Consider the following 115,343-nt stretch of genomic DNA (forward strand, 5'->3'; position numbering starts at 1 on the left):
ACTATTTTTTACCACATTAAGCCTCGCTTATATTATACACATATTAAAAATATTAAATAAAGAAAAAAGATAAAAATATTAAAGTTAGATTTATTAATTATTATTAATAATATGAATACAACTTTTTAGCCTTAAAAACAAGTAATTAAGTAATAGTTATAATATGAAAAAATATTTTCACAAAAAATAAATTTACATATAAGTAAAACGGATTGAAAATAATGCTTTTTTTATTGTATAGTTAAAATTTATAATATTTGATATAATTTAAAAATAATTTATAAATAATAAATTGAGGTTAAAAAATGGCACAAAATAAACAACAATATGATGCAAATAGTTTGCAACAACTTGAAGGTTTAGAACACATCAGACTTAGACCTGGTATGTATATCGGTTCAACCAGCGAGACTGGTTTGCACCACTTAGTATGAGAGATTTTAGATAACTCTGTGGATGAACATCTTGCAGGTTTTTGTGACAAAATAGACATTGTAATTACCAAAGAGAATCACATTATTATAACTGATAATGGTCGTGGAATTCCAGCAGATATCAACAAGCAAAGTGGTCTTAGTGGAATTGAATTAGTATTAACTAAAACTAACGCTGGTGGTAAATTCAACAAAGATTCATATGCATTCTCTGGAGGACTTCATGGAGTTGGTTCTAGTGCTGTAAATGCGCTAAGTAAGTTGATGATAGCAACAGTAAAAAGAGATGGAAATATTTATCAAGCTAAGTTTGTTGATGGTGGACATATTGAAGAAAAAACACATATTATTGGAAATTGTCCATTAGATGAAACTGGAACAACAATTGAATTCTTACCAGATTATACAATCATGGAAAGAAAACCATTTAGTAAGGAAAAGATTGTTGATAGAGCAAAACAAATTGCTCACTTAAATAAAGGTTTATATATCTCTATTGAAGATCAAAGAGATAATTCCTTTACTGAGTTTAAATTCGATAATGGAATTATTGATTATGTTGTTGAATTAAATGATGGGTATCCTTTATTACATGATCAAATTCTTTATGTATCTGAAGAGTATTCTTCAAATAAAGGTGATGGTGAATTTGAAAGTGATGCAAGAATTAAAGTTGAAGTAGCAATGCAATATGTTAAAGAATATTCAAATGTTCCTAAGGTATTTAGTTATGTAAATAACATCTTTACAAGTGAAGGTGGACATCACCAACAAGGTTTTCTTTTTGCTTTGGAAAAAACTATTAACAACTATGCATTACGTAATAAATTAATTAAAAACGAAAACGAAAGATTTACCAAGGATGACCTAACTCAAGGACTTTCAGCAGTTATTTCTATTAGACACTCTAATCCTCAGTTTGAAGGACAAACTAAGGCTAAATTGGGTTCTAAAGATGCTAGAGTAGCAACAAATAAAATTGTTAGTGAGTATCTTGAAAGAATTCTTAACGAAGATCCAGTGATTGCACAAGCTATTATAAATATGGCTAAAGCAGCTAGAAAAAACAGATTAGATACTGCTGCTTTTGCTGAAAGTAATAAACGTAAAACCGCTTTTGATAACGCAGGTTTACCTGGAAAATTAGCTGATTGTTCTTCAAAAAATGCTGAAATTAGCGAATTATTCATTGTTGAGGGAAACTCAGCTGGTGGTTCAGCCAAAATGGGTCGTGACCGTAAAACTCAAGCTATTTTACCTCTTAGAGGAAAAATTCTTAATGTTGAAAAAGCTCGTGCACATGAAATTTTTAAAAATGAAGAGATATTAAATCTAATTCAAGCTATTGGTACAGGTGTAGGTGAAAATTACAACTTAAACAAACTTAGATATCATAAAATCGTAATCATGACTGATGCTGATGTTGATGGAGCACACATTAGAACATTACTATTAACCTTTTTCTTCAATTACTTCCGTGAATTAATTGAATATGGATTTATTTATATAGCCCAACCTCCACTTTATAAAATTCAACAAAATAAAACTGTTGAATATGCCTATAATGATGAACAAAAAGATGAGATTTTAGCTAAATTAAATCCAAATCAAAAGATTAATATTCAACGTTATAAAGGTCTTGGAGAAATGGATCCTGAACAACTTTGAGAAACAACAATGAACCCAGAAACTAGAAATATGTTACAAGTTCAAATTAATGATGTGATTGAAACTAAGAAATATTTCAACACTCTTATGGGTGAAGAAGTTGAACCTAGACGTGAATTCATTAAGGAAAACGCTCGTTTTGTAAAAAACCTTGATATTTAATTAATTGTCTGATTAGTTTACTAATCAGATTTTTATTTTTTTATTGTTAAATTTCTTAAAGTTAATTTAATTTCTTTTGTTTTTTTAATATCAATATATAATACTTTTATAAATTAAGATAGCTTATCTTAAATTAGAATATTTTATATTTTCAATAATTAAATTACATGGAGAAAAAATGAACCCAACAAGAATTATACCGTTAGGTGGAGTTCAGGAAATTGGTAAGGCAACTCTATTAATTGAACAAGATGATCACATCTTTTTAATTGATGCAGGTATTAAATTTGCTGACACTTTCACAACCGGAATTAAAGGAATAATTCCAAATTATTCTTACTTAAATTTACCTGATAAAAAAGTTGAAGCTTTATTTATAACTCATGGACATGAAGATCATATTGGTGGAGTTATATATTTAGTTAAACAAACAAAACTAAAGAAAATTTTCGCACCTAAAATTGCAATTAGTTATTTAAAATTAAAATTTGAGGAACATAAAATAACTCGCAAAATTGAATTTGTTGAGATTGATAAAAATGATAGTTACAAATTTCCAAAAGGAGTTGTGGTTGATTTTTGAACAGCTCAACACTCAATCCCTGATGCTTTTGGTGTTAGAATTACTACTCCACATGGAAAAATTATGTGTACTGGTGATTTTAGATTTGACTATACACCTATAGGTAACTACACAGATTTTGCTCGTTTAGATGAAATTGGTAAACAAGGTCTTACTGCGTTACTTAGTGACTCTACAAATGCGATGCGTCCATATCACTCACCAAGTGAAAAAGATATTTTAATCGACATTAAAAAACATATGGAAAATGCAAAGCGTAAGATTATTATCACTGCATTTGCTTCAAATTTAACTAGAGTTAAAGTTATTATCGAGCTCGCTGCACAGTTAAATAAGAAAATTGTAACTTTTGGTCGCTCAATGATTCAAGGAATAAAAATTGGTCGTAAATTAGGTTATATTGATGTTCCTTCGGATATTTTCATTGATAAAAAACAACTCTCTTCTATTGATGATTCAAAATTAGTTGTTTTAACCACAGGTTCACAAGGAGAACAGCTAGCAGCACTATCAAGAATGTCTTACGGAAAGCATCCTTCAATTAAAATTTCTAAAGGTGATACTGTCATTTTCTCAAGTAGTCCAATCCCAGGAAATAGAATGGTTATAGAATTACTTATAAACAGACTTTACAAACTAGGTGCTACAATCAAGGAAAATGGTACTGATGGATATTTACATACTTCAGGACATGCTTACCGTCATGAACATGATAAGATCTTTCAATTAACTAAACCTAAGTATTTTATCCCATACCATGGTGAATATAGAATGTCAATTGTACATGGTCAAAGTGCAGTTGAAAACGGAGTTGATTCTAAAAATATCATTATTCCTGAACCTGGAAGAGTTTATTTAATGAAAGATGAAATTATCACTCCAACCAATGAAACAATAGACTATGGACCGATATATATCGACGGTACTTCAATTTTAAATACTAATGCTGCACTAATTAAAGAACGTGCTAAATTAGGAACTTCTGGTTTTGTTTCAACTATTTTAACAATTAATAAAAAAACTAATTCTATTATTGGTAAACCTCAAATTATTAGTCGTGGAGCTTTCTTTGTAAAAAATTCGACTAAACTAATTGAAGAAACAAAAAGAATTGTTCACGGTTCAATATTACATTGCATTAGAAATAATTCAAATTGAACAATTCCTGAATTAAAACAACTTATTATTGACCGTCTTTCAACCTTATATCACAAAGAAAGAAGACGTGTTCCATTAATCATCCCTATTTTTAACATTATTGAACAAGATGAGTCAAAAGAAAAAAATAACAAAAACAAAAAAGATAAAAAATTAAAAGTTACTTTTGAATCTGATCAAAAAACAAATACTCAACAAAAGCGTTCAGGTGTTGCTCAAGCTGAAAAAATCGTTGAAGAAATGAGAAAAAGCATTACTAAAAAAGTAAGAGAAACTGAAGAACATATGTATAATGAAATGTCAGAAGATGAGGAGCTATAATAATGGTTGATGTTGATAAAAGAATTAAAAAGGTTTTATATTCTCAAAAAGATATTGAGCAAAAAATTGTTGAATTAGCTAATTGAGTTAATGAAGAATTCAAAAATAGTAATGACTTAATTGTGGTTTGTTTACTTAAAGGTGCGATGCCATTCATGGCTCAATTGATTAAGAATATAACCGTTGATCATTCAATAGATTTTATGATCACTTCAAGCTATGCAGGTTCTCACGCAAGCAGTGGAAGTGTTAAGGTCATCATGGATCTAGCTAATGATATTGAAAATAAAGATGTTTTAATTGTTGAAGATATCATTGATTCAGGTATAACTTTAGAAAAAATCAAAGGTATTTTACTAACTAGAAAGCCTAATAAATTAAAAATTCTAACTTTACTTGATAAACCTTATAATCGTAAAGTTAACTTAAATGCTGATAAATATGGTTTTCTTGTACCTGATGAATTTCTTGTTGGTTTTGGTCTTGATTACAAAGAGAAGATGCGTAATCTTCCATATATCGGTATCTTTGATGAAAAATTCTTAGAAAAATAAAAAGTTAAGTTTTATTACTTAACTTTTTTGTTTGTTTTTGACTTATTTAACAACATGTTCTGTAATTGAATGATTTTCAACAACAAGGTATTTATCACCTGGTTGTGGTTCATATGGTTCTAAAGCTTCTGTAGCATTTGCGTGGTTGTTTTTGATTTCATTGAATAAACGTAATGAATCAACTGATGTGAACACACTTGATGTAACTCCGAAAGCATTAATCATTTTTTCATTATTAACAATTCCGATAATAGCTGTGTTTGGACGGAATTTGGCAACTTCTTTAAGTAATTCTCCAGTTCTTGAAAGAACAACAGCGTATTTGTAATCTCCACGACGTACTCTGTTTGCAACTTCATATGCAATTAATGAACGTGGGTTTTCTGAGTCTGAATTTTTACGAACTTCTTCAAGTTGAACATCATAGTAATTTTTTGAGTAAAATTCTTTTTCAGCTCTTCTATTGATTGCTGACATAACTTTAACTGATTCAAGAGGGAATTTTCCATTAGCTGATTCACCTGAAAGCATTGTTGAATCTGCTCCTAATTCAGTTGCAAGATAAACGTCGGTAACTTCTGCACGTGTAGGATGTGGATTATTTTCCATTGAGTCTAACATTTGTGTAGCAACAATAACAGGTTTTCCTGCTTCTCTACATTTTCTGATCATAACTTTTTGGAAGTATGGAACATCGTAATATGGAATTTCTAATCCTAAATCACCACGAGCAACCATGATACCATCTGATTCTGCGATGATTTCGTCAATATTTGTAACTCCTAAGTGTGATTCAATTTTTGAAATAATTTGTACGTGTTCTCCACCATTAGCGTTTAATAATTCACGTAATTCTTTAACATTTTTAGCTGAGTTAACGAATGAAGCAGCAACGTAGTTAATTCCACTTTTAATTCCAAAGATAACATCATCAATATCTTTTTGTGCTAAGAATGGAAGTGTAAAGTCAACACCAGGGAGGTTAATACGTTTATTTGTTTTTAATTTGTGTGAGTTTTCAGCTTTAGCCTTAACATAACCTTTACCAACTTCTGTAACAACTGTTGATAATTTACCATCATCTAATAAAACTTGGTTTCCAACGATTAAATCTGCTGACATATCGTAAGCAACAGTAATTTCAGTTTCTGTTCCTTCGAAATTTTTGTATTTCTCTTCTGTAGTTCAGATTGTTAATTCTGTACCAGCTTTAATTTGTTGAGCACCATCTTTCATTTTTCCAACACGAATTTCTGGACCTTTTGTATCTAACATTAAAGATACAGGAATTCTTAAGTCTTTTGAAATTTGTTGTCCAAGAACGAATTTATTTAATTGTTCTGAGTGATCTCCGTGGCTGAAGTTAGCTCTAACGGTTGTAACTCCATTTTCAATTAAAGAACGTAATGTGTCGTAATTGTCACTAGATGGACCAATTGTAGCAACTAATTTACTTCTTTTGTTAATTAAGTTCATTTTTTCTCCTATATTTTAAAATTTCTAAGTATTATTGTTTTAAATCATTTATATTTTAACACATTAAAAAATTATTATCTATTTATAAGAGTTTTTTAGTGAAATATTTTCTTTTTTTGTAATTAAAAAAGTTAGGTAGTTCCTAACTTTAATTATTTGATTCAGTATTAGAATCTTGAATTTTTCTAAAGGATTCTAATGAGAAACCTTTTTTATCATTTGTATTTGATGGAGTAATAAATTTAGATGTAAAATCAAACTCAATCATGGTATTTTCTTTATTAAAAAGCGTTCTATGAGGAATTAATTTGTACTGAATTTCCAAGCAATTTGTTTGAAGATTTTTAACAGGTGGGTAGAATTGGATATCAAATTTAGATAATAATCTCTCAAGTTTTTCTTGATTTTCTCTGTTTTTTGATTCATCTGTTGTAGGAATTAAACTGATTTTTAAGTTGTCATAACTCATAGTTTCTTTATTATAACCGGCAACTAGTTCATCAACAGTTAAATTATAAATATGACTTCCATCTTTTTGCACTACAGTTAATAAATCATAAATTTCATTTGCATAAAGAAAGTCTAAATAAAACATCTCAGATTGAATATTATTTCCAATATTTACTTTTTTATTAATATTTGATAAATTATCTTCAGTAGCTTCATATACTTGTGAGTACACAGGAACATTTAATGCAACTAAATCTGGATCATCTTGATTAACATTAAATTGTAATTTTATAGCCGAATAATCAATATTAGTTGAATTAGTGTATTTAACTGCATCTCAAAGAAGTGAATTTAATGTTTCAGATTTTTCATTTTCAGAAACTGCTTTTTTAAATTTCTCTACGCTTTCATAACCTTTAATGTAATCTTTAATCCTAATTTTACTAATTGAACCTGAATGAGGGTAGAATTTGTAGTAATTAGTATTTTCAACTTTTTCTAACTTTTTAAATCCGTCAACTTTATATAAATGTTCAAATCTTTTTATTTTGCTTTGATCAAGTTTGTTTTCGTTGTAGAGTTTTTGATCTTCTTTATCAATTAGAACAATTTTCAAGAATAATTCACCCGTAAAGTCATTTGCATAACTATAAAAAGTTACGTTATAATCAAAAAATAATTCATTGATATTTTTAAGGTTTTTAGTAATTAATGAATAATTTTTGTTAACAAAATCATTAATATCTTTTAACTTAAATTGATTTTCTCAGTATTCTTTGTAGTTTAATTCATAATATGTTGATACATCATTTTTGAATAATCTTGGATATGAATTAACAAATTCGCTAGCATATTTAGTTTTTGTTATTTCATCTTTTACGCTCAATTTTAAATCAGCTAAATTAAAAGTTAATCCAGTAGTTTTAATTGGGACAATATTTTTATTTTTTAAAATATTTTCTTGTTGTATTGCTTTAATAGATAATAAAGTTGCAGAAGCACTAACTGTAGATAATAAAACTGTACCAAGAATTATATTTTTGAATTTAGTTTTCATTTTATTCCCCTTTAAAAATTTGTTCGATTTTTTCTTTTAATTTATCTATATTAGTTTTTTTTAGTGTTGAAACTAGTAAATAGTCAAATTCAAATCATTCACTTTCAATCTCTTTTATTAGTTTTAAAAGTTTAGATTTTTCACTTTGATTTAGCTTATCTAATTTAGTAAAAATAAAACTTATTGGTTTTTGTAAATTTTTAAGATAACTAATAACTTGAGCATCAATCTCAGTGATTCCTCTACGAGAGTCTAGAAGAAGAAAAATGTGTTTTAAATTAGTTGAATTTTCAAGATATTCTTGAATCATCAGATTCATTTTTTGATTATCTCTAGTACTCATTTTAGCATAACCATAACCTGGTAAATCAACAATTACTTTATTCTCATCAGTAAAATAATTTAATAATTGGGTTCTCCCAGGTGTTTTACTAACTCTAGCTAAATTAGTAATGTTTGTTAAACTATTAATTAAACTACTTTTGCCAACATTTGAGCGACCTCAAAAGCATATTTCTATACCTGAATGAACTAATCAATTTGATTTATTAGAACTACTTTTAACAAATTTAAACATTTTTTAATTTCTCCTTATGTCTTTCAAGTGTTGAACTGTAGTTAATGTCCTCATAATTAGGCATAATTAAAATTGTTTCAAGTTCATTGTTTAAGGTTTTATTACCCGCAGCTAGTTCAAGTTCATAATTAAAATCAGTATTGTTTCTAGCACTTCTGATTATAAAATTTACGTTGAGTTCTTTAGCAATATCTGCAATGAATCCATTTTTATTTATTAAAACTTTAACATTTGTTAAACTTTTGACTTTGTCTTTTACATCATTATATCTCTCTAAGATATCAGATTGATTTGTTTTATCCGGATTTATTGAAACTATTATAAAAATAGCATCAAAAATTTTTAATGCTTTTTTTAATATTTCCATATGTCCTTTATGCCAAGGATCAAAGGAACCGGGATAAATCGCATATTTTTTATTCATATAATTTAACTGCATCACGTGCAATTACTAATTCTTCATTAGTTCTAATTACATAAACTGGAATTTCAGAATCTGGAGTTGAAATTAATTCAAATTCGTTAATATCTCCATTATTCTTAGATGAATCAAGTTTAATGTGTCTAAAGTTAATTTTGTTAATAACTTCTTCTCTAAATTTTGCACTATTTTCACCTACACCAGCTGTAAATACTAAAGCATCGACTTTTGGACCGATTTTATTAAAGTAAATTGATGTATAATCAACGATTTTTTGAATGTATAGTTCAAGTGCAAAAAGTGCACGTTCATCACCATTTTCAGCAGCATTTCTAACATCACGCATATCACTTGAAATTCCGGAAACACCAAGAAGTCCAGATTGTTTATTTAAGATGTTTGTAAACTCACTAATACTAATGTTCATTTCTTTCATTAAGAATTCATGAATTGAAGGGTCGATATCACCACTTCTAGTTCCCATCATTATTCCAGCAAGTGGAGTTAATCCCATTGATGTATCAAAAGATTTAGAATCTTTAACTGCACATAATGAGGCTCCATTACCAATGTGTAAATTAACAAAATTAACTGACTTCTTGCCTAAAATATCTTGAAGTTTCTCTGTAATATATCTATGTGAAATTCCGTGAGCACCATATTTTTTTATACCGTATTTTTCACTAATTTCACGTGGAATTGGGTATGTTGAGTTTACTTTGTTAATTGTAGTGTGAAAAGCTGTATCAAAATTTGCACTAGCTTTAGCATGTGGAATAACTTCATTAAAGGCTCTAATAGCTTGGATTGCTCCTGGGTTATGAAGAGGTGCATAAATTGAAACTTGGTCAATTAATTGAATTTCTTTTTCAGTTAATTTTGAAGCTTTGTCAAAGTATGGGCCACCTTGAACTATTCTGTATCCAATATATTCGATTTCTTTTACATCTTTAATTATTTTTAACTCATTAAGCATCTCTAAAATGTGTTTTGCAGCAACACGGTGATTTGGTAAAGCTAATTCTTTTTCGTGTTTACCATTAAATTTGATTGTGATATTACCCATAGGAAGTGTAATTCTTTCGGCAATACCTGTAGCAACAACTTCAAAGTTCTCTTTATTAAAAAGAGTTAATTTAATTGAACTACTTCCAGCATTAATAACTAAAATTTTTGACATGAACTAAACTCCTTCTGATTGTAAAACTGTAATTAAAACTGTGTTTAAAACATCTTCAACTGTACTTCCTCTTGAAAGGTCATTTACAGGTTTATTTGTTCCAACAACAACTGGTCCAATTGCTCCATATCCACCTAGACGTTGAACTAGTTTATATCCAATGTTTCCAGCACCTAAGTCAGGGAATACTAAAACATTTGCTCTTTCACTATATGCTTCTCTTGAATATTTTGCTTTTCTAATTTCTGAAACTAAAGCTGCATCAAGTTGAATTTCTCCAATAGCCTTAACACCTTGATAAACTTGGTTAAATAAATCAGTAGCATTTCTAACCATAACCGTTTCATCTGTCTTAGCTGAGCCATCGGTTGAAAAACTTAAAAAAGCTACTCTAGGATCAAATCCTATTTGTTTTGCAAATTCGGCTGCATTAAGACCAATTTCACTTAGTTGCTCTTGGTTAGGTTTTGGATTAACTGAGATATCGCTAAAAATTAAGGTATCTATGTCTTTGTGCATTATCATTACTGAACTAATTGTTTTAATACCAGGTTTAGGTCCAATAGTTTTAAATGCAGCTCTTAAAATATCAGCTGTTGAATAGTTTAATCCACCAACTACACCATCTACTTTACCTTGTGCTAAAAGCATCATTGCAAAAAACGGACGTGAACTTAACGCTTTTACTGCTTGTTCTTCTGTTTCTTTTCCTTTTCTTAAAACTACATAATCTTTTACCATTTGCTCAATCACACTTTTGTCGTTATTCATATTAACAAAATGTAAATTTTCAACTGGCTCATGATCTTTTTCTACTAATAAAGTTACTTCAATGTTTTTGTATTTTTGAGCTAGCTTTTTAGCTGCTTCAATACTTCTATTATCATCACCATCAATTAATACAATTTTCTTTGTTGTATTAATTGATTTAATTTTTTTATCTAATAAATCAATAAATTTCATATCACTCCTATTGTTATTCTTTTATATTCTACTATTTTTTATTTATTTTAAATAACATTGGTATTTTTCAACAATTTATGAAATGCTAAAAAATAAAAAAGAGTCAAATGACTCTCTTAATTTGTTGTCTCTTGGTTTACTCCGAATTCCATTTTTAATGTGTTTTCTTCAATTTGTCTGTTAATTTTACTAAGTAAAATAAATCCACCAACTAAATCCACAATACCTATAAAAAATCCAATTAAAAGTAAAATAAATGAAGTATTATCAATTTTTGATGCTTTAATACAAACTAAGATATGTATAATAAAAGCTGCTATTCCAAGCACAAAAAGAAAGAATCCAAGAACAAAAATCAACATTAATGAACTAAAAGCAGATATATCAGGTCTATCCGCAGCTAATTTTGATAAAGCTGCAATACTTGGAAAAACAAGAATTAAAAATAAAATGTAACTAAAAATTAAAATAAATTTTAGAACAAGCATTGTAACAGTTAAACTTTTTACTTTTTTAAGTTCATTATTATTTAAGCTACTACTTAAAATTTCCATATTTTTCTCCAATAATTATATTTTGTTACAACGGATATTATATTACATTTCAATAAAATTATGCTTTACTGAGTAAATCACTTATAGCCTTTGCTGCTATTGAACCATCACTTGCAGCTGTTACAATTTGACGGATTTTTTTATCAACAATATCTCCGGCTGCAAAAATGCCAGGAATTTTAGTTTGCATATGTTCATCAGTTTTAATAAATCCATTTTCTTCCACAATACCTAAATCTTTAATATATTCATTGCTTGCAACCATACCAATGTAAGGGAATAAAGATGAAACTTTAATTTCTTTTTCAACACCATTATCTAATATAATTGCACTTTCAAGTGAATTTTCTCCATTAATTTCTTTAATTGTAGAATTATATAAAATTTTAACATTAGGTTTTGCTTCTAAGTCTGTAATTAAGTGTTTTTCAGCAGTTAAATGATCAATATTTGTTATTAAGGTAACCTCAGAAGCTATGTTTGATAAATAGGCCGCTTCTTCAACTGCACTATTACCACCACCAAGAACTAGTGAAGGATTTTTGCCAAAAAGAGGTCCATCACAAATTGCGCAATAACTTACCCCACGATTTTCGAATTTTTCTATATTTTTGATAAATGTAGGTACTTTATTTTTCATTCCACTAGCAATTAATACAGTTTTAGATTTAATAATCTCACCACTAGCTAAAACAACTTCTTTATCTAAATCTGAAATATTATTTAACTTGACCACTTCACCATATTTATATACAGCACCGTATTTTTTTGCATGTTCAAAGAACTTTGTTCCTAATTCTCAACCTTCAATTAGTTCAGTTCCGATTCAATTTTCAACCTTAGAAGTTAATGATATTTTTCCACCAGGAGCACTTTTTTCAATAAAGATTACACTTAAGTTAGCTCTAGAAGCATATAAAGCGGCATTTAATCCTGCTGGACCAGCCCCAATAATTGCTAAATCATATATATTTTTATCCATATTTTCCTCCATAAAATAATTTAGTAAATTATACAATAAATTTACAAAAAATCACTTTTATATAAAAAAATAAGTAAAAAAGCCATTTTTTATTAACATAACTTTTCAAAATTAAACTTCTAAATTTTGAAGATTGAAAAAATGTTGCTTCATAAAATGAAACAAACACTTTATTTATTTTTTGTTAAAGTCTACAACTTTAGTAAACAATGGATAATCTTCTTTTTCAATGTGGTGTGAAATCATAATCACCGTTTTATCTAAATTAAATATTTTTTTCATTATATTATCACGATTATTTTTATCTAAATTACTTAAACTTTCATCTAAAATCATGATTTCTTTATCAACATAAAAACTATTTAGCAGATTAATCCTTTGTTGTTCACCAGTTGAATAATTATTATTTTCATCAACTTGATTGATAATAAAATTAGCATTAAATAATTCTTTTAACTCACTACTTCTACTTTGATTTTGTAATAAGTCAACATTTAAAGTATTTTGACTTTCAACACTGCAATAGTTAAATAAATTACTTAGTGAGTCATTTTTAGTTATTTTTGTACCATTAACTAAAATTTCTCCTTCATAATTGTCATATAAGTTTAACATAAGTTTAGCTAAAGTACTTTTTCCACACCCACTTTTTCCAAGTAAAAGTACTTTGTCACCTTTATTTATTGTCAAGTTAAAGTTTTCAAAAATCTTTTTATTATCAAAACTTAAGTTAATATTTTTTAATTCTATTTTCTCAAATTTGTCTACATTTAGTAAATTTGGAGTAGCAAATTTTGCCAAGAACTTTTGTATTTTGTTTCAAATACCCATTATTTGAAAGTATCCACTAAATACTTGAACTGTAAAACTTAATTTTGCTGAAAGAGTTCCAAAATGAACTATAGAAAGGATTAATAATTCAATTCCAATTTTTCCATTTTTAAATAAGAAGAATGCACCGATAAAGATACTAATTTGGATTATTAAGTCTAATAAATTAGCTATATAACTAACAATAGTTTTACCATTGAGATTTTTGTTATATGAAGAGTAAACAGGGGTGATTTTTTGAGTAAATTTATCCACAAAATATTGTTTTTTATTACTAAAGATAATTAAATTATAGATTGATAAAAAGCGATTAACTTTATTTAAAAGTTTATTTTTAATCTCTGACTCTTTTCTTGAAAACTGCCCGTAAAAACTGTAAATTAAGAAATCTTTAATAACTTTAACAACGGTTATACCTAAGAAGATTAACAATAACTGTCAGCTTAAAAAGCTATAAAGAACTATAATTCCCACAACTTCTAAAAATCCATTTAATAATGCTGCTGGAATAATAAGCATTTGTCCAATCATTCCGCAATCAGTTTCAAGAGTATTTAATATCTCTTCTTTATTCGCATTTTTGATATCTCTTGGGTGAGAATTAGCAATTTTTCTATAGACATCTTGTCTTAAGTGATAGTGTCCTCTATATATGATTAATAAATAGAATTTTTGCTGAACAAATAGAAAAACTAATGAAATGATACTAAATGAAGCATAAATAGCGATTTTTATGATTAATGAATTTAAATCATTAGCAGAATTGCTTGTAATATCTTTTAACAATGTAGTTGTAAGTCATAAAATAACGACATTAATAACTGAGAAAATTGGGACAATTAAAATTGTGAATAAATTTAATTTTCAGTTAAGAAAGAAATATTTTTTAAGCTTCATTGATTTCTCCATTCTTAATGTTTATTAATTTATCAAATTTGTTTAAATGTTCGTTATTTAATGTATGAGAGATAATAATAATTGTTTTATCTAAACTTAATATGTAAGGTAAAATGATATTAAAGTTTTCTTTGTCGATATTTGAAAAACTTTCATCAAAAAGTAAAACTTCTTTTTGACTCATTAGTGCTTGAATAAGTGCTAAACGTTGATTTTGTCCAGTTGAAAATTCAGGATCCTTATCAGTAATTTCTTCTTCAGTATCTATTTCAAGGTTAAATAATTTTAATAATTCTTCAACATTAAAATTATCATTATTTTCAAGAGTTAAATTCTCAAGAATATTACCCTCGAAAAAACTCATTTGGGTTTTAGTTAAAAATGAACAACTTTGAAGATTTTCTAAATTGCAAACTTCCTTATCGTTTAACAAAACTGTTCCAGAAGTAATATTTTCATAATGACCTGTAAGTAATTTTATTAATGAAGTTTTACCAGAACCACTGGCACCAGTAATTAATATTTTTTGATTTTTTTCAATTTTCAAATTAATATTTTTTAATATATCTTTATTTTCAGTGCTTAAACTTACATTTTTTAACTCGATTGAATTAAAAATAAATTTACTTTTTTGTTGAGTTATTTTAGCTTCTAGAAGTTTTTTGTCTGTTAAATTAACTTTTGCAAGAACATCTTTAAACACTTTTTTAGCGACATTTATAGATGTTAATGAATTAACAATTGATGCTGAATATGAATTCATATCAAAGAATTTTGTCATTAGAACAGATAATGAGGCTATAGTTATTAATAATGGGTTTACCGCTCAAATAACCATACTTAAACTTAAAATTACAAAAGTATAAAGTAGAGCAAATGATTGCACGATAAAGATATAGATTGAGTAAATATTTGAAAGACTATTTATTTTATTGTAAATTTTCTTTTCTAAGCTATTTGAGTAAGAGTTAACTAACTGTTCACATTGACTATTAATTGAACTAGTAAAAAAATATTCAATATATTTTTTACTTTCACTCATAGGAACTGTATATAATGTTTTTTCTAGATCAGAAATTTTATTTAAATTACTTTTAAATAAATATATAACGGCTAAATATAATCCAAAAACAGGTAATGTATAACTTAATGTTATTGGTGAAATTATGCTAGCTGCAATTAGAATTGCTAAAAATGAAAGTATTGATTTTAATAGAGAAAATATTTGTAAAACATACTCATCAACATATTTAAATGGAGCATTGGTTAGAACATAAAATCAATCATTTTTATCATATTTACTACTTTGACATAATTTTAAATTCGCATAACTTATATACACTTTTTTACTGATATAACTATTTAACTTAGCATCTAGTTTATTCTTAAAAATACTATAAATAAAGGATATAATTAATGAAATAACTAAAATTCCTAGGTAAATTAATAAATATTTTACACTTTGGTCAACCAGTGAATATGTTAAGTTTTGAATTAAAACACCATAAAAATAAGAAACAATAAATTCAATGCAAAAAATTACTAAAAGGAGTATAAAAATTAGTGTGGATATACCTTTAAGCTTAAATAAATATTTCACATTTAATCCTTTCAAAATAAAAAGCCCGCTATTTGGGCTTTATTGTATAACATAATAAATTTATTAATTACAATTAAACGCCCAAAAATAGATTATTAATAATAATCTTTTTGATAATAATTTGAATAAATTGTTTAACCATAACATACTAATTTTACATTAATCTTTTTTTTATAAAAATATTAGTTTTTTAACTCTGTAATTGGGACAACATAAACATTATCTTTTGTTTTAAATAAATCTGATAATCCTGTTAAAACCATTTTAAATTTAGGTGTTTTTTGTTTGTTTTTAGGATTTTTTAAGTTATGCTCAACCACTTGAATTTCAAACTTATTTACATTTTCTATCGCTTTTTTTATCGCTTCTTCACCACCTAATTTACACTCTACAATTCCATATTCTCCATTTTCTAAAACGATAACTGCATCAATTTCAAATCCTTTTAATTCTCTATAATGTTTAACTTCAGCATCAAAAGTTGATGCATAAATTTTCAATTCTCAAAACATAATGATTCAAACAATAATCCTAGAGTATTAAGATCCGTTTTTAAATATTCAGGATTAATTTTTAATGCTGCCACTGCTAATGATGGGTCTACAAAATTTCTTTTATTTGCCATTCTTGTAGCATTTTTTGATCTAATATGAAAACTTCATCCTTGAATTTCATAGATCACAAACAATTTTTCTAACGCTTGGAAATATGAATTATAAGTTAGTCTAGTTATATTTACATCATCCATTATTGTTTTACCATTAGCTAGACTACATATATTTCTAGCGTATGACTTTAAAAATTTTTTGTTATGTTGGAATCTCTTTTTACACCGTCGATCTCAAAGATGTCACTTTTATATATATTTTCTAAAATAAGTTTAGGCAATAATAACTAATTTTCTTCATCAATTGTTAAATTTGATGGTCACCCGTCTCTACAAATATTAAAAACCAATTTATCAAAATTTTTTTCACACAATTTGGGCGTAGGAGAATAATCTGATTCAAATAATTGTTTAAGTGATATAGTTCCATTAGATTCATTCATTTCAAACAAGCTCATAGGATACATTTTTAAATATGTTATTCTACCTATACCTAAATGTAAATTATCATCTTTTTTACTATTGAACCAGTAAATAAAAACTCTCCTTTTGAATTATTATCATCGATATATTTTCTGACTGCATTTCAAATTTTTGGAAAATTTTGTCATTCATCAAAAAGAATCGGTTTTGGATTTTTAAGCAATTCAGATGGAGTAGAATCAATAATTCGCTTATAAAAATTAGATTTATTAGGATCTTGAAATTCCAAAATTGTATTTGAAAAATACTTAGCGATTGTAGATTTTCCGCAAGCCTTAACACCTTCAATTACAAGTCCACCAATAACTTTTTGTCTCTCTAAAATTTTACTTTCAATTAATCTGTTTTTATACTTCATTTTTACCTATAATAGGTATAGGTTTTTGGAAAAATATTCCAAATTAATTTTTATTCTTTTTTACACTATAAATAAGTATTTTTAGTAATAGTTATTTTATTTCACTTTCACTTTTTCCTTATTTCACTTTCACTTTTTTCCTTATTTCACTTTCACTTTTTTCCTTATTTCACTTTCACTTTTTCAATTAAATTTAGGAAAACAAAACGTATTAAAACATAATCTTTACATTCGCTTGGAATATAAATTAATAATATAATTTAAATATGAATGAAAATATAGTTAATTTTACTGATAGATTAGGATTTTATACAGTTGAACCAAGCTATCTTGAATATTTACACTTACAAGATAGAGAAGTTCAATATAATCCAGAATATAGAACAAAAGTTAAACCTCATTTAGGAATAGTTGTTAATTGTAATGATCAAATGTTTTTGGTTCCATTAAGTTCGCCGAAGGAAAAGTTTAATAGTATTAGAAATAATTTATATGAATATCACAAAATATTTAGTAAGGAGCAAAAATTAATTGGAATATTAATGATTAAAAAGATGATTCCAGTAACTTTTAATTTAATATCTAAAATTCAGTTTGAAAAGGAGAATAAGTATCACCATTTACTTACTGAACAACTCCAAATCATAAATAAACTAAAGAGCGAAATTACTAAGAAAATAACTACTTTTTATAAAAATAAGTTGAATAATAAATTTGTGTATGGTTCAACAAATCTAATTTTAGATCTGAAAATATTAGAGAATTATATAAATGACAAAAAATAATATATAATTTAAATATAAAGTGAGGTGTATGCCACCTATATCCAAAGAGCAAGGTTTTATGTGAGGTGTATGCCACCTATATCCAAAGAGCAACTTCTAAAGTAAACTAGGTTAATTCCTAGTTTTTTATTTAAATAAAAAATCGGCTATACACCGACTTATAAGATTATTATTTAAATTTAGCTAAGAATTTTTGCAATGAAAATCTGTTTTCAATTGTTTTTTCACTAGCATATTCTCAATCTCAATAATATGATTTTTTAACTCTGTTATATTTAGTTCTGCTAAAGAATTCAAAGTAAATAAATACAATAACACCAACTATCGCAAACGCAATAGATACAATAACATAAAGATTATATGAATCTTGACGATAAGGTTCCATTATACTACGTACTATTCCATAGTGTACAAAGTATAATCCTGAAGTTGCTCCAGGTTTAAATATTCCAAATAAGTTAAAAATTCAAACAATAATTATATATCCGATGATGTTTGCTATACCTTCATAAAGGAATAGAGGATAACGATAAGCTGCTCCGCCTTGTCCAAATAATGATTCACTAAGACTATCAATTATATACATATTTTGAGCAAAAGATTTACCAAAAATAAGTGAACTTTGTCCAGAATAATCAATTCTTCCATAAAGCTCATGGTTAGCATAATTTCCTCAACGACCTATAAATTGTCCAATTAAAATTGTTGGAATGATGTAAGAAGCAACTTTACGCATATCAATTTGATCTCTTTGAGTATAACCATATCATAAATCTAAAATAACCGCTAGAATAACTCCACCTTGAATTGAAAGTCCACCATCTCAAATTGCGTATCAATGTGAACCAGCAAATGGTGCAGGTGAGTAAAGAAGTTCTTCAACAACAAATCCTAAACGAGCACCAATAATAGCTGATGGAACAGTTATCAATATAAAAGTCATCAATATTTCAATTTTATATTTTGCACGATATCAAAAGAATGTAATTGATAAAACTGAAGCGATGATTCCGAGCATAATCATCAATGAATAAACTCTAAAATCATATGAACCAATGCTGAATAATGGAGTATTAGCACCGGCATGAATTCCTACTTCAGGAACTCAAATCGGAGTTGGATAGTTCATTTTAATTCTCCCTTCTTGATTCTATTGTTTTAATAACATCATAACCATCATGTCTTGCTAAATAAGTACTTACAGCAGCTTCAATAAGTGAGGCTGTATTACTTCCATCTTTAACCGGGATTCTAATTTTTTTAATTTTAGTATTTAATATTGTATATGTAAGAATTTGAGTTCCGAGTCTATCAAGAGAATTTTGTTCGTTTTTTTCAACCAATTCAATAACAAGTTGAATTTGGCACTTCGAAGCAACTGAACGAATTCCATATGTATATTTCACGTCTATAATTCCGATTCCACGAACTTCTAGGAAATTTCTAGTAATCTCTGGACTTCTTCCATAAACTACTCCACCAATATTTTTAATTAGAACAGCATCATCAGAAATAAATATATTACCTTTTTGAATCAAATCAAGTGTGGCTTCAGACTTTCCTAAACCTGATTGACCGATGATTAAAACTCCTATACCACCTACCTGAACTAAACATCCATGAATTTGTGTTTCTTCGGCAAAAAAACTATTTAATTGTGAACCTATTGTTGTCGTAATTGTTGAATTTGAATGATTTGTCACACAAACAGGAATTTTAAATTCATTAGCTGAATCAACTATTCAAGGTATAACATCAGGACTTACACCTTTTGAAAGTATTATTAGAGGAGGGGTATGTTTAAAGACAGATCTTAGTGCTTCACAAGTTTTTTCTTTGCCAATTGATAAAAATCATTTACTTTCTGTGGTTCCCCATGAAATAATATTGTTTTGGATATATGGATGATCGATAAATTGAGCTAGTTCAAGACCAACTCTTTTAATCGCTGGTGCTTTAACATCTAAAAAATTTGGATTTGACTCAAAATTAATCACATCTAAATTGTACATATCAACTATTTTTTTAGAGTTTATGCTTTTCCCAATTCTTTTTTGGTTAGTATTTGTGCTGTTCATTTCTTCCTTTTTTATTTTAATATTTATTATTATATTGAATTATTTTTCTTTTAATAACATTTGTTTAAGGAACATACCTGTATAGCTATTAGGATTTTGAGCAACTTGTTCAGGAGTTCCTGAAGCTACTACTTGACCACCGTTGATTCCACCATCAGGACCTAAATCAATGATATGATCAGCAGACTTAATAATATCAAGATTGTGTTCAATTACCACAACTGAGTCTCCATTATCAACAATTCTATTTAATATCTTAAGTAATTTATAAACATCATGGGTATGTAAACCAGTGGTAGGCTCATCTAAAACATAAATAGTTTTACCGGTAGGTTTCTTTTGTAAATATAGAGCTAGTTTAATTCTTTGTGCTTCGCCACCACTTAATGTGGTTGAGCTTTGTCCTAATTTAATATATCCAAGCCCTACATCATACATAATTTGTAAAATCTCTTTAATCTTTGCCTTATTGTCAAAAACCTGAAGTGCTTCTTCAACGGTCAAATTTAAAATTTCTGCGATATTTAATCCATGATATCTAATTTCAAGGGTTTCTTGTTTAAATCTAGTACCTTCGCAATCATCACAAGGGGTATAAACATCAGGTAAGAAATGCATTTCAATTTTAATGTAGCCTTCACCAGAACATTTTTCACAGCGTCCACCAGGAACGTTAAAACTAAATTGAGACTTAGTATAACCTCTAGCTCTTGATTCTTCAACATTACTAAAAATGTCTCTAATTAAGTCAAATACTCCTACATATGTTGCTGGATTTGATCTTGGAGTTCTACCAATTGGCGACTGTGAAACTGAAATTAATTTATCAATATTAAATAAACCATTTATTGATTTAAATTTAGCTTTCTTAATATATTCGGTATTTGCTTTACTAATTGCACTTTGTACACCGTTGACTAGAATGTCATTAATTAATGTAGATTTACCTGAACCAGAAACACCAGTAACACACACAAATTTACCGAGCGGGATATTTACATCTATATCTTTGAGATTATTTTCTTTTGCTCCTTTAATTGTTACAACTTTACCATTTCCGCTTCTTCTAGTTTTTGGAATTGGTATAAATTTTTCACCTGAGAGATATTGACCAGTAATTGATTCTTTTACTTTAGAAATTTCACTAACACTACCTTGAGCAACAACTCTTCCACCATGTACTCCAGCTTCTGGTCCAATGTCCACGATATAATCAGCTGAAAAAATAGTTTCTTCATCATGCTCTACAACAATTAATGAATTCCCTAAGTCAACCATTTCTTTAAGAGCTTTGATTAATTTTTGGTTATCTTTTTGATGAAGACCAATTGACGGTTCATCAAGTACATAAAGCACTCCTGAAAGTTTTGAACCAATTTGAGTAGCTAGTCTAATTCTTTGAGCCTCACCACCACTTAAAGTTTCTGCATTTCTATCAAGAGTTAAATAATCCAAACCTACATTTTTTAGAAAACTAAGTCTTGAATTTATTTCACTTAAAATTAAGTTTGATATAGCTTGTTCATTTTCATTTAAATTCAATTTTTCAATAAATATTAAACAATCAGAAATTGACATCTGTGTTAGTTCATAAATATTCTTATCATTAATCAATACTGCAAGTGCTTTATCATTAAGTCTTGAACCCTTACATACTGAACAACTAAAAGTTCCCATATATTTCTTAAGTCAGTCCCTAATTCTTTCACTTGAAGTATCATAGTATTGATTTTCAACTTTAGTTAAAATTCCTTCAATTTGTTTTCTTCTTCTTAAAACATTACCACTTGTAGAAACTAGAGTATATTCAATTTCATCATCAGAACCGTATTTTATAATATCAAGTTGTTCCTTAGTAAACTCTTCAATAGGTTTATTAGTAGGAATATTATAGTGTTTTAATAACACTTCAAACTCCTGTCATTCTAAATTTGTAGTATTTACGGTGTTTTGAAATATTTTGATTGCACCTTGTTCTATTGTTCTTCAAGGTTCTGATACTAAAGCGTCAAAATCTGCTTTAATATCAACCCCTATACCTTTACAATGATGACACATTCCTGATGGAGAGTTAAATGAAAATAATTTTGTTTCAATCTTTGGCATATCAAAGTCTTTATAGATACACGAGTGATTTTTAGAATATAACTTCTCAATATTTTTATCAATATTTTCAACTTTTAAAAGACCATTTGAAATCTTAAATGCTATTTCAATAGCCTGAGTTATTCTTAATTTATTATTTTCATCAACTTTAACTCTATCAACTATTAAATCTATTGTGTGACGTGAATTCTTATCTAAATCAATTTTGTCTTCGAATTTATAGGTAATTCCATTAATTCTTACTCTTATATATCCTTCACTTTTATATCTTTCAAGTAAATTTTTATGAGTTCCTTTTTCATTGTCAACTAATGGTGCATAAATAATTAATTTTTCACCTAAATTTTCTTCAATAACCTTGTTTATTATACTTTTAGATGTTTGAGAAGAAATTAAAATTTTATGTTTTGGACAAAAAGGCTTACCAATTCTTGCGAATAATAATCTAAAGTAATCATAGAGCTCAGTCACAGTTCCAACTGTTGAACGTGGATTATTGTGAGTTGTTTTTTGTTCTATTGAAATCGAAGGCGAAAGACCTTCGATACTATCTACATCAGGTTTACTAGTTCCACCCAAAAACATTCTAGCATATGAACTAAGAGAGTCAACATATCTTCTTCTGCCCTCTTCGTAAATAGTATTAAATGCTAATGAGCTTTTCCCTGAACCACTTAATCCAGTAAAGACAACTAGTTTGTTTTTGGGAATTGTTAAACTTATATTTTTTAGGTTGTTTTCTCTTGCACCTTTGATAATAATTTCTTGATTTTTCATTATATTTAACTCTCTATATTATTCAGGTAAATTGCAACCACTAAATGGTTCAAATTTAAATGACATTTTTTGAATTTTGTTTAATTCATGTTCACTAAAAATGTTTAATTCGATTAAATTTTTTATGTCTTTAGTTGTACCTACAAGTTCAAGGTAAGTAAACTTCTTATTCATTTCCTCTTCAGTAAAATTTGATTTTTTTCTTTTGATTAGACTAAATAAAGTTTTATGAAATTCCTTTAATGCTTTGGAAGTTTCTTTTAAATTATTGATATTGTTTTTTGTTAGTATATCTCTTTCTTCTTCACTTAAATCTGATACTACAGATAAAATTTTTCTGAGTGCATCGTAAACTGAAGTAACAGTTAAAGTTAAATCGTTTATTATGTCTTTATTTTCTCTAATTTCTTCTACAGAATATCACATATTTCTCCTTAAAAGTTAATTTTTTATAAATATAACTTATATTTTATAACTTTTTATTTAATTTTATTGCTTTTCTAATTCTAGAATAATATCTCTAAGTTCAATAGCTCTTTCATAATCCATCTCTTTGGCTGCTTTATTCATTTCATCTCTAAGTCTTTTAATGGTTTGCTCTTTTGCACTCTTATCACTCTTAGAAAGCTTTTTACTCACTTCTTGTTTATTTATTAGTAAATCAACTGCATTCGCTAATTTCTCATTCATTATTGGTTCACTAATTGGTTTAACAATTGTCTTAGGAGTTATATTGTGCTTTTTGTTGTATTCAATTTGAATTTTTCGTTTTTCTTCATTATCTTCAATTGCTTTTTTCATACTGCGACTAATTTTGTCAGCGTAAAAGATAACTCTACCAGAGGCATTTCTAGCTGCACGACCAGCAATTTGGATTAAACTACGTTCATTCCGCATGAAACTTTCTTTGTCAGCGTCAAGCACTAAAACTAAAGAAACTTCAGGCAAATCTATTCCTTCTCTAAGTAAATTAATCCCAACAACAACGTCAAATATTCCCTTTCTTAACTTTCTTAAGATTTCATTTCTGACAAAAGTGTCATATTCAGAGTGAATATAAGCAGCTTTAATGTTTTTTAGTGTTAAATAACTGCTTAACTCTTCAGCCATTCTTTTGGTGGTAGTCAAAATAATTGTTTTTTCATTTTTGTCTATTTGTTTTTTGATTTCGTCGTGAATGTCTTCAATTAATCCTTCAGTCTTTTTAACTTCAATGATAGGATCTAATAATCCAGTAGGTCTAACATATAAACGAGTTATAACACCTTCTGTTTTGTCCATTTCGTAATCACCAGGTGTAGCCGAAATATAAACTTTTTGAAAATCAAAATCATTTTCAAATTCTTGAAACTTAAGGGGTCTATTCTCAAGAGCGCTTGGTAATCTAAAGCCATATTCCACTAAAGTTTCTTTACGACTTCTATCACCCTTATACATTGCCTCAAGTTGTGGTATCATCATGTGTGATTCATCTATAAAAATTAATGTGTCAGTAGCTAAATAATCAAATAATGTATAAGGTCTTTGACCAAAATCTCTATTATTAAGATACATTGAATAATTTTCTATTCCAGTGCAAAAACCATATTCTTTTAAGTCATCAATGTCATTTTTAACACGTTCCTGAATACGTTGCATCTCCAATAGTTTGCCTTCATTCTTAAACTTTAATACTTGTTTATCTAACTCTTGAAGAATTTTGGGAATGGCTTTTTCAAAAACTTCATTTTGAACTGTATAAGCCTCTCCAGGGTAAATAGTGTGAGTTTTATATCTCTTAATAACATCCTTAGTTAATGGGTCAATATGTAGGATCTCATCAATTTCATCACCAAAAAAATCAACCCTGATTAAAAATTCTTCATTATCACTTGGAGTAATTAAAAATGATTCACCCCTAACCATAAATGAACCTGGTACATGATCAGTTTCATTTCGAGAATATTTGATTCTAATTAGTTTTTTTGCAAATTCATTAAATTCAATTTCCATTCCAACAAAAATATCAAAGAAGCTTTTTTGATACTCTTCTGGGCTTAATGCACCATAAATACTTGAAACTGAGGCAACAACAATAACATCTCTACGACTTAGAAGTGAATTAACTGTGCTCATTCTTAATATTTCAATATCTTGATTTGTTGATGAAGTTTTTTCGATGTAAGTATCTGATTTAGGAATATACGCTTCAGGTCGATAGTAATCAAAGTAACTTACAAAATATTCAACAGCATTTTCAGGAAAAAATCCTTTTAATTCGCTATATAGTTGACTAGCAAGAGTTTTGTTATGAGATAAAACTAGTACAGGACGATCAAAATTTTTAATGACATTGGCAATAGTAAAGGTTTTACCAGAACCGGTAACACCAAGCAAAATTTGATGCTCCATTCCACTTCTTATTCCATCAGTTATTTCTTCGATTGCTTTAGGTTGGTCTCCGCTAGGTGAGTAAGATGAATTTAATTTAAAAATAGACATATTTTAATTTTATTAAATTTAATAGTTTTTAATTTATATTTAATCATTAATGTATAATTACAAATATGAAATTTAAACCAATTTATCTAACCGGTTCTTGTATAAGTTTAACTTTACCATTAGCTACAGTAAGTTGCTTTGAAAAAAATTACAAAGAAAATTTTGATAAAAGTGTTGCAGAAATGGATAAATTTTTACTCGAGATTAAAGATCAAAAAGAGTATAAATCATTCTATAATGTTTATAATTTATTTTTGAACAATATAAAAGAAAATTATGTTAGAGCAGTTCAAAGTGGCGAAGGAATACAACAAGGAATTTACAAAGCCATCGCAGCACAAATTTCAGCGTTGATATTAGAGGCTAGAAAAATCATTAATAAACTCAGTGATATTGATAAAACTAGTGATAAATATATAAGCGAAAAAGCGAATTATCAAGACTTGCTTTTTAATGTTTATATGTATCAAATCCCGTTAAATAACATTTTTTATGTAAGTTTTACTCGCATTTATACACCAACTGAGAATAAAAATAATCCTAGTTTAGTTGAAAAATTGACCTGAAAAATTAAAGAATTAAAAGATTCAAATTTAGATGATAAACAATATTCTTTATTATTGGGGGCGACGGTAAAACTTTACTCAGAAGTGCTATTAGAGGAATTAGATAAAATAAATTTTAACCTTACTGAAAATGAATATCATAAATGAAGTGAAATATTAAATAAAAAATATGAACAATTTAATCAAATATACAATAAACTATTAAACAACGAAGAGATTAATTTAGAAAATAAACAAATTTGAAAATTAGATTACGAGGAGAATTATGTCACTTAAAGCAGGTATTGTCGGATTACCGAATGTTGGAAAAAGTACACTTTTTAGTGCATTAACAAAAAAGCAAGTTGAGGCGCAAAACTATGCTTTCACAACCATTGAACCAAATATTTCATCAGTTGCACTTAAAGATCCTAGAATTGACAAATTAGCTGAATTAATCAATCCTAAAAAGGTAGTATATGCAACTTTTGACTTTGTTGATATCGCCGGATTAGTTGAAGGAGCTTCAAAGGGAGAAGGACTTGGAAATAAGTTTCTCTCAAACATTAGAGAAGTTGATGCAATAATTCATGTTGTGCGTTGTTTTGAAAATAAAAACATCATGCACGTAGCTAATTCAGTTGATCCAGCCAGAGATCAAAAAATTATTAATCTTGAACTTATTTTAGCTGACTTAGAAACCATTAATAATGTTTTACATAGAGTTGAAAAGAAAGCAAAATCTGGTGATAAAATTGCTCAAATTGAAAAAGAAGCAGCCTTAAAAATTAAGGAAAAATTAGAATCTGAAAAACCAGCTAGAGAAGTTGACTTAAATGAAGAAGAATTAAAAATTATTAAAGGTTATCAACTTTTAACACTCAAGCCAATTATATATGTAGCAAATTTAAGTAATGAACAAATAGTTGACTATAAAAATGATACTTTATTTAATGCACTAAAAAACTCTCTTGAACCAAATACCACTATTATTCCTATTTCTGTTCAAATGGAATCAGAATTAATTCAAATTGAAGATATCAATGAAGCAAAAGAATTTTTAAGTATGTATAATGTTGAAAGAAGCGGTTTGGATATTTTAACTAGAGAATCTTTTAACTTATTAAATCTTGAAACATACTTTACTGCTGGTGAAGTTGAAGTTAGAGCGTGAGTTTATAACAAAGGCATGTTAGCACCTCAATGTGCTGGAATTATCCACAGTGATTTTGAAAAAAAATTCATAAAAGCTGAAGTAATTTCATATAATGATTTTATTGAACATAACGGAGAGCTTGGTGCAAAAGCTGCTGGTAAAATGCGTCAAGAAGGCAAGAATTATGTTATGCAAGATGGAGATATTTGCCACTTCAGATTTGGTAAATAATCTCTTTATTTCTGGGAGTTTAGCATATCGGCTATGCAGCGGTCTCCAAAACCGTCGAGACGGGTTCGACTCCTGTAACTCCCGCCAGAATAAGTTTACTAAGGTAAACTTTTTTATTTTAAATTTAAAATAAATGCGTAAATACGCATTTTCACTAAATTAATAATCGATTAAACTTTCATCTAAAAGAAAGTTTTCAACACCTATATATAAAATTCCATTTTCATCATAAATTGGTTTTATATTATCCTTAACAATAACGATTTTTTTGAATGAGTCACCAGTTCTTCTTAGTGATTCAGTTTCTTGAAGTCTCTTTTCAGCTGTATCTACATTAAGAGCTGATTGAATATAATATCTATTACTTCCGATATTTATAATAAAGTCAACTTCCAGTTGCTTTCTAAGAGATTTTCCATTAGAATCTTTTGTGTTATATTCAACAATACCAACATCAACGTTGTATCCTCTCATTCTTAATTCATTATAAATCACGTTTTCCATTATATGTGTGATTTCATTTTGTCTAAAATTTAATCTGGCATTTCTAAGTCCTAAATCACTAAAGTAGTATTTGTGTGGAGTTGAAATGTATTTTTTTCCTTTAACATCATATCTTTGAGCTTTTTCAATCAAAAAAGCATCTTCAAAATAACCTAGATAGTTAGAAATAATATATTGACTTACAGTTATATTTTTCTCTGATTTAATAGTTTTTTCTAATTTACTTGGATTAGTTAGTGAACCAATATGAGATGAAATAATATCAAGTAAACTACTGATTACTGTTTCAACATTTGAGATATTATGACGTTCTTTGATATCTTTAAGATAAGTTGTTTCAAAAATACCTTTTAAATATTCACTTTTTTGATTGTGAGTTTTTAATTCAACCACTGAATGCGGCATTCCTCCATAAATACAATAATCACTGAATGCATTATTTTTATTTCCTTCGTAACAACTATAAAATTCAGCGAACGAAAATGGATAAACTTTAATTTCATCACCCCGATCTCTAAACTGAGTTAACACATCTTTAGAAAGCATTTTTGAATTACTTCCAGTTACATAAATATCTACATTTTGAATTTTCATTAGACCAATTAAGACATCAACAAAAGTTATTTTTGAATCATCTTCTTCAAAAAAAGGATTTTTTATTTCCTTTACAAATTGAATTTCATCAATAAAAATATAGTATTGAAGTGTACTATCTACAATTTGATCTCTTAAATATTTATTTAATTCTATTGGGTTTCTATATTTGAGGTTTTGAATATCATCTAAGCTAATTTTTATAATTTGTTCGTTTGTTACTCCTGTCGACAAAAGATATTTGCAATATAGTGTAAATAGAAGAAATGATTTCCCACATCTTCTAATTCCAGTAATTATTTTTACTCTTCCATTTTGTTTTTTAGAAATAAGTTTATTTAAATATCTAGGTCTTTGAATTTCCATATCACTCCATTTAAAATTTTTGCGTATTTACGCATTTTTATTAAATATATTATAACATTTATAGCTATGCTGACTTTAATTTATTTAAAATTTTTGCGTATTTACGCATTTTTATTAAATAAAACTGTTAGTATAAATTTAATATAGATTTATAGTTATCTCTTCATTGCTTCCATGAAATCAATTCTTTTTTCTTTTTTAAAACACATGCAAACAATAAATTAATATATGAAAAGAATTATTAAAGTGTACTTATGGACATATATATAATGTAAAACGAATGGATGATTAACAATTGTTGTGATTCTTATTCATTTTTTGTTGCGTTTTAACTGTAAATATTATATTTTTATATAACAACTTTATGGATTTACTATATTAAAATGTGAATCCATATACCAATGTACAAGTGAGTTCTTAAGCATCAACACCCATAACGTTATAGCAATAAGAGTAATTAGTTTTGTTATTAAAATAATTATGGTTTAGAATTGTTTATCTTGTATCACTTTAATGATATATTTATCAGTATTTTTGTTTAAATTTTTTAAATATGCTTTTAGACATCTTAAATTATATGTTTTCAAAAGCGAATGTTTTGGTATGAGAAACAATAATAAATAAAGCTGTTTATGTCATCTTATATTTAGGTTACTTGTGGTATTGAAAATTTTAAGCATAAAACTTTTTAGTATAAACAAACTTCAACAGTTATGATGTTTTATAATACTCTTCCCACCAATTGCATTCTTAGGTTTATTAACTTTATATTAAATTTCACTATAAACTAATAAACTTAGGTAAGTTTATAAAAAATAATTACATACTAAATTGCAAATTTTATTTGTGATTTGCTAAATTATTAAAAAAATATAAAGTGGAAAAGTCATGCGACCATTATTTTTATTTAAAGAGCTTGAAGTACAATAGTGCTTCAATATTTATAATTATATTGCTTTTTTATATAAAAAAGCACACCAAAAGAATCGGTCATGACCGATTTTAAAATTTTTTTCAATATTATTTTGAGATAAGTAATAAATATTTGTTAATTCTATTGATCATTATTTGAATTTGTTCATCAGAAAATTTGTCCATTGAAATACCTTTAGCAATATATCTTCTGATATGTCTATGAATGTTCTCGATAGAACCTTTTTGATATGAGCAGTACGCGTCACATTTGTATAAATTGTTTTGATTAATAACTTCGTGCAACAACACGTTCTCGGAGCCGTTGTCAATTGTTAAAGTTTTGATTTTTAATGCGTTATTTTCAATAATTTTAATCAATGATTTTTTAACTGCTAATGAAGTTTTTAGTGACCTAACTGAATAGAGTCTTCTAGATTTTCTATCTAAAACAGTAACTAAACAATACTTGTCCTCACGTTTACCAATAACTGTATCAAGTTCATAATGACCTTCCATAGTTCTATTGTTAGCTTCCTCAGGTCTTTGATGAATTGGAATTGCATTTTTAAGAGAACTTTTTTGAGTTTTAACAGTTCTCTTTCGGTATTTTCCTACCGAAAGAAATTGTAAAATATCTATAGATAATGAAAACTCATTTGACTTTAAGCACTTATATACAGTGCTTGTCGTAGGACAAGGACTATTAGGGTAATGTTTTTTAAATTTATTAACAAGTGCTTTAGCAGAAACTTTTATGGCTCTTTTTGTAAAATCCTTACTAAATCGATTTTTTCTAAAATAGTCAACTTCTTCATTTCAAAATCTAATAAAATCTTTTCATTTGTTTTGAATAGTTTTTGAGTGAAGTCTAGTTCTTCTTGACCTATAAAATATCAAATGTTCAGCTAACAAATTAAAATCTATATAGTTAACATAGTTAATATAATTGTCGCAATTGCGACAAACTTTCTTAAATTTCTTAACAAAATCACCTTGATTTGTTGCAGAAATTTTTAATAGTTTTTTAATAGTTTTTGGTTGAAATCTTACAATGTTTGAAACTTGAGAAATGGTTTTATTTTGCCCTATTAACCTTAAACATTCATTAAAATGAAGAATACTCATTTGATTCTCTTTCAATAGTCTTGTTTTTAAGACTTTCGAATGTAATAACCTAATTTCTTCATCAGAATTCTTTATCAAATAATGATTGTTAGGAAGATGTTTTCGTTTAGTTTTTATACACACAACTTTTTCAAGAGAATTTTTAATATTTGCTATAATCATACTGGGTCCTTTCGTATTTTTTGGAGCAATATTATTTTACTAAAAGACCCAATAAATAAAAACAGTCATGCGATAATGGTCGCATGACTTTTCTATTTTACGATGTTTTTAATTCTTGTTCTTTTTCTAAGTTTAGAAATACAGATTTTTGTAAGTAAATAACATTTAAATCAGGGAGATCATCAACTTCATTATCAATTATGTTTTTATAATCTAAACCTAAATTACAGATATTGTCTCTAAGAATATTAAAATTGTTATGTTTATACATATTTAAATTATATATTATTCAAAATATAATATAAAAAAGGTACTAGCACCCTTTATACATACTTATAATCTGGTAATTTATTAAGATAATCATTTATCTTTCTTATAATCAATTGATTATTCTCATTGATTTTATTGCTGTTTAGTTCATATTTTTTCATTAAATTTATGACATTTATAAAATTTATATCAATTAATTTTTCTATCAAAACATTTGTTATCATTTTACTCTCATTGATCAATTTTTCTTCTATTATAATATCAATTTTGTTTCCACAAATATCATCAGAAGAAATTATTTTTTTATCACTTATTCAATCTAATGTTATAAAACCTTTTAATTTTGTAAATGGTTTTGCTCTAAATTCTACATTAAATTTTAAATCTTCCTTCGGAATATCAAATGGTAATGCATTACCAATTTTTTCTAACAACTCCTTTCAATAACTATATTCAAAGGCATATTTTGGTAATTTAGTAATTGTTTTAGAGTCAAACATAATATCTAATATAAATCATTGTTTAAGAGCACTATAAATAAGTTTTTTGTTAAACACACATTGAAATATTAACTCTCATTTTTTTAATCAATCTAATTCTTTAAAAATAGCATTTTTAGTTGAAAAATTCAATCTATTAAAAATATTACCTACAATATTAATGAAACAACCGTAATTTATTCCGAATTCTTGATTATCAGTTAATAAATATTTTTTATAAAATTTTTGATTTATTTCTTCTTGTGAATTATAAATTTTAAAAACAAATTTATTTTTAGTTATTTTTTCACAAATTTGTTCTCAAACTCCTTTATTTTCACTGTTCATATTTCAAAGTTTTAATTTATATCCTTGTTTATCTAAACAAATCAGAAGATAACAACACAGTGCAAAAACATTAGTAAATGGAACGTATTCTCCATTTACCTCTAACATATGAATGGTAATTTTATTATTATTTATTCCTATTTCTTTAATTGCGTTTAATAGATTATTTTTAATACTATCATTCGATTTTATGTTTAACTTATTTACATTAAAAATATAATTATTTAAAAAATTAATGATACCATAACAATCAACAAATACTGAATCATTTTCTCAAGGTAAAGATCTTTTTACCCGCTCACTAATGTCTATAAAGTTATTTACAGACTCTATTGGTTTGTTTTTTACTCCAATTTCTTTAAAATAATCATCAAAATAGCAATTAATATTGCTAGTTCCAAATTTTTTAATATTTTCCTTTCTTTCATTAAACATACTTTCTATGTTTGGCAATTCACTAAATTTATTTCTAAGCAATTCATATCTTACATCTACAAAGATATCTCTAACCTTATATAAAATTTCTTCTATATTGTTTATTGTTTTCATAACCTAATTATATTAATATTAACTATATTCTTTATTAAATTCTTGTATTAAATGGAAATGTGAAAATTGTAAATACTCAAAAATCATTTTTCTTAAGAAGTTATTTATAGTTCTAATCAAAATTAAACATTAAGAATTTATAATACAAAACTAATCAATATTAACACCATTTTGGTGTTTTTTATTTGTCTCAATCAAATAATAAAAATCCTGTTTAACAAGAGCTATTGAAGAATTTTACTTTTGTTATTAAAAAATCATAATTATAAGTATTCATTCGCTCATTTCCTTTTTTATTCTCCCAATTATGTCGCATTTTAGGTGAATGTTAAGCTTTTTAGCTGATTGAATCATTCTATTTTTGTGCTTTATATAATAAAAATAACACACAATTATTGTTTATCTTTGTTTTAATTGTGCTAACTTTTAGATTTTTATAGCACAATTAAAACATATTAAATCTATTTGTGTTTAATTCTATTTTGATAAATAGTACTAATCCTGAAACAGAACTTAAATGAGAAAATATGCTACCAATTCTACGCGAACAATATAAAACTTAAATAATTAAATGTTTTAGGAAAGTTTTTTATCCTAAAAAATTAATAGAAAACTAACATACAATATAATAAATCTAAAAATAAAAAAATAATTTTTAACATTTAATAGTAATTGAAGTAATCTTTTTGTTTTATCTTAATAAAAAATAAAATTGTGAAACAAAACTGAAAATAATTATAATTAAGGTTCATTAATCTATAATTTAAGATGATATGAAACTGGATAAAAAAACTGTGAAAGAGTTAGAACTAAATTCTTTGCTTACAATTTTCTTTAACTTGAATAAAGTCACAAACAAAATCTATAGTGTAAATTCAACCTTTAGACAGTCCAAACACTCGAATGATAATATCTGTAGTTTTATTAACACCATAGAAAAATCTATTGTATATTGAACTAAATTAGAATTTAAGAGTATAAGTGATTCTACAAATTACATTTATGAATTTGATTCTGATTTAAAATTAGATGAACTATTAGATCTAATTTATAGTGAAATACAACTTAAAAAAATAAAAATTAGTCAAGAAGAATTTGAACGCAAAATCATAATATCATTGTTTGCTTTTCGTGGTAGTGCAGATTTTAAACTTAATTTTTATTCTGTTGATGTGCCTAAAATACTAAATAATGAAAAATATTTTAATTTGCTATTTTTATTACTAACTAATATAAGTCAATTAAATTTACTAAATTTAAATTTTAGAGAATTACAAAATGATTATATAGAGAAAAATAAGAAAAGAAATACACAAATAAGAATTAATTTAAAATGATTTTTTGATAATTTTTCTGAAAATTTAAGAATGATAAATATTTATAAATACAATATTCTTATAAAAAATAAAAATTTAATCAAAGATAAAAATATTGATAACTTTTTAAGTTTTGGATTTATAGAAAGACTACTTATTTATAAAGATAAAATTTTACCTGATAAACATAGTGAGAACTTAAATGAAAGTAATATTAAGATATATAGGGAAGCGTTGAAATTTGATGAAGAAGATAAAGATGGTATTGTAAAAAGGAATACAAACTTAATAAAAGTAGTAAGAGAAACACTACCCGATATATGTTATGCATGTAATGATTTATATCCTATAGAGAATAGAACATTTAAGTTTAGAAATAAAGATATGTGATACTTAGAAATTCACCATGTTATTTCATTTTCTAAAGATAGTTCTTCAGATCAAATTGATAATTTAGTCAAACTTTGTCCTTCCTGTCACAAAGCTTTAACCAAGAATAGAGCAGAACAAGAATATCAATTAAAATTAATTAATAACATTGTAAGAAATGCTAACTTTATCAAAGAATACGTTTCAATACTCGCAAAAACTAACAACGTTGATAAAATCGTTGAATTTATTTATAAATCATTAGCATAAATTGTTAAAAAATATATAATTGAGGAAGTTAATATAAACTACCTCGGAGTAATGATTATGAATAAAAAGTTTTTAATTTTAGATTTATTTTGTGGAGCTGGAGGGATAAGTGTTGGTCTCGAACAAATATCTAACTTCAAATCAGTAATTGGTCTAGATTTCAATAAACAAGCCTTAGAAACGTACAAGTTTAATCATAAAGACGCTATAGGAATCCACGGTGATATCACATTAAAGGAAGTAAAAGAAAGAATTATTAATTTATCCAAAGAAAAAGGTATAAATATGATAGTTGGCGGTCCGTCATGCCAAGGTTTCTCTAATAAAGGAAAAATGTTAGGTTTAAATGATCCAAGAAATTATTTATTCAAGGAATATGTAGAAATAGTGAAGCACGTTAAACCAAAATTATTCATTTTAGAAAACGTAAAAGGTATGATTAGCAGCGAAAATGGATATTTTATAAACGAAATAGTAAAGTCATTTGAAGAATTAGGATACAAAATTTCTTATAAAGTATTGAATGCAGCAGACTTTGGTGTTCCACAAAATAGAGAAAGAACTATATTAATAGGGAGTTTAGATTTTCATTTTAACTTTAGAATTTTAGATGAATTTAAAACAAAAACTCCTACTGTTTATGAAGCAATATCTGATTTATCATATTTAAATTCTGGAGAAGGTGAAGAAATATCGGATTATATTAATGAACCCGTTTCATACTATCAAAAACTAATGAGAAAAAATTCACTTAAACTTTATAATCATAAAGCTACAAATCATTCTAAACATGCTTTGTATAAATTATCATTAATTCCACCAGAAAAAGGAAAGGAATTCTTACCAAAAGAATTATTAGGAAAGCAAAAATTTAAGACAACTTGAACTAGATTAGAATGAAATGAACCTAGTCCAACAATAGATACTCGGTTTGATACTCCTTCTAACGGAAAAAATACACACCCAATATTAAATAGAGCAATAACACCAAGAGAAGCAGCAAGATTGCAGTCATTCCCTGATGATTTTATTTTTACAGGAACAAAAACTAGTGTTTGTACGCAAATTGGTAATGCTGTACCACCACTTTTAGCAAAAGCTATAGGATTAGGGATAATTAAAGCATATTCGCTCGCGAGTGATAAATATGAAATTGATAATTGTACAATTTATAATGAAGATGCTTATTTAATTTATGATACATTGCTCAAAAATAATATTAAAGTCGATCATATAATAACCGATCCGCCCTATAATATATCTAAAAAAAATAATTTTAATACAATGAAATCATCAAATAGAAAAGGTATTTATTTCGGTGACTGAGATAATGGTTTTGATATTTATAACTGAATTGAAAAATATAGTAAGTTAGTAAAAATCAACGGGTCAATGATAATTTTTTGTTCATATAGATATATAAGTTATTTGATTAATTTTATAGAGAAATGTGATTTTGATGTAAAGGATATAATTGAATGAAAAAAGACAAATCCAATGCCGCGTAATGTTAATAGAAGATATGTACAAGATACAGAATTTGCTATATGAGCGGTAAAAAAGAAATCTAGATGAACTTTTAATAAACCTAGGGATAAGAAATATTTAAGATCTACCTTCGTTTCACCAGTAGTTTCTGGGTTAGAGAGAACATCACACCCGACACAAAAGTCATTATCTATTATAGAAGAATTGATTAAAATTCATACAAACGAAGGTGATTTAATACTAGATATGTTTTTAGGTTCAGGAACTACAGCACTTGCTTGTTTAAGGAATAATAGAAAAATCTTAGGAATTGAAAAGGATAAAGTTTATTTTAATATTGCCGTTGAAAGAATACAACAACTCTATAAATAAATTTATTTAACCAAAATAGTTTTAACTTTTGCTGATTATCAAGATGCTTGAAGTGATTTTAATAGTGAACTTGATTTAAATGAAATCTTTTTAGACCGTGATGCTGGAAGCAGAAAAAAATTTATACTTCATTCACTTCATACATCACAAATATCATTAAATACCTAAACAAAGATTAAAATGGTAATTATGTGCATAATTACGTTGACTTACCTACTCATTATTCAACAGATCCTGAAATTGAACCTAAATGAGAAAATATGCTTCCACTTTTAAGAAAACAATACAAAACTAATCAATATTAACACCTTTTTGGTGTTTTTATATAGAAAACACAATTCTATAATAATTTAGAAAATTAAAAAATGTATATAATAAAAATGTGTATAAAAATCATTTGCTTCAAACATATATAAGAGAGATTTTATGAAACCATATTTAATAAATAATTTAAAGATGGATAGTTTTGATGTGATAATAACTTTGTTAGACTATCGAATTCAAATATCTGAATATTTAATGTCGATTAAAATATTTCCTACAGGAACAAAGCGAATTTTAATAGATACTGCTTTATGTTCAGGAATAAATGAATATAGATTTATTGAGGTTGAATTAAAAAATGATGACAAGATAGATTTAGATTGTTATAGTTATGTAGTTGTTAATGATGATATTATTAAAAAAGCAAACGAAATATTGAAATATCAAACTGTTTTTTTGGATAACTGTGTTTTAACAAAATCACAAATTAAAAAAATAGTACAAACTTTAAATTAATTTCACTTTAAGTGCAAACAGACTTGTGTTTGCGCTTTTTAGTTTTAGATAATAAAAAAAGTCTATTTATAGTATTTCTCTTTAACCTATCATATCTTTGAATATTTTTTTAAGTATTGTGTTATATTTCATATTATATTGTTCTTATTGTGCTATTATTATAAAATTTTATAGCACAAAACAAACATAAAAAAGAATTTTGTACTACAACACTTTAAAAATTTGTAAATATAGAATAAAAGCTTATTTATAATAAGCGACTTATATCTCGTTGCTTTTACACATCAAAGTCAATACAAAATATGCATAAAAACAGCAATTAAAAGGAAAAAGAAAATTAAACAGAGAATTAGGAACCTTAAGATAACGTCTTGGCATTTTGCAGTATCATTTGGGGAATAAATTTATATGTTATCATGCATAAAGTTCCCCAATGGTTATTTTTATATTGCATTGTTCTCTAACAACTATTTTTCATAAAATCCGAAATAACAGTTATATCTTCAACAGATCCTAAAACTGTACTTAGATGAGAAAATATGCTCCGATTCTCTTATCGCAATACAAGAACAATTTTATTAACCTTCATGTCTTCCTACAGTTTTTTTTCTAAAAGATTAATAGAAAACTAACATACAATATAATAAACCTAAAAATAAAAAATAATTTTCAACATTTAATAGTAATTAAATTAATCTTTTTTGTTTTATCCCTACAAAATAGGATAATAACAATCTATTGACGCGTTAAAATTTAGTTGTAAGAAGGAAAGTAAAACGATGAATAAGAAGATTAAAAAAGGGAAATATGATGTTTTAACAATCTCAAACTATGTTTTAAAGTATTCAAAACAAAAAGGGTATTTTATTAATATAACTAAGTTGATGAAACTTTTATATTTTATCCAAGCTAAAGAATTGGTGGAAAATAATAAAAAATGTTTCAATGAAAAGATTTTAGCATGAGAATTTGGTCCGGCTATTTATGAAGTTTTCGAAAAATATAAACTTATGTTTGGATTAAATGGTATTTTAACTAATGATGATGAATCAATTGATAAAAAAACTAAGAAAATAATTGAATCTATTGTTGAAAAATATTCTGATAAAGATGCTATGGACCTAACAAATCAAACACACTCTTCTGGTCCGTGAAAGCAATACTGAGAAATTGATAAAAATAGTATAAAAAATGAAATACCTGTAGAAGAAATAAAGAAATTTTATTCTTCAGATAAAGGAATTAAGGAAATAGAATAGATGTTTGATCCTGAATCAGATGAGATATTTTTATCATTTTTCTTAAGAAGTGATTTATAGTTCAAATCAAAATTATTTTTTTATAATTCTCATTTTTATAAATAACGGCATAATGTATATGTAAATGTTTCCATTTACAAATAAAGTTAATGACTTAAAAGGAGAAAATGAAACAAAAAGATTTTTTAAACAAAATAGATTATGCTATTTATGACTATGAAAGTAAAATACAAGATAATGCATTTACTGGTATTGAAGATATAGAACGTTTTACATTTAATAATGTTTTTTATTATTCAAGAAGTGGAAACGAAAAAATATCTGTAGAAGAACTTGTTGGAGAAATAGCTTCAAAAAATATACCAAGACAAAGATATGAAATTTTTAAACTAGTTCCAGAATTAGAATATAAAATCAATGAAATTTTATTTGACGGAACATATGATAATTTAGAGCAACTATTAAAACGTGCGCTATTTGAATACCAAAAAGATTTTGTGCTAGAAAATATTGAACATTTATTTAGATTACATTTCCTAAATTTAGCTAAAGAAATTGTTAAAAATAGCGGAAGAGAAGAAATTAAGGTAAATTGAGAGTGATTTAATGATTTAGTTATTAAGAAAGCTAAAGAGTTTTGTTCAAAAGATGTGTTGTATAAGTATGTTCCGACAGAATTTAATGAATTTAAAGAAATTTTAGTCTAGTAAATATAAATTAAGTACATAAATAAAGCAAAAATAAATAATATCAACACAAATTTAAATATATTCAAATAACTCTTTAGATAAATCAATTTTATAAACCCAAAGCAAAAAACAAAAATTGATATTAATTTGACAAGGAACTAACTACCAACATCATAAAAGAATACTTCTTAACAGGTAAAGGACAAGAATTAATTTATTAGAAAAATAACCAAATAATACTTTATACGTCATTTATACCGACAAATAAACCGACAAATGTCTATTTAAAATGACGGTTTAAAATGAATTATTGTAATTTTTCTATTATAAATTGATTAATTTAGTGTTGTTTTGCATATTAATAGATGTTTAAACCGACAGGAATAAAATATACCGTCATTTATACCGACATTTAAACCGCCAACAATATAAATGTTGCTATAATATTAAAATGACTAATAATAATCGCTATATAGAATCAGAAATTTTGGAGTTAAAAGAAAAAAATGAATGATAATTTAACATTCTCTAGTCTTAAAATATATTATGAAGAGAAAAATAAGCATTTGGATAACAATACTTTTGAAAAGAACCTTTCATTAAGAAATTCACTTAATCAATACAATCTTCTTGCTGAATTACTAGCAGATAAAAATAATTTATCATTAGTCTTTGTTAAATTTAATGGAATTGATAAAACTTCCATTTCGCAAAGAGTTGACGTAGGTAATGTTTGTATAATTACAGCGTACAAAAATCTTATAAATAGACTTAAATCACTAAATACAAATTTTTTAGATACAACTGTTAGGCCTAGAATAGAGATTCCGCTTTTTGATATGGATTCAGTAAATGAAGCAATTTTAAACGCAATTATCCATAATGATTGAACAATTGGAACTCCACAAATTTCATTTTACAGTAATAGAATTGAAATTGTTTCTCATGGTGGATTGATATCTGGATTAAGTGAAGATGAATTCTTTGATGGGATTAGTAGACCAAGGAATCGAAGTTTAATGAGAATTTTCATTGATTTAGGATTAGTTGAACATACAGTGCATGGTGTTCCTAAAATAATTAGTGTTTATGGAAAAGAATCAATTAAAATTGGTAATAGTTCAATAAAGTGTATTATTCCTTTTAATATAAATGGTAATGTTCAAATTAATCAAAATTTTGATGAAAACTTAATTAACAATAATGAAGAAAATAATAAAACAAATTATTTTGATAAATCATTATTAGACTTAAGGGATAATGAAAGATTAATTTTAAATTGCATTACTAACAACTCACAAATTACAATACTAAAGCTTTCAGAATTAACAAGTCTTTCAACTAGAACAGTTGAAAGAATAATATCTTCATTACAAACTAAATCAATTTTAATTAGAGAAGGTTCAAAGAAAAAAGGAAAGTGAGTAATAAAAAGATTAAATTAAGATAAAAAAATCAATATTTTTTATTTTTATAATAAACTTAAGGTGATTAAATTATAAATTCTATTATAGATGACTTCATCTGTAAATATCTCAATAAAACTGAAAAGAAGGTAGTGAATATATCTGAACCGAAATTCCTGTAGAAGAGATAAAAGAATATTTTTCATCCGAAATGGGTAAAAAAGAAATAAGTTAAATATTAACTTATCAATATTTCCACAAATAAAAAATGTGTTTAGACACATTTTTTATTTGCTCAAAATCTATTTAAATAAATCTTAAATTTTTTCTTTCTTTATGATGTATGAACGATTATATTGCAAAGAAATGGTAAATATACTAAAAATTTTATTAAAATCACTCTCTTTACTATAAATAAACAGTTTACTTACTTAATTACTACCCCCAAAACTACCCTTAAAATTCCCCCTAAATTATAATAATACAACCCAAGAAACTATCCGAGAAAATACCAATAAAAAACTAAAATATAGAAATAATGAAATCGATGAATAATGACTGCTGATAACTAAATTTTTTTCTAATTATTTTAATAAGTTTATTATGGTATTATTTCCATATTTGTTATAATAGGAATACTTATATATAAAAATTAAAAAGGAAATCATATATTGAAACTAACTCAAGAAGAAAAAGAGAGAATAAATTTTCACTCATATAAAAAAATAAATGGTTTAAACAGTTATTTAGGAACGTTCCCTTTAGAATTGCCAACTTACTTTATTTCTAAATATAGCAATGAAAACGATTTAGTTATGGATAATTTTTCAGGACGTGGTTCTAGCTTAGTAGCTGCTAGAATGCTCAAAAGAAATTTCATTGGTAATGATTTAAATCCATATGCTTATGTCTGCTCTAAATTTAAGACGATTAAAAATATGAAAAAAGAAGATATTTTAAATCAAATAGATAATTTAAAAAATGAATTTTTAATTTGAAAAGAAAATAACTTAATCGACCCCGATGATTTAATTTTTAATGATATTAAGATATTTTTTCATTGAGATACATTAGTTGAATTATTTTTTATCAGAGAAAAAATAGGCAAGAACTGATTAACTAATAATGATTTAGATAATACAATTTTATGTTTTTTACTTTCTATACTACACGGTAATGAAAGAAAAGACGGAAACAGTTCATACTTAAGCATTTCTATGCCTAACACAATATCAATGTCCCCTAACTATGTTAAAAACTATATTAAAAATAATAACCTAAATCTTAAATATAGAAATGTTTTTGAATTATTAAAAAGAAGAATTGACTTAAATTGAAATGAAGTACTTGAAACGAGTGAAAATTACTTAAAGATATTCTTTGCAAATTCAACAGAGGAGTTAAGTTTTGTTGATGATCAAAGTGTTCAAATTGTTTTTACTTCACCACCATATCTTAAAGTTGTGAATTACACTAACTCAAATTGATTAAGATTGTGAGTTTTAGGTTTCGAAAGAGAAAAATTAAAAAATGAAATTAAATTAGATGATAAACATAATTTTGATTCATATTGTAATTTCATACTTAGTTATTTAAAAAATATTTATCCTAAGATAAAAATTAATGGTTATGTATTTTTAGTGATAGGGGATGTTAATGATTTTGACCTTGCTAATGAAACATGAAATACAATAAAGGATGAAGTTAAATTTGAATTGATCAATATTTTTGAACAGAACATAGATAGCAATAAAAAGATATTAAAAATTCTAAAGAGTAAATCAAATGCTACCAAAAAAGACAAAATTATTATGCTTAGAAAATATTAGTGAATATATTTTACTTAAAAAGTTTAGATAGGTTGAACTATCAGGGAATTCCTAATAGTCGGAAACCTAACAATTAAGTTGAATTTTTATGCTTATGAAATCATTTTCATATACGTTATAATAGTTAAAAAAGTAGTGGGAAGAATAAAAAGAATGAAAGAAATTTAAATAATGATTTTAAAATTGATGAAAATTGAAGGACAAAGAATATTAGCAAAAAAGAGGATAAAACTAATTAAAATATGGAGAAAACTATGGAATTAAAGGATTTAAATTGAAATTTTAAGAATTTAGAAGATGTACAAAAACAAGTCAAGGATCGTCAAAAGTACTTTTTAAAAAATCGTTCTAGGGTTTTGTGAGAAATTTATTATGGAGAGAGTAATGAAATTAAAGTGCCTGTGATTCATATTAAATTTTGTGATATGAGAAAAGCATACAGTGGTTTTAGCGAATTAAGAAAATCTAAGGAAGGTGATTTTTTCGCAAATGAATATATTAAGTATTTTAATCGTGTTGAAGAAACTCCATCAATTTTTACAAATCCGCAAGATATTATAGATTATGTTGAAAAACACAAATTACCTATTATTTTTTATGATAATTCAATAGATGAAGAACTTAGTTTTGTAGAAACAAAAAAATATTTTAGAGAATGCGATAATTCAGAAAGAATAGAATTTGAAGCACTTATAAAGAATATAAGATCTAAAACACGTAATTATAAAAATTAACTGGATAGTCTGAAATATTTTAAAAAATAAAATAACTAAAAAAACAATAAAGGAGATCTATGATTTTACCAAATAAAGATATTGAGTTATCATCAAGTTATATTGGTATAAGTGCTCTTATATTATCAGCATTAAAAATTACAAAATTCCTGTTGAAATTTTGTGAGAAAAAGCAGTTAAAGTTTTTAAGAAATATAAACTAAAATAAATGCCTACACTACAAAAATTTGTATATGTATTAGATTTTATGTATATTGTAGGAATGATAAATTATGATAATGAAGGGAAAATTTATAATGAAAATTATTAAACTTAATATTTTTGATAATTCGCACAACTTAATTAGAAAAATAAAGTTTAATTTGAGTGGTGTTTCCTTTCTATTTACAAATGCGGATAGTTCTAAAAAAATATAAAAAAACAGTAATGTTTTAGATAATACATTAATTTTAAAATTTATGGACTTTATTTTGGGTAAATATATTGATGAAAATAAAATTGAACCTAAGATATTAAATTATTATATTGAAGCTGTTGTTCTATTTAATAATAAAAAGTATCATATAAAAATAATTTTTGAACAAGGTAATTTTAATAATGTTTTTGTTAATGATAAGAAAATGAGCTTAAAACAATACATAACAAGTTTTAACATAAAAAGAGAGTTATTTTCTAGTCAAATTTCATTGTCGAACAATTCTAAAACTAAATTGTTAAATTACCAACCTTATTTAGAACTATTAAAACTAGATAATTTAAGTCAATTAGTTAATAAAATCTACAATTTAAGAAAAGAATTATCAATTTTAAAAATCTCAAAGAAAGAAATTGTAAAACAACTAATTAAAATCTTGGATAAAAAAGAATCAGAAGTTATTGACGAACTAATCTTTTGAGCAGATAAAGATATTGAGAAATTAGAAAAGATAACTAAAAATAATCTTGCTATTATCAATAATAATAAAAGAGTAGTAATAGATGAAAAACTATCCTTACAATATGAAATTGATTCAAAAAACTTAAAAATTAAACTAGATGATATACAAAAATTAACTAGTGAAAAAGAAAGACTTATAAAATTTATTGATTTTATGAAAGAAGATAATGTTAAAAGTTCAACAATAATATCAATTTTAGAAATGACTAAGCAAAAGGTACCCGAAATGGTTAAAAAACAATTGATTGAAGTAGAACAATTTCACAAAAACATTACAAGCGATAGAAAAGAAATACTAGAAAAAAAGATAAAAAATATAAATGAATATATAAATATTTTGAGTAATGAAATTGAAGAAATAAAATTCAGAATAGAAAGCTTTAACAACATTGTTAGTAAAAATACTGAACTAGATAGTAGTTTAATTAAATACAATCAAGAAACTACAGAATTAAAAAAATTAAAGTATCAAAAAGCTGAATTATCGAATCTGGAACAAGTGATAAATTCAATTAACAGGGTTTCAAAAGAAATTAGAACTTCTCTAATATTGTTAAATGAAACCTTAAGAAATTATGATGATGTTATTAGTAAATATAGAACCTTTTTATGTGAAATGACTAAAAAATGTTATTCTCAAAGTAAAAATGTTATAGCTTTCTTTAATATAGAAATTGATCAGAAAAAAATAACTAAAAATCTAATTAAATTTATATTATCATTGAATACCGAAACAAATGAACACAGTGAAAAATTCAAAAACTGTATTATTGATTATTTAGTTTTTAACTTTAATGATTACATCCCATTTTTAATACAGGACTATTCTTGTTTTAATGGACTAGAATTACAACAGATAAAATCAATTATTCAAGAAGCTAAAACAATATCTGAAAAGAATAACAAACAACTAATCATTGCTATTAATAAATCTCAAGTTATTGATAATGAATTTTTGGATCAAATAAAGTCTAGTGCAGTTTAATTTATAAAATCAAAATATTCTTTTAACAAAGAATATTTTTTATTACTATAAATGAGTTGTTTTAATGATGATTTTTAATCTTAATACAACAAAAACTTAATTGTTTAAAATAAAAAAATTAATCTTTTTACATAGATTAATCTTATTTAGTTGTACTAAAGAATTTTTCTAAAGAGTTATCTTTATTTGATATAAATTCATATATAGAATTTAGTTGTGTTATAAAAGTGTTGAAGTAGTCAGTTCTAGATAGACTAACGAATTTATTTATTCCTTCGATTATTTCTCCTGACAACCTTTCTATTTCCATATCATTATGAAATCAATGGAATGAATGAGCAAAGAAATTTAGTATTTCAATTTTGAAAATTCTTATAATTTTGCTGATGAAATTATTGTAAATTTCTTCACTAAATCCAAAACTATCTTTATTAAAACAAAATTTATCATTAAATTTTTCCAAATGATATTTCAAATGAAGAATTTCAAACATTTCATTATTTTTTAGTCTTTTCATATCAATATTTTCATAAATTTCATATGAATATGGGTTAAAACAAATTTTAATTAGGTGTAAAGCTAAATTCTTATCCAATTTCTTAGATAAGTTTTGTATCCTAATTTCATATTTATCTTTATTTTTATCACTATAACATTTTAGAACTTGGTCTATTATAAATAACTTAGAAATAAGTTCAATAAATGCTCTTATTGATCTAGCTGTCGAGAAAATATCTACAGTATCATTTTTAACTATAATTAAAGATTGTTCAAATTGATTTAATCCATTTGTTAATAATGAAGTAATTTTGTTGAATTTGTCGGTTATTTTTCTGTTTGTTATTTCTATATTTATTTCTTTTTCGGATTGCTTATTGGATTTTTTCATCAAATCAAGAATCTCTAGAGAACAATACTTCAGTTTACTTTTATTTAATTCGTATTTTTTAAATAATTCATCAATTTTAATTATTTCTTTAATTATCATCTGTTCAATTACTATCGACAAATCATAACCTTTTGAGTTAATTGATTTATCAACAATTATTTTGTTAATAACCGAACTTATATCGTTTTCAAAATTTATTATTTTAGAATTAATTTTTATTACTCTAAATTTTTCATTATCATAACTAATTTCTAGTTGCTTATCTTCATCAGGGATAGTAAAAGGTAATGCATTTATTAATGAGTCAAAAAATTTAGTTCAATAGTTTTTGTTAAATAAATATTTTTTATATCTAATTATTGCTTCATCAGACAAAAAATGCTTAACAAAAGAGTGGTTTTTGACTATTTTGAAAATCTCTTTTGGGTTATTTTCTATAGAAAGTAAATAGGAATTACTTTTATTTTCATTAACATACTTTTCAATATCATTAATATTTCTTAAATTTTTATTTTCTGAAATATTGTTAAAGATATTTGAAAAAGCTCCAAAAGGTAAATTAAAAGTATTTTTTGTCTTAAGAAATTGTGGTTCTACTAAATTATTATTTATTTCTTCCTGATTTTTATAAACAACAAATTCTAATTCACTTCTATTTAAATATCCACTTATAATATCAAATGTAGAATCAGAAATCAACTTCCTATTAAGTGAGTTTAAGAATTCATAAACTTCTTTGTAATAATCTCTTAACTTACATACCTGAAAAAGAGAAAATATAAGAAGATTATCAAAAGGAACTTTGTAATCACCTACTTCAATAAAATTTATTTGTGTTTTAGTTAATTTTATATTATTAGACAAAAAAATATTTATCTTCTCATCTTTTGTTATTATATCCTTCGCTAAAAATGATTTTATACATTCAAAACTATTAAAGAAACTAATTTTCAACTTATAATCTAAATAATCAAATTTACTAATAAAATTACTTAATTTATTATTTTTTTCTATTTGAAAAAAGTTAATTTGTTTTGAATATATTAATTCTAGATTAGGTAAATCTTCTTTAGATTTTTTCATCGCTTCCATATAATCTACACCTAAATTACAGAAGTTTTTATCTAAAAAATCAACATTATTATACTTATTCATGTATAAATTATATCTTAATAAATTAATGAATAAAAATGTTAATACCCATCACATATATTTGTTATCAATTTATTACTTTTATTTTTAGAAAAATATTTAGTTATTTCGTGATAAATAATCTTATTACAGCTTCTTAATTTTTCATAATTAACACCATATTTAGATATCAATTTAGGTACATTTATAAAACCAATTTCTATGAGTTTTTCAATTATTCTATCTGTTATTTTATTTTCTTCATTGATAAGTTTTTCATCTACTATTTTTCATAAATTCAATTTACAAATTTCTTTTTCAAAAAATAATGTGTCTTCTTTAATTCATCCTAGTTTAACATAACCAGAAAAATATTTATACGTTCTTCCTTTTATTATTGTTGTTAATTTTAAATCTTCTTCTGGAATATTAAATGGAAGTAAATCACCTATTTTCTCAAAGAATGATTTCCAATAATCTATATTGAAAGCATATTTAGGTAGTTTAGTAATACTTTTATCATCAAACATTCAACCAAGTAAAAATTTTTCTTTTATAGCTCTATAAAATTCTGACTTGTTAAATATACATTGTAATAACAAATAATTAGTATCAAATAATCCATTAGTTTTTCATCGATTTAATTCTTTGTTTAATCTGTTTTTTGCAGAAATGTTTCATGTATTAAAAGTTTTTTCACAAACATTAGCAAAAACACCATAATTAACACCGTAATTTTGGTCATCTGTTAATAGGTATTTTTTATAGAATTTTTGATTTATTTCTTCTTGTGAACTATAAATTTTAAAAACGAATTTATTTTTAGTTATTTTGTTATAAATTTGTTCTCAAATCTCTTTATTTTCACTATTAAAATTTAAATAGTTGAGCTTATATCCCTGCTTATCTAAACAAATTAAAACATAGCAACACAATGCAAAAACATTTGTAAATGGAACATATTGCTCATTTAATTCCAAAATATGAACAACAATTTCATCATTTTCAACTCCAATTTGATTAATAGCTTCTAAAAGCTTTTGTCTTTTTCTTTTTTCTTTTTCTTCATAAGCAAAATAACCTTTTTCAAATAAAACATAATAATCTAAAAAAGATAACATTTTAAGAATATTTGTATCATTGCTGAAAAATGAATTACTATATTTATTATTTAACTCAAAATTTAATAATTTATTTTCTGAATAAATGTATTTCTTTTTATCATTTGTTTCTTGAAAATAAGTATTTCAAGGATAGTCTTCTTCAAAATATGAATTTGGAAGTAGTTCAATTCCTCTTTTAATATCTGGCAAATTATAGAAATTATTTTTTATTATTCAATATCTGACATCTATTAAAAAACCATTAATTTTAGAAAAAACTTGTTCAATATTTCATGTTGTTCTCATAGACTAATTATATTAGTATTGAATATATTTTTTATTAAAATCTTGTATTAAATTAGAAGATAAAACGAATAAAAAATATTAAAAAAGAGATTAAACTCTTACATAATTAGAGTCAATCTCGATATTATTTGCATTTTTAAACAGACTATAATTAATTTCATTAATTAATGTTTTATACTTACATTTAGACACCGATTCTTTATTTAATCCATATTCTTTACTTAATTTTATAACATTGATAGCATCCAAATCGATTAACTCTTTAATTAATTCTTCACTAATATCTAAATTACTGCTTATTAAATTTTTGTTTATTAATGCATCAAGTTTATTGTTTGGATGTCTATGGATTAAATGATCATCTTTAAAATATCTTATTCAGGCGTTTTTATCAAAACCATCTTTCCTATTGCTTGTGCATGAGTAGAAAAGATTAATGTGATCTAATGGTATGTTGAAGGGTAATGAATCACCTATTTTTTTAAATAAACTTTTTCAATATTCGGGTTTGAAAGCATATTCCGGTAGTTTCGTGATTGTTTCATTAGAAAACATACAGCTTAGAAATAAATGCTGTTTCAGAGCTTTAAGAATTAGTTTTTTACTTTTGAATAAACTCAATATAACTCTCTTATCTTTTCATTCATCGATTTTATCTATTATTCTTGATCTGACTGATATATTTCTAAATACATTTAATTCTCCAATTATATTAATAAATCCACCATACCCTAAACCATAAAAACTCTCTTTTATTTTAAGAAATTTCTTATAAAACTTTTGATTTATTTCTTCTTGTGAATTATAAATTTTAAAAACAAATTTGTTTTCAAAAACAACACGATATAGAATTTTTAAAACTTCTTCATCAAAACCTAAGTGCTTAAACTTATATCCATTGTTATCTAAATAAATTAAAATGAAACAGCATAACGCAAATGTATTTGCAAAAGGCATATATTCATCATTTATTTCCAACATATGAATTGTTATTTCATTATTACAAATATCAATTTCTTCAACAGCTTTTAAAAAACTGTTTTTTATTTTATTTGGATTTGAATCATAAGGGCCTAATTGTAATATATATCTTTGCAAAAATCTTACAACACTTTCTGAATCAAAAATAAAAGTATCTTTTTTATACTTTTTTAACGCTAAATCGAATTCTTTTTTATCTGTTTCTGTAAAGTAAGTGTTATAGTTGTATTTATTCATTACTTTTCAACTAACATATTTATGTTCTTTGTAATAATTTTTATATATCTCTTCAAAATTTGGTAATTCTAAGCAATTGTATTTTCCTAATTCATATCTAATATCAGTACTAATACTCTTAATTTTAGAAAAAACTTGTTCAATATTTCGTGTTGTTCTCATAGACTAATTATATTAGTATTGAATATATTTTTTGTTAAAATCTTGTATTAAATCAGAAAAGAAAATGAATAAAAATACTAGAAAAAGAGATTAAACTCTTACATAATTAGAGTCAATCTCAATATTATTTATTTTTTATGAATGTTTTACAAAAATATCCGGCGAGACTCCTGATTTTAGTAATCTAAAAGGTCATTTAAGTGGCCCAATATTCGTTGATGTAAAAAATTATTATGTTAAGAATAAAAAGATTTATGATGGAGAAGGAAAACATCTAATTGATTAAATAAAATTCTATTTTTTATTTTTCTTTTAAACCTTCAAGTGCAAACACTTCTCTTATGTTTATTTTACACAAAAATTAAATATTTTTTATAAAAAGCCTTGCGGCGCTTGAGCAGATTAGTCCGTCAGGGCGTTTCGCTATTATAATTAGAAAATAAAAAGACCGAGCGTCGTCTGAGCGGAGAGAAAAAGAACCATATTTTGTTTGTGGGTGAACAACAAAAAATCAAAAGCCTCCACGGCGCTTGAGTGGATAAAAAAGATAAAGATTTATGAATTATTGTGGTTATATTACACTCTATCATTCAAGATCAGGTAATTGGTTTAATAAAAATAGTTCTATTTCGTATTCTTGTTCGGCTATTTCTTTAGAGGATTTAAAACCAAAAATTTTTCTCGGCATATTGTTTATTTTATCTTGAAGTTCCTGGATTTGTTCATCTGTTAAATTAGTAAAATCAAATCCTTTTTTATGTTTTCTTCTTATTAAACCATTTATATTTTCATTAGAACCTCTCTGAAATGAACAATATGTCTGTGCTTTATAAATTACTAAATCATTTTCGTGAGCTACTAGTCCGAGAGATTGAAACTCAAAACCATTATCAGAAGTTATTGATAAAAATGGGTATTTTGATTCTTCAATTATTTTCTTTAATACTTTGTTTATTTCAAGAGAAAATTTACTTTTAACCCTTTTTATATAGGTAAAACGTGTTTTTCTTTCGGTTAATGTTAATAAATTATGATGTCCTTTCATTTTTCTTCCGATAACTAAGTCTATTTCTCAGTGACCTCATTTTTCTCTTTTATCAATATCTTTTGGTCTCATAGCAATAGGGTAGACATATTTATTTCCGTTTGTTAATCTAACTTTATAATCTGTTTTTCTTTTACCGTTTTTAACATACGCCTTTCTTAGTCTATTATTCATTTTGAGAACTCAAATATTCGACTTAATCCATTTATAAATAGTTTTTACAGAATAACCTTTTTTATTAGTTTTTTCTTGATAAAGTTTAAGAGTTGCTTCAACCCCGTGATAATTTTTTTCGTAATTTTTAACAAAGAAATCGTTAAATGCTTTGTCTGAATATGCATTGTGATTTCTTGAATAGCATTGTCTAATTCTCATTTTTTTATGTGCATATGATGCATCGTAACATCCATAAATATTAGAATTTCTTTTAATTTCCCTTGAGATTGTACTAACTGATCTTTTAAGCATTTTTCCAATTTCTTTTAGTGTTTTAATTCCGTAATGAATTTGAATTATTAATCTCTCTTCTGGTTTTAATTGTGTATAATTCATATGACCTCATTTCAAATAAATGGTTAAAAGAGAAACTGTTTGCAATCTGTTTGTTTCTCTTTTTTTATTTTAAATCAAAAAAGTACAAACGCAAATACGTTTGCACTTCAAAGTATAATCAAGGAAATTCTATTTTTTAGAATTTTTTTATTTAATAAATCATATAAATAAGGATTTTAATTATATATTGTTAATTTATCCCTTAAAAATATCAAAAAATAAGGGAAAAATAATGGATTAAGGGAAAAGCTAAAACAATTTTTTTCGAAATAAAACACTGTAACTATTATCTTTTTTGAATAATTAAGATTATTTGAAATAAAGAGAACAAAAATAACTTCTTATTTCAATCATAATAACATATAAAAATAAAAAAATGAGAAATTAAATTCTCATTCTTTAATAGTTTTTTACTAAAACTTCGTTCACAGGACCTCGTTTACTTGGATCTGAACAGATCATTCTTTTTGTTTCAACAGTTAAAATTTCATAATCTTTTCATAAATCTCTTATAAAATCACAGTCAGCGTTAGAAAGTAAAAATTTTATTCCTCTTTGTGTTAATTTATCACACTCATTTTTTAATTCTATTTGTTTTTCAGTAGTGAAATCCTCTTTTGTATAATGAACTAACTCAGCATTTGCTGAAACAGGAAAATATGGTGGGTCTAAATATACAAAATCTCCACTATTTAAACGCTTAAACACTTCCTTATAATCTCCATTGATTATTTCTACATCATTATTTTCGTTTAAAAACTTTGATATTTTTCTAATATTTTCATAATCAAAAGTAATTTCGCTTTTATTCCCAAAAGAGCTATTAATTTGTCCTTTTTTGTTAATTCTAATAAGGCCATTAAAACAACTTTTACTTATATAAATAAATCTTGCAGCTCTTTCTACACTACTTAATGATGAAAAATTTATGTTTCTATCTAATGATCTTATTTTGTAATAATAATCTTTTGAATTATTTTTGCCATGTTCTTTTAAGAACTCTATTAACTCTTCTGGATTTGACTTTATTGCTAAGTAAGCATTGATTAGTTCTTCATTAGCATCATTAATAATAGCTTTTGAGGGTTGTAAATTAAAAAATACAGCTCCACCACCTAAAAATGCTTCTATATATTTATTGTAATTTTTAGGAAATAAGGGAAATATATATTTTAATAGTTGTCTTTTACCTCCTGGTCAAACGACAAATGGATTTAATTTTTCAGTTGTTTTCTCTTTTCCTTCAATTTCAATATTTTTTATTATTTCTATACTCAATTTATCCTTTCGACATTAGTTTCCAAAAGAAATTTTACACCAATAATTTAAAATATGAAATTGTTTCCATATTTGTTATAATTGAAACAATTAAAGGAGAAAATTGAAATATAAAAGAAAATTTTACAATCAAAAAGACTACTTTTTAGATGAAAAGAATCAAGTTGTTATTTTATCTGAAGAATTATTTAATACATTAAGAAATAAGGAAGATAAATTTACATCATATAAAAAAATTGGTGGTAGCACTGTAGGAGATGTTTTGGAAGTTGGACACTTCAACACTCAATTTAGTGCCTTCTGCCATATAACAAGATTAAAAATGGACGTTTTGCAAAAGAAATACATAAATGCAGGTACTATTTTGGAACCTAAAATTTTTGATGTACTTAGAGAAACCTTTAAAGGTTTAAACATTATGAATTATAGTGCTAAAGACTATGATTATGATTATTTTGCAGGTAAAGATGAAATAATAGGTGGAGTTCCTGATGGTTATATTCCATCGAAAAATATGATTTTAGAAATTAAAACTACTGGCGCTAAAAATTATGAAACTTGAAATAAGAAAAACGATAATGGATATTTTGAAAACATACCTGCAAATTACATAAAACAAGCACAGCTATATTCATATTTAATAGGAGCTGATAAATACAGTATTGTAGCAGCGTTTTTAGAAGAAGATAAAGGTGATTATGAAAACCCAGAAAATGTTGATTTAAGTCAGAGAAGAATAGCAAATTATACTTTTAAAGTAAATTTAGCTGAAACAAGAGATGATATAAACAAAATAAAGGATTGATACTTTTTTTACACTAATACATTAACTTCACCCAAATATGACTTAACTAAAGATAAAATGCAAGTTGATTATCTACGTTGCAAAAATGAACAAGAATGAGAAGAATTATTAAACAAGTGAAAAGAAGAAGGAAAAGCTGATTTGGATGTAGTTCCTTAATAATTGATTAATATTACAAAAAAGAAAGGAGAATAATGAAGTTATTTTGTTATGGATGTGAAAAATATTTTGAAACAGCAAATAGAAGTTTTTATTTCAAAATTCTTGAACTTACTTTTTGTTCAAAAAGGTGTTATAAATTTATATGAAAAATTATTAAAAGTAAAGAAGAAAATGTTGGTCTAATTAAAATTTGACCAAGAGAATCAAAAACTGAAATTTTGCTAGATTAAAATTTAATCACTAATAAAGGATTATTGTGAACTATAAACAATTAATTAAAGAAAGAATTGAAAACTTTAAACGCGATTATGTTTTTATAATTAGTGATTTTTATGATATTACAAATTACGAAACAATAAAGAGCACGATAAATAGATTTGAAAAAGAGGGATATATAAAAAGAATTTTGCCTGGTTTATTTTATAAACCTTTTTATGTCGAATTAATAAATGAATATAGCATTCCATCCCCTCTAGATGTTGCTAAAGGAATTGCAAGAAAGTATAATTGAAATATTGCTCCATCAGGTGATGCAGCTTTAAACATACTTGGTTTATCCAATCAAGTTGTTGTTAAATATATTTTTATTTCAAATGGAAGATATGCTTCATTTAAATATGACAATTTTGAGATTGATTTTAAAAAAGTGAACAATAAAGATATCAACGATAAGTCTTATTTAAGCGCGTTGATAATACAAGCATTAAAAACTATAGGAAAAAGAAATATAACAAAGAGACAAGTTGAATATTTAAATAAAAAATTTAATGAGAGTGAAAAAAGTTTATTAATGAAAGAATGTAAAACAACAGATGCTTGAGTTTATGAACTTATTAAACTTATTTGTATTAAATAACTAATTAAATATAGGAGAAAATATGACTAAAAGAGAATTTGTTAAAGATCTGATAGAGTGAAAAGAAGAAGTTTTACATGAAATTAGTGATGATCTTTTTGATGAAGAATATTGAGATGATATTAGTGAATGTCGTTTACTAAAAAGAAAATTTTTATTTGAATTTTATGTTAATTTAGATTCAGAGATTAGAAATATAAAAGAAATTATTGATCATATAGCTCAAGCAAATATACCAACTGATTATTGACTCAGTAATTTTTGAACTCATCAAATGCTTGATATCATGGAAGACAAATATAAAGAAAGTAAGAGTTGAGAAGACTTATTGGATAAAAGCTTTGTAGAATATAGTAGAAATTTAATTATTAGTAATTTTGAAGAAATCTTAACTATACATTTTATTGATCTAACACTATTTATAATTGAATATAATGATATTAAAAAACTTAATATTGAAATTAATGATTATGTTAAATTGATTGATAAAAAAGTTAAAGAATTTTGCACAGGAGATTTTCTTAGTAAAAAACTTCCAATTAAAATACCAGAATTAGAAAAATATTTAATTAAATAAATATTTCAAAATAAAATTTATATCCGTATTCGGATGTTTTTTATTACCTTGCAACAGACTTAAAATAAAAAACGTCCTTAATGAACGTTATTTCTGTTGTTAATTGATTAATTTATCAACAAATTACTAATTTTATCATCTAACTTATCATATTCATTTAATTCAGCAAAAACACATCTATATGTTTTATTTTTCTCTAAAAGTTGTGAGATAACTCTCTTTTTTCAGTTATAAATTGTGTTTGTTGAAACACCACAAATTTTAGCTATATCTACAGTAGAAATGTCGCTAATTAAGCATTCTAAAAACTTTGAGAATGATTTATAGCTTTTTTGATGAATATAAAAGAGTGAAGTGTTATTCGTGGAAACAAAAACTTTATTACATTTCTTGCATCAATATTTTTGTTTTCCATTTCTGAAACCTCTTTTTACAATGTTTAATGAACCACAAAACAAGCATTTGATTGAATCATATACTTTTATTTCCTTTTCTTGTTCATTGTTTATTGTTCTCTGTTCAATTCTATTATTAATAACTTTTTCTTGATCCATAAACTCCTTTCTTTATTTTTTTCTTTATATAAATATTTTATCTTATTTATGAAATTATTTCCATATATAGTATATAATTTTTTTGTTTAAGTTTTTATATTAAAAAGGAGAAAATGAAAGAAAAAGAACAAGTTATTAGAATGAATATCTGTAAAGTGGTACAACTTAAATCTAGCTTTGTACAAAATATCAAAAAATGATTAGACATCCCTCAAAGTATTATGCTTTTAACGTCTGATCAAGATCAATACAAAGACAATCCTAATAAAATTGAAGATAATAAAAATGTTTTCTTTTGTCTAGTGGAAGATATTAAAGAATCTAGAAAAAAGAATAATGTTGTTTATTACTTAAAAATTAAAAATAAAGACAAAATGATTGTCTTAAATGAGAATTTTCATATGAAACCGGAAGATATTTATTCTGTTATAGATTGAAACACTACTCCCATTGATATTCCATTTGATGAAAAAATTAAAATATTAGAAAAAATCAAAGAAATTACTAATGAGGATAATGTTAATGAATATAACATATCGATAAAAAAATTATCAAAATAAAGAAGAAAATGACTAGAAATAATTTTAAAAAAACTAGAAATTAGAATCGTTGAAAATGCTCCAATAAAGAAAATTACGTATGAAGAAATGAAAGAATATCAGGAAAAACAGAATAAAGAAAACTGAGATATTATTTGTGAAGTAATGAGAAAACTTTCAGAAATGTAATTGAATACCTTAAAAATAATAGTACAAATAATTAACGCAAAAGCAGAAATTATTAATTCCCGTTTTATGCTTTTTACACTTATTTATAAGTTATTTATATAAAACTATGCTATTTTTAATTAACTTCGATAGCCTCAACAAATAGGAGAAAAATGAAAGAAATAAAAATTAATGATATACATTTAGCACTTTGAAATCCGAGATTTGAAACTATATATAAATTAGATTTTGATTATGTTAAATACTTTAATAAATGAGATAAAAATTATTCATTACAAGAAGAAGCATTGAAAATTTCTGAACTAATAAAAGAAAACATAGATAAATATAAGGAACTTTTTGACTCAGTAAAAGTATTTTTTCATTCAAATTACGAAAAAATTAAATTGATAAAATCAGAAGACAGTTATATAGTTGTTGATGGTAATCGTAGAATTAGTTGTTTAAAAATATTAATGAATTATGAAAAATACCAAAAATGTATTTACGAAATACTTAAAGGAGAAATAAATGTTGAAAGTAGAAATGAATTTATTTCAAAATTAAGTGTTCTTTATATGTTTATAGAACAAAACAAGAGTGATTTTGTTAAACCTACAAAGATATTATTAAATTTTGATGAATGTATTATATATAGTTCTAACAATCAAATTTCAAATTTGTCTTTTAATAAACACTATAGAAAAAATTCAGTAGGATATCTTCCGTGGAATAAAGGAAAATACTATTATGATATCTGGACTATCTTTAATAATGAAAGATTATTTAATTTAGTAGATATTGATAATAAAAAAATTCCTCATATTTTTGGAGAAGATAAAAAGAAAATTTATGAAGACTATAAAAAAGCTGCATTCCTATTTCAATTGTTTAGCAAACCAGCTTCAAAAAACAGAGAATTAAGTATTAGAGATTATTTTATTTCAATACCACCAGATCAATATGAACCAGTTAATATTAGTCAAATGATTGAAAATTTAATCTTATATATTAATAAAAATGTTGATGTTAAAAAACATATTAATTTATATTTTGATGCAAAAAACCGCTGATATATTAATAAAGGTCATTTTGAGATAAAAAACATTTTAAAACTCATTAATGAGTTAAGAGAATCAGAATTACAAATATCTAAATTTAATAAAAAAGAAATTGGTGATGCAGTAAGTATTTTTTATAAACATCTTAATTTAATTAACGATAAACAAGCTAATTTAAATAAAGAGGAATTTGTAAATAATTTTTTATTTATGAGTGAAAATGAATTGAGAAAAACAAGATCAATTAGCAAAAATACAGATATATTAAATCTAATCGATGAAAGACTTTATCAATTTAGTATTTCTCAATCAATCATAAAAGATTTGAAAGCTAAAAAAGCAGATATTCTAATTAAATGAACTACAGAATTAGAAGAAGATATAAGTTTCAAAGAGAGCAAGTTGTTTATCAACACCATTCAACTATCTATTAAACCGATGCTTGAATTAATTGTTAAATTAATGGTATTTAACGGGATATCTGAATACAAATCTGATGTTGAATATTTAAAATTCATAAATTCATTTTTAACAGATAAAGATATAAATAAGAATAGTTTAACTGATATTAAAGATCATTTATTTGATTCTAAAATTAGTCTATTAACAAATATTGATAAGTTGTGTGAAAATAAAGTTTTTAGAAACAGTTTCAATCAATTCTTTAATAGAACGTCAGATATAAAAGATTTTTATAATTTTATATCGGAAAATTGGGAGTGAATTAATTCAAAAATAAATAATATTACTGCAAAAGATTTCAAAATAGCAATAGAAAGCTATAACATATTGATTTCAAAAAACAATGAAATATTACTTAAATTCCTATCAACAACACTAAGAAACCTGAACAAAAATATGATTAATAAATTAGCAAGTGTTGTAAATAAAACTAAGCAATGAGTTAAGTAGATAATCAATTTTAATTATTCAATAGTTTACTTAATCATTTGTATAGCGACAAATGAAAAGACGCGTTAAATTAACTAGAAAAATCTAGTTTTTTTATTTCCTGTTATGAGTGGAAAAAAGTGAAAGTGAAATAAGGAAAAAAGTGAAAGTGAAATAATAGTAATAACACTTATTAACCTTATTTATAGTAATTTATAAATAAAATGTATATTTAAGGATTTTTTATTTAAATATATTGTTAATTTTCTTTTTTCAAAATTATTCCAAACTTAAAATAAATTAAATAAAAACTGAGTAATTACTAAGTATATAATCAATTCTGTGCTATTACCTCTTCGAATACCATTTCTTTAACAAAAATGATTTTTAATGGAATAAGATTTTTGTATTTTGATAAATAATGAATACTATATCCGACATATTATGTGCTCTACAATAGGAAGCTTATATCAACTGGAATGATATTTTTAGTCAAAAGAAAGGAATTGAAATAATATTGTCTTCTTAATTATTTTAATCATTACTTTTACACTTATATTATAGCAACTTTAAAGTGTGAAAGCGTCAATAGAGAATTCAAAATATTTAGTTAAGTTTATTTTAAAACGTCTTTTTACAATTAAAGATGTGCTTTGAGTTTTATTCTTAATTATTGCTGGAGCTTTTGGTTCGTTATTTGGATTTGTTTCATTCAAAAACAGAAAACTCAAAAAACAACTAAAAATAGTACTCCTTAATTTTTCATACCTAAAGTAGAAAATTTATACTAAATTTGCATAGAATACCAAAAATGTATTGGTGTTTTTTAATCTAATTATTTAACTTTTTATGTTTCTACAATAACATCAGTTTTATTTCTATATTTCTGAAATTATTTCCATATATGTTATAATACTCATGATATATAAATAAGGAGTATATGGAAAGTAGAAACAAAATATTAAGAATGAATGTATTAAGAGTATTAACTCTTAAAAATAGTTTTATACAAAAAATAAGAAAAATATCAAATGAAATACCTATGAAGATTATTTTAGTAGGTGTTGGAGCTAATTACAATAATGATGTTAAAAATACATATTTTTATGGAGTGGATGATATTCAAGAAAGCAAAAGCGATAATGATTTTGTAGTTGAAATTAAAGTTAGAAAAAGTACTAAGCAAGTTTTTATTAACAAAATATATAACATTAATAGTGATGATTTATATTCAGTTATTGATTGAGATAAACAGCCTATCAGTATCTCAAAAAAGGATAAAGATGCAATTTTAGAAAAAACTAAAAAGATCGCTAGCGAAGATGAGTTTATGAATAACGATATTTCAATAACAAAATTGTCAAGAATGTAAGGACTGTATGAATAACAAAGAAATTAGAAACAAGTATTTAAAACCATATGAATATGAACGGATTATTAAAGTTTATGAATTGTGTAGCTTTGATAAAGAACATATCATTAAACAAATAAACAGAATTTCATCAAGATTCGAAGCAAAACAGTTATTATCTAATTGTGATCGACTAGTTGAATTAGCTTTATCAAAAGTAATGACTGACTATCAGGATGAATTAGAATACTTTATAACAGTATATGATAAATTATGTGAGTTTGAATAATGTGAATGATAAATTTAAAAGGAGTATATGAAATTCAGTGAATTTAATTGAAATTTTAATAATTTAGATGACGTTCAAAAACAAGCAAAAGATAGACAAATTTATCTTTTTTGTATTACATATTTAATTTAATACTATTCTTCCAGTTCTCAATGACCGTTTCCCCCCTTTCCTACATATTTAATGTTTCGGATTTCATTTATATATCTTGTAATAGTTTTTTCACTAACTCCCAATTTTATAGATATATCTTTACGACTAACCTTATTATTTTGTTTAATCATTTCTTTGATAATTTTTTAGCTTCTTCGTGGGACATTTTGAGAGACATCTTGAGGGACATTTTGAGAAATAATTCAATGACCGTATTTTCCTCATCCAACATATTTAATGCTTGGAATTTCATTTATATATCTTGTAATAGTTTTTTCACTAACTCCCAATTTTATAGATATATCTTTACGACTAACTTTATTATTTTGTTTAATCATTGCTTTGATAATTTTTTTAGCTTCTTCGAAGGACATTTTGAGGGACGTTTAGAGGAATATTTTGAGATGATTTTTTTCTCCAACTTTTTGAGTTGCTATCTTTTTTAGAGGAATGATTGTTTTAAAAATATCCCCTTCCTCAAACAGAGGATCTTGTATTTTTATATTAGTTAATATATGAGTATATAACAGATTTTTAATTTGCATAATTAATTAAAATGATTTACCAATCTAAAATAACCCGTTAGAATATTGATGTGTGATTATTGAAATTTGATATTTCAATAAATAAGTTGCACAACCAACTTGCGAGCATTGCCACACAATAATAAAATAAGGTTGCTTTCTTATAGAGATGGGGGACTGTTGTGAGTAAATGAACCCATTATTTTTTATTTTTAAGCTAATCATATAGTTTTATTGTTCTGTATTTAATTTGAACGAAAACACTTTAAATATATATAATTAAAGTGTTATGGTACAAATAAAAAGTGAATCAGTTTTAAGCGAATTGTCTAAAAAAAATAATGGAGTTGTAAAAATAAAAGATTTAACAGATTTAGGAGTTTCTAAGTCTTCAGTTTATTATTTATTAAAAAAATATAATTATGAAAAAGTCGGAAGTGGAATTTTTCTTAGAAAAGATGCTTGATTTGACGGAATGAAAATATTACAAAAACGCTTAAAAAATGCTATTTTTTCACACGACACAGCATTATTTTTATTTAATATGACCGACGTAGCGCCTTCAACTTATTCTATGACTGTTATAAACGGATATAATACAAGACACTTAAAAAATGATCCAGTAAGAATTTTTAGAACATCAAAATATTTATTTGATTTAGGTATAACTGAAATTGAGACACCTTTTGGTAATAAAGTTAAAGTTTATAATGTTGAAAGAACTATATGCGATTTACTCAGAAATAGAAATAAATTAGACATAAGATTTATTCAGGAAGGATTAAAAAATTTTATTAGAACAAAAAATATAGATTATCGTTTACTTGAAGATTATTCAAGAAAATTTAGAGTTTCAAAAATACTTAATACTTATTTGGAGATTTTACTTTAATGTACAAAACAGCACAATCATTTAAAGATAGCGTTTCTAATAGATCTAAGATAACTGGAATTTCAGCGGAAATATTATTTACTAGATATATGATGGACAGATTCTTAGATAGACTATCAAACTCAATTTATCAACAACATTTTATTTTTAAAGGTGGACTACTTATTTCATCACTTTTAGGTATTAAAAACAGAACTACAATGGATATCGATACTACAGTTAGAAATATTACTTTTTCAAGAGAAAATATCAATTCTATAATAAGTGATATATTAAAAATTGATGTAAATGATAATATTCAAATGAAAATTTGAAAGATTGAAAATATAATGAAAACAAGGGATAATCCTGGTTTTAGAGTAATAATAGAATGTTCGATAGAAAAAACAAAATTTTTTATTCGAATAGATGTTTCAACAGGTGATTGTATTACACCAAGCGAAATTGAATATACATATGAAACATTTATTGAAAATAAAAAGCTTAATTTAAAAACTTATCCTATAGAAACTATATTGTCTGAAAAAGTTCAAACTATCCTGTCTAGGGGTAAAAATAATACAAGAATGAGAGATTTTTATGATATTCACCTATTAGTCGAAACACAGGAATACAATGAAAAGATATTTAAGCAAGCTTTAATAAACACTTGCACAAACAGAAGCTCATTACATATATTAAATGACCCTTTTACTTATTTAAAGGAACTTGAAAATGATGATACACTTTTATCTCTATGAGTGAAATACCAAAATACATTTTCTTATGCTAAAACTGTAAAATGAGAGTGTATTTACAAATCAATTAATAAACTTATAAAAGTACTTGAAGAATAGTCTTAAAATCCAATTTCTTTACTTTTAACACAATAAAACATATGAAAAGCAAAGAAAAATAAGTATATTTAACAAAAAAGTAAAGATATTAATTTAAACCTTGAATAAGGTAAGCAAATTTTTGTTAATTATTAACTAAACTGCTGAATAAAACAAGTTTAGTAGAGTTGTAAAACCTGAAAATATTTTCACAATTCAAAAATATGCGTTATAATTATTATGCCTTAAGGTTTGGGTTCCCACCAAGTAAAATTAAGTGGAAGTATCAAGGTTTGGGATTCGCTCCAAGTAAAATTATGCGAGACTATCAAGTGTTGATTTTCTCTATAAGTAAAATTATGAGAATGATCAACAAATCCTGTTTCAGAAAATAGATTCAGGATAAAAATTTTAATATTAAAATGTTTTACCACTTCTATGAAGTGGTTTTTTATATTCAGTTTAAGAATAAAAAAACCATCTAATTTAAGATGACTCCGTGGTTGGTGAGTTTACAGTTCGCTTAAACATTAGTTCAATAACACGAGTATACAGCGTAAACATACCTGCATAACAATTATATGCTTATTTAAGTTTTTAATAATTTTCTTATCAACATCTACTCATTAATTTTTAATTATTAAAGAGTAGATGTTTGAAAAGTAAATGAAACTTTCATATTTAGTAAAAATGCGTAAATACGCAAAAATTTTAAATGCAAACAAAAAAGTTAGCAAAATAATAATTGCTAACTTCTATTTTATGTAAGGCATTTCACTAAAGCGACTAATATTCATTTGAAATCTTAATTTCTTGTTATCCGTAGCACCTGAACGATATTTTGCAATAATTACTTCAACAATAGAACCAATAGATTGATCTTGTTCAAAAGAAGAATTCTTTTTGTTTTTGTTGTAATAATCATCACGGTAGAGGAATACAACCATATCAGCATCCTGTTCAATAGCTCCACTCTCACGTAAATCACTTAGTAATGGTCTTTTATCTTCCCTACTTTCAACTGAACGAGAAAGTTGAGAAAGTGCTATAACAGGCACATCCAATTCACGTGCTAATTGTTTTAATGTTCTTGAAATTTTAGCTACTTCATTTTGACGATTTTGTCCTTTTGTTTCATCTGAAATTAATTGTAAATAATCAACAATAATTAAATCTAATCCTGTTGTTTTCTTAACCTTTCTTGCCTTAAAGACGATATCTTCCAATTTTGAAGATGTTGAATCATCAATAAAAAGTGAAATTTTATCAATTACATTTTGCTTTGCTGATGCAATTAATCTTAATTCTTCATTTGAAATAAATTGTGGTCTTTTTAATTTACTTGCATCAATTTCTGTAATTGCTGAGTATATTCTACTCATAAGTTGAAATTCAGACATTTCTAAACTAAAAAATAGTACTTTTTTACCATATCTAGCAGCATTAGTAGCTATATTTAACGCAAAAGCAGTTTTACCCATAGCTGGACGAGCTGCTATTACAACTAATTCCCCACCTTTAAATCCTCGAGTATTTTTATCTAATGCATCATAACCAGACGGAACACCAAAAACATTGTTTTCTTTTATTAGTCTTTTATTCATTAAATCATTAAAGTAATTATCTGAAATATCTTTAATGGATTTATATTCATTAGTTTTAACTTTTTCAGATGCATCAGTAATTTTTTTCTGGATTAATGAAACGAAACTTTCAATATTTGTATTTTGTTCAGTTTTAACTTTATATAACATTGATTCTAGTACGGTTTCAATTTCTCTTAGCGCCCTTAAACGATTAAGATGTTGAAAGTGTTGAAATCTGTTTTCAAAAAGACAAGCATTAATAATTAAATTGTGTATAAAATCAATGTTTATTTCGCTATTAGAACTTACAGATGAGAGAACATAATTAACTAATTCTTGGTATTCTATGATAAAGACGTCTTTGTTTTTATCATAGTAGTCCATTAAAGCGTTATAAACTAATTTATTTGCATATGAATAAAAAGATTTTTCGCTTAAAAGATTTTGAGCTTCTTCAAAGTATTTTTTCTCTTTTGAGACTAAAAGCATTCCTAAAACTTTTTTCTCCGCAAATTCATCAAAATGGATCGTTGAATTATTTAAGATCATAATTTAATCACTATTTAGATAATAATTCACTTAATTCTGGTAAATTTGTAGGAATGCAACTCTTTGAATAATCACCAGAAAGAATTTTTTTGACTTTTTTATTGATAATATCCTTAACTTTATTAAAATCAAAATTAATGTCTTTAATTCATTCATTAGAATGGCGACAAACACTTACAGCTAAATCAATCAAAAAAATCGTTAATATTTCTTTAATATTTGAATGTATTAATTCCAAATTAAATTCAAATATTTTTTCTTTTAAGAAACCTAGAACATTTTTTGATGATGTTTTATCTTTTAAATCTTTTTCATCCAAAAATTTTGTTCAATATTTTATATCATCATCCCAGATAGGCATATTACTATCTGCTAGTTCTGAAATAAGATCTTTAATACATTCAGGTCTATAATATAATTGAAATGTTCAAGTTCATTTAGGTTTGTCTAAAACCTTATCATTGAAAAATTTTTCATTTTTTCAAGTTTTATTTAATATTTCTTCTTTATATTTTAATAAGTTTTCTATTAATTTTTCTTTAGTCATTTTTCTCCTTAATATAATTGATAATTCCTGAAAAAATTGATTCTAACACTTCAACAGAAATAGAATTTCCACAAAGAAACGTTAATCGTGTTTCAGAAATTAAATCTTGTTTTTTTACTTTTTCATAATCATTTTCACCGAAGCCCATGTACAAAAACGCTTCTTTACTATTTATGTATCTTAATTTATTTATTTCAGGGAAGTAAAATTTCAGTCTGTTGGAAGCAATCAAAGTTGGACCAACTTTTGCAGTATTCAAATAAATTCTATTTTCTGAATTAAAATTACTATAATTCATTAAATTAGCTTTTGTTAATCCGCTTCTGCTTGTGGTAATTTCACTTACCTTACATTTTTCTAAAATATAAGATAAATCAACACCACTATTTTCAACTTTTACTATTTCATATAATTTTTTATCATTTAGTTTAATTAAACTATCAAAATCAAAAGTATGATTATTTTCTCTTAAAACAGAAACTGCAAATACTCTTTCTCTGTTTTGTGCTGATCCAAAATCAGATGCATTTAATACTTTAAAAGATGTTTCATAACCTAATTCATCTAAAACTTCAATTCATTTTTTAAAATCATTTATAAACTTTTTAGAAACTAAGTTTTTAACATTTTCTAAAAGTAAAATTTTTGGTCTTTTAGTACTATTTTTAATTATTCGTTCTATTTCATAAAGAAGACCTGAACGAGTTCCTTTAGTAATACCACGTTTTAAACCTTGTGAAGATATATCTTGGCATGGAAAGCTATATGTTAATATATCAATTTCAGATTGAAGATTATCTACTTTAGTGATATCTGTATAGTTTTCTAACTCTTTATTTGTCTCATAAACCTTATTGAAATAGTCGTTATTAACAAAAGCATACAGGTAAGGAAAAATTTCACTTAATTTTCTATTACGTCTAAAATATGTTTCTGAGACTGCTGTTTTACTATTCGCACTAAAAGAGTAATTTTTTAATATTTCAATCATTTGCTCTTTAGTTAGTTCAGTTTCGGGTTTTAATTCACCATAATGAATTTTTAAATATGCAATTATTGCATTGATGTATCATTCACAAGCACCTACACTTATAACAGAAATATCATTTGATGTAGCTATGTTTTTTAGTGCTTTGAGTTGAGAACCCATACCTGCAAAAAATTCATACATTTTAATCTCTTTCATTTTCTCCTTTTAACATTCAAATTGTTTTTGAAACTCTAAAAAAGGTTTGTTTCTCAATTCAAGCGATTTTTTTAATGTTTTAATTATGAAATTAAATTGCTCTTTTGTATTTCTTTTGTTAAATAAAAATTTATTTTTTTCTGGAATGATTTGGAATGGTGGATTGTCCCCACTTGGAACTAAATGATGCAATTTTCTTATCGAAGTTCAAAACACATCCTTATTATTTACTTTTGAACAAAACAAGAAAAAATAATCAGATTTATTCTCATATGATAAATTTTGTTTAAGTGATTTTAAATATACAGATCAGTTATTTATTAAATTTTGTTTTATACTTTTAAGATCACCAGTTAGTGAATAATAAATACCCATTTTTGTACCGACATTAGTTTTTTCATAACCTAAACAGTATTTTATATTCACAGGAATGAAAATCTGCTTACCAAGAATAGCAAAGTCATATCAACAATTTTTATTAGTATTCGGAATTTCTATACTAAGTTTATTTTTTCTAAAAAATTTATCTTTATTAATAAAATCAGATAACTTACTAGTTAGAAATTGCTCGTATAAAACTGAATTTAATCTGTGATTCTCATTTGAATTTTCAGGTTTTTCAGTATTTGTCTTAACCGTGAATTCAACAATTTTGTTCATAACAATATGCTTAAAATCCTGTTTTTTGTTCATAAGCTCCTTAAATAAAATTAAAAAGGCAAAACTTATGATTGAAGTTTCAACAATTCTTCAACTGACATGTTCTTTTTCTCTTTTATTTTTCACATATTTACAAAACTTTGCATCATTTTTCTTTGAAGTTTTGTTTTAAATTCGTCCAATGTCGGTTGATCAATAAAAACTTTTTCTAAATACTCATCATCAATTTTGTAAATTTTGATGAATAATTCAATAGTAGTTTCTATTTTTTAGTTAAAACTTTAGTTATTTTAGTTCTGCGTTTTAATTTTTCTTGTTGTCTAAGTCATTGACTTAAATCCATAGCAATATCATATTGTTTTCTTGCAACTAAAGTATGATTTTGCCTGTTTAATAAATTGTCATATTTCATTTTTATTCTCCTAGATAATATTTTTATTCATTTCAAGTCTTTGGTTGTATCGAAGCTTGAAATTCATCAAGTTGATTGAAAATATCAATGTAATCTTGCTTATCTCAATCATCTTTACCTTTAAATCAATCACTATTTTTATATTTTTCTGTTTCAATTTGTTTTGTAATAAGTTTATTTAATGTTTTTATGAGTTCGTTTTGTCTATAATTAGGTTCATATTTTTCTCTTTTTTGAATTTCTTTTTCTCTATTTATTTGTTTTACTTGATATTTTTCAATATTAGAGTTAATATCTTTTTCTTCTATTTTTGCTCATTTGTTAAATCGACTAATTGATTTAAATTGTTGAAAGCTTGCAAAATATAATGTATTTATTTTTTGATATAACTCTTCAAGTTCAAATTCTAATTTGTCTAATTCAGATATGTTATTCGTGTTTCTCTCTGAATATAAGTTTTGAATTTTACTTCCTAAATGATTGATTTTCTTCAAATGTTCTACAAATTCAAAATATTCATTAGATATATAGTTATTTCTTCTATTTTTTGAATTTAAGAAATATTTAGTTTCTAAATCTTTTTCTGAAATTTTATGATTTGGATTTTGATGTTTGAAAATACAAAGTCTGCATAGTTTATATTTTTCTAACATTTCATATTTCTTTCTTTTTATTTTTGTAAAGAAATAAATTAATACCAAAATAAAAAGTGAAAGTATAAAAAGTATTATTACTGTACTCTTAGATATAGATGTTATGTCCATTTTTCAACCCCTATCTTAGGTTCTGAATTATAATTTTCAATAACTACATATTTAACAGGGTATTTTTGAATTATTCTAACTTCAGAACCCAATTTTTTTCGAAATTTTATCCATTTTGAAGTACGCATGAAAATCAAATAAATAGATAAAGCTAAGTTTAGTATACTTAAAATTATTAATATAATTCAAACCATTTTTCTCCTTTTATGTTAATTGAGTTTTAAATATGATTTTTTGTTCATAATCATTGTAATAAAGTGAAATTGGCACCTTTGTTTTATCATCAATCATAAATAAACATTGTCCAACTGAACTTTCTTGAATGAAATTCTTTTCAAAGTCTAACAATTTTGAAGATTCAGATAGAGTATTATTAAAAGAAGTTATATCTGAGCGATCGACCTTATAAATAAACTTATATTGAGTTTGTTCTAACAACTGAATTGTTTTGTTTTTCATTTCTTCAACAAGAACAAAATCTTTAAATGATTGTGTCCCCATGATCATAAGACCTCAGAACTTTCTTAATGTTTTTATAGTATCGAACAAGAAATTAATTAAATAGGTATTTCCCGTTCCACCTAAAAATTTATGAATTTCATCTATAACAATAACTATATTTCTTCATTCATTCTGTCTTTCATAACCAAAATTCCTAATGTTGTAAATTAAATTTTGTTGTATTTCATTATTAATTTCCTGAATCAACAAGAACATAGCTATTAAATTATCTTTTTGTGATTTTGTTAATAATCTCTGAAAATTGTAAATTTTTGAATTAATGGAATTATCCTCGAAAACTTTGTCTGTATTAAAAAATTTATAAGTTCCGTTTTTACGACTAAAGTTTGTTATTAAAAACAATAAGCTTTCATCTATTTCTTTTTGATAAAAGATTTCTCTATCATTAATTTCACTGATAATTTGTTTAGAATTTATTTTCTTAGTCAATTCAATAACATCATCGAAAGTTATCTGTTTGCAATCATTTAATTCTTTAGTATAAAAACCGTTTTTTTCATAAGTTTTTTGTATTAATAGGCCTAATAAATTTAATTGCCTTTCAGTTAAAGAAGTATCTATAATCAAAAAGATTTGCTTAAGGTAGTCAATTTTTCATTTAATCAATGAATTATTTGAAACTTTTTCAATCGTTTCATCAATATTACTTAATGAAAAAGTATCCTTGATTTCCAAAATGTTTTGTTGAAAATAATTAATATCAGTTAAATCAATCATATTTACATTTTCATGTTTAATTTTTCTAAACAATGAACCATAATCATTATTAGGATCAATAATATAAATTTTGTCGTTGTTCATTGCATGATAATTCAAAATTTTAGAAATAGAAGCAGTTTTTCCTGAGCCGGTTTTACCGATCATAAACATTGATGAACTAGGTCTCTGTTTATTTTTTAAAGTATCATTAAAAAATAGTGGATGCCCGACAAAATAATCATGTCCTAAAAGAAGGTGATTTTTGTCGTTGTATAAAACATCAGTGAAAGATCATAATTTAGCTAAATTTAGACCAGTCATTGTATGATTATTATCAACTTTTATTTTATTTTCGTTCATTCAAAATTCATTCAAAAGACGTATTTGTGTTGTTTGATAAAAATTCCCTACAATTTTGTTGTTTTCCAATTCTGTACGAATATTTTTATTTATTAAATTATGCTTATCTTCTGAATCACTATGAATTAAACCTTGAAAATTAACTTCAAAAATCGGTATTTCATTTGAAAATTCTTCTATAAAATTATCGATTGCTGCTAATTCAGTTTCAATCAGTGCATTTTTTGTAAAACTACTTATATCTATCTGATTTGCTTTTATAAATCTTCTAGCCTTATCAATTGTTTTTATCGCAGAACTTGATGGCAGTTTTGTAAAGGAAATAATAAAGTTCAAATTTGGATTTCTTAATAAATTTTCAAAACATCCATCATTTAAACTCACGGGGAAACGATCAATAAAAAACGAATTTAAGAAAGTTTCATTTAGTTTTACAAGATCCTTTTTAACAATAATTCCATTAATTTCTTGTGTTATTTTGTCTTCTTCAATTTTTAGGTTTAGTTTAAATAATTCTCTAAAAATATTTAAAATTTCTTCTTTTTCAACTATCCGTTTTGTTAGAGTTGGATAAATACTTTCAATAAGACTAGAAATTTCATTTATTTCTTCTTGATTAAAATTTGACGTTTGAGAAATTAAAAAATAATATTGTGAAATCATAGAATTTTCACTACCAAAAAAATGAATATCATTTGCAACTGAATTAAAATAATTATCTTTTTCGGGAGTTATATTTTCATTTTTTGAATAAGTTCTATCCAAACTGTCTAAATTTTCTTTTAAATCATTTTTAGTTGAAATTTTAACAATTTGAACTTTTCTTCCGTTGTTTGTTAATAAAGAGTAAAGATTGTTTATTTTTTTAATGAATAACTCATATTCATCTGTATTTAATTTAAAAGGGTCAAAACCATTTATCTTAAAAATCAGTGAATTTGCTTCATTAGTTTTAACAACTCCTAAATTTGAAATACTTTTTATTGGAGCTTCAAAACTAGATAATTCATTTTTATTGTATGTCTTTTTGATTGTTAAAAACTGTAAATTTTGAAATAAATAATAATATCTTCTGTGAGAATCATATATCTTTTTTTGCATCAATCATAAAAGAAAAATCATCAAAATTAAAGTTATAAAACCACAAATAACAACCCCTACTTTTACAATTAAGTAAAATATAGAAATTAATGCTATTGAAAAAACAACAAATACAAATAAAAATAAAATATCTATTAAAGACAGATTTGATTCATATTTAAGCTTTGTTTTTGATAATTTGTGAGGTTGAAGCATTTGTTTTCTCCTTACTGTTTATATTTTTTTGTAAATTTTCAGCAGGTTTTAGATTTGTTTGTGTTGATTTAGGATTTTTAGGTGGTCTTCCACGCCGCTTAGTTCCTGTTGTATTAGTTTTTTTAATTACAGGTTTTTTAACTTTTGATTTTGTAGTTGTTTTTCTTTTATTGTTATTAGCTTTTGTTTTTTGAGATTTAATAGCTTTATTAAGTTTTTTAAGTGATTGATCAATTGAAGCAATTTTTTCTTTAGTTGAATTATCAAGTTTCATTTCCTGTGCATTATCTTTTTTGTCTTCTGTTTGTTTTTTATTTGTTGTGTTAACATGTTTATTTTTATTGTTTTGATTATTATCAGTTTTTGCAGCAAATTCTTCAACAACTTTTTCTCCTATCTTAATTGATTGATTAGCAATTAATGCTTTTTGTTGTTCGGTAGCAACTGTTTGCTTTTGTTTTATTTGTTCAGTTTTTGAACTGTTATTTAATTCAGTTGCTTTAATAGGATTAATATTATTTTGAGATTGAGCATTTCTTGTAGGTGTGATCTGTTTTGTTGCTAATTCATTTATTTTTCCACCATTATATCTATTGATAGGTAATGATTGTGAATTTGAATTGCCAATTGCACTAATATTTCTTGTTGCACCAACACTTTGAGAATATATTGCTCTTTCTGAAGTTGCTCCAGCTAAAGTATTATTTTGTGAAAATACTCTTGTTGTTGTTCGTCTTGTAGGACTATTTTCAACCTTTTTGTTTTTACTTGATACATAGTTGTTTTTAACAGCTTTTGTAGCTTTTGCTGTTATAGCTTTCGTTTTAGTAGCAAAAGCTTTAACTGGATTTCTTCCAAAACTATCCAACAATGCATCTAATCCAAAAATTTTTGCTAAATTGTTAAAAATTGTTGGTAAAAATTCACTGAAAGAATAAAGTAAGAATATTACACCTAAAGCAGTACATATTCCTTGCAATTGTGATGGAATTTCAGAAGCAGAAACAACTGTTGTTATTGAATAATTTATCACATAGAAAAACACAGGTATCAATAGAATAACAATATAATCAACAAGAAGATTAATAAAATAACCTTTCGTATCTGAGTACCATTTCTTCAGAATGATTTCATCTTTTAACAATGTTGATGTGTTGATAATTGGAAAAACAACTATGTTTTTGATTAAGTTGAACAAGCATTTAGCTGTATTCGTGAACATTCCGGCAAAAACATAAATTACCATAATCAAAATACAGAAGTTCAAAATCAAGGTCAATATTCCATCACCTCAGTTCATAGTTCTATACATATCAAAATCAGGAGCAGGCGGTAATAAACTGTCTTTATTTTCTCTCATTAGATTCGTTCAAGTTTCATCATTAATTTTTGCACCGTAAGGTTTAATTAATGAAAACAATTGCTCTTCAAAATCAATATTTGCATTAATTGAACTTGATAAGAACTGTAAAAAAACAAGCATTAACAAAACAACAACGAATATCAAAATTGGAAAAAGCAACGTTAAAAGTACAAATTTTGGTAAGTTTTTTCAAAAGTTTCTTACCATAAATGTTGATTCATCATTATTATGCTTACTTGCTTTAGCATAAACAAAAATAACGATAAAAATTAACGAAACTAAACAAGGTATTAAAAATAAGAAATACAGCGCGGTTATTGGGGTACCTAGATCAGAAACTGTTAAAGTTGATTTTCCATAAAGAATCATTGGTAAAAATTTTAAGGAAATTAAATCAGTTATATATCGTAGTGATTTAACGACTAAAAATGGTATCCCAACAAATAAAGCTCATAAAGCAGAAAAAACAAAATGAGCTAATTTATCAACCAGTCATTGAAATAGAGATTTGAACATTTAATTGTTTTTTTAACCTAAGAAGCTATTCAAAATATCCGGAATGAAACTAATTAACGCTAAGCCACCAACAAGAATAACAGCTGCAAAAATAATTGCTAAGTTTCTTTTCTTGGTGGCCAAACGCATCTCTTCCTCTGTTGATTTTTCAGAAGTTGCTTTTTTGTGATTTTGGACGACATTAAAGGTTGCAATTGCTAACGCAGCAACAAGAAATATCGCGATACCAATTCTAATTCCCGGAATTGAGTCAAGAACAGATTGCTTAAATCCATTTGCAACAGTTCCTATAATATTATTCGAGCTTTCAGCTAATTTAGTAATTTTTTCTAAAACCATTCTTTCCCTTTCTGTTTTTATGTTCAATACAATTATATTAAATATGGAAATAATTCCATATTAAAATAATAAATTTTTTTGTGCTTTAATAAAACTTAAGATATCACTATCTATATTTAAGTAATTTTCTTTTGTTCATTTATTAAGATTTACATAAATATTATTTTTAAATTGCTGTGAAAAATTGTAATTTTCATAATTAATAGTTTGATCTGCAAAAGTTGGATCAATAACATAAATTTCATTATTTTCTTCAAATAATAAGTTAATATGTGGATAAAAATCGTTATTATCTGTTCTAAAAAATCCAAATGAAAATACATTATCAGGTATTTTGTTCAAAAGATATAGATAGATAAATGTAGCTTCAACATAGCCAACGCAATTCATTGAAGGATTATTATTTTTTAAGCTAATGAAAGTATTTATTTCTGGACTGAAAAACATATCAATAGATCTATATTTAACTTTAATTGAAAGATAAAATATTAAGAAATAAAGTTGTTGGATATAGCTTCAATCCTTATCTACAAATTTCAATATTATTTCTAGAATCAGATCTCGATACTCAGGTCTATTTATATTCAATTTGTCTAATTTATCATCTAAATTATCAAATCAATTTTTTCAGGAATTATTTATTTGGAAATCATTTAATTTTCAATCAGTGCTCAGGTTTAAATCAGCAATATTAAATTTATTCAAAACATCAACAATAAATATATTTTCACAATAAGACCTTAAGTTTTTTAAGAAAACTAATAATCTGTCTTGTAATACAACAAAATTGTTTACCAGTACTAAATCATTTAAATCTAAATCTAGTTTTTGTGATTGAAATAATAAAAAAGTTCTTACATTGATATCATTAAATTTCGAATAATAATTATTAAAAATTTTTTTAGCGTTGAAATTAGATAATTTAATTTTTTCAATAATCAGTTTTAATTCTTCAAAATTGTTTTTTAGTTTAGTTTCTTTAATTAAATCATCAATTTCTAAAGTAAATTTATTATCTAAAAAAAATAATTCTTTTTCTTTTTGTTCTTGTTGTTGAATAATAACAGGTTTAATCTCTCTATGTTGAACTGAATTATTATCAACACAAGAAATCGTAGAAAAAGATGTAAGTGAAATTAATGGTAAAGCAAAAATATTTAATAATTTATTTTTCATTACTTTTGTACTTCTTAATTAAATTATTTAAATATTCAATTTTCGTTTTACCTATACCATCAATTTCTAAATTATTGTTTTTTAGTTTTTCTTCTAGCTCATTATATGTTTTTATATTAGAATTAATTAATTTATAAAACAATTTATTAAACTTTGTAAAGTGTTCGAGTTTTATTAAGATTTCATTACTATTTTGTTGAATATTATTTTTTTCTACACTTTCGGTTATTTCATTTTCTGAAGTTTTATTTTTTTCAGCTTCTTTTTTAGGTTTTGTTTTTTTATTATTTTTAGAATTATTTTTATTTTTAATATTTTTAATTTTGCTTAATAAATTATTTTTTCCTTTTAATTTATTTTGAGTTCTATAGAAAAATAATATTAAAATAAAAATAATTAATGTAATTACTGAAAAATAAATAATTCATCAATAATTTTTTTCTTCATTGTTTTCTTTCTGAATATTAATTAAATTTTCTTTTAAATTTTTTTCGTTATTGATTAATATTTCAATTTCTTCAATTAAATTTTCTTTTTTTAAATTAGAAAAATTTGAAATTTCATTTTTAAAATTTAGTAAATTAAAATTTTCAACATCTCCATTTAGAATTAAATTAATTTTTTTACTTTTATTTTGGAAAATTAAATCTAAGGAAATAAATTTTTCTTCAATAAATTTTTTTAAAAAATTAATCTCGTTATTATCCACTTCTGAAATTTCTAAATTAATTAAAAATAATAAATTATTAATAGAATTTATAATTTTATTTTTTGAATTTTCAGTAAATTTATCAAATTTATCTAATAAATCTAATTTTTCTGAAATTCGATTTATTAAATTTTTATTTTCTTTAATAATTAAATTTTTTTCAGTATTTTTAAGAATATTTTTTATTTCAGATAATTTTGAATTTTCCGGAATTAAATTTTTATTTTTTATTGGAATTAATAAATTTTTTCTATAAATAAAAATTAAATTATTTAAATTACTCAATTGAAAATCTTTGAAAATTTCGAAATGTAAAACATTATTTTTATCAGTTAAAAATTTGTATAATTCATCAAAAATTTCATTAATATTATTTGCGTTAATATAAATATTATCGAATGCAAAAATTTCATTAATATTAAAATTTTCATTATTTGTAAAATTTTTAGTAATTGATATTTTTAAGTTATTTTCAAATTCATCATAAAACTTTTCTGAAGGTTCTAATACTAATTCAAAATTTTTATTTTGAGAATAATATACTGTTCTAATGAAGGAATTAATATCTGATAAATTTAATTTATTTACAAAATCTATATTTTTAGAAATCGATTCAAGAATAACTTTTTCTAACTGTTCTAGTGAATAATTTTCTGTTAAATTAATTGAAAAATTATAATTACTTAAATCAGTTTTATTTACTTCTACAGTATTAATAATTTTGATATTTCTATAATTTTTAAGCCAGTTGTTTTTACTAATTATTTTTAGATCAAATTCGGCATTATTATTTTTTAAGCTTCTAATTTTTTGCAATAATAATTCGTCATTTAAGTCAAACTCTCAATCGACAGAATACTTAACTTTATTAACTAGTGTGTTAGTATTACTAAAAAATTCATTATTAATTTTATTTATTAAATAATTTTTTATTAGTCCTATTTCATTTATTTCAGCAATGTTAATTTTTTGTAAATTAAAGTTATAAAACAAATCATTCTCATTGAATTTTGTTAATTTAATAGGGTGTAATAAACTTTGGACCTTAATATTTTTATCATTATAAACATTCAATAGCATAGTTATTGTCTTCTGAAATTCATTTTTATGAAAAGTTATTGAATATGTATATTTTTTAAATTCTTCAGTAGTATTTGTAAATCAATTTTGATTAAGATTATTTTTTATTTTTTGTTCGTCAAAATTAAAAAATGTATATTGCTCTGTTAATTTATCAATATAAGCAGAATCTAAAGCTAGAAGAGAATCAACAGGAATGCCTAATTGTTGCTTTAATTTATCAATTAAAGCATCTGTATCAGTTCTTTCTAAATTAGAATTAAAGTTTGGATTTTTAAACTTAATAATTGCTTTTAAATAATTTTTTGTTAATGTTGAACCAATGTATTCATTTTTTAATGAAAATATAAAATTAAAGGAATGATATGTATATTTATCATTAGCACCAAAATTTTTAATGTTTTGAATAGAAACAGTATTAAGATCTAAATATTTTTTAGAAGATTTTTCACTGAAGAGATTATTATATAAGCGTTCTTTTATTGGTTTATAGTTAAAAGAATCATTATTTAACTGATTAAAATCAGTTTGAGCAGCAATTACTTTATTTCTTATCAATTCTTTTTTAATTTCATCTTCTTCAATACTAAATTCTTGAGTTAATTTATCTATTTCTTCTTTAGTTTTATTTTTATAAGTTTCTAGATCAGATAATAAAAAGTCATTAACATAGCTTTTAAAATAAACATTATTAAATGTATCAGATTTTAACTCAGGAGGATTAATTATTAAATTACTATTATTAAAATTAATAGTAGGGTCAAAAATACCATAACTTTTATTGTTTGATGAAACAAATTGATTAAATAAATTTAATGTGTTAAAATAATCTAATTCACGAACTTTATTTGGCGTTAATGAGTACTCTTGTTGAACTCAGTTAAGAAATTTTGTTGAAAGACTTGTATTGTAAAACTCATTAACATAACTTTTATTAAGAAATTGTGCTACGTTAGAGATATTTTTGTTATTTTGGTCAATTGTGAGCAATGTTAAATTAGTTTGATTATTTTGTTTAGCAGTCGCAACTAAATATGTACCTGATTGACTAAAATAAAATTGGTCGAATTTTCTATTAATGTTTAGTCCTTTATTTCTAAGTACTTGAACATATTTATTATCATCGAAAGGTATAAAATTTAATTCATTGCTATTTGTATTAACTTTATAAATAAAGACTAAATCAACGTCATTAGGAATGATAAATTCAACTCCTGAATTAGTTAAAATAGAAGCAGCTAAGAAACCGTTTAATTCTGAATCATTTATATTACTGCTAATTAAATCAGGGGACATGTTTATATTTTTGATCCCTAATGGAACATTATTTTTAATGTAATATTCAATTTGTTTGTTTGAAGAATTAAATTCATTTTCAAGCAGTTCAAATTCCGGCAATGTTGCAAATTTACTATAAAAGTTTGCTTTTGGTAAATTGATTCAGACAAGTTCAGTTTTCGTACCTAGTTTAGGGTTAATCAAAGGATCAAAATTAGGATTTGCAATTTTATTTCCTTTTTCATCTAAAATAGGTTCTCTTTTAAGATTAGTAAGGTATGGAGTAATTAAATTAAATTGATTATATTGATTTTCAGGGTTTCAATTTAAAATACGATAATTAGAATCTGATATCGAAGAAGAAATTATTCAAATTTGTTCAAGTTGAAGAACTTCTTGACCTGTAAATTTATTGTATTTAACTAATTTGACTTTTATAGGTTCATCAAAACGAAATATTTCATTATTTTTATTTTTATTCAATGTTCTTAAATCGAAATTAAAATGTTTATTTTTAACTTCGATACCAATATCATTGATAAAAATTTTCTCATTTTCATAAGGACTGTAAAAGTCAAGTGAAAAGATAGAATCAAAATAATATGTTTTTACTGAATTTTCTTCAGAAATTAGTTTTTGATAAACTGGATTAATATAATTTAAGTTGTAATTATCTAATTTATAAAAACTTTTTAGAAGTCTTGATTCCATTTCGTTTTTTAATAATTGTTTCTCTTCTTCATTAAGATTTTCAGAAGAAAAATTAGGACTTAATGATTGTTGAAGAAGTTGCTTAGTACTTTTTAAGGTATATTTAAATTGAGTGATTTGAAAATTAACATTACCAGTAATTTCAAATACTAGATTAGTTTCATAATTTTTAACTTGAATAGAAAAGTTTTTATTTTCAGGAGTATTTTTGTAAGTTAAAATGAAATATAAACCGTTCTCATTCAATTCTTTGTTTATTGCATTAGAAGAGTTTAAAACACTATTTAATTTATAAATGAATTGGTTATATAGAAACTCAGTGTCAATAAGCTCATTTTCATTGTAAACAATATATTTATTATTATAAATTAAAACATCATTCTCAATTTTTAAATCAGAAAAATTAGCTAAAAGATATTGAATAATACTGTTTTTTAGATGGTTTTTTTGCTGTGTTGATAAAGTTGATACAGAAATAGTAGCTATCGGTAATAGTGAAAAAGCAGGGGTTATTATAAGCAAAAATCTTTTTTTATTCATCTTTCTCCTTTGTTTTTTTATTTTGATTTTTTAAGTTGTAAACAGCAAGATGTCCATCAATTAAATGAATGTTATTTTTAAATTTTTGATCAAGTTTTTCTTCAAACTCACTTTCAGTTTGATGATAAGTATGTTTGTTTAAATAATTAACAATTTCAAGTGTTTGTTCTAAGTCAATGTTTTTGTTATTTGTAAAATATGAATAAAGCATTATCAAATTAATGATTCTTGGAAACTTAATTATTTCTGAACATTTGTTTAATTTGTTCTTAACTTCGTTATCATCAAGTATAGTATTTCCATTAATCAAAAAATAATAATAGTTTTCAACAGATAAGTTAGATGCTAATTCATATTCATTAAGATCATTTTTTTCTTCTTTTCTTGGTAAATTATTAAGAATAATGGGTTTATCACCATTATCATAAAGTGGTTCATCATATGTTAAATCTTCAAAGTTTTCATTTTCATACGCTTCTTCATAAGACAAGTTTTGTTTGATTACAGGTTCATAATTTTTAACTCTTGGAGGAATTTTTATTAAGTTAGCTAAAATATGATAATGATTATTGTTTTTAAATTTATAAGTTATTAGACCACCTTCAAGCATTATTCACATTCCTTTTTTCAAATGTACAATTAAGTTTTCGAATTTTTGAGGGATTTTTATTTTTATAAACTGTTCTGGCTTATCATCGGTAACCAAAATAGTTGAAAAATAATTAGATCGTCCTGTGGATGATCTAATAGGTTCTATTGCTAAATAGCCTGAAAGCGTGATCTTATTCATAATTTACTCCTCTATGTTCGCTTTTGTAATAATAAGATATTTATATTTTTCTGGAATTTTAATATTTGAGTCAGCAAATTTTTCAATACCATTGTTTAGTTTTTTATTTAATTCTTCAAAATCAGAAATTTTAACTAATGAAAGAAATTTTTCATAAATTAATGCACTATTTTTTAGAACTATAAATTCCTCATTATCAAATGTAAAGTTTTCAATAGTATTATTTTCGTTGTCTTTTGTATAGTAATGTACAAAAAATTTAGAATTATATAAATTCAGGAAGTTATCTATAAAAGTACTAATCATTTCTTCACTTCTGTTAGAACTTAAATTTATTAATGAAATAACTGTTTCTAAAATTGAAATTTCATAATTTGTTTTTATTATTTTTATGAGTAAGTCAGATGTTCAATTATTAATATAAAAATTAATATTTCGATAACTTTGAGAGTTAAAATTGTCTAAATATTCTCTAAGAAGCATGTTTTGATCAGAAGATATTTCAAATTCTTTATCTATGTTTTCATCTGTTAAATCATCTGGAACATAATCTTCTTCAGAGTCATTTTTTTCTCACTTTTTCTCAGGTTGTTTTCCATCAATTTCATCTTCGTTTGAATTATTAAATTCATCAATCTCAGCTAAAATTTCATTAGTTATTTTTTCTTTTTCGGATAAAGATCAAATTAATCGCTGTTGCAGATCCGGAAGATAAAAATGATATTTTTCAGGATTTTCAATTATTTCTCTTATTTCTATTTGCTTAGTTTTATCTTTTTTTAAGATATTGCCCGGTGGTTTTTGTGGAACTTTGATGATAGTTTCATCATTAGCGCGTTGTATTGAAATTAATGTTGCTGTACTAAAAATACTAATTACTAAAAATCACTTGAGAATGTTGAATGAAAAATTTCTATTCAAAATCGTTTATTGCATTTACCATTGCGATCGGCAAATTAATTCCTAGCGCATCAGCTAAATTGGTTAAATAAATGATTTTGTTCTTTACTTTTCCTGGTGTTAAGTCAGTTTTTTTAACAAGTCAGTGCCGTATTAACATAAAGGTAATCACAAAAACAATAATCTTAAAGATTAAATAAATTTCAGTAAAAACAAAAATTATCCAAAACATTAAGTTGATTCAAAAATTATGATATGTTATTAAAGCAAATGATAAAAGACTTAAACTTGAAATCAATGAAAGCACTAAGTTGTTAAAATAAAAATTTCCAAGTTGAAAAAAAGATGTTTTGCGAACAAAAGATAACAAAATTGATATAACAAAAGAAATCAATGAAATTATTAAGAAAATTATTGCTAAATAATTAATCATTTTTAATTTCAACCTCTTCTAATAAATCAGGCAATTCATTAACAATATCATCATAAATAGTTGTTAAACCTATCACCAAAATCATTTTTTCATATAAAGTTAAATCTTTAGATGAATTAAGTGAGCTATAAAATTCTTCAATGACTTTATCTGTTGCGATGTTTGTGTTTGGATTTACACTTTCAAATAAATCATAAATTCAGTTATAAACATTTTCTTCAGTTGTTAAAAGTTTTTGTAATTCGATTCAATCAATAACAAGCTCCTTAAGTTTTTCAAAAATTTCATTATCAGAAATTTTAATTTGAAAAATCGTCAAAAGCGATTTGTTATTTTTACTTTTAAAAATTTTAGCTTTGTTTGAAAAGTCTAATATTTTATTTTTTATTTCTTTTTCGTTTTGAATCATTTACTCTCCTTAAAGTTTTTGTTTTTGGGTTTTAAAAGTTTTTCTAGTTTTCAAATAAATCAAATTAATTTGCGATAATGCATAAAATTATTAAACAAATCAATTTCTTCATTTTCAGGAATGTATGCTGATTCTAGAAAATTAATCGTCATACTAGCAAAAGATGTTAAATCAGCCCTTGAATAATCATAAAATCCTAAATATTTATGTTCAATTAAAAATTTTGAGATTGTTTGATCTTCCATGTGCTTTTCTGAAATTTTTGAGTAAATCTCATTTTGTTTTATCTTTGTTTCTTTTAATATTTTTAAGCATTGTTGTTTGAAAATTATGAAAATTAATTTTGGAAACGAAAATAATAATAAAAATAATGAAACTAAAACTGATAAAACTAATGTCGTAATTGCAACTCCAAAATTTATATTTATTAAATTATCAAGTTGTAAAATTAAAATAATTGAGCTGGCTGAAATTAAAATGATAGACAATAAAATGTTTTGAATTTTAATGTGTTTTTTCAACACAAGCGAATTAGTTAAAAGTTCAATCATTTTCTCCTTTTTATTTTTTTGGTTAAAATTTTTTATTTTTGTTAATTTTTATAAATATTTTTATGTATGAAATTTCTCCTTTCTGAATAAAAAGTAATAAAAAATGTAGAGAATAATTTCTCCACACATTTTTTCCACCACCCATAATTTATCCCTATAATACTTATATTGTGCTTGTCTTTGTTGAATTTCTTTTGGTAAAAGTCCTTTGGTATTTTCGGATAATGCAGAAAACTTATCAAGTATTTTGACAATTCTATTTTGAATATTTAGAGATGGAATTGGTATTTCTATATTTAAAATACTTTCCTTATCAATGCTATAAGGTATTGCTGTTTTATTTGAAATTGAATAAATATATTCTTGTTTACTTTTTAAAAAATAAAATAAATACTTATTCATTATTGTTTCATTTGGCAATAAAGAGTAGCAAACATCATTTGCTCAAAATTTTTCAGCTTGTCAATTCACAAAACCTGCCACACCATATTGTGCAATTGTTATGGTATTTGCTTCTCTATTTGACTTATCAAAATATCCCATTGGTTCAACTCCACCAGATATTACTGGATAAATACCATTTGAGACTAGTTCTTTTTTAATAATTCTTGTTCCTCTTTCAATAGAACAAATATCACCAAGTTTCTTCCACTTAATTTCTCGATCAACATTCATTAAATTATTTCTACAATTGGATTCTAGATAGTTTTCGCTTAATAACATATCTCTATAGTGTTGATATTGTTTATTCCGGTGCTCCAACTCGTGCTCCAACTCTTTAACATAAATGTTGAATTTATCAAGTATTTTTACAATTTTGTTTTGTGTATCTATGGAAGGAATTGGGATTTTAATTGATGAAACCATTTCAGATGTAAAAAGAGGTATTGTACCAACTATTGAGTTCTTTAAGTTAACAGAATCGTAAGTAAGATAATAATATAAAAATTTTGTCAATAATTTTTGCTCACGCTTAACATTTAAAACACCACAGTGTGTTGTAGCAGAAAATTTTTCATTTCTATAATAAAAAGTACCTGCATAGCAACCATCCGTTGTTCATGTAACATATTCACCATCAAACATATAATAATTAAGTTTGCCTATTTCTCCATTATTCGTTGTTTGAGATGAATAAACAGGATATTCACCTTTATTTTCTTCCATAATTTTTTTTGTTATTTTCATTCCTCTTTTTATATCACAGACTTCGCCTAAACTTTTTCACTCAACTTTTTCATTTTTAATCAAATCTCAAATCTTATTCATCTCCTTCTAACTCCTCAACTATTTCATCAATAGCGTTTCTTAATTCATTAATTCTTTGAACAGTTTCTTTAATTTCTTGGTTTAAAACTTTAATATCAATTTTTTCTCTAGTATCTTCTTTTTCAATGTATTTTAAAACAGATAGATCATAATCATTTTTTTCTATTTCTTCTTTATCAACATATCTAGAGAAGTATTGAATTTCTTCTCTGTTTCTAAATTCTTTAACAATGTTTTCGATGTTTTCATCACTTAGAATGTTATTATTGGTTTCTTTCTTAAATTCTTTAGATGCATCAATGAATAAAACTTTGTTTTCAGTTTTATTTTTAGACATAACTAGAATACATGTAGCAATTGAAGTACCAAAAAATAAGTTATCAGGTAGTTGAATGATACAGTCAATAAAGTTGTTATCCACTAAATATTTACAAATAGTTTTTTCAGCACCTTTACGATAGAAAATCCCTGGGAAGCAAACTATTGCTGCTCTACCTTGTGAAGAAAGATGGTGTAATGAGTGTAAAATAAACGCAAAATCAGCCTTAGATTTAGGTGCAAGTCTTCCTGCAGGAGCAAAACGTTCATCATTAATTAATGTTGGATCATCTTCACCTATTCATTTAAGAGAATAAGGAGGATTAGAAACAATAGCATCAAATGGTTTTTGGTCCATATGTAAAGGTTGAAGTAATGTGTCACCTCTTTTAATTCAAAAATCATTATAGTTTACATTATGTAAAAACATATTCATTCTTGCTAAGTTAAAGTTTGTCATATTAATTTCTTGACCGTAAAAACCTTCTTCAATAATTCCTTCACTATATTGTTTTTTCATTTGTAATAAAAGTGAACCAGAACCACAAGTAGGGTCATACACTTTATTAATTTTAGTTTTACCATCCATCACAATTCTTGCAAGAAGTTTAGAAACAGATTGAGGTGTGAAAAATTCTCCTCCAGATTTACCTGCATTACTTGCATAATTTGAAATTAAAAATTCATATGCATCACCGAAAGCGTCAATGTCATTTTCAATAAAGCTCTCAAAATTAATTTCAGCAATTCCATTTAATATTTTTTTAAGACGATCATTTTTTTCTTTTACTGTATTTCCTAATCTATTGCTCGTTATATCAATATCATCAAATAAACCTTTAATATCTTCTTCAGAATCACTTCCAACAGCACTACTTTCAATATTTTTAAATACTTTATCTAAATCCACATTTAGATTCTCGTTAGTTGTTGCATTTTTTACAACATTTGAAAATAATTGACTAGGCATAATGAAAAAACCTTTTTCAGTTACACTATCTTCCTTAAAGTTTTCAATAGCTAATTCATCACTTATATTTTTATAATCAAAATCTAAGTTTCCAGATTCATGCTCATCTTTATTAAAATATTCAGTTATATTTTCTGAAATAAAACGATAGAAAAGAATGCCCAAAACATATTGTTTAAAATCTCATCCATCTACTGAGCCACGAACTTCATCTGCTATAGCTCAAATTCTCTTATGTAGCTCAGCTCTTTGTGTTGATTGTTTTGAAATATTATTACTCATAAACTCTCCTAATTTACTATATTATTTATATTATATTTTAATAATAATATTTAACTAGTACATTACAGAAAAAACAGCTAAATCACCTAAATATTTATTTTTAAGCTTGACTAATTCATTATCTAATTGCAAGTCATATATCTTTCTAACTGTTGAGTTACTAGTAGATATCTTTCTTTAATATGACAATTACTATATCAAGACTAAATCCATTTTGATTATTAAATTTATCACATTAAACTTTCAAGTTTACAAACAATTTTATTGGTTGCATTTAATTGTTCATGAAAGAAAAAACGCAACAATTGTAAACTAGGACAACGAAAGTTGACAAAAAAATATTTTAAGACATCATTGCAAATTGCTTTGGTGTTTTTCAATTTAAATTTGATTGTATTCTTTCATTATTATAATAATTTATGAATTTTTTTATTTCATCATTTAACATTTTTAACGTTAAATTTCTTACATTCAAATCTCTAATGAATTCAGTTTTCAACACCGAGAACCAATATTCTGCTTCTCTATTATCCAGACTATTACCAATTCTTGAGTATGAAGTTCTTCCATTCAATGATTTGACTTTATCTATAAATCTTTCGTTTGTATATTGAAATCCATGGTCCGAATGAACTATAAAAGTTTTATTATTGAAATTATTTTTATTTAAATTATCCATAACTAAGTCAAGATCATTGTAAAAAGATAGTTGAAATGATTCAACTAATTTAGATCTATGATCAATAATCACAGAAAGATAAACGTGGTTTTGGATTGCATCTTTTGTAGCAGGTAAGTATGTTATATCAGTACACTTAATATTGAGATTTTGAGAATCGTTATAATCTCTTTTAACTAAGTCTTCTCCTATGTAATTAATATCTTTTATTTCTTTTGTTCTTCTACGTTTTCTTATTTCTGAATTTAAGTTGTTTTTGCTAAGAAATCTCCCTAAAGTTCTTTCATTTAATACTATATTAAAGTCATTTTGCATGATTTTTGATAATTTAGTTCTGCCTGCATTTTTATGTTTTCTTCTAGCTTCTAAAATCTCTTCTCTATATTTTTCAGGTATTGTAGAATTTCATTTTTTAGTTGAACAATCTCTTTTTCTTGTATTATAAATAGATTGTCTTGAAATCTTCAATAATTTAGAAATTTTAGTAATTGATGTTTCAGTTAATGCTTTTGATTCTTTTGTTTTTTCTCTTTTAGGCATGTCTTTAGTTATCTCAACATATCTTTTAGCAATTTCTATCAATTCTTCTCTCTTAAAATCACTTCAATCAATTTCTTGATCTTTATTTTCTTTTCTGGGTCTTCCACGTTTCTTCATCTCACTAGGATGTTTTTTGCTTGTTAAAATGTATTCCATACCTTTATTATAAACTTTTGCTCTATATTTTAATGTTCTAAAAAAAGTTCTTATCCCGTTGGCTTTTAACTTTCAGTGCCCAGAAAAATTAATATATTTTTCAAGGATTATCTTTCTAGATAATCCATTATTCCAATCATTGATGAGTTCGAATCAATGATTGGAAGATAAATGTTTTCCCATATTTCCTCCAATAAAAAAAGTTGACATTTATTTGTCAACTTTTTGTGTCCTAGTTTATTGTTGCGTATGATTTAGATATTAGAATTTATAATTACTTATTTGACTTAAAACATTTTTATCTTTTTTGAATTCTTGATATTCTTTTTCTGATTTAATTGTTCAGAGATTTAGAGGTAATTTATATGATGTAATCAAGTTTTTATCTCTTTTGTATATTTTTGTTCATGGATGTAAATAATCTACTGTATCAATAACTTCTTGCTTTTGTATAGATGTTAATTGTTTTTTTGTTCAGAAAAGGAATCCAAGTTTTCATTTGGGATTAATTTTTTTCAATTTTCTTAAGCTATTAAAATTAAATGAACTAAAAACTAATTTTTCTTCAATGTTTGGATATTGTAAACATAAATCATTGATTTTTTGCTCAATGTTTTCATATTCAATTACATCTGTTTTGATTTCAATGTTAATCATTTTAAAAGTATCAACATAAGCGTATAAGTCTAAAAATTCTTTAAGAGTTAATAATTTTTGCTTTGGTGTTTTAATTTTGAAAAATGAGCTGTAATCTAAATTTTCCATTTTTTTGTAATTTGTGGTTAAAATTTTAAATTCTTCTTTAGCTGTTCTTTTTGTATCTTCGTCATGAATTACTACTAATTCACCATCTTTGGTTTGATGAACATCCATTTCAACGCCATCAAAACCAAATAAAACTGCTGAATCAAATGCCAATTTTGTATTTTCAGGAGCAATTCCTGAATAACCTCTGTGACCTAAAATTAATTGTTTATTCATTATTTAATACCTCTTACACGTAAGAAATTAATATTGTGTTTTTTAAGAAACTTGTAATTTGAAATGTATACCGCAAATCCTGCTAATAAACCAATTAAAGAAACCACAATTGCTAAAGCAATAATAATTTGGTATCCTGTTTGTGAAACAACTCCATCCACTTTATAGTGTGTTGACACAGCTCCACCAATAGCGTAGAATCATGAATCAGAACTAAATCCTATAAAACTCATAATAGCAATAACTGCTCCACTTGAATTTTTTGGTATAACAATTTCATTTGCTTGTGTATATCTTAAAGTTACCATTATTCATGACAATACCGAAGAAAGTAAGAATAAGGTTATACATACAACTATTACTACCATTTGGTAGTTTTTATTTAACGTACTAAACGTATTTACATTAGCAAGCGATACTCCAGGAAGGAATAACGCAATAGCCACAATAAGTATACCAACAAATAAAGTTAATACAAGGAATAGAACTATTGAGTTAAGCTTATCTGAGAATTTTCCAACTCATGTACTAATAACAAATCTTAATCCATAAAGTCTTATTCCACCAATTACTGTTAATAAAACAGCAGGTGCACGTAAACTATTTGTTAACATTTGAAGGAAATAATATGTTAATGTCGATTGGAACATATACATTCCAAGAACGAATAATGATAATGCTCAAACTTTTCAGTCAGACATGGCTCTAAATAATTCTTTTGGTGAAATACCAAATTTTTCTTCAGATTTAAATTCTCTAACAAAGAATAAAATTCCAACTGAAACCGCAGCCAAAATAATGGCAAATAGATAAATGTATGTAGCAAAACTGATTGTTGAAACGCTTCCTTGTCCATATTTTTGAGCTAAGGAAGTTACAATTATTCCACCAGCAAATACAAAAACTAATCCAAAGACACCATTTAAACTTCCTTGTAATCCATAAGCAAAACCTTGATTTTTAGCATCAACCTGTTGTGAAACTAATTTTCAAAGTGGTGTTCAGAAAAATGGTGTTGAACTAATTCCTCAAATTGCGTAAATAATATAGTATTGATTTACTAATTGATCTTTTGAGAAAATACCATTATCTTTAATTAAGATCAATGTAGCATATCATACAGTCATTAAAGCGGTTAAAATACCACCAATAAAAATCAATTTTTTAGAACTAAATTTATCGGCTAAATAACCACCTGGTAATTGTGTAATCAATGTTACAATCCCAATAATTGCAGTCATATAACTTGTGTGTTGTTCTTCTACCCCTAAGTATAGGTGAATATTAGGAACAAAGTTTTTAAGATAATAAGGAGAAGCAATAACTAGAACATCGATAGCAGCAAGTAAGAATAGGGCAAATGTTCTTTTTCATCCTAAATTTTTAATTTTTACAAATATTGAATCACTACTTGTCATGTTTTAACCCCCTGAATTTGCTATCACGTGGTTTTACAATTGCGATCACTAAATCTATAATTCAAAATAATGCTCCAGTTGTAATAATTAATGGGATGAAACCATAAGCTGTAACAGGATCTAATTCAGCAATATTAGTTTTGAAAGCTACAAAAAAAGCTAATGGTGTACAAACACAAATTAAAAATGTTTTAATTACTCCTGAGATATATTTACCTAAATAAAATCTGTCAATACCGAATAAAAATCCAAAAATTGATAATATTAAATGTATTGAATATTTTTTATCTGAATCATTACTTAATAACCACTGTTCGGGTATTTCTTTTTCAACAATTTCACGTTTTTCAATTAACTTTTGATATTTTTCTATATCTGAATTAATTTCCTCTTGTTTCATTTTTTTAATAATCATTCTACCTCCAAATTTATTATATATGAAATCATTTTCATTATATGAAAAAAAACCAAAAAATGCTTTTTATGGAAATTTATGAAATGCTTTATAACTTTTTAAAATAAAAATGAGCAAATTGCTCATTATAAATATTAAAGATTTTTTAAGAAGTTTCTTAATTTATCAAAGTCAATTTGTTCACCAACTTGGTCCTTGATTTCACTATAGATAACTTTGTTTTCTTTATCAAGAACATAAATTGATCTACCTAATAATTGTAATTCATCAATTAATAAACCTGATTGTTTTGAAAAGTTTTTGGTTCTATAATCGGAATACATTTTAATTGAACCGGTTGGGTGCATTGACTTATATGAATTTAACGCTGAAGGTAAATCGACTGAAATACCAATATAGTCTAACTCAGGAAATTCAGAGGTTATTTTTGATAATTCTAAAACTTGAAAATCACACACACTTGTGTCTACTGATGGATAAGTTGTTAAAATTTTATATTTTCCTTTATTAAATTCAATATTTTCTCCAGAAAAACTTCCAGCTGGGAAAATATCATTAATCTTGTTTAGGACATCTCCTAATTTTAATTGTTCACCTGATAAGGTTACTTCTAAATTTTTAAAAAATATTTTTTTCATATTAATCCTTTCTTATAAAACTTACGAATATTTCACCAATTTTTTCAAATCCTAATGAGTAATATAATTTACCTGCATCAGGATTATCAAAGAATAAAATTGGTGTCTTATTATTTTTTATTATTCAGTTACATAAATTTATTAATGAATCTTTAGCATATCCTCTATTTCTATATTCATTAAGTGTGTAAACGCCGCCAATCATTGCTGCGTTCTCTGTTGAACAAGTAACAGCGGCATGAGAGATTATTTTGTCACATTCTCTTACTATAAATGGGACATAAAATTGCTGATCAAACTGTTTTGTCATTGTTTCAACACTTGTTTGACTCTCATCTACAGTTGCAAATTCTTTAATTTCTTTTCTTCCTTCAATAATTAATTTAATTTCTTCTCGCTCAGCGGCTCTTGAAAGTAAACCGTATTCTTTTGTTCAACTCGGTTTTTGTAAAATTAGCAATTCTTCTTTTGAATTTTTAGCACTTAAATTTAATAAATCCAATGTGTTTATGATTGTTTTTACATTTTCTTCTTGATAAATCACATTTTTTATATTATTATTTTTAATTAATTGAGCTATTTGCTTTTCACTTATTAATAGTTCTTCATCAACAAGTATTAATGTTCTTAAAAAGATGAAGGCAATTGCTTTGATACTATTATTTTTTCTAATTACATAAGTTTTTGTAGTATCGCTTAAAATCCCGAATTGTTCTATATCACCAATAACAAAGAAGTTATGATATGGTTTTTTCTTAGCTAGAGATAAAATTTCTTCAGTTTCATTTTGTTCTGCTAGCTCCAGTTTAGGTTTTTCAACATCTTGAAATTCAATGTGACAATATGCACCTTTATTTTTTTCTAAATAATCTTGGTGATACTCTTCAGCTAAAAAGTAATTTTCAAGTTTTAGCACCTCCGTTGCTAAAGGCTTATCAAATTTTTTTGAAACCTCTTGAATAACTTCTTTAATTGATTTCTCATCGTCGTTGTCTATAAAATAAATACCATTTCTATATTGAGTTCCAATATCTTCACCTTGTTTATTTAACTCTGTTGGATCTATAACTTCAAGTAATTTGTGAGTTATTTCTTTTAGTGAAATTACACTTTCATCATAAAAAATTTCTACAGCTTCAACGGCTTCGGTTTGTTGCGACTTAACTTGTTCATAACTTGGGTTATCTATTTTAGAATTTGCATATCCTACTGTTGAATTAATAATCCCTTTTATAGTGTTAAAATATGCTTGAACTCCTCAAAAACAACCTCCGCCTAAATAAATCTTTTTCATTTTATCCTTTCATAAATACATCAGTAATATTTTCAACTCAAAAGCCTAGTTCTTTAGTTTTTGCTTCACTTTCACTTAAAAGCAATTTTTTGTGATATTCTTTTTCAAAATCAGTCTTGGTGTAGTAAATACTTTTTGGATTTGAACTAATGTAATGAACTCTAGCTAATCCATTTTGTACTAATTTTAAGTTCAAATCTTCATTATTGCGTGTATAAATTACTCCTAATGTTCTTTCATATTTATCTAGTCCTAAGTCTTTTAATTTAATAATACTTTGACTATTTAAAATTAATTGTTTTAATTCATCCTTAGCTTTTGTTGCATATAAATTTTCCAATTGAGCTAAACTTTTAGAATTATTAGTACCATCTGAATAGACTTTGTAAGTTTCAGGAGTATCTATACCATAAAGTCTAACTCTAACTTGTTTACCGTCTTTAATTATCACAATAGTATCACCATCGATAACGTGGACTACAAGATATTCTTGTTTGTTTATTTCTTTGTCTGTTTTTTTATCAGTTTCAATATTATTTTTAACTTCTACATTACACGAAGCACTGCTAAAGACAATGCTTAGTGGACTTAGATACATAAAAAATAAAAAGATTTTCTTCAATTTCTTCATAACAAACCATTAATATTGTATAGTAAAAATTATCATTTTATCTAAAAAGTTAAAAAAAGAACAAAAATGAATTGTAAATAAACTTTTTTTGTAAAAATCTGAAAAAATGATTTAAAAACATAATAGAACATGCAATGATATTAAGTTTTATTATTTGAACTAAATTCGTGTATTCTATCCCTAAGCATTTGACACATAGCTTCATAATAGAATTTAACAATTTAGGCAAATTAAAGTTCTTTCCTTTAAATATTTACCTGATTCAATATAAGCAAACAATGCTTTGTGTTTCCCACTTAGTAGCATAAATAATTATCAAACACTAATTTGTTTGGTAGTTATTTATTTATTTTGTAATCTTACTAAAAGCAAATTTAATAAGATTAAAATCTTCTCAAGATTGCTCTGTAATGTTATTTTTAATCTCTAAAGTTTCAATTAATTTTCCATCAAAATATTTTTCTGTTTCTTTAACATCTCTCATAATTGAGATTATTTTTCGACAGTAAATTTATCATCTCCAGAAAGTCCTGTAAATTTGTTTATTTGATTAACTAAGAATTTGATCATCACTAGACTTAAAAATGAAAGACAAATATAACCTTTAATATGATTTCAAGTTGAAAGATACATTGGTCTAAGGGATAAATTTCCTTTAAGAACCCTAAAATTCTCTTCTGCTTGTCATTGTTTTGAATACAATGAAACTATATCACTTTCCTTTAGATCAAATCTATTTGTTTCATAAATATAGTATCCATCGTATTTTTGATCTTCCTCAATTTTTTCTATATCTAAAATATAATAAGCTTTATTTCCAATTGTCTTAAAGAATATATATATATATTTTGCTAGCTGTCATATTTTCAAGTGAAACTTGACTTTTTTGTTTGCTATTTTATTAAAATTATCAATTAATTGTTCACGATCTTTTCTGTCTTTTAACGCTCTTTTAGAACTGAATGTAATTATTTTTTTCTATAGTTTATGATGCTTTTGTCCTTTTTATAAGTTGAATAATTTCTCTGCTTTGAACAGCATTCCATTTTGATTTCTATATCACACCACAATAGTGACATAATAGTATAAATTTTAATTTTATATATAAATAAAAATCGATAATATTATCGATCTATATTAATTATTTTTATGAATTTTTGATTGCTTAGTTTATACTAGTCAAATCACTTTTCTATTTTCTAATTACTTTATCCTTTATAGTTATTATCACCTACATTTACCAAAACACTAGTATCAACATCAATTTTTCTAGTTTTGATGCCAGCTATTTTTAATATTTTTCTAGCTATTCAACCATCTTCAGTATTATGATACTTATCTTGTTCGTAAATAACTTCAATTATTCCAGATTGAGCTAATGTTTTTGCACAACTTGAACATGGAAATAAGGTAGTATAAATTAAGCAATTTTCAAACTTTTGATATGCATTTAATATGGCATTCATCTCAGCGTGAACAACATAAGGGTATTTAGTTTCCTTAGGCGAAATCCCTTCACGGTTTCAAGGAAATTCATCATCTAACCCTTTTGGCATACCGTTATAACCTAACGCTACAACTCTTTTTTCGTTATTAATGATGCAAGCCCCTACCTTTGTTGAAGGATCTTTAGAACGCATTGCTGACACTTTAGCTAGTGCCATGAAGTATCCATCTCAATTTAGAACATTATCTTTTTTCATAAAAATGCTCCTTATTTATTTTTTTATATATTTCAACGTCAAAAAATTCATGTGACTCTACTTTGTCTAAATAATAATTACTTAAATCTAAATTTAAATAAACATTACCGTCATATTCATTGTGAATCCTTGAAATAATTAATTCATCAGCTCAATCAAAATATTTTTCGTAAATTGTCTTACCGCCAGCAATAAATAATACTTCATCGCTATTTTTAAATCTATTAAATAATTCGATTAATTCTTCTTCATTATGGATTGTTAAATCAGAATTTTCGATGTCATTCTCAGATAAAACAATGTTTTTTCTACCATTTAATTTCTTAAGCAAACCAAGAAATGTATTTTTCCCAAACAGTAATGAGTGACCAATAGTTGTTCTCTTAAAATGTTGAAATTCTTCCTTTATATGTCACGGCATCTGATTGCCTTTGCCGATTAAATTATTTTTGTCTAAAGCAACAATTAATTTAATCATTAAACCGCAACCTTACCTTTAATTTTTTCATGAGATTTATAATTAACTAATTCAATATCTTCGAACTTGAAATCGAAGATATTTTTAATGTTAGGATTTAGTTTTACAATAGGTAATTCTAGTGGTTCTCTAGACAATTGAGTGTCAACTTGTTCGAAATGATTTAGGTAAATATGTGCATCACCAATAGTATGAACAAACTCTCCGACTTTTAAATCACACACTTGGGCAATCATCATTAATAATAATGAATAAGAAGCAATATTGAAAGGAACGCCTAAAAATAAATCTGCACTTCTTTGGTAAAGTTGTAATGACAATTCTTTATTTTCATTAACATAAAATTGGAAAAATGCATGACATGGTGGAAGTGCCATATCTTTAACTTCAGATGGATTTCAAGCACTAACTATTAGACGTCTTGAGAATGGTTTTACTTTAATTTCATTTATTAATTCTGTAATTTGATCAACCCCATTAAAATCTCTTCATTGCTTACCATACACCGGTCCTAAATTTCCGTATTTGTCTGCAAAACAGTCATTTTCTTTAATTTTTTTGACAAACTCTTCAAATGTCTCACCACCGAAATCTTTTGATTTTTTATAATTTTCGTATGGTCATTCATTTCAAATATTAACATTATTTCTTACTAAATATTTAATATTTGTATCACCACTTAAAAATCATAATAACTCATGAACAATAGCTTTTCAAGCCATTTTCTTTGTCGTTAATAAGGGAAATCCATCACGTAAATCATAACGAGTTTGTGTACCAAAAATACTAATTGTACCTACTCCTGTACGATCAGATTTTCTTAAAGCGTTTGTTTTTACATTTCTTAATAATTCCAAATATTGTTTCATTTTATCCACCTTTTCTACGTTTATTGTACATAAAAACTATAAAACATTTTTCAATTTTTTTGTTTTCATACTTTTTCCATATGGAATAATTTTTTTCATATCTTACATTTTTGAAAGATGGTAAAAACGTAATTAAATTATTATTTTTTTTAACTTTTTAAAGGGTTAAGCTTTGACAACTTTTGTGTTCAAAAGTCATGAAAATAAAAAATTATTTTTTTCTCATTTTGAGTTAGTTTGTTTGGTATACAATAATAACAAAATCACACAACGAAAGGGACAAATTTTATGAATAATGAGTACTACAAAAAATCAAATAACCCTCTTAATTTTGTTAAAAATGGTCAAACTGGACCACTAAGAGCAGTTAATTGAAACGTAATTAATGATGAAAAAGACTTAGAAGTTTGAACAAGAGTAACACAAAACTTCTGATTACCAGAAAAGATTCCTGTATCAAATGACTTAAAGTCTTGAAATCAAATGGACAAAAAATGACAACAACTAGTAACCAGAACGTTTACTGGTTTAACACTACTTGATACAATTCAAGCTACATTGGGAGATACCGCACAAATTCCTAATGCATTAACTGACCATGAACAAGTTATATATGCCAATTTTGCATTTATGGTTGGTGTTCATGCACGTAGTTATGGAACTATATTTTCAACACTAAATACCTCTGAAGAAATCGAAGAGGCACATGAATGAGTAATTAATAATGAGAAATTACAAGCAAGAGCAAAATTTCTTATTCCATTTTACACATCTGATGATCCATTAAAGTCTAAAATCGCAGCGGCTTTAATGCCTGGATTCTTACTTTATGGAGGATTTTACTTACCTTTTTATCTTTCAGCTAGAGCTCAATTACCTAATACTAGCGATATTATAAGACTTATTTTAAGAGATAAAGTTTTACACAATTATTATTCTGGTTATAAATATCGTAAAAAAGTTGAAAAACTTTCACCAGAAAAACAACAAGAATACAAAAAGTTCGTTTACGACACATTATTTAAATTAATTGAATTGGAAGAAGAATTCCTAAGAGATTTATATGATGGTTTTGGACTTGCTGATGAAGCTATTGCATTTAGTCTTTACAACGCAGGTAAATTTTTACAAAATTGCGGATATGACTCTCCATTTACACCTGAAGAAACAAAAATTTCACCAGAAGTTTTTGCACAATTATCTGCTAGAGCAGACGAAAACCATGACTTCTTCTCAGGCAATGGAAGTTCATATGTTATGGGTGTAACTGAAGAAACAGAAGATGAAGATTGAGAGTTTTAATTATGGAAAAAGAACAAGTATTAAGTAACAAAATACCTACAGGTGAAATGCATGTTGTGTATTTTTCTTCAACATCAGAAAACACTAAAAAGTTTTGTGATAAACTAGGTATCACTGCAACTAGAATACCTATGGATATGGAAGAATCCATTAATATTAATCGAGATTATGTTTTAATTTCACCTACATATTCAGGTGGATTAGGTGACTTTAAGGGTAGCGTGCCTAGACAAGTTATAAAATTCTTAAACAATGAAAACAATAGAAAACATTGTGTTGCTGTAATAGGTAGCGGAAATACAAATTTTGGTGATACTTATGCGTTGGCTGGATTTGTATTATCTAAAAAACTTGAAGTTCCTTTATTACACATTTTTGAACTTTTAGGAACACAACACGATGTAGAAGTTGTTAGAGAAAAAATCAAAAAATTATGAAATAAATAAGAAGGGAAAATAATGGCTAACAATACAAAATTCTTTAAAGAAGCAGATGAGTACTTGGCGTTTAATGCTTTAACAAAATTAAATGAGGGTAAAGACTCTGCGAAAAATGATCAAATAGCAGTTGAAAAATACATGGAAATTCATGTAAAGCCTAAAACAAGAAAATTTAATAACGTTCACGAGAGAATGAAATACTTAGTCGATAATGACTATTATGAAGCAGAAATAGTTAATCAAGTAACTAAAGAACAACTTGAAGAGTTATACAAAATTATTGCTGAATTCGACCATCATTTCCCTTCTTTTATGGGTGCCGTAAAGTTTTATAATGCATATTGTTTAAAATCCTTTGATGGAAAAGAATATTTAGAAGATTATTCTGAACGTGTTTTAATGAATGCTTTATTTTTGGGTTATGGTAATTTTGATGATATAAAAAATATATTAGTAGAAATTTTAAGTGGACGTTTTCAACCTGCCACACCTACATTCTTAAATGCTGGTAAAAAACAACGTGGAGAATTTGTTTCATGTTATCTCTTAAGAGTTGAAGATAATATGGAATCTATAGCTCGTGGAATTTCAACATCACTTCAATTGTCAAAACGTGGGGGTGGAGTTGCATTATGTTTAACAAATTTACGTGAATTTGGTGCTCCTATCAAGAATATTGAAAATCAAGCAACTGGTGTTATTCCAGTTATGAAGATTTTGGAAGACTCATTCTCATACTCTAATCAACTTGGCCAAAGACAAGGTGTGGGAGCGGTTTATTTAAATGTTCACCACCCTGATATTCTTTCGTACTTAGATACAAAGAGAGAAAACGCCGACGAAAAAATAAGAATTAAGTCATTAGCTATGGGAGTTGTTATACCTGATATCACATTTGAGCTAGCAAAAAAGAATGAACAAATGGCTTTATTCTCACCATACGATGTTGCGAAAGTTTACGGAAAAACAATGGCTGATATTTCAATAACTAAAGAATATTACAATATGTTAAATAACGATAAGATTCGTAAAACTTTCATTTCAGCAAGAAAACTATTCCAAACAATTGCAGAATTACATTTTGAATCTGGATATCCATATCTACTATTTGATGATACAGTAAATGATAGAAATCCAAATCAAGGACGTATAGTTATGTCTAATTTATGCTCTGAGATCGTTCAATCATCATCTGAAACAACTTATGATGTAGATTTAACTGTTCAAAAACTCGGTGAAGATATTTGTTGTAATCTAGGTTCATTGAACATTGATAAAATGATGAATTCTGGAGAGCATTTTGAAAATTCTATCTATTATTCAATTAAGTCATTAGACCACGTTTCAAGAACATCAGACTTAAGTTGTGCTCCTTCTATACAAAATGGTAACAAAAATAATAATGCATTAGGCTTAGGAGCAATGAATCTACATGGATTTTTAGCTACAAATCACATTTACTACGATTCTCCAGAAGCGCTTGACTTCACAAATATATTCTTTTATATAGTAGCCTACTATTCATTCAAGTCATCTAATAGATTAGCTAAAGAATATGGGAAAACATACAAAAACTTCTCTACTTCTAAATATGCTGATGGATCATATTTTGATAAATATACTAAATGTCCAATCGATGAATATGTTCCAAAAACAGATAGAATTAAAGAAATTTTTAAAGATAAAAATATTTATATACCAACACAAAATGACTGAATTAATTTAACTGAAGAAATTAAAAAATATGGACTTGCAAACGCTCATTTATTAGCTATAGCACCAACAGGTTCAATATCATATCTATCATCATGTACACCTTCACTTCAACCTGTCGTATCGCCAGTTGAAGTTCGTAAGGAAGGTAAAATTGGAAGAGTTTACTCAACTGCATACAAACTTGATGAAGATAACTACAAATATTATAAAGATGGTGCTTATGAACTAGGTCCTAACCCTTATATTGATATTGTTGCCCAAGCGCAAAAGCATATTGATCAAGCTATTTCATTAACTTTATTTATGAATGATACAGCAACAACAAGAGATCTAAATAAAGCATACATAAGAGCTTACAAATCAAAATGTGCTTCAATTTACTATGTTCGTATTCGCCAAAATGTGCTTGAAGGTTCGGAAAATATTGATTGATCTGAAGATCAAAAACTCAAAAACATGGAATGTGAAGCTTGCAAAATTTAACAAAACAAAAAGGAAAGTTATCTCACTCTCCTTTTTTTAATTATTCTGACTTTCCAAGTTGTAAGTAGAAACATTAAATTAACCAATTATTTTTGCTAATTTAGTGCTTTTTGTAAAATTTACATAAGAATTTTACATATACTTAGTTATAAATTTTTGAGTGTAGTAAGAAATGTGTGGAGAAATTATTCTCTACGTTTTTTTACACTACCTTAATTTATTTCTGCATCATTCTGTAACTCAATTTTCTCACTCAGTTGACGAATTTATTCGCTAAGTAATTCATCTATACTTCAACTCTTATTAATTTTATAACTTTTTCCATCACCAGCACTTATCCAAATACTAATGTGGCAAGTAACATTTTTTATTTTTAATTACAAGAGATTTTTCTTTTTTTATAATTTATATTATCTCTTATTTTTCACATTAAGTAGGTAGTGTGTAAAAATCTGAAAAAATGATTAAAAAAACAGGCTAGTGCCTGTAATGATATTAAGCTTTATTATTTGAACCAAATTCGTGGATTTTGTCTCTAACTGTTTGACACATAGCTTCATAACCAGATTTTAACAATTTACGTGGATCAAAGTTCTTTCCTTTAAGATCTTCACCAGATTCAATATATGCACGTAATGCTTTGTGGTTTGCTTGTTGTAATTCAGTGTTAACATTAATTTTTGTGACACCTTCACTAATAGCTCTTTTAATTTGGTCAGTTGGAATACCACTTCCACCATGTAAAACAATTCCAATTCCAGCAGCTTTTGAAATTTCTTGTAAAGTTTCAAAACTTAAAGATTTTCATGATGCTGGGTATGGCCCATGAATGTTTCCAATACCGGCTGCTAAAACATCAATTCCTAATGCTGCCATTTCTTTAGCTTGCTTTGGATCAGCTAATTCACCATTTCCAACAATACCATCTTCTTCACCACCGATTGTACCGATTTCAGCTTCAACTGACATGTTGTGTTTTTTAGCTAATTCAACTAATTCTTTAGTTTTAGCGTAGTTTTCTTCATATGGTAAGTGTGAACCGTCAAACATTAATGAGGTATAACCGGCTTCAACAGCTTTTTTAGCACCTTCATATGAACCATGGTCTAAGTGTAAAGCAACAGGAACAGTAATTTTTAAATCTTCAACAAGTCCTTTAACCATTCCAACAACTACATTAAATCCACCCATGTATTTTAATGCACCTTCACTTGTTGCGACAATAACAGGAGATTTTTCAGCTTCAGCTGTTAATAAAACCGCTTTTGCTCATTCAAGGTTATTAATGTTAATGTGAGGAATTGCGTATTTACCTTCCTTAGCTTTTTTAAGCATTTCTTTTGCGTTAACTAATGCCATAAATATTCCCTTTCTTTTAGCAAACTATAATTACTTATTTGATGGACTTCAAGTACCATTATTATTACGAATGAAACGTCCGTCGACTGTTAATAAACGATATAATTCACCAATTTTTCTCTCTCTAAGTTTCACATATGGTAAATCGTCATTAACTAAATTTTGAATTCAATATCCTCTTAATTCATCTTCAACAACGTCAAAAATTTCATTAAATTCAAAAGCACCTTCGTGTTCTGTATTATAAACAAAATCAATCGCAATATCTAACATTGTTCTCATAGTCGCTCCTTTATTTTTTTAATTATAAAATAATTTTTTATATATTAATTTTATCAATATTTAATTTTTTTTAATTAGTGGAAATGTTGTTTAATTTCTTTGTTTTTTCTTATTAAAAATAGCAGGTACTACCATAATTAAAATCATAATAATTAAGGTAGAAATAGAAATTATATATCCATTTATTTTTGAATTTAACAACTCTTTATTCGTGATTATGGATGATAAATTGTTGTAATGATAAATATATAGACTTAAATCAATAAAAATGCTTAAAATATTAGCTGCTATTGCAAAATAAATGACAAAAACAATAAAATAATTCATAATTTTTAATCATTTTTTATTTTTAGATAAACTTCTAGCATAACCAAAACATGACGCTGCTATAAATCCAAAAATAATTAAACTTATTCAATCACTCAATAAGTTAGCAAAGTTATAAACATTTGACATTCCTGTTCCATAATTATCAAAAAATTCATCTGCAGTTTTAGGATATAAAAGTGAACCAACAAAGAATGAAATAATTACAATCGGAACAATCATTGTTAAGGAATAAATTATTCCTATAATTGGTTTTTTAGGATCTATTTTATTAATTAGTTTGTGTCAATATGGAATTTGCTTTTCTTTGATTAATTCTTCAACAAAGCGTGGAATTAAAATGCAAAATCCATTTACAATCCCTAACACTCCCACACCAATAAAAATGTTAATTAAACCAAAGATTCATGATAGATTTTTTTCACTTAAAAATACTAAATATTCTTTAAAATCTCCACGTCCATTCAAACTCATCGCTATTGCCATAATTAAGTGAATTATAGTTACGATAGTTAAACCAAAGAATAAAATTTTAGGTGTAGATTCAGGCTTTCTTAAATCCTTTTCAATTCCAGTAGAAACATAAAAACCATCATAAGCAAAGAATATTCCGGCTCAAGAAAGACAAACTCCTAAACCAGGAATAAATGTGTATGAATGTAAAGTGTTTTTTATATCAAATGAGTATTTAGGTAGTATTTCAATGTTAATTTGATCCTTTTTTTCAAAGAAGAAAACTACTGCAACAACTATTGACATTAATACAGCAATTAATTTTAATATCAAGGTAATTGTGTTTTGGATATTTGCTATTTTAATATTTAGACCAGCACTAAAACTTAAGTACAATATCACAATTAGAATTAATATCATTCAAATTAATCAATCAAATTTAGTATTAAAACTTGCCGAAATATTAAAGGCAATTAATCCATCTTGAATTGACATAAGTGCAAAAAGTGGCATGAAAAAATAAGTCAGTGTTAAATTGATATAAAATGCAAAGTTTTTGCTCATTTGATATGTCATTCAACTATTGAATGACTTAGATCAACCAACAAAACTTAAATCACCTTTAGATTTTGCTGAAATTCCAACCAGCGAAAAGCTCATCATTATAATTATTATTGATGCTATGGCTCATGAAATTCCACTCATTATTACGCTTGAGTTATTAAAATCTAATACAGATTTAGACTTAAAAAATATTCCAGCTCCAATACTTGAACCGATTACAAGAAGCATCCCAAAAATAAAGTTTAACTTTTTAGGCTCTTTTTTTGTTTTGTTCATTTTACATTTGCTCAGGAGCTGATACACCAAGTAATTCTAAAGTGTTATGTAAAACTTCTTTAACTGCTTTAACTACAATCATTAATGAAGCTTCACTTTCAGATCCTAAAATTTTTGTGTTTGAGTAAAAACTGTTAAAAGCATTTGCTAAATTCATCACATAGCTACTTAAAAGTTGAACTTTTTTGGTTTGAGCTACACTTCTTAAAACATCAGGTAATATGTCAAGTTGAATAATCAATTTTTTTGTTTTTTCATCAAAATCATCATTAATTGCTTCAGGACTATTTGGAACATATTTTTTAATTAATGAACATGCTCTAGAGTGTGCATATTGAACTCCAAAAACAGGGTTATTGATGTCTTTTTGGTTTGCTTTATCAATGTCAAAGTCAAATTTAGTATTAGCATCTCTAGTAAGCATTGTGAATCTAATTGCATCAGTACTACTTGCTTCAAGTAAATCAGCTAAAGTTACACTAGTTCCAGCACGTTTAGACATTTTAAATTCATTCCCATCTTTAATTAATCTAACTAGTTGCACAACTAAAATGTCCATATCTTCTTTGTTATATCCTAAGCACTCAAGAGCTATTTCCATTCTATTAATGTATCCACTATGATCAGCACCTCATACATTTATTAGTTTATTTGCTCTGCTTAATTTGTCATTGTGATATGCAATATCAGGTGTAAAGTAGGTATAACTTCCATCGGATTTAACTAAAACACGGTCCTTATCATCACCAAATTCACTTGTTTTAAGGAACGTTGCACCATCCTTCTCATAAATGTGATTTTTAAGTTTGTCAAAAATTGGTGTAATTTTGTTTTTGTTGTAAATATCATCAAATTCACTTGTAAAAACATCAAAACTTACGTTTAACTCTCTAAGGTGTTCTCTGATTTTATCCATTAATTTTGAAATGCAAATTTCTCTGAATTTCTTAATTTTTAATTCAAAATCTAATAAAAATTCATCACCATATTCTTTTTTAATTTCACTAGCTAACCAGACTATATCTAGACCACGATAGCAATCTTCTGGCATTTGCAGATCAATGTCAAAAAGATTAAAATATCTAACTTTAGTTGATTCAATTAAAACATTAATTTGATTTCCTGCATCGTTAACATAATACTCAGCGATTACATCAAATCCAACATGTCTTAAAATTCTAACTAAAGTATCACCAATAATTGCTCCTCTTGCATGACCGACATGAAGAAAACCAGTTGGATTTGCAGAAACAAATTCAACTATATATTTATCAGTATTTTCAAAAAGATTTGAACCATAATTAATTTTGCTATCTAAAACATTATTTAATATACTTAAAAATGCTTTATTAGATAAAACAATATTAATAAATCCTGGTTTGGCAAGATCTACACATTCAATTAGCTCATTTAAAATTAATTTTTGTTGAATTAACTCAGCTAATTCCATTGGATTTTTTGTTGAAAATCTCTTTACAACCATAGCAATATTTGTTGCATAATTATATTTAGTTTGATCATCTTTTTGAATATTAGGTTCAGCTAAAATAAAATTTAATTCAGCTAAATTTAATTCTTGAGAAATGATTTCTTCTTTTTGAAAATCAGCAATAATATTTATTAAAATTTCTTTAATTTTAGAGTTGATATTGGTCATTTTTTACCTCTTTTACATATATTTTTTATATTTTAACTTATTTTATTCTTTTTTATATAAAATATATATGTTATGCAAAAAATATATGTTTGTGGGCCTACAGTTTATAATTCAGTGCACATAGGAAATATCCGGCCAATTTTAACTTTTGACATTATAATTAGGGCAGGAAAAAAGATTGGTCAAGAATTTTACTTTGTTCACAATATCACTGATATTGACGATAAAATAATCAAAAGAGCCATCGATGAAAACGTCAGCGAAACAGCTATTTCAACTAAATATGCAACCGAATACATTGAATTGCTAAAAAAATTCAATATCATATCGGTTGATAAGTTTGAATACGTCACAGAAAATTTGGATTTAATAAATGAATATATTGAAAAATTAGTAAATTCTAAAAATGCATATTTAGATAAATATAACAATGTATATTTTGACGTTGAAAAAAACAAAATTCACTATGGAAACGTGTCAAATCAAAACATTGAAAAAATGCAATTTGAAGACGAAAATAACATCAACAATAAAAATAATCCAGCAGATTTTGCTTTGTGAAAAAAAACAAATATTGGAGTAAAATACCCATCTAAATTTGGTGAAGGAAGACCTGGATGACACACTGAATGTTGTGTATTAATCTACAAACACTTTGGTAGTGAAGGTGTAGATATTCATGGTGGTGGAATTGAATTAGTTTTTCCTCATCATGAAAATGAAAATATACAACACTATTCGATGTTTGATAAAAACTTAGCAAAAAAATGAATCAGAACTGGAATGCTTAAAATTAACGGTGAGAAAATGTCAAAATCATTGAATAATTTTATTTTAGCGTCAGAGTTTTTAGATAAATACAACCCAGATATTTACCGCATGATGATCTTAAACACTCAAATTTCTGGTGATTTAGACTTTAACGATGAAACAATTTATAACTCTAAAGTTTTATTAAATAAATTTAGAAAAATACTTTTTAGTTATTTACTTATTAATAATGTAGAAGTAGATGTAAACACAGAATTATTAAACAATATTTTAAATGAAGTATATAACAATAATTTTGCAATTGCCACTAGAAAAATTAACGAGTTAATTAAAAATATAAATAAAAATAATAGTTCAAATGATGTTATAACTTTAATTGAAATTTTTAACTCTTTAGGTTTTAATACAACAATTGAAAACTTAGAATTTTATAAAAAAACCTATTTTAGTTGAAAAGAAAAATTAGCACAAAAAAATTACGCAGAAGCAGATAAATTAAGAGAAATTTTATACACAAGTGAATTAATCTAATTTATTAAGTTAAAAAGTTTTTAAGTGAGAATAAAATGAATAAACAAAATAATAAATTTAACAATTTCAAAAATAAAAAAGAACTCCAAAAAACTCCTAATGTGTCAAAATTATTAGTGTGTGGAAAAAACTCTGTTTTGGATGCAATTACCAACAATTGACCAATAAAAAAAGTTTGACTACAAAATAATAAGAATGAGGAGTTACTAATAGAAAAAGGTATTAAGTATCATATTGTTGATAAGCAAACATTAGATTTATTAACTTGTGAAAATCATCAAGGTTTTATTGCTGAATTGAACGAATTTAATTATTCAAATTATGATGAATTAATTAATGATAAACCAAATTTAATACTGATTTTAGATCATATTCAAGATCCACATAATTTTGGTGCTATTATTCGTACTGCAAACGCAGCCGGTGTTAAGCATGTTATCATCCCCAAAGATAGAAGTGTTGAAGTAAATTCTACAGCATTAAAAACTTCCTCTGGTGGTTTTATTAACATGAAAATTTTTAGAGTTAATAGCATCCAATCAACAATCGAAAAACTAAAAAAAGATGGATTTTGAATTTACGTTTCTGCGTTAGAACAAAATTCTATTTCATACAGTGAAATTCAATATAACACTCCTACAGCATTAGTTGTAGGCAATGAAGGAAGTGGTTCATCTAAAACAACGCTAAAACAAGCAGATCAGTTAGTTCACATAAACCAATTCGGGACCGTTCAATCGCTAAATGTTTCTGTCGCCACTGGTATCTTACTTTTTGAAATTATAAAAAAACAAAATGAATAAAAACATTACTGAGTTGATAAATGTTGAAATATTGAAATATTTGAATTTAATAGGACTAACTAAAATTACTGGTAGTTTTTTAATAAGTATCTTAGAAGAAAAATATAGGAAAATTATTAATAAAAAAATTAATTTATGGTCTATAAAATTCTTTTTCATAAGTAAATATAAAGATTATTTATTTAGTGAAATAGTTTATTCTCTTTATAAAAAGATAATAAATAGCAGAAATTTAAATATAACTAATGCCGAAGAATTTTTAATGGGTTCATTAAAATATTGTTCTCTTAGTTGTATTAAAGAATATTTAAAAAAACAAAATCTTTTTGAAGAATCTTTATTGCCAATTGAACTGGAAAGTGAGATAAAAGATTTTTCAACTCCTAGAGAGATAAATATGGAATTATCTAGAATTGATTTTATAAATTTTATAAATTCACTAAATAAAGTTGAAAAGAAACTCATTAAAGATGAAGAAGAAATGAATTTATATTCAACTTTTAAAAGAAATATAATAATCAGAAATATACAAAACAAATATAACAACTATTTAAGTTAAATTTTGTTTAAAAAGGTAAAATTGTAATGTTACTATAAAAGAAGGGAATTGAAATGATTAAAAATATACAAAAAGAGAAACTAGCAAATATTTTAACTCTTAAAGCTATTTTTAAGGGTGACGAATTACCTAAAAATTTAGAGCAAAAAAAATCAGTAGTTACAAATTATTTTGCAGATGATTTAGCATATGTTTATCTAGATGAAAGATCTAACTTAGATTTCAAAACAGTTAGTGATTTTGCTAAAAAATTCGCATTATCATCTATAGTTGAAACACAAATTGATTTAGACAGTTTCGTAACAGAAAAACTAAATATTTCAGAAATAGTTAGAGCTTTTGTAAGTGGAATAAATTTTGTTAGAGCTGAGCTTTGAACAGCTAAAACAAATAAAAAAGATGAACAACCTAAATTACACTTATTCTCATCATCTAACGAATCAGAATACTCATCAGAATTAAATAAAACATTAGTTTTATCAGATTACTTAAACTTTACTAGAGAACTTCAAATCACACCTCCAAACATTTGTAATTCAGAATGAATGGCAGAAAAAGTTGTTGAAAAATTATCAAAAAACAAGAACTTAAAAATTACTGTTTTAAATAAAAAACAAATTGAAGAACAAAAAATGGGATTACTTCTTTCTGTAAACAGAGGAAGTGTTTATGAACCTAGAGTTGTAGTTGTTGAATATAATGGAGATCCTGATTCTAACGAAAAAACAGTTTATGTTGGAAAAGGAATTACTTTTGACTCAGGTGGATATAGTCTAAAACCTGGAAGAAGTATGTTAGGTATGAAATTCGATATGTCTGGAGCTGCTATTGTTGCGAATGCTCTTGGTGCAATTTCAGAATTAAAACCTAAAGTTAATGTTGCTGCAATTTTATGTATTACTGACAATAGAGTTAATGGTGATGCATCATTACCTGATTCAGTATGAACAAGTATGAATGGAAAAAGTGTTGAAATCAACAACACTGACGCCGAAGGCCGTTTAGTAATGGCTGATGGATTAACTTATGCTGTAAGAAATCTAAAAGCTACCAGATTAGTTGATGTTGCTACTCTTACGGGTGCTATAGTAGTTGCTTTAGGTTCAACATATACAGGAGTTTGAACAACAACCGATCAAGCTTGAGAAGAATTAAGTAAAGCTGCTCAACAACAAGATGAATTAGTATGAAGAATGCCTTTAGATGAAGAATTTGCTAAAGAAATTAGAAATTCACATGTTGCAGATCTAAAAAACACCGATCTTTCAGGTGCTGGAGCAGGTTCATCAAGTGCAGCAATGTTCTTAAAAGAATTTACAGAAGATGTTGAATATATCCATTTAGATGTAGCTGGAACAGCAGACATTGGTGGAAAACCATTTGGACCTATGATGAAAACATTGGTTCAATTAGCCTTAAATAAAGCTAATTAGTTAATTTATAAACACCATTTAAACTAGGACACAAAAAGTTGACAAATAAATGTCAACTTTTTTTATTGGAGGAAATATGGGAAAACATTTATCTTCCAATCATTGATTCGAACTCATCAATGATTGGAATAATGGATTATCTAGAAAGATAATCCTTGAAAAATATATTAATTTTTCTGGGCACTGAAAGTTAAAAGCCAACGGGATAAGAACTTTTTTTAGAACATTAAAATATAGAGCAAAAGTTTATAATAAAGGTATGGAATACATTTTAACAAGCAAAAAACATCCTAGTGAGATGAAGAAACGTGGAAGACCCAGAAAAGAAAATAAAGATCAAGAAATTGATTGAAGTGATTTTAAGAGAGAAGAATTGATAGAAATTGCTAAAAGATATGTTGAGATAACTAAAGACATGCCTAAAAGAGAAAAAACAAAAGAATCAAAAGCATTAACTGAAACATTAATTACTAAAATTTCTAAATTATTGAAGATTTCAAGACAATCTATTTATAATGCAAGAAAAAGAGATTGTTCAACTAAAAAATGAAATTCTACAATAGCTGAAAAATATAGAGAAGAGATTTTAGAAGCTAGAAGAAAACATAAAAATGCAGGCAGAGCTAAATTATCAAAAATCATGCAAAATGACTTTAATATAGTATTAAATGAAAGAACTTTAGGGAGATTTCTTAGCAAAAACAACTTAAATTCAGAAATAAGAAAACGTAGAAGAACAAAAGAAATAAAAGATATTAATTACATAGGAGAAGACTTAGTTAAAAGAGATTATAACGATTCTCAAAATCTCAACATTAAGTGTACTGATATAACATACTTGCCTGCTACAAAAGATGCAATCCAAAACCACGTTTATCTTTCTGTGATTATTGATCATAGATCTAAATTAGTTGAATCATTTCAACTATCTTTTTACAATGATCTTGACTTAGTTATGGATAATTTAAATAAAAATAATTTTAATAATAAAACTTTTATAGTTCATTCGGACCATGGATTTCAATATACAAACGAAAGATTTATAGATAAAGTCAAATCATTGAATGGAAGAACTTCATACTCAAGAATTGGTAATAGTCTGGATAATAGAGAAGTAGAATATTGGTTCTCGGTGTTGAAAACTGAATTCATTAGAGATTTGAATGTAAGAAATTTAACGTTAAAAATGTTAAATGATGAAATAAAAAAATTCATAAATTATTATAATAATGAAAGAATACAATCAAATTTAAATTGAAAAACACCAAAGCAATTTGCAATGATGTCTTAAAATAATTTTTTGTCAACTTTCGTTGTCCTAGTTTAATTTTTATGGTGTTTTTATTTAATCATTTCGTATTATCAAATGAAAATTTAAAATAAAAAATGGCGATCACGAGAGGATTCGAACCTCCGACCACAAGCTTAGAAGGCTCGTGCTCTATCCAGCTGAGCTACGCGACCACGCATTAATATTCTAGCACATTTTTTTTAATAAACAAGAAATTAAAATTTTAAATATAATAAAGAATTAGTTATTATTTGCCAAGTAATTTTTTAATTTCTTGATCATAAATTGGTTTATCATCCACTCAAGGAGTTTCAAGAATTATTGGTATATTATCAAAATCTGGGTCATGGACTATTTTGTAAAGTGTGTCAAAACCGATTTTTCCTTCACCGATATTTTCATGTCTATCTTTATGAGAATTTAAATCATTTTTTGAGTCATTTAAATGAATAACTCTGATGTGTTTATATATTCCTGAACTTTTTAGTTCATCTTTGAAATTATCATAATCTTGAATGTTATAACCCGCATCTCATATATGACAAGTGTCAAGACATACTTGTACTCTCTCATGATTTACATTTTCAATAAGATACATTATTTGTTCATAATTAATACCTATTTCACTTCCTTTTCCCGACATTGTTTCAATGCATATTACTACATCTTTAGTCTTAGAAATAATATATTTTAAACTTGAAACAAGTGTGTCTAATGAAGTTTTAGGATCAAATGAAGTATATGCTCCGGGGTGTAATACTAAATATTTTGCACCTATTTTATTCATTCTCTCAATTTCTTGTATCAAAAAATCTACGGCAAATTTATATTTTTCAGGATTAGCTGCATTAGTGATATATGGTGCGTGCACTATAATATCTTCAGGTACAATTATTTCTTTGAAAAATTGATTATATTGGTCTATCAAATATTTTTCAACACTAACTCTCTTTGTTGTTTGAGGAGCTCCTAAATATATCATCATGCAATTTGCTTTATTAGCTAAGCTCTCTTCTACTGCTCCAACAAGATAATTTGGTGACTTAAATGAAATATGACTTCCTAATTTAATCATAGTTACTCCTTTAATGAAATAAATAACAGTTTGCTAAACTGTTATTTTTGAATAATTGACGGTTTAATCAATTTAGATGTAGGTGTTTTATTAATATTGTGAACTCATAAAATGTTTTCGATTTCAATCCCAATATTTGTATAGTCAATGAAAATCTTTGATCTATATGAATTCATATGGTCGTAAATTGATTGATATCCGATATCGGTTAATCTAAGTGATTTATCACCTAAAACACTAAGAGCGATAAACAATTCATGTGTAGAACAAACAATATTTGAAATATTGTTTTTTCTAGTGTGTTTGTTAAAGTTGTTAATTGCAACTTTGTCTCTAGAATTTAAATCAACTATTTCATATTGAATTTTTAATTCATTACATGCATGTTTAAATCCTGCAATTCTATCATCAGAAGTTGATTTATTTAATTTTGGATCGTTTACAAAAACCATTTTTTGGTTATCAATTACAGAATTATAGAATTTGTGTGTTAAAAGATAAAAAGCATGAGTTTCGTCAATCTTTACTCAACATAAATCATCAACATCATAACCAAAAATTACTATTGAAGTATCTTCTATAGTTTTAATAAATTCAATCAATTCCTCGTTAATCTCAGGTAAAAATAAAACAATTGAATTTGGTCTTCATGAAAGAACAAATCTAACAGTCTCAATGTACTCTTTAACACCTTTTTCAGAATATGTTATATTAACTTTTCTTTTGTGTATTTTAGCAGCTTGAATGATACCATTACAAATATCCTTAACGCTATTTTGAGGTCACTCAGGTATAATAACAAATATAGAATTATCTCTACCTCTGATTAATCTAGCTCCATGATTTGGGTAATATTCGAATTGTTTAACTACTTTATCAATTCTTTCCTTTGTTTTTTTAGAAACATAACCATTGTTATAATATCTACTAACTGTTGAAATGGAAACTTGAGCCATTTTCGAAATATCTTTGTAAGAAATTGTTTTCATAATCAAATCATACCATAAAATGAAAATTTATTCCACATTTTACATTATTTTTTAATATAAAAATAAAAAAGATAATTTCTAAAATTATTTACTTTCGTAATTTACTATTTATTGTATAATAATTGAGCCATTAGAACAATAACCCAGTAACTTGGTCAGGGCGTAATTGCAGCAGCCACATCAGGAAGTGTTGTGTCTAGTGGTCTTTTATAAAGATATTAAAAAAATTAAAAAAATATTTTTGAAAAATAAATTTTAGTGTTATAATTATTTAGCAACAAACGCGAGTGTAGTTTAATGGCAGAACTTCAGCCTTCCAAGCTGACTATGAGGGTTCGATTCCCTTCACTCGCTCCATTTCTAGGAAGCTAGACCTAAATGAAGATACGTTCTTCATTTTTTTATTTTTTCAGCAATTTTAAAAAATAAGCATATTAAAAAAAGAAATTATTATATAATTACACAAGTACTATTTTAAATATATTTAAAAAAGGAGTAAAAATGCCTAGAGAAGGTTTTACATTCCAATGCACAGAGTGCAAAATGGAAAATTACATTAGCAAAAAAAATAAAAAAGCTCATCCAGAAAAAGTTGAGTTAAAAAAACACTGCTCAAAATGTAATGCACACACAACACACAAAGAAAAAAAATAATTAGAGCTATGCTCTTTTTTATTTTTAAATTAATTTATAATTTAACTTAGTTAAGGAGAAAAATGAATAGAACTAAATTAGAACAATTATTCAAAACAAAAGAAATAGATGCATATGTTTCGGAAGCACCCCAAACTAGATTATGATATGCTGGAGTTCAAACAACTGATGGGGTTATAATTATTGAAAAAAATAATGCTTACTTATTCGTAGATGGTAGATATATTGAATATGTTTCAAAAAATGCTAAAAATGTTGAAGTTAAATTGATGGTAGGAACAACATTAAAAGACTTCTTTAAGCAAAAACAATATAAACATGTTGCATTTGATGAAAATTACTTAACTAAAACAGTTGAAAATTGATTAAATAAATTAATTAATCCTGAAAAAGTTACTTGAATAAATGCTCAACATCTTAGAATTAACAAGAGCGAACATGAACTAGAATTAATGCAAAAAACAGTGGACATTTCATTAAAATCATATGAACAACTCATGGAATGAGTTCAACCAGGAATGACGGAAAAAGAAGTTGCTGCAAAATTAAATTACTTACTTAAATTAAATGGAGCAGAAAAAGAGAGTTTTGATGAAATAGTGGCAACAGGGTCATCATCTGCTGAACCTCACCACCATCCAACAGATAAAAAATTAGAATTTGGTTCATTATTAAAAATTGATTTTGGAGCATTATATAAAGGATATTCTGCCGATATTACAAGAACTTCAATCCTTGGTGGTGAAAAAAATGTTAAAGATCCTAAAATGTTAGAGATTTTAAATATTGTAAAAGAAGCGGCAAGATTAGGTAGAGCGTCAGTAAAACCGGGAATGAAAGCTTCAGAAGTTGACAAAGTATGTAGAGATTACATTGAGTCAAAAGGTTATGGTGAATATTTTGTTCATTCAACTGGACATGGATTAGGAATTGATGTACACGAATTGCCAAGTGTATCTAAAATATCTGAAACAATTCTAGAACCTGGAATGATTATTACTGTTGAACCTGGAATTTACATCGAGGGATTGGGAGGAGCTAGAATTGAAGATGATGTTTTAGTCACAGAAACTGGACATTATGTTTTCTCTAGACCTAATGAAAAATAAATAAAGAGTTATAAGCAGAAATGCTTATAATTTTTTTTATTAAAATAAATTACCAAAGTGTAATATTATTATATAATTGATTTGCATTTTTGAAAGGGAAAACATGAAGAACTATTTTATATTCTTATTAAAAATAATCATTAAAAAGAAAAATACTTATATACTTCCAACATTAATGATTTTGTTAAATTTAATAATTGGTTTGATATTTCTTTTTATTAAATTAGACAACTATTATTACCCCCCAATATTCTTTAGCTTATTATTTTTAAACCTAACTTTTAATATTTTTTACTCAAGTATAAAATCATTAAATTTATTTAGTGATTTAGAAAAAAACGGAACGGACTTAATTATATTTTCTAAGCCAATATCACGCAAGAATATGATACTAACAAAAACTTTGGTATTCATATTAATTGGTTTTATATGAACAACACTCCACTGAGTTTCATGAACTATAATCTATCTAGCTAAAATTACAAATCAAAATTATTTATCATTTAGTTTTACAATATTTTTAAGTATTTTCTTTTCATACTTGATATTTGGAATTATTGCAAGTCTAATTTCGATAAAGTGAAGTCAAAAAGCAGCTATAATTGTACCATTACTACTTTCTACTCCAGCAATACTTTCAGTTGTTTTTGTCAGAACAATATCAAAAGATTCAAGTAAATTCATAAAAGATTTACTTAACACAAAATATGAATATCATCATTCTAGTAATGAAGCTGATGTTGAAAAATTTTATCTTAACAATAACAAAGATCAGTTCTTTATAGTACCTAATGGTGATTTTACAAAAAAAGAATTTAGTCCATATCAAAGAGAATATTTAAAACTCTCATCTGCATATGCTAAGAACTCAGGAACAGAGTTGCAAGTATTATCATGACTTTCAGTTCCTTATCAATTCATAGATATATTAAATAACTCTAATGGTGATCTACTAACAATATTAAAGGATAATGATAACTCAAACAGCAATTCTCTTTTATATTATAAGAATAATGATAGTTTGAATTTTTCTTATAAACTTGATGATAAACCATCACTTATAAAACTTCAAACTGCAGATAATTCAAGTTATTCATTCATCGTTCCTTCACTACTAAAATCAAACTCCAAAATAAATAATGATTTAATAAACAGAAGCATTATCTATGTAAGAGAAGGTGCTGATAAAATTGATGTAGATTTCCCTGAGGATGAATTTACTTATTCAAATCCTAATAATTTAATAGGGAAAATTTATTGGGAACACATTGATCAAGTTTTAAGAAATTATGATTTTAATAAATTTGCAAATGCTTTTTTCAATGATTTAATTACCAAAATCAATAAAGATAATATAAAAGATCAAAGACAAATTAAAAAAGAAATACTTAACAAGATTGTTGAGGAAATCAATAACTCAGATTCATGATTATTTAACTATTTAGATAAACAAGTAACACTATTTGATAATAATGCTGTTCAAAACAAGAAAATTTCTTCAGAAATTGAAAGAAAAATATATTTTGCAATTTCTTTAATTTATTATGCTTATTTTAGTTATAATGATTCAATTTTATTAAACTCTTTACTACTTAATGACAATCCTCTTGAATATCATAATCCAGGAATTTATGAAATAACCGTAGACGGTTTTACCTATAAAATAGGTGGATTTGCATCCTACACTACCAAAGAAGTTGTAAAAACTTATCCCAATGATGAGAAGAAAATAGTCTTTAGATATGAACTTGAAAAATCAGATAACTTTCTTTTTCAGACAGTTGATGAAGTTTATTCTTATCATCGTGATAAACAAGTTATAAATAAAAATTTCTACCCTTTAATTTGAGTTGGCTTAAGTGCACTTTTATTAACATTAAATGCTTATTTCTACTATAGAAAGGATTATAAATAATGAATGAAACTGTTTTAGAAATCCAAAATTTCACAAGAATATATAGTAAAAATGGTGTAGGTGTTAAAAACTTAAACTTCACAGTTAAAAGTGGGTCTTTTCATGCATTTCTTGGGGAAAATGGTGCAGGTAAAACTACAACTATTAAATCAATAGTAGGAGCAACATATAATTTTGTTGGTGATATTTTAATAAAAGGAATTAATAATAAAACTTCGATAAGTAAATCAATAATTGGATATGTACCAGAAAAAGCACAATTCCCAAGTGAATTAACCACATATGAATATTTAAAATCACTTGCATTATTAAATAATTTACCTAAACATCAAGTCGAGGAAAAACTTTCATATTTATTGAAGAAATTTAATATTGAAGAATTAAGTAATAAAAAACCTTCTTATTTCTCGTCAGGTCAAAAAAAGAAAGTATTATTAATCCAAGCACTAATCCATGATCCTGAACTTATAATTCTTGATGAACCTGCAGCTAACTTAGACCCTACTGCAAGATATGAATTATTCAAATTATTAAATTCATTAAAACAAGAAGGTAAAACCATCTTCATAAGCAGCCATATTTTAGCTGAAATTGATCCATTTGTAGATAGTCTTACACTTCTTCATAAAGGTGAATTAGTATATAGCGGTGATAAATATAAAAATTTGGAAGAGATTTATTATGAAAAAATTATTAAAAAATAAATTTATATTTCTATCATCCATTTCCTTTTTTACATTATCAATAAGCTGTACTTCTAATTCAGAAAATATAAATAAAAATCTCAAGCAAAAA

103 protein-coding genes, 3 tRNA genes and 2 pseudogenes (1 of these 108 cut by a window edge) are annotated in these 115,343 nt (G+C 25.4%); 41 read left to right on the forward strand and 67 right to left on the reverse strand.

What is annotated here, in order from left to right:
- Nucleotides 1-305: 305 nt before the first annotated feature.
- The 3 genes from EXC66_RS02880 (at nt 306) to hpt (ending at nt 4,880) form a co-directional block, all read left to right on the forward strand.
- Entirely contained in the window at nt 306-2,264 is a 1,959-nt protein-coding gene (locus EXC66_RS02880) for a DNA gyrase/topoisomerase IV subunit B (protein ID WP_006886825.1), read from the forward strand.
- Nucleotides 2,265-2,442: 178 nt separating this feature from the next.
- Entirely contained in the window at nt 2,443-4,326 is a 1,884-nt protein-coding gene (locus tag EXC66_RS02885; protein ID WP_006886824.1) for a ribonuclease J, read from the forward strand.
- A gap of 2 nt (nt 4,327-4,328) precedes the next feature.
- A complete protein-coding gene (hpt, locus tag EXC66_RS02890) occupies nt 4,329-4,880 on the forward strand; it encodes a hypoxanthine phosphoribosyltransferase (RefSeq protein ID WP_006886823.1) in 552 nt (183 codons plus the stop codon).
- 42 nt (nt 4,881-4,922) lie between these two features.
- On the opposite strand, the gene pyk is transcribed toward hpt, so the two are convergent.
- The 14 genes from pyk to EXC66_RS02955 all read right to left on the reverse strand — a co-directional run bounded on the left by pyk (nt 4,923) and on the right by EXC66_RS02955 (nt 17,316).
- Nucleotides 4,923-6,356: a pyruvate kinase gene (gene pyk, locus EXC66_RS02895; protein WP_006886822.1), complete on the reverse strand. Its 1,434-nt coding sequence runs from the start codon at nt 6,354-6,356 to the stop codon at nt 4,923-4,925.
- Between the two features lie 148 nt (nt 6,357-6,504).
- Nucleotides 6,505-7,863 (reverse strand): MAG1430 family protein, encoded by a 1,359-nt coding sequence (locus EXC66_RS02900; protein WP_006886821.1) that lies wholly within the window; start codon nt 7,861-7,863, stop codon nt 6,505-6,507.
- Nucleotide 7,864: 1 nt separating this feature from the next.
- Entirely contained in the window at nt 7,865-8,440 is a 576-nt protein-coding gene (gene yihA / locus EXC66_RS02905) for a ribosome biogenesis GTP-binding protein YihA/YsxC (protein WP_006886820.1), read from the reverse strand.
- Nucleotides 8,433-8,864, reverse strand: a complete 432-nt coding sequence (gene coaD, locus EXC66_RS02910) for a pantetheine-phosphate adenylyltransferase (protein WP_040544544.1) — start codon at nt 8,862-8,864, stop codon at nt 8,433-8,435. Before coaD ends, yihA begins: the two co-directional genes overlap by 8 nt.
- A complete protein-coding gene (locus EXC66_RS02915) occupies nt 8,857-10,041 on the reverse strand; it encodes an acetate/propionate family kinase (protein WP_006886818.1) in 1,185 nt (394 codons plus the stop codon). Before EXC66_RS02915 ends, coaD begins: the two co-directional genes overlap by 8 nt.
- Nucleotides 10,042-10,044: 3 nt before the next feature.
- Nucleotides 10,045-11,004 (reverse strand): phosphate acetyltransferase, encoded by a 960-nt coding sequence (locus EXC66_RS02920; RefSeq protein WP_006886817.1) that lies wholly within the window; start codon nt 11,002-11,004, stop codon nt 10,045-10,047.
- Nucleotides 11,005-11,120: 116 nt separating this feature from the next.
- On the reverse strand, nt 11,121-11,558 hold the full coding sequence (locus tag EXC66_RS02925; protein ID WP_006886816.1) for a hypothetical protein: 438 nt from the start codon (nt 11,556-11,558) through the stop codon (nt 11,121-11,123).
- A 58-nt stretch (nt 11,559-11,616) separates the two neighbouring features.
- Nucleotides 11,617-12,540, reverse strand: coding sequence for an NAD(P)/FAD-dependent oxidoreductase (locus EXC66_RS02930; RefSeq protein WP_006886815.1), 924 nt, complete (start codon nt 12,538-12,540; stop codon nt 11,617-11,619).
- A gap of 174 nt (nt 12,541-12,714) precedes the next feature.
- Nucleotides 12,715-14,268 (reverse strand): ATP-binding cassette domain-containing protein, encoded by a 1,554-nt coding sequence (locus tag EXC66_RS02935; protein WP_006886814.1) that lies wholly within the window; start codon nt 14,266-14,268, stop codon nt 12,715-12,717.
- The gene (locus tag EXC66_RS02940) at nt 14,258-15,868 is read right to left on the reverse strand and encodes an ATP-binding cassette domain-containing protein (RefSeq protein WP_006886813.1); all 1,611 of its coding nucleotides are present in this window, start codon (nt 15,866-15,868) and stop codon (nt 14,258-14,260) included. Before EXC66_RS02940 ends, EXC66_RS02935 begins: the two co-directional genes overlap by 11 nt.
- Before the next feature lie 182 nt (nt 15,869-16,050).
- The gene (locus EXC66_RS02945; protein ID WP_006886812.1) at nt 16,051-16,380 is read right to left on the reverse strand and encodes an ATP-binding protein; all 330 of its coding nucleotides are present in this window, start codon (nt 16,378-16,380) and stop codon (nt 16,051-16,053) included.
- Nucleotides 16,314-16,667 (reverse strand): DUF4143 domain-containing protein, encoded by a 354-nt coding sequence (locus tag EXC66_RS02950; RefSeq protein WP_416371542.1) that lies wholly within the window; start codon nt 16,665-16,667, stop codon nt 16,314-16,316. Before EXC66_RS02950 ends, EXC66_RS02945 begins: the two co-directional genes overlap by 67 nt.
- A 95-nt stretch (nt 16,668-16,762) precedes the next feature.
- The gene (locus tag EXC66_RS04330; protein WP_165166787.1) at nt 16,763-16,918 is read right to left on the reverse strand and encodes a hypothetical protein; all 156 of its coding nucleotides are present in this window, start codon (nt 16,916-16,918) and stop codon (nt 16,763-16,765) included.
- Nucleotides 16,919-16,968: 50 nt separating this feature from the next.
- Nucleotides 16,969-17,316 carry an AAA family ATPase gene (locus EXC66_RS02955; protein WP_129622376.1) on the reverse strand — a complete coding sequence of 116 codons (348 nt, stop codon included), beginning with the start codon at nt 17,314-17,316 and terminating at the stop codon, nt 16,969-16,971.
- A 266-nt stretch (nt 17,317-17,582) separates the two neighbouring features.
- On the opposite strand from EXC66_RS02955, the gene EXC66_RS02960 reads away from it, so the two are divergent.
- The gene (locus tag EXC66_RS02960; protein WP_006886810.1) at nt 17,583-18,101 is read left to right on the forward strand and encodes a type III toxin-antitoxin system ToxN/AbiQ family toxin; all 519 of its coding nucleotides are present in this window, start codon (nt 17,583-17,585) and stop codon (nt 18,099-18,101) included.
- A gap of 169 nt (nt 18,102-18,270) precedes the next feature.
- Here EXC66_RS02960 and lgt read toward each other — a convergent pair whose 3' ends face one another.
- The 5 genes from lgt to uvrB form a co-directional block, all read right to left on the reverse strand.
- Nucleotides 18,271-19,230 carry a prolipoprotein diacylglyceryl transferase gene (gene lgt, locus EXC66_RS02965; protein WP_006886809.1) on the reverse strand — a complete coding sequence of 320 codons (960 nt, stop codon included), beginning with the start codon at nt 19,228-19,230 and terminating at the stop codon, nt 18,271-18,273.
- A 1-nt stretch (nt 19,231) separates the two neighbouring features.
- Complete coding sequence (gene hprK, locus EXC66_RS02970) at nt 19,232-20,179, reverse strand: HPr(Ser) kinase/phosphatase (RefSeq protein WP_006886808.1); 948 nt, start codon at nt 20,177-20,179, stop codon at nt 19,232-19,234.
- A gap of 39 nt (nt 20,180-20,218) precedes the next feature.
- Nucleotides 20,219-23,062, reverse strand: coding sequence for an excinuclease ABC subunit UvrA (gene uvrA / locus EXC66_RS02975; RefSeq protein ID WP_006886807.1), 2,844 nt, complete (start codon nt 23,060-23,062; stop codon nt 20,219-20,221).
- A gap of 18 nt (nt 23,063-23,080) precedes the next feature.
- Nucleotides 23,081-23,488 (reverse strand): hypothetical protein, encoded by a 408-nt coding sequence (locus tag EXC66_RS02980; protein ID WP_006886806.1) that lies wholly within the window; start codon nt 23,486-23,488, stop codon nt 23,081-23,083.
- Nucleotides 23,489-23,551: 63 nt separating this feature from the next.
- On the reverse strand, nt 23,552-25,543 hold the full coding sequence (uvrB, locus tag EXC66_RS02985; protein ID WP_006886805.1) for an excinuclease ABC subunit UvrB: 1,992 nt from the start codon (nt 25,541-25,543) through the stop codon (nt 23,552-23,554).
- A gap of 65 nt (nt 25,544-25,608) precedes the next feature.
- Here uvrB and EXC66_RS02990 point away from each other — a divergent pair, with 65 nt between their 5' ends.
- The 3 genes from EXC66_RS02990 to EXC66_RS03000 all read left to right on the forward strand — a co-directional run bounded on the left by EXC66_RS02990 (nt 25,609) and on the right by EXC66_RS03000 (nt 27,562).
- Nucleotides 25,609-26,385: a hypothetical protein gene (locus EXC66_RS02990; protein WP_006886804.1), complete on the forward strand. Its 777-nt coding sequence runs from the start codon at nt 25,609-25,611 to the stop codon at nt 26,383-26,385.
- Nucleotides 26,375-27,475: a redox-regulated ATPase YchF gene (ychF, locus tag EXC66_RS02995; RefSeq protein WP_006886803.1), complete on the forward strand. Its 1,101-nt coding sequence runs from the start codon at nt 26,375-26,377 to the stop codon at nt 27,473-27,475. Before EXC66_RS02990 ends, ychF begins: the two co-directional genes overlap by 11 nt.
- Before the next feature lie 13 nt (nt 27,476-27,488).
- A tRNA-Trp gene (locus EXC66_RS03000) sits at nt 27,489-27,562 on the forward strand.
- Nucleotides 27,563-27,634: 72 nt separating this feature from the next.
- Here EXC66_RS03000 and EXC66_RS03005 read toward each other — a convergent pair.
- The 4 genes from EXC66_RS03005 to EXC66_RS03015 all read right to left on the reverse strand — a co-directional run bounded on the left by EXC66_RS03005 (nt 27,635) and on the right by EXC66_RS03015 (nt 32,787).
- Nucleotides 27,635-28,939, reverse strand: a complete 1,305-nt coding sequence (locus EXC66_RS03005) for an ATP-binding protein (protein WP_006886802.1) — start codon at nt 28,937-28,939, stop codon at nt 27,635-27,637.
- 1,020 nt (nt 28,940-29,959) lie between these two features.
- The gene (locus EXC66_RS03010; RefSeq protein ID WP_129622287.1) at nt 29,960-31,141 is read right to left on the reverse strand and encodes an IS30 family transposase; all 1,182 of its coding nucleotides are present in this window, start codon (nt 31,139-31,141) and stop codon (nt 29,960-29,962) included.
- A 97-nt stretch (nt 31,142-31,238) separates the two neighbouring features.
- Nucleotides 31,239-31,412 (reverse strand): hypothetical protein, encoded by a 174-nt coding sequence (locus EXC66_RS04335; protein WP_006886226.1) that lies wholly within the window; start codon nt 31,410-31,412, stop codon nt 31,239-31,241.
- Nucleotides 31,413-31,464: 52 nt separating this feature from the next.
- Nucleotides 31,465-32,787, reverse strand: a complete 1,323-nt coding sequence (locus EXC66_RS03015) for a hypothetical protein (protein WP_006886227.1) — start codon at nt 32,785-32,787, stop codon at nt 31,465-31,467.
- Between the two features lie 773 nt (nt 32,788-33,560).
- Between EXC66_RS03015 and EXC66_RS03020 the strand changes: the two genes are divergently transcribed.
- The 9 genes from EXC66_RS03020 to EXC66_RS03065 all read left to right on the forward strand — a co-directional run bounded on the left by EXC66_RS03020 (nt 33,561) and on the right by EXC66_RS03065 (nt 45,221).
- Nucleotides 33,561-34,742, forward strand: coding sequence for an HNH endonuclease signature motif containing protein (locus tag EXC66_RS03020; protein ID WP_006886228.1), 1,182 nt, complete (start codon nt 33,561-33,563; stop codon nt 34,740-34,742).
- A 57-nt stretch (nt 34,743-34,799) separates the two neighbouring features.
- The gene (dcm, locus tag EXC66_RS03025; protein ID WP_006886229.1) at nt 34,800-36,602 is read left to right on the forward strand and encodes a DNA (cytosine-5-)-methyltransferase; all 1,803 of its coding nucleotides are present in this window, start codon (nt 34,800-34,802) and stop codon (nt 36,600-36,602) included.
- 426 nt (nt 36,603-37,028) lie between these two features.
- On the forward strand, nt 37,029-37,382 hold the full coding sequence (locus EXC66_RS03030; RefSeq protein ID WP_006886230.1) for a type II toxin-antitoxin system RnlB family antitoxin: 354 nt from the start codon (nt 37,029-37,031) through the stop codon (nt 37,380-37,382).
- Between the two features lie 779 nt (nt 37,383-38,161).
- Complete coding sequence (locus EXC66_RS03035; protein ID WP_006886231.1) at nt 38,162-38,641, forward strand: Panacea domain-containing protein; 480 nt, start codon at nt 38,162-38,164, stop codon at nt 38,639-38,641.
- 167 nt (nt 38,642-38,808) lie between these two features.
- Nucleotides 38,809-39,348: a hypothetical protein gene (locus EXC66_RS03040; protein ID WP_006886232.1), complete on the forward strand. Its 540-nt coding sequence runs from the start codon at nt 38,809-38,811 to the stop codon at nt 39,346-39,348.
- 488 nt (nt 39,349-39,836) lie between these two features.
- The gene (locus tag EXC66_RS03045; RefSeq protein WP_006886233.1) at nt 39,837-40,775 is read left to right on the forward strand and encodes an ATP-binding protein; all 939 of its coding nucleotides are present in this window, start codon (nt 39,837-39,839) and stop codon (nt 40,773-40,775) included.
- 632 nt (nt 40,776-41,407) lie between these two features.
- Complete coding sequence (locus tag EXC66_RS03050) at nt 41,408-42,565, forward strand: DNA methyltransferase (protein ID WP_006886234.1); 1,158 nt, start codon at nt 41,408-41,410, stop codon at nt 42,563-42,565.
- 254 nt (nt 42,566-42,819) lie between these two features.
- Nucleotides 42,820-43,299, forward strand: a complete 480-nt coding sequence (locus tag EXC66_RS03055) for a hypothetical protein (protein WP_006886235.1) — start codon at nt 42,820-42,822, stop codon at nt 43,297-43,299.
- 458 nt (nt 43,300-43,757) lie between these two features.
- Nucleotides 43,758-45,221 (forward strand): DUF2326 domain-containing protein, encoded by a 1,464-nt coding sequence (locus EXC66_RS03065; protein ID WP_040544238.1) that lies wholly within the window; start codon nt 43,758-43,760, stop codon nt 45,219-45,221.
- A 142-nt stretch (nt 45,222-45,363) separates the two neighbouring features.
- On the opposite strand, the gene EXC66_RS03070 is transcribed toward EXC66_RS03065, so the two are convergent.
- From EXC66_RS03070 to EXC66_RS03090, 5 genes are all read right to left on the reverse strand, one after another.
- Nucleotides 45,364-47,265 carry a hypothetical protein gene (locus EXC66_RS03070; protein ID WP_006886240.1) on the reverse strand — a complete coding sequence of 634 codons (1,902 nt, stop codon included), beginning with the start codon at nt 47,263-47,265 and terminating at the stop codon, nt 45,364-45,366.
- A 38-nt stretch (nt 47,266-47,303) separates the two neighbouring features.
- Nucleotides 47,304-48,650 (reverse strand): hypothetical protein, encoded by a 1,347-nt coding sequence (locus EXC66_RS03075; RefSeq protein WP_006886241.1) that lies wholly within the window; start codon nt 48,648-48,650, stop codon nt 47,304-47,306.
- Between the two features lie 90 nt (nt 48,651-48,740).
- Complete coding sequence (locus EXC66_RS03080; RefSeq protein ID WP_006886242.1) at nt 48,741-50,030, reverse strand: hypothetical protein; 1,290 nt, start codon at nt 50,028-50,030, stop codon at nt 48,741-48,743.
- A 583-nt stretch (nt 50,031-50,613) separates the two neighbouring features.
- Nucleotides 50,614-51,627, reverse strand: coding sequence for an IS30 family transposase (locus EXC66_RS03085; RefSeq protein ID WP_112579236.1), 1,014 nt, complete (start codon nt 51,625-51,627; stop codon nt 50,614-50,616).
- 399 nt (nt 51,628-52,026) lie between these two features.
- Complete coding sequence (locus EXC66_RS03090; RefSeq protein ID WP_006886577.1) at nt 52,027-52,905, reverse strand: DNA adenine methylase; 879 nt, start codon at nt 52,903-52,905, stop codon at nt 52,027-52,029.
- A gap of 103 nt (nt 52,906-53,008) precedes the next feature.
- Between EXC66_RS03090 and EXC66_RS03095 the strand changes: the two genes are divergently transcribed.
- From EXC66_RS03095 to EXC66_RS03110, 4 genes are read left to right on the forward strand one after another with little or no spacing between them, the layout of a single operon-like run.
- Nucleotides 53,009-53,869, forward strand: a complete 861-nt coding sequence (locus EXC66_RS03095) for an MAGa7180 family putative nuclease (protein ID WP_006886576.1) — start codon at nt 53,009-53,011, stop codon at nt 53,867-53,869.
- A gap of 35 nt (nt 53,870-53,904) precedes the next feature.
- The gene (locus EXC66_RS03100) at nt 53,905-54,102 is read left to right on the forward strand and encodes a hypothetical protein (RefSeq protein WP_006886575.1); all 198 of its coding nucleotides are present in this window, start codon (nt 53,905-53,907) and stop codon (nt 54,100-54,102) included.
- A 26-nt stretch (nt 54,103-54,128) separates the two neighbouring features.
- Complete coding sequence (locus EXC66_RS03105; protein ID WP_006886574.1) at nt 54,129-54,728, forward strand: DUF6088 family protein; 600 nt, start codon at nt 54,129-54,131, stop codon at nt 54,726-54,728.
- A 22-nt stretch (nt 54,729-54,750) separates the two neighbouring features.
- Nucleotides 54,751-55,305, forward strand: coding sequence for a hypothetical protein (locus EXC66_RS03110; RefSeq protein WP_006886573.1), 555 nt, complete (start codon nt 54,751-54,753; stop codon nt 55,303-55,305).
- 107 nt (nt 55,306-55,412) lie between these two features.
- On the opposite strand, the gene EXC66_RS03115 is transcribed toward EXC66_RS03110, so the two are convergent.
- Nucleotides 55,413-55,859 carry an IS1/IS1595 family N-terminal zinc-binding domain-containing protein gene (locus EXC66_RS03115; RefSeq protein WP_006886572.1) on the reverse strand — a complete coding sequence of 149 codons (447 nt, stop codon included), beginning with the start codon at nt 55,857-55,859 and terminating at the stop codon, nt 55,413-55,415.
- 113 nt (nt 55,860-55,972) lie between these two features.
- Between EXC66_RS03115 and EXC66_RS03120 the strand changes: the two genes are divergently transcribed.
- The 5 genes from EXC66_RS03120 (at nt 55,973) to EXC66_RS03140 (ending at nt 60,158) form a co-directional block, all read left to right on the forward strand.
- A complete protein-coding gene (locus tag EXC66_RS03120; protein ID WP_006886571.1) occupies nt 55,973-56,419 on the forward strand; it encodes a hypothetical protein in 447 nt (148 codons plus the stop codon).
- Nucleotides 56,420-56,739: 320 nt separating this feature from the next.
- Nucleotides 56,740-58,539, forward strand: a complete 1,800-nt coding sequence (locus EXC66_RS03125) for a hypothetical protein (protein WP_006886570.1) — start codon at nt 56,740-56,742, stop codon at nt 58,537-58,539.
- Nucleotides 58,540-59,094: 555 nt separating this feature from the next.
- Entirely contained in the window at nt 59,095-59,295 is a 201-nt protein-coding gene (locus EXC66_RS03130; protein WP_129622378.1) for a hypothetical protein, read from the forward strand.
- A gap of 163 nt (nt 59,296-59,458) precedes the next feature.
- A complete protein-coding gene (locus tag EXC66_RS03135) occupies nt 59,459-59,890 on the forward strand; it encodes a hypothetical protein (protein WP_006886568.1) in 432 nt (143 codons plus the stop codon).
- A 7-nt stretch (nt 59,891-59,897) separates the two neighbouring features.
- Nucleotides 59,898-60,158: a hypothetical protein gene (locus EXC66_RS03140; protein WP_006886567.1), complete on the forward strand. Its 261-nt coding sequence runs from the start codon at nt 59,898-59,900 to the stop codon at nt 60,156-60,158.
- A gap of 134 nt (nt 60,159-60,292) precedes the next feature.
- On the opposite strand, the gene EXC66_RS04570 is transcribed toward EXC66_RS03140, so the two are convergent.
- Nucleotides 60,293-60,442, reverse strand: a complete 150-nt coding sequence (locus EXC66_RS04570; RefSeq protein WP_006886565.1) for an HTH domain-containing protein — start codon at nt 60,440-60,442, stop codon at nt 60,293-60,295.
- A gap of 15 nt (nt 60,443-60,457) precedes the next feature.
- On the reverse strand, nt 60,458-60,685 hold the full coding sequence (locus tag EXC66_RS04375) for an HTH domain-containing protein (RefSeq protein WP_197722262.1): 228 nt from the start codon (nt 60,683-60,685) through the stop codon (nt 60,458-60,460).
- Nucleotides 60,686-61,124: 439 nt separating this feature from the next.
- Here EXC66_RS04375 and EXC66_RS03155 point away from each other — a divergent pair, with 439 nt between their 5' ends.
- Nucleotides 61,125-61,727, forward strand: coding sequence for a type IV toxin-antitoxin system AbiEi family antitoxin domain-containing protein (locus EXC66_RS03155; protein WP_006886541.1), 603 nt, complete (start codon nt 61,125-61,127; stop codon nt 61,725-61,727).
- Nucleotides 61,727-62,563, forward strand: a complete 837-nt coding sequence (locus EXC66_RS03160) for a nucleotidyl transferase AbiEii/AbiGii toxin family protein (protein WP_006886542.1) — start codon at nt 61,727-61,729, stop codon at nt 62,561-62,563. The genes EXC66_RS03155 and EXC66_RS03160 overlap by 1 nt, the downstream gene beginning before the upstream one ends.
- Before the next feature lie 734 nt (nt 62,564-63,297).
- Here EXC66_RS03160 and dnaB read toward each other — a convergent pair.
- From dnaB to EXC66_RS03295, 29 genes and pseudogenes are all read right to left on the reverse strand, one after another.
- Nucleotides 63,298-64,677, reverse strand: coding sequence for a replicative DNA helicase (gene dnaB / locus EXC66_RS03165; protein WP_006886544.1), 1,380 nt, complete (start codon nt 64,675-64,677; stop codon nt 63,298-63,300).
- Nucleotides 64,678-64,687: 10 nt separating this feature from the next.
- Nucleotides 64,688-65,224, reverse strand: a complete 537-nt coding sequence (locus tag EXC66_RS03170) for a hypothetical protein (protein ID WP_006886545.1) — start codon at nt 65,222-65,224, stop codon at nt 64,688-64,690.
- Nucleotides 65,217-66,410: a DNA (cytosine-5-)-methyltransferase N-terminal subunit gene (dcm_N, locus tag EXC66_RS03175; RefSeq protein WP_006886546.1), complete on the reverse strand. Its 1,194-nt coding sequence runs from the start codon at nt 66,408-66,410 to the stop codon at nt 65,217-65,219. Before dcm_N ends, EXC66_RS03170 begins: the two co-directional genes overlap by 8 nt.
- 9 nt (nt 66,411-66,419) lie before the next feature.
- Entirely contained in the window at nt 66,420-67,103 is a 684-nt protein-coding gene (locus EXC66_RS03180; protein WP_006886547.1) for a hypothetical protein, read from the reverse strand.
- Between the two features lie 229 nt (nt 67,104-67,332).
- On the reverse strand, nt 67,333-67,482 hold the full coding sequence (locus EXC66_RS04340) for a hypothetical protein (RefSeq protein ID WP_165166789.1): 150 nt from the start codon (nt 67,480-67,482) through the stop codon (nt 67,333-67,335).
- 23 nt (nt 67,483-67,505) lie between these two features.
- Complete coding sequence (locus EXC66_RS03185; RefSeq protein ID WP_006886549.1) at nt 67,506-68,246, reverse strand: hypothetical protein; 741 nt, start codon at nt 68,244-68,246, stop codon at nt 67,506-67,508.
- A gap of 204 nt (nt 68,247-68,450) precedes the next feature.
- Nucleotides 68,451-71,123 (reverse strand): helicase HerA domain-containing protein, encoded by a 2,673-nt coding sequence (locus tag EXC66_RS03190; protein ID WP_006886551.1) that lies wholly within the window; start codon nt 71,121-71,123, stop codon nt 68,451-68,453.
- Nucleotides 71,086-73,002: an Mbov_0396 family ICE element transmembrane protein gene (locus EXC66_RS03195; RefSeq protein ID WP_006886552.1), complete on the reverse strand. Its 1,917-nt coding sequence runs from the start codon at nt 73,000-73,002 to the stop codon at nt 71,086-71,088. Before EXC66_RS03195 ends, EXC66_RS03190 begins: the two co-directional genes overlap by 38 nt.
- A 12-nt stretch (nt 73,003-73,014) precedes the next feature.
- Nucleotides 73,015-73,368, reverse strand: coding sequence for a hypothetical protein (locus tag EXC66_RS03200; protein ID WP_129622380.1), 354 nt, complete (start codon nt 73,366-73,368; stop codon nt 73,015-73,017).
- A gap of 33 nt (nt 73,369-73,401) precedes the next feature.
- Nucleotides 73,402-74,517, reverse strand: coding sequence for a hypothetical protein (locus tag EXC66_RS03205; RefSeq protein WP_006886554.1), 1,116 nt, complete (start codon nt 74,515-74,517; stop codon nt 73,402-73,404).
- On the reverse strand, nt 74,507-78,835 hold the full coding sequence (locus tag EXC66_RS03210; RefSeq protein WP_112579232.1) for a hypothetical protein: 4,329 nt from the start codon (nt 78,833-78,835) through the stop codon (nt 74,507-74,509). Before EXC66_RS03210 ends, EXC66_RS03205 begins: the two co-directional genes overlap by 11 nt.
- A complete protein-coding gene (locus tag EXC66_RS03215) occupies nt 78,828-79,625 on the reverse strand; it encodes a single stranded DNA-binding domain-containing protein (protein ID WP_006886557.1) in 798 nt (265 codons plus the stop codon). The genes EXC66_RS03210 and EXC66_RS03215 overlap by 8 nt, the downstream gene beginning before the upstream one ends.
- 3 nt (nt 79,626-79,628) lie before the next feature.
- The gene (locus EXC66_RS03220; protein ID WP_006886558.1) at nt 79,629-80,546 is read right to left on the reverse strand and encodes a hypothetical protein; all 918 of its coding nucleotides are present in this window, start codon (nt 80,544-80,546) and stop codon (nt 79,629-79,631) included.
- Nucleotides 80,539-80,958: a hypothetical protein gene (locus EXC66_RS04345; RefSeq protein WP_006886559.1), complete on the reverse strand. Its 420-nt coding sequence runs from the start codon at nt 80,956-80,958 to the stop codon at nt 80,539-80,541. The genes EXC66_RS03220 and EXC66_RS04345 overlap by 8 nt, the downstream gene beginning before the upstream one ends.
- Nucleotides 80,951-81,367 (reverse strand): hypothetical protein, encoded by a 417-nt coding sequence (locus EXC66_RS03225; protein ID WP_006886560.1) that lies wholly within the window; start codon nt 81,365-81,367, stop codon nt 80,951-80,953. Before EXC66_RS03225 ends, EXC66_RS04345 begins: the two co-directional genes overlap by 8 nt.
- The gene (locus tag EXC66_RS03230) at nt 81,343-81,918 is read right to left on the reverse strand and encodes a hypothetical protein (protein ID WP_006886561.1); all 576 of its coding nucleotides are present in this window, start codon (nt 81,916-81,918) and stop codon (nt 81,343-81,345) included. The genes EXC66_RS03225 and EXC66_RS03230 overlap by 25 nt, the downstream gene beginning before the upstream one ends.
- 60 nt (nt 81,919-81,978) lie before the next feature.
- Nucleotides 81,979-83,187 (reverse strand): restriction endonuclease subunit S, encoded by a 1,209-nt coding sequence (locus tag EXC66_RS03235; RefSeq protein ID WP_006886562.1) that lies wholly within the window; start codon nt 83,185-83,187, stop codon nt 81,979-81,981.
- Nucleotides 83,180-84,757: a type I restriction-modification system subunit M gene (locus tag EXC66_RS03240; protein ID WP_006886563.1), complete on the reverse strand. Its 1,578-nt coding sequence runs from the start codon at nt 84,755-84,757 to the stop codon at nt 83,180-83,182. Before EXC66_RS03240 ends, EXC66_RS03235 begins: the two co-directional genes overlap by 8 nt.
- Before the next feature lie 343 nt (nt 84,758-85,100).
- A complete protein-coding gene (locus EXC66_RS03245; protein ID WP_112579108.1) occupies nt 85,101-86,315 on the reverse strand; it encodes an IS3 family transposase in 1,215 nt (404 codons plus the stop codon).
- A 78-nt stretch (nt 86,316-86,393) separates the two neighbouring features.
- Nucleotides 86,394-87,113, reverse strand: a complete 720-nt coding sequence (locus EXC66_RS03250) for a glycerophosphodiester phosphodiesterase family protein (protein ID WP_006886773.1) — start codon at nt 87,111-87,113, stop codon at nt 86,394-86,396.
- On the reverse strand, nt 87,113-88,531 hold the full coding sequence (locus tag EXC66_RS03255; protein ID WP_006886772.1) for an MFS transporter: 1,419 nt from the start codon (nt 88,529-88,531) through the stop codon (nt 87,113-87,115). The genes EXC66_RS03250 and EXC66_RS03255 overlap by 1 nt, the downstream gene beginning before the upstream one ends.
- Nucleotides 88,521-88,946 (reverse strand): TM2 domain-containing protein, encoded by a 426-nt coding sequence (locus EXC66_RS03260; RefSeq protein ID WP_006886771.1) that lies wholly within the window; start codon nt 88,944-88,946, stop codon nt 88,521-88,523. The genes EXC66_RS03255 and EXC66_RS03260 overlap by 11 nt, the downstream gene beginning before the upstream one ends.
- Nucleotides 88,947-89,080: 134 nt before the next feature.
- Nucleotides 89,081-89,584, reverse strand: coding sequence for a redoxin domain-containing protein (locus tag EXC66_RS03265; RefSeq protein WP_006886770.1), 504 nt, complete (start codon nt 89,582-89,584; stop codon nt 89,081-89,083).
- Between the two features lie 826 nt (nt 89,585-90,410).
- Nucleotides 90,411-90,878: pseudogene (gene msrA, locus EXC66_RS04510) on the reverse strand (peptide-methionine (S)-S-oxide reductase MsrA); the annotation flags it as partial.
- A gap of 1 nt (nt 90,879) precedes the next feature.
- Complete coding sequence (locus EXC66_RS03275; protein WP_083815540.1) at nt 90,880-91,509, reverse strand: thermonuclease family protein; 630 nt, start codon at nt 91,507-91,509, stop codon at nt 90,880-90,882.
- 346 nt (nt 91,510-91,855) lie between these two features.
- Nucleotides 91,856-92,568, reverse strand: a pseudogene (locus EXC66_RS04575) (IS1634 family transposase); the annotation flags it as partial.
- A 149-nt stretch (nt 92,569-92,717) separates the two neighbouring features.
- Entirely contained in the window at nt 92,718-93,212 is a 495-nt protein-coding gene (locus EXC66_RS03285) for a deoxycytidylate deaminase (RefSeq protein WP_006886764.1), read from the reverse strand.
- Nucleotides 93,199-93,690 (reverse strand): dihydrofolate reductase, encoded by a 492-nt coding sequence (locus EXC66_RS03290; protein WP_006886763.1) that lies wholly within the window; start codon nt 93,688-93,690, stop codon nt 93,199-93,201. The genes EXC66_RS03285 and EXC66_RS03290 overlap by 14 nt, the downstream gene beginning before the upstream one ends.
- Nucleotides 93,690-94,559: a thymidylate synthase gene (locus tag EXC66_RS03295; protein ID WP_006886762.1), complete on the reverse strand. Its 870-nt coding sequence runs from the start codon at nt 94,557-94,559 to the stop codon at nt 93,690-93,692. Before EXC66_RS03295 ends, EXC66_RS03290 begins: the two co-directional genes overlap by 1 nt.
- Before the next feature lie 288 nt (nt 94,560-94,847).
- On the opposite strand from EXC66_RS03295, the gene nrdF reads away from it, so the two are divergent.
- From nrdF to nrdE, 3 genes are read left to right on the forward strand one after another with little or no spacing between them, the layout of a single operon-like run.
- Complete coding sequence (gene nrdF, locus EXC66_RS03300) at nt 94,848-95,861, forward strand: class 1b ribonucleoside-diphosphate reductase subunit beta (protein WP_006886761.1); 1,014 nt, start codon at nt 94,848-94,850, stop codon at nt 95,859-95,861.
- A 2-nt stretch (nt 95,862-95,863) separates the two neighbouring features.
- Nucleotides 95,864-96,307 (forward strand): class Ib ribonucleoside-diphosphate reductase assembly flavoprotein NrdI, encoded by a 444-nt coding sequence (nrdI, locus tag EXC66_RS03305; protein WP_040544520.1) that lies wholly within the window; start codon nt 95,864-95,866, stop codon nt 96,305-96,307.
- A gap of 12 nt (nt 96,308-96,319) precedes the next feature.
- Nucleotides 96,320-98,500 (forward strand): class 1b ribonucleoside-diphosphate reductase subunit alpha, encoded by a 2,181-nt coding sequence (gene nrdE / locus EXC66_RS03310; protein ID WP_006886759.1) that lies wholly within the window; start codon nt 96,320-96,322, stop codon nt 98,498-98,500.
- 495 nt (nt 98,501-98,995) lie between these two features.
- Here nrdE and fba read toward each other — a convergent pair whose 3' ends face one another.
- The 4 genes from fba to argS form a co-directional block, all read right to left on the reverse strand.
- Entirely contained in the window at nt 98,996-99,859 is an 864-nt protein-coding gene (gene fba, locus EXC66_RS03315) for a class II fructose-1,6-bisphosphate aldolase (protein ID WP_006886758.1), read from the reverse strand.
- Between the two features lie 30 nt (nt 99,860-99,889).
- Nucleotides 99,890-100,141 (reverse strand): DNA-directed RNA polymerase subunit delta, encoded by a 252-nt coding sequence (rpoE, locus tag EXC66_RS03320; RefSeq protein WP_006886757.1) that lies wholly within the window; start codon nt 100,139-100,141, stop codon nt 99,890-99,892.
- Nucleotides 100,142-100,231: 90 nt separating this feature from the next.
- The gene (locus EXC66_RS03325) at nt 100,232-101,761 is read right to left on the reverse strand and encodes an amino acid permease (RefSeq protein ID WP_006886756.1); all 1,530 of its coding nucleotides are present in this window, start codon (nt 101,759-101,761) and stop codon (nt 100,232-100,234) included.
- 1 nt (nt 101,762) lies between these two features.
- Nucleotides 101,763-103,418, reverse strand: a complete 1,656-nt coding sequence (gene argS, locus EXC66_RS03330; protein WP_006886755.1) for an arginine--tRNA ligase — start codon at nt 103,416-103,418, stop codon at nt 101,763-101,765.
- A 72-nt stretch (nt 103,419-103,490) separates the two neighbouring features.
- Here argS and cysS point away from each other — a divergent pair, with 72 nt between their 5' ends.
- The 5 genes from cysS to EXC66_RS03355 all read left to right on the forward strand — a co-directional run bounded on the left by cysS (nt 103,491) and on the right by EXC66_RS03355 (nt 108,806).
- On the forward strand, nt 103,491-104,720 hold the full coding sequence (cysS, locus tag EXC66_RS03335) for a cysteine--tRNA ligase (RefSeq protein ID WP_006886754.1): 1,230 nt from the start codon (nt 103,491-103,493) through the stop codon (nt 104,718-104,720).
- 101 nt (nt 104,721-104,821) lie between these two features.
- Complete coding sequence (rlmB, locus tag EXC66_RS03340) at nt 104,822-105,523, forward strand: 23S rRNA (guanosine(2251)-2'-O)-methyltransferase RlmB (protein WP_040544516.1); 702 nt, start codon at nt 104,822-104,824, stop codon at nt 105,521-105,523.
- Nucleotides 105,516-106,082 carry a hypothetical protein gene (locus EXC66_RS03345; RefSeq protein WP_006886752.1) on the forward strand — a complete coding sequence of 189 codons (567 nt, stop codon included), beginning with the start codon at nt 105,516-105,518 and terminating at the stop codon, nt 106,080-106,082. Before rlmB ends, EXC66_RS03345 begins: the two co-directional genes overlap by 8 nt.
- A 53-nt stretch (nt 106,083-106,135) precedes the next feature.
- Nucleotides 106,136-107,515, forward strand: a complete 1,380-nt coding sequence (locus tag EXC66_RS03350; protein ID WP_006886751.1) for a M17 family metallopeptidase — start codon at nt 106,136-106,138, stop codon at nt 107,513-107,515.
- A 76-nt stretch (nt 107,516-107,591) separates the two neighbouring features.
- Entirely contained in the window at nt 107,592-108,806 is a 1,215-nt protein-coding gene (locus EXC66_RS03355) for a DDE-type integrase/transposase/recombinase (RefSeq protein ID WP_129622382.1), read from the forward strand.
- Between the two features lie 96 nt (nt 108,807-108,902).
- On the opposite strand, the gene EXC66_RS03360 is transcribed toward EXC66_RS03355, so the two are convergent.
- The 3 genes from EXC66_RS03360 to EXC66_RS03370 form a co-directional block, all read right to left on the reverse strand.
- Nucleotides 108,903-108,979: transfer RNA gene (locus EXC66_RS03360), tRNA-Arg, on the reverse strand.
- A 74-nt stretch (nt 108,980-109,053) separates the two neighbouring features.
- The gene (locus EXC66_RS03365; protein WP_006886741.1) at nt 109,054-109,881 is read right to left on the reverse strand and encodes a deoxyribonuclease IV; all 828 of its coding nucleotides are present in this window, start codon (nt 109,879-109,881) and stop codon (nt 109,054-109,056) included.
- A gap of 41 nt (nt 109,882-109,922) precedes the next feature.
- The gene (locus EXC66_RS03370; RefSeq protein ID WP_006886740.1) at nt 109,923-110,870 is read right to left on the reverse strand and encodes a LacI family DNA-binding transcriptional regulator; all 948 of its coding nucleotides are present in this window, start codon (nt 110,868-110,870) and stop codon (nt 109,923-109,925) included.
- A 283-nt stretch (nt 110,871-111,153) separates the two neighbouring features.
- On the opposite strand from EXC66_RS03370, the gene EXC66_RS03375 reads away from it, so the two are divergent.
- The 6 genes from EXC66_RS03375 to EXC66_RS03400 form a co-directional block, all read left to right on the forward strand.
- Nucleotides 111,154-111,227: transfer RNA gene (locus tag EXC66_RS03375), tRNA-Gly, on the forward strand.
- A gap of 144 nt (nt 111,228-111,371) precedes the next feature.
- Nucleotides 111,372-111,524: a 50S ribosomal protein L33 gene (gene rpmG / locus EXC66_RS03380; protein ID WP_006886739.1), complete on the forward strand. Its 153-nt coding sequence runs from the start codon at nt 111,372-111,374 to the stop codon at nt 111,522-111,524.
- A 62-nt stretch (nt 111,525-111,586) separates the two neighbouring features.
- Nucleotides 111,587-112,633 carry a M24 family metallopeptidase gene (locus tag EXC66_RS03385; protein WP_006886738.1) on the forward strand — a complete coding sequence of 349 codons (1,047 nt, stop codon included), beginning with the start codon at nt 111,587-111,589 and terminating at the stop codon, nt 112,631-112,633.
- Nucleotides 112,634-113,018: 385 nt separating this feature from the next.
- Entirely contained in the window at nt 113,019-114,548 is a 1,530-nt protein-coding gene (locus EXC66_RS03390) for an ABC transporter permease (protein WP_129622384.1), read from the forward strand.
- Complete coding sequence (locus tag EXC66_RS03395; protein WP_006886736.1) at nt 114,548-115,252, forward strand: ABC transporter ATP-binding protein; 705 nt, start codon at nt 114,548-114,550, stop codon at nt 115,250-115,252. The genes EXC66_RS03390 and EXC66_RS03395 overlap by 1 nt, the downstream gene beginning before the upstream one ends.
- Nucleotides 115,230-115,343, forward strand: the start of a protein-coding gene (locus EXC66_RS03400; RefSeq protein WP_006886735.1) for an aromatic motif membrane protein. Its footprint extends 864 nt past the window's final position; only the first 114 of its 978 coding nucleotides appear in the window; its start codon is at nt 115,230-115,232; its stop codon lies off the right edge, out of view. Before EXC66_RS03395 ends, EXC66_RS03400 begins: the two co-directional genes overlap by 23 nt.

This window comes from Mycoplasmopsis anatis (genome assembly GCF_900660655.1).
GTDB classification, from domain to species: domain Bacteria; phylum Bacillota_I; class Bacilli_A; order Mycoplasmatales; family Metamycoplasmataceae; genus Mycoplasmopsis; species Mycoplasmopsis anatis.